The 115,343-nt window shown below is 42.8% G+C and carries 114 protein-coding genes, 1 other RNA gene, 1 pseudogene and 4 other annotated features (2 of these 120 only partly in view); of the genes and pseudogenes, 96 read left to right on the top strand and 20 right to left on the bottom strand.

The genetic code is table 11. The annotated features are described in order from the left end of the window. The 5 genes from EDD68_RS02500 to EDD68_RS02480 form a co-directional block, all read left to right on the top strand. Positions 1–462, top strand: the 3' portion of a protein-coding gene (locus EDD68_RS02500) for a uroporphyrinogen-III synthase (protein WP_132370631.1). Its footprint begins 315 nt before the window's first position; only the last 462 of its 777 coding nucleotides appear in the window; its start codon lies off the left edge, out of view; it ends in the stop codon at positions 460–462. A gap of 5 nt (positions 463–467) precedes the next feature. Beyond that, the gene (gene hemB / locus EDD68_RS02495; RefSeq protein ID WP_132370630.1) at positions 468–1,445 is read left to right on the top strand and encodes a porphobilinogen synthase; all 978 of its coding nucleotides are present in this window, start codon (positions 468–470) and stop codon (positions 1,443–1,445) included. Positions 1,446–1,464: 19 nt separating this feature from the next. After that, complete coding sequence (hemL, locus tag EDD68_RS02490) at positions 1,465–2,754, top strand: glutamate-1-semialdehyde 2,1-aminomutase (RefSeq protein ID WP_132370629.1); 1,290 nt, start codon at positions 1,465–1,467, stop codon at positions 2,752–2,754. A 291-nt stretch (positions 2,755–3,045) separates the two neighbouring features. Beyond that, entirely contained in the window at positions 3,046–4,167 is a 1,122-nt protein-coding gene (gene spoVID, locus EDD68_RS02485; protein ID WP_165902035.1) for a stage VI sporulation protein D, read from the top strand. A 25-nt stretch (positions 4,168–4,192) separates the two neighbouring features. After that, entirely contained in the window at positions 4,193–5,191 is a 999-nt protein-coding gene (locus tag EDD68_RS02480; RefSeq protein ID WP_132370627.1) for a phosphotransferase, read from the top strand. Here EDD68_RS02480 and EDD68_RS02475 read toward each other — a convergent pair. After that, positions 5,188–5,376 (bottom strand): hypothetical protein, encoded by a 189-nt coding sequence (locus tag EDD68_RS02475; RefSeq protein ID WP_132370626.1) that lies wholly within the window; start codon positions 5,374–5,376, stop codon positions 5,188–5,190. The genes EDD68_RS02480 and EDD68_RS02475 overlap by 4 nt on opposite strands. 118 nt (positions 5,377–5,494) lie before the next feature. Then, positions 5,495–5,727, top strand: a binding site (T-box leader). A 137-nt stretch (positions 5,728–5,864) separates the two neighbouring features. Between EDD68_RS02475 and EDD68_RS02470 the strand changes: the two genes are divergently transcribed. From EDD68_RS02470 to EDD68_RS02340, 27 genes are all read left to right on the top strand, one after another. Next, complete coding sequence (locus tag EDD68_RS02470) at positions 5,865–8,510, top strand: valine--tRNA ligase (protein ID WP_132370625.1); 2,646 nt, start codon at positions 5,865–5,867, stop codon at positions 8,508–8,510. Positions 8,511–8,628: 118 nt separating this feature from the next. After that, positions 8,629–9,930, top strand: a complete 1,302-nt coding sequence (locus tag EDD68_RS02465) for a bifunctional folylpolyglutamate synthase/dihydrofolate synthase (protein ID WP_132370624.1) — start codon at positions 8,629–8,631, stop codon at positions 9,928–9,930. A 99-nt stretch (positions 9,931–10,029) separates the two neighbouring features. Then, entirely contained in the window at positions 10,030–11,742 is a 1,713-nt protein-coding gene (locus EDD68_RS02460) for a sensor domain-containing diguanylate cyclase (protein ID WP_132370623.1), read from the top strand. 490 nt (positions 11,743–12,232) lie between these two features. Next, entirely contained in the window at positions 12,233–13,141 is a 909-nt protein-coding gene (locus EDD68_RS02455; RefSeq protein ID WP_132370622.1) for an SPOR domain-containing protein, read from the top strand. A 261-nt stretch (positions 13,142–13,402) separates the two neighbouring features. Further along, positions 13,403–13,984 (top strand): Maf family protein, encoded by a 582-nt coding sequence (locus tag EDD68_RS02450; protein ID WP_243646724.1) that lies wholly within the window; start codon positions 13,403–13,405, stop codon positions 13,982–13,984. A 37-nt stretch (positions 13,985–14,021) separates the two neighbouring features. Next, positions 14,022–14,693, top strand: coding sequence for a RadC family protein (radC, locus tag EDD68_RS02445; RefSeq protein WP_132370673.1), 672 nt, complete (start codon positions 14,022–14,024; stop codon positions 14,691–14,693). A 194-nt stretch (positions 14,694–14,887) separates the two neighbouring features. Further along, the gene (locus tag EDD68_RS02440; RefSeq protein WP_132370620.1) at positions 14,888–15,928 is read left to right on the top strand and encodes a rod shape-determining protein; all 1,041 of its coding nucleotides are present in this window, start codon (positions 14,888–14,890) and stop codon (positions 15,926–15,928) included. 14 nt (positions 15,929–15,942) lie between these two features. Then, positions 15,943–16,818 (top strand): rod shape-determining protein MreC, encoded by an 876-nt coding sequence (gene mreC / locus EDD68_RS02435; RefSeq protein ID WP_132370619.1) that lies wholly within the window; start codon positions 15,943–15,945, stop codon positions 16,816–16,818. Continuing rightward, on the top strand, positions 16,815–17,354 hold the full coding sequence (gene mreD / locus EDD68_RS02430) for a rod shape-determining protein MreD (protein ID WP_132370618.1): 540 nt from the start codon (positions 16,815–16,817) through the stop codon (positions 17,352–17,354). The genes mreC and mreD overlap by 4 nt, the downstream gene beginning before the upstream one ends. Before the next feature lie 48 nt (positions 17,355–17,402). Then, a complete protein-coding gene (gene minC, locus EDD68_RS02425; RefSeq protein WP_132370617.1) occupies positions 17,403–18,089 on the top strand; it encodes a septum site-determining protein MinC in 687 nt (228 codons plus the stop codon). Further along, positions 18,082–18,885: a septum site-determining protein MinD gene (gene minD, locus EDD68_RS02420; RefSeq protein ID WP_132370616.1), complete on the top strand. Its 804-nt coding sequence runs from the start codon at positions 18,082–18,084 to the stop codon at positions 18,883–18,885. Before minC ends, minD begins: the two co-directional genes overlap by 8 nt. A 146-nt stretch (positions 18,886–19,031) precedes the next feature. Next, on the top strand, positions 19,032–19,805 hold the full coding sequence (locus tag EDD68_RS02415) for a M23 family metallopeptidase (RefSeq protein ID WP_165902034.1): 774 nt from the start codon (positions 19,032–19,034) through the stop codon (positions 19,803–19,805). Next, positions 19,792–20,658 (top strand): site-2 protease family protein, encoded by an 867-nt coding sequence (locus EDD68_RS02410; RefSeq protein ID WP_132370614.1) that lies wholly within the window; start codon positions 19,792–19,794, stop codon positions 20,656–20,658. Before EDD68_RS02415 ends, EDD68_RS02410 begins: the two co-directional genes overlap by 14 nt. 22 nt (positions 20,659–20,680) lie before the next feature. Continuing rightward, positions 20,681–22,111, top strand: a complete 1,431-nt coding sequence (locus EDD68_RS02405) for an Rne/Rng family ribonuclease (protein ID WP_165902033.1) — start codon at positions 20,681–20,683, stop codon at positions 22,109–22,111. Between the two features lie 37 nt (positions 22,112–22,148). Further along, positions 22,149–22,226: a sequence feature (ribosomal protein L21 leader region), on the top strand. Positions 22,227–22,239: 13 nt separating this feature from the next. After that, positions 22,240–22,548, top strand: coding sequence for a 50S ribosomal protein L21 (gene rplU, locus EDD68_RS02400; RefSeq protein WP_132370612.1), 309 nt, complete (start codon positions 22,240–22,242; stop codon positions 22,546–22,548). Between the two features lie 12 nt (positions 22,549–22,560). Next, complete coding sequence (locus EDD68_RS02395; protein ID WP_132370611.1) at positions 22,561–22,893, top strand: ribosomal-processing cysteine protease Prp; 333 nt, start codon at positions 22,561–22,563, stop codon at positions 22,891–22,893. A gap of 14 nt (positions 22,894–22,907) precedes the next feature. Next, entirely contained in the window at positions 22,908–23,198 is a 291-nt protein-coding gene (gene rpmA, locus EDD68_RS02390; RefSeq protein ID WP_132370610.1) for a 50S ribosomal protein L27, read from the top strand. Between the two features lie 194 nt (positions 23,199–23,392). Next, entirely contained in the window at positions 23,393–23,914 is a 522-nt protein-coding gene (locus EDD68_RS02385; RefSeq protein WP_132370609.1) for a Spo0B domain-containing protein, read from the top strand. A gap of 6 nt (positions 23,915–23,920) precedes the next feature. After that, complete coding sequence (obgE, locus tag EDD68_RS02380; protein ID WP_132370608.1) at positions 23,921–25,201, top strand: GTPase ObgE; 1,281 nt, start codon at positions 23,921–23,923, stop codon at positions 25,199–25,201. A gap of 25 nt (positions 25,202–25,226) precedes the next feature. Continuing rightward, a complete protein-coding gene (locus tag EDD68_RS02375; RefSeq protein WP_132370672.1) occupies positions 25,227–25,676 on the top strand; it encodes an ACT domain-containing protein in 450 nt (149 codons plus the stop codon). A gap of 21 nt (positions 25,677–25,697) precedes the next feature. After that, a complete protein-coding gene (gene pheA, locus EDD68_RS02370; RefSeq protein ID WP_132370607.1) occupies positions 25,698–26,588 on the top strand; it encodes a prephenate dehydratase in 891 nt (296 codons plus the stop codon). Between the two features lie 478 nt (positions 26,589–27,066). Then, complete coding sequence (gene safA, locus EDD68_RS15560; RefSeq protein WP_132370606.1) at positions 27,067–28,146, top strand: SafA/ExsA family spore coat assembly protein; 1,080 nt, start codon at positions 27,067–27,069, stop codon at positions 28,144–28,146. A gap of 53 nt (positions 28,147–28,199) precedes the next feature. Next, complete coding sequence (locus EDD68_RS02360; protein ID WP_165902032.1) at positions 28,200–29,111, top strand: phosphotransferase; 912 nt, start codon at positions 28,200–28,202, stop codon at positions 29,109–29,111. A gap of 33 nt (positions 29,112–29,144) precedes the next feature. Then, positions 29,145–29,891, top strand: a complete 747-nt coding sequence (nadE, locus tag EDD68_RS02355) for an NAD(+) synthase (RefSeq protein WP_132370604.1) — start codon at positions 29,145–29,147, stop codon at positions 29,889–29,891. Positions 29,892–29,954: 63 nt separating this feature from the next. Further along, the gene (locus EDD68_RS02350) at positions 29,955–30,452 is read left to right on the top strand and encodes a YhcN/YlaJ family sporulation lipoprotein (protein ID WP_132370603.1); all 498 of its coding nucleotides are present in this window, start codon (positions 29,955–29,957) and stop codon (positions 30,450–30,452) included. 254 nt (positions 30,453–30,706) lie between these two features. After that, complete coding sequence (locus EDD68_RS02345) at positions 30,707–31,456, top strand: YebC/PmpR family DNA-binding transcriptional regulator (protein WP_132370602.1); 750 nt, start codon at positions 30,707–30,709, stop codon at positions 31,454–31,456. Positions 31,457–31,602: 146 nt separating this feature from the next. Beyond that, positions 31,603–32,145, top strand: a complete 543-nt coding sequence (locus EDD68_RS02340; RefSeq protein ID WP_132370601.1) for a BofC C-terminal domain-containing protein — start codon at positions 31,603–31,605, stop codon at positions 32,143–32,145. A gap of 165 nt (positions 32,146–32,310) precedes the next feature. On the opposite strand, the gene EDD68_RS02335 is transcribed toward EDD68_RS02340, so the two are convergent. After that, the gene (locus EDD68_RS02335) at positions 32,311–32,844 is read right to left on the bottom strand and encodes a GNAT family N-acetyltransferase (protein WP_132370600.1); all 534 of its coding nucleotides are present in this window, start codon (positions 32,842–32,844) and stop codon (positions 32,311–32,313) included. Between the two features lie 253 nt (positions 32,845–33,097). Here EDD68_RS02335 and ruvA point away from each other — a divergent pair, with 253 nt between their 5' ends. From ruvA to yajC, 6 genes are read left to right on the top strand one after another with little or no spacing between them, the layout of a single operon-like run. Further along, a complete protein-coding gene (ruvA, locus tag EDD68_RS02330) occupies positions 33,098–33,712 on the top strand; it encodes a Holliday junction branch migration protein RuvA (RefSeq protein ID WP_132370599.1) in 615 nt (204 codons plus the stop codon). An 18-nt stretch (positions 33,713–33,730) separates the two neighbouring features. Beyond that, positions 33,731–34,732, top strand: a complete 1,002-nt coding sequence (gene ruvB, locus EDD68_RS02325) for a Holliday junction branch migration DNA helicase RuvB (RefSeq protein ID WP_132370598.1) — start codon at positions 33,731–33,733, stop codon at positions 34,730–34,732. After that, positions 34,732–34,929: a DUF2905 domain-containing protein gene (locus EDD68_RS02320; RefSeq protein ID WP_132370671.1), complete on the top strand. Its 198-nt coding sequence runs from the start codon at positions 34,732–34,734 to the stop codon at positions 34,927–34,929. The genes ruvB and EDD68_RS02320 overlap by 1 nt, the downstream gene beginning before the upstream one ends. Positions 34,930–34,951: 22 nt before the next feature. Then, positions 34,952–35,977 (top strand): tRNA preQ1(34) S-adenosylmethionine ribosyltransferase-isomerase QueA, encoded by a 1,026-nt coding sequence (gene queA, locus EDD68_RS02315; protein ID WP_132370597.1) that lies wholly within the window; start codon positions 34,952–34,954, stop codon positions 35,975–35,977. A gap of 32 nt (positions 35,978–36,009) precedes the next feature. After that, positions 36,010–37,146: a tRNA guanosine(34) transglycosylase Tgt gene (gene tgt / locus EDD68_RS02310; protein ID WP_132370596.1), complete on the top strand. Its 1,137-nt coding sequence runs from the start codon at positions 36,010–36,012 to the stop codon at positions 37,144–37,146. An 18-nt stretch (positions 37,147–37,164) separates the two neighbouring features. Further along, on the top strand, positions 37,165–37,428 hold the full coding sequence (gene yajC, locus EDD68_RS02305; RefSeq protein WP_132370595.1) for a preprotein translocase subunit YajC: 264 nt from the start codon (positions 37,165–37,167) through the stop codon (positions 37,426–37,428). A 56-nt stretch (positions 37,429–37,484) separates the two neighbouring features. Here the strand turns inward: yajC and EDD68_RS02300 are convergent, their stop codons facing one another. Next, positions 37,485–37,862 carry a TIGR04086 family membrane protein gene (locus EDD68_RS02300; RefSeq protein WP_243646723.1) on the bottom strand — a complete coding sequence of 126 codons (378 nt, stop codon included), beginning with the start codon at positions 37,860–37,862 and terminating at the stop codon, positions 37,485–37,487. Positions 37,863–37,995: 133 nt separating this feature from the next. Between EDD68_RS02300 and EDD68_RS02295 the strand changes: the two genes are divergently transcribed. Next, complete coding sequence (locus EDD68_RS02295; RefSeq protein ID WP_132370593.1) at positions 37,996–39,309, top strand: ArsB/NhaD family transporter; 1,314 nt, start codon at positions 37,996–37,998, stop codon at positions 39,307–39,309. Positions 39,310–39,368: 59 nt separating this feature from the next. Beyond that, positions 39,369–40,031: a DUF421 domain-containing protein gene (locus EDD68_RS02290; RefSeq protein WP_132370592.1), complete on the top strand. Its 663-nt coding sequence runs from the start codon at positions 39,369–39,371 to the stop codon at positions 40,029–40,031. A gap of 54 nt (positions 40,032–40,085) precedes the next feature. Here EDD68_RS02290 and spoVB read toward each other — a convergent pair whose 3' ends face one another. Next, positions 40,086–41,630 carry a stage V sporulation protein B gene (gene spoVB / locus EDD68_RS02285; protein ID WP_132370591.1) on the bottom strand — a complete coding sequence of 515 codons (1,545 nt, stop codon included), beginning with the start codon at positions 41,628–41,630 and terminating at the stop codon, positions 40,086–40,088. 185 nt (positions 41,631–41,815) lie between these two features. On the opposite strand from spoVB, the gene EDD68_RS02280 reads away from it, so the two are divergent. The 6 genes from EDD68_RS02280 to dtd all read left to right on the top strand — a co-directional run bounded on the left by EDD68_RS02280 (position 41,816) and on the right by dtd (position 50,597). After that, the gene (locus tag EDD68_RS02280) at positions 41,816–42,115 is read left to right on the top strand and encodes a post-transcriptional regulator (protein ID WP_132370590.1); all 300 of its coding nucleotides are present in this window, start codon (positions 41,816–41,818) and stop codon (positions 42,113–42,115) included. A gap of 229 nt (positions 42,116–42,344) precedes the next feature. Further along, entirely contained in the window at positions 42,345–44,600 is a 2,256-nt protein-coding gene (gene secDF, locus EDD68_RS02275) for a protein translocase subunit SecDF (protein ID WP_132370589.1), read from the top strand. Between the two features lie 248 nt (positions 44,601–44,848). Further along, positions 44,849–47,203: a single-stranded-DNA-specific exonuclease RecJ gene (gene recJ / locus EDD68_RS02270; RefSeq protein ID WP_132370588.1), complete on the top strand. Its 2,355-nt coding sequence runs from the start codon at positions 44,849–44,851 to the stop codon at positions 47,201–47,203. Next, complete coding sequence (locus EDD68_RS02265) at positions 47,193–47,708, top strand: adenine phosphoribosyltransferase (protein ID WP_132370587.1); 516 nt, start codon at positions 47,193–47,195, stop codon at positions 47,706–47,708. The genes recJ and EDD68_RS02265 overlap by 11 nt, the downstream gene beginning before the upstream one ends. A 219-nt stretch (positions 47,709–47,927) precedes the next feature. Then, entirely contained in the window at positions 47,928–50,126 is a 2,199-nt protein-coding gene (locus EDD68_RS02260) for a RelA/SpoT family protein (RefSeq protein WP_132370586.1), read from the top strand. Between the two features lie 15 nt (positions 50,127–50,141). After that, complete coding sequence (gene dtd, locus EDD68_RS02255) at positions 50,142–50,597, top strand: D-aminoacyl-tRNA deacylase (protein ID WP_132370585.1); 456 nt, start codon at positions 50,142–50,144, stop codon at positions 50,595–50,597. Between the two features lie 291 nt (positions 50,598–50,888). Here dtd and EDD68_RS02250 read toward each other — a convergent pair whose 3' ends face one another. Then, positions 50,889–52,394, bottom strand: coding sequence for an N-acetylmuramoyl-L-alanine amidase family protein (locus tag EDD68_RS02250; RefSeq protein ID WP_165902031.1), 1,506 nt, complete (start codon positions 52,392–52,394; stop codon positions 50,889–50,891). Between the two features lie 117 nt (positions 52,395–52,511). On the opposite strand from EDD68_RS02250, the gene EDD68_RS15145 reads away from it, so the two are divergent. From EDD68_RS15145 to EDD68_RS02230, 5 genes are all read left to right on the top strand, one after another. After that, entirely contained in the window at positions 52,512–52,688 is a 177-nt protein-coding gene (locus EDD68_RS15145; protein ID WP_165902030.1) for a hypothetical protein, read from the top strand. Positions 52,689–52,768: 80 nt separating this feature from the next. Continuing rightward, positions 52,769–52,995: a binding site (T-box leader), on the top strand. A 118-nt stretch (positions 52,996–53,113) separates the two neighbouring features. Next, a complete protein-coding gene (hisS, locus tag EDD68_RS02245) occupies positions 53,114–54,400 on the top strand; it encodes a histidine--tRNA ligase (RefSeq protein WP_132370583.1) in 1,287 nt (428 codons plus the stop codon). Then, positions 54,393–56,183, top strand: coding sequence for an aspartate--tRNA ligase (gene aspS, locus EDD68_RS02240; RefSeq protein WP_132370582.1), 1,791 nt, complete (start codon positions 54,393–54,395; stop codon positions 56,181–56,183). Before hisS ends, aspS begins: the two co-directional genes overlap by 8 nt. Positions 56,184–56,272: 89 nt before the next feature. Next, a non-coding RNA gene (gene ssrS / locus EDD68_RS02235) (6S RNA) lies at positions 56,273–56,460 on the top strand. Positions 56,461–56,578: 118 nt separating this feature from the next. Continuing rightward, positions 56,579–57,334 (top strand): tRNA threonylcarbamoyladenosine dehydratase, encoded by a 756-nt coding sequence (locus tag EDD68_RS02230; RefSeq protein ID WP_132370581.1) that lies wholly within the window; start codon positions 56,579–56,581, stop codon positions 57,332–57,334. Positions 57,335–57,747: 413 nt separating this feature from the next. Here EDD68_RS02230 and EDD68_RS02225 read toward each other — a convergent pair whose 3' ends face one another. Both EDD68_RS02225 and EDD68_RS02220 read right to left on the bottom strand, forming a co-directional pair. Continuing rightward, positions 57,748–58,392 carry an RsfA family transcriptional regulator gene (locus EDD68_RS02225; protein ID WP_132370580.1) on the bottom strand — a complete coding sequence of 215 codons (645 nt, stop codon included), beginning with the start codon at positions 58,390–58,392 and terminating at the stop codon, positions 57,748–57,750. Positions 58,393–58,601: 209 nt separating this feature from the next. After that, positions 58,602–59,879 carry a replication-associated recombination protein A gene (locus tag EDD68_RS02220; RefSeq protein WP_132370579.1) on the bottom strand — a complete coding sequence of 426 codons (1,278 nt, stop codon included), beginning with the start codon at positions 59,877–59,879 and terminating at the stop codon, positions 58,602–58,604. A 288-nt stretch (positions 59,880–60,167) separates the two neighbouring features. Between EDD68_RS02220 and EDD68_RS02215 the strand changes: the two genes are divergently transcribed. The 19 genes from EDD68_RS02215 (at position 60,168) to EDD68_RS02125 (ending at position 80,124) form a co-directional block, all read left to right on the top strand. Then, a complete protein-coding gene (locus EDD68_RS02215) occupies positions 60,168–60,854 on the top strand; it encodes a YczE/YyaS/YitT family protein (RefSeq protein WP_132370578.1) in 687 nt (228 codons plus the stop codon). Further along, positions 60,838–61,254, top strand: a complete 417-nt coding sequence (gene cymR / locus EDD68_RS02210; RefSeq protein ID WP_132370577.1) for a cysteine metabolism transcriptional regulator CymR — start codon at positions 60,838–60,840, stop codon at positions 61,252–61,254. The genes EDD68_RS02215 and cymR overlap by 17 nt, the downstream gene beginning before the upstream one ends. Positions 61,255–61,271: 17 nt before the next feature. Continuing rightward, the gene (locus EDD68_RS02205; RefSeq protein WP_132370576.1) at positions 61,272–62,414 is read left to right on the top strand and encodes a cysteine desulfurase family protein; all 1,143 of its coding nucleotides are present in this window, start codon (positions 61,272–61,274) and stop codon (positions 62,412–62,414) included. Between the two features lie 16 nt (positions 62,415–62,430). Next, positions 62,431–63,543: a tRNA 2-thiouridine(34) synthase MnmA gene (gene mnmA, locus EDD68_RS02200; RefSeq protein WP_132370575.1), complete on the top strand. Its 1,113-nt coding sequence runs from the start codon at positions 62,431–62,433 to the stop codon at positions 63,541–63,543. 121 nt (positions 63,544–63,664) lie between these two features. Beyond that, the gene (locus EDD68_RS02195; RefSeq protein ID WP_132370574.1) at positions 63,665–64,345 is read left to right on the top strand and encodes a tetratricopeptide repeat protein; all 681 of its coding nucleotides are present in this window, start codon (positions 63,665–63,667) and stop codon (positions 64,343–64,345) included. A gap of 16 nt (positions 64,346–64,361) precedes the next feature. Then, entirely contained in the window at positions 64,362–66,656 is a 2,295-nt protein-coding gene (gene recD2, locus EDD68_RS02190) for an SF1B family DNA helicase RecD2 (protein WP_341540261.1), read from the top strand. A 117-nt stretch (positions 66,657–66,773) separates the two neighbouring features. Next, a complete protein-coding gene (locus tag EDD68_RS02185; RefSeq protein ID WP_132370573.1) occupies positions 66,774–66,959 on the top strand; it encodes a hypothetical protein in 186 nt (61 codons plus the stop codon). A 419-nt stretch (positions 66,960–67,378) separates the two neighbouring features. Then, on the top strand, positions 67,379–68,455 hold the full coding sequence (locus tag EDD68_RS02180; protein ID WP_132370572.1) for an AI-2E family transporter: 1,077 nt from the start codon (positions 67,379–67,381) through the stop codon (positions 68,453–68,455). A gap of 81 nt (positions 68,456–68,536) precedes the next feature. After that, positions 68,537–68,746: a binding site (T-box leader), on the top strand. A 97-nt stretch (positions 68,747–68,843) separates the two neighbouring features. After that, positions 68,844–71,483 (top strand): alanine--tRNA ligase, encoded by a 2,640-nt coding sequence (gene alaS, locus EDD68_RS02175; RefSeq protein ID WP_132370571.1) that lies wholly within the window; start codon positions 68,844–68,846, stop codon positions 71,481–71,483. Positions 71,484–71,585: 102 nt separating this feature from the next. Then, a complete protein-coding gene (locus EDD68_RS02170; RefSeq protein WP_132370570.1) occupies positions 71,586–71,858 on the top strand; it encodes an IreB family regulatory phosphoprotein in 273 nt (90 codons plus the stop codon). Further along, complete coding sequence (gene ruvX / locus EDD68_RS02165; protein WP_132370569.1) at positions 71,855–72,268, top strand: Holliday junction resolvase RuvX; 414 nt, start codon at positions 71,855–71,857, stop codon at positions 72,266–72,268. Before EDD68_RS02170 ends, ruvX begins: the two co-directional genes overlap by 4 nt. Before the next feature lie 12 nt (positions 72,269–72,280). Next, positions 72,281–72,565: a DUF1292 domain-containing protein gene (locus EDD68_RS02160; protein ID WP_132370568.1), complete on the top strand. Its 285-nt coding sequence runs from the start codon at positions 72,281–72,283 to the stop codon at positions 72,563–72,565. 153 nt (positions 72,566–72,718) lie between these two features. Next, a complete protein-coding gene (gene mltG / locus EDD68_RS02155) occupies positions 72,719–73,837 on the top strand; it encodes an endolytic transglycosylase MltG (RefSeq protein WP_132370567.1) in 1,119 nt (372 codons plus the stop codon). A gap of 97 nt (positions 73,838–73,934) precedes the next feature. After that, a complete protein-coding gene (locus tag EDD68_RS02150) occupies positions 73,935–74,570 on the top strand; it encodes an O-methyltransferase (protein ID WP_341540260.1) in 636 nt (211 codons plus the stop codon). Between the two features lie 5 nt (positions 74,571–74,575). Further along, entirely contained in the window at positions 74,576–75,505 is a 930-nt protein-coding gene (locus EDD68_RS02145) for a peptidase U32 family protein (protein WP_132370565.1), read from the top strand. 14 nt (positions 75,506–75,519) lie between these two features. Then, a complete protein-coding gene (locus EDD68_RS02140) occupies positions 75,520–76,800 on the top strand; it encodes a peptidase U32 family protein (RefSeq protein ID WP_132370564.1) in 1,281 nt (426 codons plus the stop codon). Further along, positions 76,797–77,438: a uridine kinase gene (gene udk / locus EDD68_RS02135; RefSeq protein WP_132370563.1), complete on the top strand. Its 642-nt coding sequence runs from the start codon at positions 76,797–76,799 to the stop codon at positions 77,436–77,438. Before EDD68_RS02140 ends, udk begins: the two co-directional genes overlap by 4 nt. A 138-nt stretch (positions 77,439–77,576) precedes the next feature. Beyond that, entirely contained in the window at positions 77,577–78,053 is a 477-nt protein-coding gene (gene greA, locus EDD68_RS02130) for a transcription elongation factor GreA (protein WP_132370562.1), read from the top strand. A 340-nt stretch (positions 78,054–78,393) separates the two neighbouring features. Beyond that, positions 78,394–80,124: a peptidoglycan D,D-transpeptidase FtsI family protein gene (locus EDD68_RS02125; RefSeq protein WP_165902029.1), complete on the top strand. Its 1,731-nt coding sequence runs from the start codon at positions 78,394–78,396 to the stop codon at positions 80,122–80,124. Here the strand turns inward: EDD68_RS02125 and EDD68_RS02120 are convergent. Beyond that, positions 80,100–80,339, bottom strand: a complete 240-nt coding sequence (locus EDD68_RS02120) for a KTSC domain-containing protein (RefSeq protein ID WP_132370560.1) — start codon at positions 80,337–80,339, stop codon at positions 80,100–80,102. The genes EDD68_RS02125 and EDD68_RS02120 overlap by 25 nt on opposite strands. 209 nt (positions 80,340–80,548) lie before the next feature. Here EDD68_RS02120 and EDD68_RS02115 point away from each other — a divergent pair. Together EDD68_RS02115 and mtnN are read left to right on the top strand one after the other, a co-directional pair. Next, positions 80,549–81,171 (top strand): annotated as a pseudogene (locus EDD68_RS02115) (YrrS family protein); the annotation flags it as partial. A 116-nt stretch (positions 81,172–81,287) separates the two neighbouring features. Continuing rightward, entirely contained in the window at positions 81,288–81,980 is a 693-nt protein-coding gene (mtnN, locus tag EDD68_RS02105) for a 5'-methylthioadenosine/S-adenosylhomocysteine nucleosidase (protein ID WP_132370557.1), read from the top strand. A gap of 270 nt (positions 81,981–82,250) precedes the next feature. Here mtnN and sigK read toward each other — a convergent pair whose 3' ends face one another. From sigK to sda, 9 genes are all read right to left on the bottom strand, one after another. Continuing rightward, positions 82,251–82,955 (bottom strand): RNA polymerase sporulation sigma factor SigK, encoded by a 705-nt coding sequence (sigK, locus tag EDD68_RS02095; RefSeq protein WP_132370555.1) that lies wholly within the window; start codon positions 82,953–82,955, stop codon positions 82,251–82,253. A gap of 98 nt (positions 82,956–83,053) precedes the next feature. Next, complete coding sequence (locus EDD68_RS02090) at positions 83,054–84,133, bottom strand: NAD(P)/FAD-dependent oxidoreductase (protein WP_132370554.1); 1,080 nt, start codon at positions 84,131–84,133, stop codon at positions 83,054–83,056. A gap of 106 nt (positions 84,134–84,239) precedes the next feature. Further along, positions 84,240–84,590 (bottom strand): monovalent cation/H(+) antiporter subunit G, encoded by a 351-nt coding sequence (gene mnhG, locus EDD68_RS02085; protein WP_132370553.1) that lies wholly within the window; start codon positions 84,588–84,590, stop codon positions 84,240–84,242. Next, positions 84,571–84,873 (bottom strand): Na(+)/H(+) antiporter subunit F1, encoded by a 303-nt coding sequence (locus EDD68_RS02080; protein ID WP_132370552.1) that lies wholly within the window; start codon positions 84,871–84,873, stop codon positions 84,571–84,573. The genes mnhG and EDD68_RS02080 overlap by 20 nt, the downstream gene beginning before the upstream one ends. Beyond that, positions 84,873–85,349, bottom strand: a complete 477-nt coding sequence (locus EDD68_RS02075) for a Na+/H+ antiporter subunit E (RefSeq protein WP_132370551.1) — start codon at positions 85,347–85,349, stop codon at positions 84,873–84,875. The genes EDD68_RS02080 and EDD68_RS02075 overlap by 1 nt, the downstream gene beginning before the upstream one ends. Before the next feature lie 6 nt (positions 85,350–85,355). Next, complete coding sequence (locus EDD68_RS02070; protein ID WP_132370669.1) at positions 85,356–86,831, bottom strand: Na+/H+ antiporter subunit D; 1,476 nt, start codon at positions 86,829–86,831, stop codon at positions 85,356–85,358. Further along, positions 86,824–87,165, bottom strand: coding sequence for a Na(+)/H(+) antiporter subunit C (locus EDD68_RS02065; RefSeq protein WP_132370550.1), 342 nt, complete (start codon positions 87,163–87,165; stop codon positions 86,824–86,826). The genes EDD68_RS02070 and EDD68_RS02065 overlap by 8 nt, the downstream gene beginning before the upstream one ends. Before the next feature lie 7 nt (positions 87,166–87,172). Then, positions 87,173–89,500, bottom strand: a complete 2,328-nt coding sequence (locus tag EDD68_RS02060) for a Na+/H+ antiporter subunit A (protein ID WP_132370549.1) — start codon at positions 89,498–89,500, stop codon at positions 87,173–87,175. 148 nt (positions 89,501–89,648) lie between these two features. Further along, complete coding sequence (sda, locus tag EDD68_RS02055; protein WP_132370548.1) at positions 89,649–89,789, bottom strand: sporulation histidine kinase inhibitor Sda; 141 nt, start codon at positions 89,787–89,789, stop codon at positions 89,649–89,651. A gap of 408 nt (positions 89,790–90,197) precedes the next feature. Here sda and EDD68_RS02050 point away from each other — a divergent pair, with 408 nt between their 5' ends. Genes EDD68_RS02050 through EDD68_RS02015 form a run of 8 tightly spaced genes read left to right on the top strand, consistent with a single transcriptional unit; the run spans position 90,198 to position 95,231 of the window. Next, positions 90,198–90,713 (top strand): YqeG family HAD IIIA-type phosphatase, encoded by a 516-nt coding sequence (locus tag EDD68_RS02050; protein ID WP_132370547.1) that lies wholly within the window; start codon positions 90,198–90,200, stop codon positions 90,711–90,713. 3 nt (positions 90,714–90,716) lie between these two features. Then, on the top strand, positions 90,717–91,817 hold the full coding sequence (yqeH, locus tag EDD68_RS02045) for a ribosome biogenesis GTPase YqeH (protein WP_132370546.1): 1,101 nt from the start codon (positions 90,717–90,719) through the stop codon (positions 91,815–91,817). Positions 91,818–91,831: 14 nt separating this feature from the next. Next, positions 91,832–92,668, top strand: coding sequence for a shikimate dehydrogenase (aroE, locus tag EDD68_RS02040; RefSeq protein WP_132370545.1), 837 nt, complete (start codon positions 91,832–91,834; stop codon positions 92,666–92,668). 2 nt (positions 92,669–92,670) lie between these two features. Then, positions 92,671–92,961 carry a ribosome assembly RNA-binding protein YhbY gene (yhbY, locus tag EDD68_RS02035; protein WP_132370544.1) on the top strand — a complete coding sequence of 97 codons (291 nt, stop codon included), beginning with the start codon at positions 92,671–92,673 and terminating at the stop codon, positions 92,959–92,961. A gap of 13 nt (positions 92,962–92,974) precedes the next feature. Then, positions 92,975–93,544: a nicotinate-nucleotide adenylyltransferase gene (locus EDD68_RS02030; protein ID WP_132370543.1), complete on the top strand. Its 570-nt coding sequence runs from the start codon at positions 92,975–92,977 to the stop codon at positions 93,542–93,544. Further along, positions 93,531–94,100 (top strand): bis(5'-nucleosyl)-tetraphosphatase (symmetrical) YqeK, encoded by a 570-nt coding sequence (gene yqeK / locus EDD68_RS02025; RefSeq protein WP_132370542.1) that lies wholly within the window; start codon positions 93,531–93,533, stop codon positions 94,098–94,100. The genes EDD68_RS02030 and yqeK overlap by 14 nt, the downstream gene beginning before the upstream one ends. 13 nt (positions 94,101–94,113) lie before the next feature. Further along, entirely contained in the window at positions 94,114–94,488 is a 375-nt protein-coding gene (gene rsfS, locus EDD68_RS02020) for a ribosome silencing factor (RefSeq protein WP_132370541.1), read from the top strand. Beyond that, positions 94,485–95,231: a class I SAM-dependent DNA methyltransferase gene (locus tag EDD68_RS02015; RefSeq protein ID WP_165902028.1), complete on the top strand. Its 747-nt coding sequence runs from the start codon at positions 94,485–94,487 to the stop codon at positions 95,229–95,231. The genes rsfS and EDD68_RS02015 overlap by 4 nt, the downstream gene beginning before the upstream one ends. 234 nt (positions 95,232–95,465) lie before the next feature. Here EDD68_RS02015 and comER read toward each other — a convergent pair whose 3' ends face one another. Beyond that, complete coding sequence (gene comER / locus EDD68_RS02010; protein WP_132370539.1) at positions 95,466–96,287, bottom strand: late competence protein ComER; 822 nt, start codon at positions 96,285–96,287, stop codon at positions 95,466–95,468. Positions 96,288–96,373: 86 nt separating this feature from the next. Here comER and EDD68_RS02005 point away from each other — a divergent pair, with 86 nt between their 5' ends. From EDD68_RS02005 to EDD68_RS01995, 3 genes are all read left to right on the top strand, one after another. Continuing rightward, entirely contained in the window at positions 96,374–96,967 is a 594-nt protein-coding gene (locus EDD68_RS02005; RefSeq protein ID WP_132370538.1) for a helix-hairpin-helix domain-containing protein, read from the top strand. An 88-nt stretch (positions 96,968–97,055) separates the two neighbouring features. Then, the gene (locus tag EDD68_RS02000) at positions 97,056–97,625 is read left to right on the top strand and encodes a ComE operon protein 2 (RefSeq protein ID WP_132370537.1); all 570 of its coding nucleotides are present in this window, start codon (positions 97,056–97,058) and stop codon (positions 97,623–97,625) included. 12 nt (positions 97,626–97,637) lie between these two features. Beyond that, a complete protein-coding gene (locus EDD68_RS01995) occupies positions 97,638–99,902 on the top strand; it encodes a DNA internalization-related competence protein ComEC/Rec2 (protein ID WP_132370536.1) in 2,265 nt (754 codons plus the stop codon). Between the two features lie 64 nt (positions 99,903–99,966). On the opposite strand, the gene EDD68_RS01990 is transcribed toward EDD68_RS01995, so the two are convergent. Further along, positions 99,967–100,101 carry a YqzM family protein gene (locus tag EDD68_RS01990; protein ID WP_132370535.1) on the bottom strand — a complete coding sequence of 45 codons (135 nt, stop codon included), beginning with the start codon at positions 100,099–100,101 and terminating at the stop codon, positions 99,967–99,969. A 312-nt stretch (positions 100,102–100,413) separates the two neighbouring features. Between EDD68_RS01990 and holA the strand changes: the two genes are divergently transcribed. Continuing rightward, complete coding sequence (gene holA / locus EDD68_RS01985; protein WP_165902027.1) at positions 100,414–101,445, top strand: DNA polymerase III subunit delta; 1,032 nt, start codon at positions 100,414–100,416, stop codon at positions 101,443–101,445. 94 nt (positions 101,446–101,539) lie between these two features. Here holA and rpsT read toward each other — a convergent pair whose 3' ends face one another. Continuing rightward, entirely contained in the window at positions 101,540–101,806 is a 267-nt protein-coding gene (rpsT, locus tag EDD68_RS01980; RefSeq protein ID WP_132370533.1) for a 30S ribosomal protein S20, read from the bottom strand. Between the two features lie 174 nt (positions 101,807–101,980). Here rpsT and gpr point away from each other — a divergent pair, with 174 nt between their 5' ends. From gpr to mtaB, 12 genes are all read left to right on the top strand, one after another. Further along, positions 101,981–103,087, top strand: a complete 1,107-nt coding sequence (gene gpr / locus EDD68_RS01975) for a GPR endopeptidase (protein ID WP_132370532.1) — start codon at positions 101,981–101,983, stop codon at positions 103,085–103,087. 82 nt (positions 103,088–103,169) lie between these two features. Further along, a complete protein-coding gene (spoIIP, locus tag EDD68_RS01970; protein WP_132370531.1) occupies positions 103,170–104,348 on the top strand; it encodes a stage II sporulation protein P in 1,179 nt (392 codons plus the stop codon). Position 104,349: 1 nt separating this feature from the next. After that, on the top strand, positions 104,350–104,685 hold the full coding sequence (locus EDD68_RS01965; protein ID WP_165902026.1) for a DUF3679 domain-containing protein: 336 nt from the start codon (positions 104,350–104,352) through the stop codon (positions 104,683–104,685). Positions 104,686–105,225: 540 nt separating this feature from the next. Next, on the top strand, positions 105,226–107,043 hold the full coding sequence (gene lepA, locus EDD68_RS01960; protein WP_424399141.1) for a translation elongation factor 4: 1,818 nt from the start codon (positions 105,226–105,228) through the stop codon (positions 107,041–107,043). Positions 107,044–107,154: 111 nt separating this feature from the next. Beyond that, positions 107,155–108,306, top strand: a complete 1,152-nt coding sequence (gene hemW, locus EDD68_RS01955; protein ID WP_132370668.1) for a radical SAM family heme chaperone HemW — start codon at positions 107,155–107,157, stop codon at positions 108,304–108,306. 90 nt (positions 108,307–108,396) lie between these two features. Next, positions 108,397–109,440 (top strand): heat-inducible transcriptional repressor HrcA, encoded by a 1,044-nt coding sequence (gene hrcA, locus EDD68_RS01950; protein ID WP_132370528.1) that lies wholly within the window; start codon positions 108,397–108,399, stop codon positions 109,438–109,440. Positions 109,441–109,567: 127 nt separating this feature from the next. Continuing rightward, entirely contained in the window at positions 109,568–110,200 is a 633-nt protein-coding gene (gene grpE, locus EDD68_RS01945) for a nucleotide exchange factor GrpE (RefSeq protein WP_279388229.1), read from the top strand. A gap of 39 nt (positions 110,201–110,239) precedes the next feature. Then, a complete protein-coding gene (gene dnaK, locus EDD68_RS01940) occupies positions 110,240–112,075 on the top strand; it encodes a molecular chaperone DnaK (protein WP_132370526.1) in 1,836 nt (611 codons plus the stop codon). A 193-nt stretch (positions 112,076–112,268) separates the two neighbouring features. Continuing rightward, positions 112,269–113,408: a molecular chaperone DnaJ gene (dnaJ, locus tag EDD68_RS01935; protein ID WP_132370525.1), complete on the top strand. Its 1,140-nt coding sequence runs from the start codon at positions 112,269–112,271 to the stop codon at positions 113,406–113,408. Between the two features lie 19 nt (positions 113,409–113,427). Further along, the gene (gene prmA, locus EDD68_RS01930; RefSeq protein ID WP_132370524.1) at positions 113,428–114,381 is read left to right on the top strand and encodes a 50S ribosomal protein L11 methyltransferase; all 954 of its coding nucleotides are present in this window, start codon (positions 113,428–113,430) and stop codon (positions 114,379–114,381) included. A 20-nt stretch (positions 114,382–114,401) separates the two neighbouring features. Beyond that, positions 114,402–115,160 (top strand): 16S rRNA (uracil(1498)-N(3))-methyltransferase, encoded by a 759-nt coding sequence (locus EDD68_RS01925; protein WP_132370523.1) that lies wholly within the window; start codon positions 114,402–114,404, stop codon positions 115,158–115,160. Positions 115,161–115,165: 5 nt separating this feature from the next. After that, positions 115,166–115,343, top strand: the start of a protein-coding gene (gene mtaB / locus EDD68_RS01920) for a tRNA (N(6)-L-threonylcarbamoyladenosine(37)-C(2))-methylthiotransferase MtaB (protein ID WP_132370522.1). It continues 1,181 nt past the right edge of the window; 178 of the gene's 1,359 nt are visible here — the first part of the coding sequence; the start codon lies at positions 115,166–115,168; the stop codon falls past the right edge of the window.

Raw genomic sequence — 115,343 nt, 5'->3', positions numbered from 1 at the left:
TCTTTTGGGCTTAAGATCGATTTTGAACCAGGTTCCTATCATGCGGATACCTTTGGAAAGGAGTTTCTGGAAAAATTCCATCCCGATCATATTTTGTTTGTTAGGGGCAACCTGTCCCGCCCTACCTTACCAGAATATTTTAAAAAACAACAGGTCAAGTACACACCGATTACGGTTTATCAGACCATTGCCAACCTTGAATCAAAAGATGAATTACAGAGGCAGCTGAAAAGCAATCTTGATGTACTGACTTTTACCAGTCCGTCTTCGATTGATGCCTTTTTTGAGCTCGGGGAGGATGGGGTTACTGAACAACATTTACATACTTTATGCCTTTGCATAGGTCCTACAACGAGAGACAGGGCAATCGAAAGGGGATTTGTCCGCATATTGGTACCTGGTGAATATACAGCTGCAGGCATGATTCATTCTTTAGTCCAATATTTTCGAAAAGAAGGGTGATTCTTATGAACCATTTAACATTTGACCGTCATCGCCGGCTGCGCATGACAGAAAGTCTCCGGTCCCTTGTAAGGGAAACCCATCTGTTAAAAGAAGATTTGATTTATCCCATTTTTGTCGTGGAAGGAGAGGGAGTGAAAGAAGAAGTTCCTTCCATGCCAGGAGTTTATCATATTTCTCTTGATTATTTAACAGAAGAAATGAAGGAAGTGAAATCACTCGGAATTCGCTCCGTAATGGTTTTTGGTGTTCCAGACGAAAAAGATGAAAAAGGCTCCCAGGCTTATTGTGAACATGGAATTGTGCAAAAAGCAATCCGTCAAATCAAGGAAGATGTGCCCTCTTTGACGGTTATTGCGGATACGTGTCTCTGTCAGTATACATCCCACGGCCACTGCGGCATTGTGAAGGATGGAGAAGTGGTAAATGATGAATCCCTGGAATTACTGGCAGAAACAGCAGTAAGTCAGGCCAGAGCGGGTGCGGATATTATTGCCCCTTCCAACATGATGGATGGGTTTGTGGCTGCGATTCGAAAAGGGCTGGATCAGGCAGGGTTTGAAAATACTCCAATCATGTCCTATGCAGTGAAATATGCATCATCGTTTTATGGTCCTTTTCGGGATGCTGCCCATTCTACACCGCAATTCGGAGACCGTAGAACTTACCAGATGGATCCAGCCAATCGCCTTGAGGCGAAAAGGGAAGCGAAATCGGACATCGAAGAGGGGGCTGACTTTTTAATTATTAAACCTGCTCTATCCTATCTTGATATTATCCGGGAAATCAGAGAAGAACATCCTGTTCCTCTTGTTGCTTATAACGTAAGCGGAGAATATTCCCTGGTCAAGGCAGCAGTCCAGAACGGCTGGGTTGATGAGAAAGAAATTGTCCTTGAAAAATTAACTGCGATGAAACGGGCAGGTGCAGATTTAATCATTACGTACTTTGCTAAAGATGTGGCCAGATGGCTTGATCAATAAAACGGAAAGGATGAGTGACATGGCAAATCATGAGCGTTCGGTTCAGCATTACCAGGAAGCAGTCAATCTCATGCCCGGTGGTGTGAACTCGCCGGTACGGGCTTTTAAGTCCGTTGGCATGAACCCGGTTTTTATGGAACGGGGAAAAGGGTCAAAGATTTATGATGTTGACGGCAATGAATATATTGACTATGTGTTGAGCTGGGGCCCGCTTATTTTAGGTCATGCCGATGAACGGGTCGTGAAAGCGCTAAAAGAAGTGGTGGAAGGAGGGACAAGCTTTGGTGCACCTACGGAGATTGAAAATAAACTCGCAAAGCTTGTGATAGACAGAGTACCTTCCATTGAAATGGTGCGGATGGTAAACTCCGGAACTGAAGCAACCATGAGTGCCCTTCGCCTGGCCAGAGGATATACCAACAGGGATAAAATTCTGAAATTTGAGGGGTGCTATCATGGCCACGGGGATTCGCTTCTGATTAAGGCTGGATCCGGGGTAGCAACTTTAGGTCTTCCAGACAGTCCCGGCGTCCCTGAATCAGTTGCCCAAAATACGATAACCGTCCCCTATAATGATTTAGAAAGTGTGCAGTATGTTTTTGAAAAATATGGGGATGATCTAGCTGGCGTTATTGTGGAACCGGTTGCGGGCAATATGGGAGTGGTACCGCCCCGGCAGAACTTCTTGCAGAAGCTGAGAGAACTCACGGAACAAAACGGGACGTTGTTAATTTTTGATGAAGTGATGACCGGATTCCGCGTAGGCTATCAGTGTGCCCAGGGTTATTTCGGAGTAACACCGGATTTAACCTGTCTTGGGAAAGTCATTGGAGGAGGATTGCCTGTTGGAGCTTATGGTGGAAAGAGAGAAATCATGGAAACGATTGCCCCAACCGGTCCGATTTATCAGGCAGGTACCCTCTCCGGAAATCCTCTAGCGATGACAGCTGGCTATGAAACCTTAAAAGCGATGACGGAAGACGCTTACGAAGACATCAACCGAAAAGTTGACCGCTTAGTCGAGGGCCTTGATGATGCTGCAACTGAATACGGTATACCACATACTATTAACCGTGCGGGATCTATGGTTGGCTTGTTTTTTACCGATCAGGATGTCATCAATTATGAAACCGCAAAATCATCTGACCTGGACCTGTTTGCATCTTACTATCGGTCGATGATTGATGAGGGGGTTTTCCTGCCTCCATCACAGTTTGAAGGACTGTTCCTTTCTACTGCCCATAGCGATGAAGATCTTGAAAAAACAATCGAGGCAGCCAGGAATACATTCAGAAAAATGAAAAGATAAGGGAAACCCGGTCCGAATGATGAAAAACCATTCCAGGACCGGGTGTTTATCTTTTTAAAAGGTATCAATGTATCGGCTGAAGTTGATAGCTTCTGCAAAACTTTCAAAACTCCTCTCAATATCCAGCGTCCATCGGGGCTAAACAGGGCTCTGTATGGAGATTATTGGTTCCCCCCGGGCTGTTGCAGTTGCCCTTTCATTTTCTTCACGTCATATTTTAACTGTTTTCCACATATATGTTTATTGATAAGGTAAGTTTTTTGCATTTTGTTCTTGAGAGGAGGAAGATTGTTGAGTCAAGATGGGAATCAACATTTTCGTTTTGATCTGAACGAAACATTATGGTTTCAAAGGGGACAGGAAGTGTCAGAATTGCTTGGCATTGCCTTAGAACCGGATATTTCCATTTATGACAAAGATGATTTTGTGTCTGTTCGCGGTGTTCTGGAGCTGACTGGTGAATATATACCTGCTGGTAGCACAGATGAAGAACCTGAACAGGATTTATCTATTCAGGATCGTTATGTCGGCCGTTATATTCAGGATATCCGAAGCTTTGAAGATGGAGTAAATGAGTTTCATTATGATATTCCCGTTGAGATTACTATTCCCAGAGAACGGGTTCAATCCCTCGATGAGGTAGCTGTTCAAATTGATTTTTTTGATTATGAGCTGAAAAGTGATCAGGAACTTCGCCTTACAGCTGAAGTGATCATCGATGGAATTGATCATGAGCTGCGGGAAGAAAAAGAAGATCAGGGGGATGCTCCAATTGAATGGGAATCTGAAGATGAATCTTTTTCCTTTGATTTTCATTTAGAACAGCATACAGTTGAAGAATCCTTAGATTTACATGAAGAGTCGTCGAGCAAATTTGATGACACATCAGAGGAGAGAAATGATGAGGAGAACATCGAAGAAATAAGATCCGAAATGGAACACGAAAAATCCGTTGAAGAGATACAGGATGAACATGAGGAAGTTGATGATGTTAGTTCAGATGAGTATCAGAAGGGAAGAGATTTCTGGTTCAAAAAGAAAACACAATCATTTGGGGAATTTTTTGGACATGAAAAGGAGTCGAGTGACTCTGAATCACCTGAAGAATCCATTGAAGCCGAAGAAAGTTCAACAACATTTGAAAGTTCAGATGCCGATCTGGAAGAGAGTGGAATGACAGAATCCTATGTGGAACGGGAAGATGCAGGATATTTAACGACGATGTTCCGTCAAGAAGAAGAATCATATACCAAAATCAAGCTACGTATCGTTCAGCAAAATGATACGCTGGAATCTCTGGCTGAGTTATATCATGTCTCCCCTTCCCAGATTCAGGCTATCAACCGGCTGGAGGATGAAAATCTTACGCCCGGACAGCTTCTATACATTCCAGTGAAGACACAGACAACATAACGCGAGACCTGGAGATGAATGAAACATGACGACCAATCTAATCCTGGCCAGATATGGAATGTTCGGCTATCAGAAAGAACCGATAACCCCCCGTGTAACAAAAGTATATACAGGAGACAGACATGTAGCAGTAAAAAAAACTTCCCGTCACGATATATACCCGCGCTTTCAGATGGCTTACCGCCTTGCGCGGATAAAGAAATTACATTCCATAATCCCTCTGTATCTAACCAGGGAACAGGAACTGGCGGTTCAAATCAACGGTGACTGGTATTATGTCATGCCATGGATTGAACCGCCAGCAAATTCTGTACCTTCAATATACCCTGAATCGTTTTCTGAACTTGCTGCCATCCATAAAAAGACGTCACAAGTATTCCCGATTGACCCCCATTTCTATAGGAAATGGATCGAGACACGGCGGTCACAGGTGGATGAAAGTTTTGGCTGGTTTGAGAAAAAAATAGGACAAGTGGAAAACCAGCATTATATGTCGCCGAGCGGATATCAACTGTGCAATCTTTATCCGTTGTTTTATGATGTATGTAAAAAAGCGAACCGCTGGTACAGCCGCTGGTATCATTGTCTGTCCAGAGAACAAAAAATGCGCACGGTATTGTGCCATGGAGCCTTGAGCCCATCGCATATTCTAAGCAGCATGCAGGGGCCAGTTTTCATTAACTGGGAATCCGCACATATGGGGCACCCGGGAGAAGATCTCGCCAATCTTCTCCGACATTCACTGGCAAGTCCCCGGCCTCCTTTCGATCATCTAGAAACGGGATTAGAGGATTACATTCATCAGCTATCCTTTAAAAAGAGCGAAATATCCTGGGCTGTTCTTCATTTGATGCATACGGACTTTTTCTTCAAATATGTGAACCAATATTTTAATCAGAGGGATCGTTATTCTGAGGTGAACTGGGTCCAGCGTTTCGAACGTTTCCGTTTTTATTTTTCAAACCTGATGACGCTTGAACAAAAAATGGATCACATTCTGCAAAACCAGAGAACCGACGATTAAATCCAGTCTAAATAAAAAGCAAAAAATAGGCCTACCAGTATCCCTGACAAGAAGACATCAAGGGAAGTCGGAAAAAGCAGGGTTCGAATCAGTTGAAAGACCATTAAAGGCAAAGTGCATTTCTCAATGACAATGATGATCTGTCTCAGCCATGGCGGCAGCTTGTAGCGATAAAATTTGCTCATGAAGGGACCTCCTTCTGCAAGTTAAGGGCATTATATGTATATTCCTGAACAAAAAATGTTGTGCAACCATTGACTTTTTTTTAGAAAAGTGGCTAAAATAACTAATACAAGGAAATTACGAAAAGCTGTGATGGGGAGGAGTACAGGAAAAAGCCCTTCAGAGAGGGAAACTCACTGGCTGAGAGGTTTCCCAGGTGATGGATTCCTGGAAGGTCGCCCCGGAGAAGCTGCTTCTTTGAAAACAGAGTAGAAGAAGCCGGTGAATAACCGTTATCATGGAGAGTGCACAGATCTCGTAAGACGGTCTGTGAATAAAGGTGGTACCGCGAAATAACCCTTTTCGTCCTTTTTTGGATGGAAAGGTTTTTTATTTGTTTAAATTCGACGGACTGGTGTTATTCCACCGCTTTTCAGCCCGTTATCTGAAGAATGTGAGCCTGGCAAATGAGGATGAATAAACATATGAGTCAAAAAGGAGGCCTTTAGCTATGGAACAGCAAAAAGATGTAACCCTGCCGCCAAAATACGACCCTGTAAAGGTTGAAAAGGGGATGTATGACTTCTGGGTGAAGGGGAAATTTTTTGAAGCGAAAGATGATGAGTCGAAGGAACCTTTCACGGTGGTTATACCGCCACCAAACGTTACCGGAAAACTGCACCTCGGCCATGCCTGGGATACGACCCTCCAGGACATTATTACCCGCTATAAACGGATGAGGGGCTATGATGTTCTGTGGCTTCCGGGAATGGATCATGCCGGCATTGCGACACAGGCAAAGGTTGAAGCAAAACTTCGGGAAGAAGGAAAAACCCGTTATGATTTAGGCCGGAAAAAGTTTTTGGAAAAGGTCTGGGAATGGAAAGAGGAGTATGCATCGTTTATCCGGAAACAGTGGGAAAAGCTTGGACTGGGCCTTGATTATTCCCGGGAACGGTTCACCCTGGATGAAGGACTTTCAAAAGCGGTACGTGAAGTATTTGTTTCCCTTTACGAAAAGGGACTGATCTACCGCGGGGAGTATATTATTAACTGGGATCCCGAAACGAAAACCGCCCTTTCGGATATTGAGGTTATTTACAAAGAAGTCAAGGGTCATTTTTACCATATGAAATACCCGCTGAAGGATGGGAGCGGCCATATTGAAATTGCCACTACCCGTCCCGAGACCATGCTCGGGGATACAGCAGTAGCCGTACATCCAGATGATGAGCGCTACAAACATCTCATCGGCAAAAAAGTGATCTTGCCGATTACCGGACGGGAAATTGAAATTATTGCCGATGAATATGTAGACATGGAATTCGGTTCCGGTGCCGTGAAGATTACCCCGGCTCACGACCCGAATGACTTTGAAATCGGCAACCGGCACAATTTAGAACGGATTCTTGTCATGAATGAAGATGGCACGATGAATGAAAATGCCGGCAAATACCAGGGAATGGACCGCTTTGAGTGCCGGAAACAGCTGGTAAAGGATCTGCAGGAAGAAGGGATTCTGTTTAAAATGGAGGAACATGTACACTCCGTTGGGCATTCAGAGCGGAGCGGTGCTGTTGTAGAACCGTATTTATCTACCCAGTGGTTTGTTAAAATGAAACCTCTGGCAGAGGCAGCCATTAACCTTCAAAAGAAAGAAGATAAAGTAAACTTTGTGCCGGAACGCTTTGAAAAGACTTATTTACACTGGATGGAAAACATCCGTGACTGGTGTATATCCCGCCAGCTCTGGTGGGGCCACCGAATTCCGGCCTGGTACCATAAAGAAACCGGAGAAGTATATGTAGGACGGGAAGCACCAGAGGATGAGGAAAACTGGGAGCAGGATCCAGATGTTCTCGATACCTGGTTCTCTTCTGCGCTGTGGCCGTTCTCTACCATGGGCTGGCCAGATGAAAATAGCAAGGATTATAAACGGTATTTCCCAACAGATGTGCTGGTTACCGGGTATGACATCATTTTCTTCTGGGTATCCCGCATGATTTTTCAGTCTGTTGAATTTACAGAAAGGCGTCCGTTTAAGGATGTATTGATTCACGGTCTGGTACGGGACGCTCAGGGCCGGAAAATGAGTAAATCCCTGGGCAACGGTGTAGACCCGATGGATGTCATTGATCAATATGGAGCGGACTCACTGCGCTACTTCCTTTCGACCGGTTCATCACCTGGTCAGGATCTGCGTTTCCAGTGGGAAAAGGTTGAGGCTACCTGGAATTTTGCCAATAAGATCTGGAATGCATCCCGATTTGTCCTGATGAACCTGGGTGACTTTAAGCTTGAAGATATGAAGGTAACAGGGAATAAGTCTGTTGCAGATGAATGGATTCTCACCCGGTTGAATGAAACCATTGAGCAAGTTACTAAAAACATTGAAAAGTATGAATTCGGGGAAGCCGGACGCCATCTGTATAACTTTATCTGGGATGATTACTGTGACTGGTATATTGAAATGGCGAAACTTCCTTTATATGGTGAAGATGAAGAAGCTAAACAGACCACCAGGTCGATTCTGGTATATGTTTTGGATCAAATGATGCGCATGCTGCATCCATTTATGCCATTCATCACAGAAGAAATCTGGCAGCATCTACCCCATGAAGGGGAATCCATTACGGTTCAATCCTGGCCTGAAGTTCGTCCAGAGCTGACCAATGAAAAGGCATCACAACAAATGAAACGGCTTGTGGACATTATCCGTTCGGTACGCAACATCCGGGCAGAAGTGGATACGCCAATGTCTAAAGAAATCCAAATGCTTATTAAGGTTAATGATGATGCCGTTAAGTCCGAACTGGAAGACAACCGCCATTATCTGGAGCGTTTCTGTAACCCGGGAGAACTTCAGATTGGCACGGACCTGAATATTCCGGATAAAGCCATGAGTGCTGTTGTAACCGGAGCAGCAATTTACCTTCCACTGGAAGGCTTAATTGATCTTGAAGAAGAGATCAAGCGTCTCGAAAAAGAATGGGATAAATGGAATGCAGAAGTTGAGCGGGTGCAGAAAAAACTGGCAAACGAACATTTTGTGAACAAAGCACCGGAACATGTCGTAGAAAAAGAACGGGAAAAGGAAAAAGAGTATCTTGAGAAACGGTCAAAAGTTGAATCACGACTGAATGAATTAAGGTCTTGATAGAGAGATGGTTGGAACGAAGAGGTTTTCCTTTTCACAAACCCTTGCTATCATTGGATAGCAAGGGTTTCATATGGGAATATAGCAAAAAGAGAGTGAACAGAAATGAGGGAAGACCATGGACGTCAATGAGGCTATTGGATGGATTCACGGCCGGCTCCCATTTGGGATTAAACCCGGTTTAAAGCGGATGGAGTGGTTCATGGAACAACTGGATCATCCGGAAAATAAGCTTAGGGCCATTCACATTGCAGGCACCAATGGGAAAGGGTCAACCCTATCTTATATAAGAAATTTACTTCAATATCACGGTTTTAGGGTAGGTACGTTCACCTCTCCCTATATCATGAAGTTTCATGAACGAATCAGTCTGAATGGAATACCCATTTCGGATGAAGACCTGGTTCATCATGTAAAAAAGATAAAACCGTTATATGAAAAGCTTGAACAGACGCCACTTGGTGCAGCAACCGAATTTGAAGTTATTACCGCCATTGCCTTTGACTATTTTGCTCAGCAGGAAGTGGATTATGTCATTTTTGAAACGGGTCTCGGGGGAAGACTGGATTCTACAAATATTGTCCGTCCGTTGATCACGGTGATTACAAACGTAGGAAAGGACCACATGAACATTTTAGGAGATACATATGAAGAGATCGCTTTTGAAAAGGCAGGAATAATCAAAAACCGTATTCCCCTTGTGACTGCCGTAAACCAGCGAGATGCACGAAAAGTTGTATGCAGCCAGGCCAGAAAAATGCATGCACCGGTTTACGAATACGGAAAGGATTTTTTCAGCAGTAACCATCAGCTTGATGAGGGAAAAGAACACTTTACCTTTCAATCATCCGCTGTTCAGCTTGATGATATCACGTTAAACATGAAGGGAACTCACCAGACTGTGAATGCGTCTCTTGCCCTGCAAACCTTTCTGCTTTTGACAGAAATGGAAAAGCTAGAATTCGACCCTTTACTCGTAAAAAAAGCTTTGCTTCACACCACATGGCCTGGACGTTTTGAAATCATTCAGGACAATCCAGTTATCATTCTCGATGGTGCACACAACGAAGAGGGAATTAAAACATTAGTAGATACCCTTAACCGTTATTATCCGGATCATCGTCGACAATTAATTTTTACAGTTTTACATGATAAACCGGTTACAGGGATGCTTTCTCTTCTGGAAAATCATGTTGATCAGTTCAGATTTACTACCTTTGACTTTCCGAGAGCCATTAGTCCGAAAGAACTATACAAAAAGTCCAGAGCCAGTCATAAAAGCTGGCATCAATCCTGGAAGGAAGCCATAGAAAAATGTGTTCAGACTGCATCAGACAAGGATGTCATTGTGATTACCGGTTCTCTTTATTTTATTTCAGAAGTGAGAAATTACTTTGATAGGATAAAAAGATTATGCTAAACTAAAATAAAATTTTCATAATTTGAAAAAATTCGGATAATTTTCCTATGAATATCATCATCTTTATCGGGCAAATAGGTAATTTGGGAGATGCTTTGAATGACAAAAGAAAGAAAAATCGTAATCTGGCTGGTCTGGGTTGTCATTTGGCCCGTGTCCCTGTTTTATTTGTATCATTTGTTTACCCCTTCATTTGGAGACAACTGGATCGATATCGTGTCATTTTCTGTATTAATGTTAATCGTAGCTTATTTTCCGATCGTTGTTGATGACACGCCCATCTTTTTTATTCAGGGGATCAGTCTGACTGTCTTCCTGTATTATGGGCTTTTTATTGAAATTATTTTGACGCAGATGGCAGCCTTATTTCTCATCCTGCGACTTCGGATCGGGAAAAATGAGCTGCACCGGATCCCTATCAATCTCCTGATGTTCTTACTAACTTCTATATTTGGTGCAATGATCTATTATCTTTTTGGCGGCACCCACGGGGATTCAGTTGAAATCATTCCAACGATGGGGTATATATTTGGAATTTTTGCATCCAACCAGGTTTTGCTGTACCTGTTCCGCAACTTTGTGACACAGCAAAAATTTAAGTTTTTTAACGTCGGGCTTTTATGGGAACTGCTAACGACACTAATCGTTCTTCCTGTCGGTTTTGTCCTGTATCTCCTCTACGTCGAAATGGGCATCGGAGCCATTTATTATGTCGGGACTCCGTTTATAGCCGTATCATTCATTCTGAAAAGTTACTACACAAGCAGAAGAATTAATAAATATATGAGAAAAACCAGTGACATTGGCCAAAAATTAACAGGAAAGCTCGATGTAAAAGAAGTGCTGGATATCCTTGTCAATGAAGTCAAAGATCTATTGAGTGTGGAGTATACGTATATCTGGGATATTTTAAACACAAATGAGACGATGAAGCTCATCCGGTTTGCCGATCAACATGGCCAGCAGAAACCTCCCGAATATACCCTGAAAAAAGGCGAGGGAATAAGCGGGATCGTTTATGAGAAAGGTGAAGAGATTTTTTTTGACCGGAAAAAGAAATGGAGCCACATCGAAGATCCGACTATTCCCGAATCTGCAGAAAGTGTGTTATCCGTACCTGTTCATCGGAATGAAGATATTGTAGGGGTGATGACGCTCGCATCCAACAAAAGGAGAGCTTTTGAGAAATATCATCTCATGTTGATTAAAATCGTGTCCAATTATCTGGCAGTCGCAATTGAAAATGCCCGTCATTATCAGACGACAAAAACGAAGACGGAAACATGCCATCTCACGAAACTGTATAACTACCGCTTCATTCAAAATTATTTGCAGCAGCTGTTCGAAGACATGGAAGCAAAAGGAATTCAGGAGACCGTTTCTCTGATTTTGCTGGACCTTGATCATTTTAAACAGATTAATGATACGTATGGTCATGAAAGCGGAAATGAAGTGTTATGCCAGCTGGCTGACAGGCTAAAACAATTTATTGGCAAGCAGGGAATCGTTGCCCGTTATGGTGGAGAAGAATTTGTCATTCTGCTGCCGGGGACGGATAAGGACCATGCAACCCGTCTGGCAGAAAGGGTGCGGATTGAACTTGCAAGTAAACCTTTTACCCTTGTCCAGCATATTCAGAATGGGCAGGACTCAATTGAAGTAAATGTAACAGCAAGCATCGGGGTTGCCTCCTATCCGGCAGATTGTGAAGACCCCAATGAATTGATTCGACATGCAGACCGGGCAATGTATATGGGGGCCAAACAAAAGGGAAGAAATCGAGTTGCTGCTTACAAAAGTGCCATAGAGTAAAAACAGGCTGGGGACCATAATGGATTTAACGGCGGGAAAGAAGAACAAATTACCTGGAATATTAACGCAGTCCAAATACCAGGATTTCTGCAAAAAGAGCACGAGTCGAATTTCCAGCAGTCAGCAAAAAGATGTGCTGGCGAAAGAGTCTTATGCTGTGCTCTCGGGATGAGGAAACATTTGACAAAGGGACAACCATCCGAACTCATTTATGTAAAGGTTAACTAATGTTCCTTTTTCATTCCGTTTTCCGTTTTTTTTAGTCATTTTTTCAGTTTTGCAGAAAGTAAAGGTGTAAAGGTTCATGGGATGTTGACATAGCTCACAGAAAAAATGAAAATGAATGGCTGAAAATAAATATATTTTACGGTTTAGATGACCTTTTGCCGTTATTTTTCGAAAAATTTAATGGACAAGCTGACAAAGCTCGTCGCCTTTTTTGAACCGGTTATGATACATTCGTGTAAAAGCAGAAAAGGCGGGTTAGAACATGAGCAGTCAAAGGCCAGTATCTATTACAATAAACGGGAAAAGAAAAGTGAATGAAAAGGACAGGATAAAAGCAAAATCAGAAGTAGCGGCTTCCGTTGAGGAAGCAGCCATCCATTACAATGAAGATGAACCGGAAACCCATGAAATAAATATTTATGAACGGACCTATGAAAGGAAGCCATTAAAAAGGCGCTACAGTCACTTCAAACCATTTATGATTGCATCCATTTCTGCCACGGTGGTAGGCATTCTATTTGGGTTAATTATGTTGAAGATGATAGCTGAAATCGGACATTCAGAGGCAACGGGATCTGCCGGCGATCCTTCAACACAGGTTCTCGATCAGACAGGGGAGGAAAAGGCAGATCATGCCCAACAGAACCAGCAGGGATCTGCAATGACCGAGTCCACCTTTCCTGAAATGGCAGCCTATGTCGTTCAGACAGGAATCTTTTCTACAAAGGAACAGGCAGAAACGATGAAATCCAGCCTGGCGGATCAGGGATTTTCAGTATCTATTTGGCCGAAAGACGGGACATATTATACATTTGTATCCCTGTCGAATACTAAACAGGACGCTGAGGAAACGGCTCAGACGATTCAGTCTAAGGGCTTTGAAACCTATGTGAAGGAGTGGAAAGTGGTGGGGGCGTCGGTAGAAACAACCGAACAGGAAACATCCTGGATGAATCAGGGGATTAGCTTATTTGAAGATCAATTGTCCCATATGAATGAATCCGATTCAATATCCGAATTTGTACAGTGGCTCAATCGTAAACCCGAACAACTCTCCAAACGCGGACAGACCTTTTACGAATCCGTTCGATCGTCATTTGAAAATCAAGACATAGACCACACGCAGAAGCTTTTTGCATTCTGGATGGCATATTCTGATTATCTTAACTAACCGGTTGCACTTCCGTCTAAATAGACGGATTTTTTTGTTTTAACAATTTTGTGCAGTCCAGTTTATCGACGGGTTTAGACAGGGAAAGCCACTTGTTTTTTCATCTTTTTAATTTGCTGGTTTAAATCTGGTGTAAATAAGCTATTTTTATTGATTAAAATGAGACAACGAAGTGTTCAACAAGCTGGAAAATCCATTTTTACTTTTTTGCTAACAGATCACGAACATTATATGATATAAGACATCATGGAGGTGATTTTTGTGCACAAATTAATTCTCGCATCCTCATCCCCCCGCCGCAGCATGCTCCTGAGTCAGGTAGGCATTCCCTATGAAATTCGTGTTCCAGAAGTGGATGAATCACAGGTGAGATTCGATTCACCCGAATCTCTGGTAAAAGGTCTGGCCAGGTATAAAGGATTAAATACGAAGCTCCGCGATGACTGGGAAGTGATACTTTCAGCAGACACGGTGGTAGCTTACCAAAATCAGATTCTAGAAAAGCCGCAAGATCAACAGGATGCCATACAAATGCTGAAAAAATTAAGTGGAAGACAGCATGAAGTATACACCGGGGTCATGCTGAGAACCAAAAAAGAAGAACGGGTATTTGTTGAAAAGACAACAGTGGAATTCAGGGATTTAAACGACCAGGAAATCAATCGGTATGTATGGACAAAGGATCCAATGGACAAAGCAGGTGCCTATGGGATTCAATCGGGAGGAGCAGTGTTTGTCAAAGGAATTTTTGGTGATTATTACAATGTAGTCGGTCTTCCAGTTGCAAGAGTGGTGAAGGAGCTGGAGAGATACTCCATTTTTCCATTTTCTTCTGGTGCATAAGTGAAAGGAGTGGACATATGTGAGCAGTCAAACGGTTATGATTCGTGATGTGCCAAAAGAAGAACGTCCGAGGGAGAGATTGTTGAAATTAGGACCCAGAGCCCTGTCCAACCAGGAATTGCTGTCCATTATTTTAGGAAGCGGGACGAAACATGAGTCGGTGGTGCTTTTAGCCCAGAGGCTCCTGATGCACTTTGAAGGCCTGTCGCTGCTAAAAGACGCATCGGTAGAAGAATTAACAGCTATTAAAGGCATAGGTGTAGTAAAAGCAGTTAACATTATTGCATCCATTGAGTTAGGGCGCAGAATGCATGCGCTGAAATCAAAGGACAGCTCTGTGATCCGCAGTCCGGAAGATGGGGCTGATTTTGTCATGGAAGAAATGAGGGATTTAAAACAGGAGCATTTTGTTGTTTTGTTTTTAAATACAAAAAATCAGGTCATCCATAAGCAAACCATATTTATTGGAAGTCTAAATGCTTCGATTGTACATCCCCGGGAAGTTTTTAAAGAAGCAGTCAAACGTTCAGCTGCCTCCATTATTTGTGCCCATAATCACCCTTCCGGAGATCCCACTCCATCCCAGGAAGATATTCATGTCACAAAACGTCTGGCTGAGTCCGGAAAAATGTTAGGTATCGAACTTTTGGACCATTTAGTCATAGGAGACCGGAAATTTGTGTCGTTAAAAGAAAAAGGGTATTTATAAAACACTATCTATTTGAAATTTTTTTTCGTATAATAAGATAGAAAGACGTATAAAGCGCCATAAAAAGTGTCAATCACACACTGATGGCGCTTATTGTTATTTTTGTTTTTGGCAATAACACTCGATATTATAGGGAACGCTAAACGAATAGACATTATACTAAGGACAGTTAGACGGAAGAAAGGAAGATCAATGTGGCAAAATTCGGATTTTCACAGGATTTAGGAATAGACCTTGGCACGGCAAACACCCTTGTGTATCTCAGAGGGAAAGGAGTCGTATTGAGAGAGCCGTCTGTTGTGGCAAAAAATAAAGAAACCGGGGAAGTAGAGGCAGTTGGAAATCAGGCAAAGCTGATGATTGGACGTACACCCGGAAATATTTCAGTAATCCGTCCCATGAAGGATGGAGTCATTGCGGACTATGATACAACAGCTATGATGATGAAGTATTACATTAAAAAAGCTTTAAAGAGAAGATCAGCTTTTGCGAGAAAACCTAATGTTATGGTTTGCGTTCCCTCAGGCATTACGATGGTAGAGGAAAGGGCGGTAATCGATGCCACCAAACAGGCAGGCGCAAAGGAAGCCTATCCCATTCCCGAGCCATTTGCTGCTGCAATTGGTGCAGGATTGCCAGTCTGGGAACCTACTGGTAGTATGATTATAGATATAGGCGGAGGTACAACAGAAGTCGCCGTTATTTCCCTCGGAGGGATTGTAACGAGCAAATCGATCCGTATTGCCGGAGATGAAATGGACAATGCTATCATTCAGTATATTCGCAAAGAATACAATTTAATGATCGGTGATTTTACAGCTGAGGTTGTCAAAAAAGAAATCGGCACAGCGAGAAAACCCGAAGTAAAAGAAACAATGGATATTCGCGGCCGTGATCTTGTCAGCGGACTGCCGAAAACCATTTCCGTCAGCAATGAAGAAATCGCGATTGCCCTGAAAGATACGGTTGATTCAATTGTGAATGCGGTGAAAGTGACACTGGAAAAAACTCCACCGGAATTGTCTGCTGATTTAATGGAACGGGGCATTGTGCTGACAGGAGGAGGCGCACTTTTGAAGGAGTTAGACCGTGTCATTAGCGATGAAACACAGATGCCAGTTTTTGTTGCTGAAGATCCGTTAGATTCAGTAGCGGTTGGAACTGGAAAATCATTAGAATATATCCATCATTTCCGCTCAAGTCCAAACGTTGCATCCCGTCCTACCATTGAATAAAGTAGGTGTCGTTTATGACCTCATTTTTCAAGCGCAGAAAACTGATTTTAATTCTGATCAGCATGGTTTTTCTTGTAGCTTTAATCGGCTTTTCCATCCGGGAACGTGAAAATAAAACGTTGCCTGAACAGCTCATTCTGGATACTGCCGGATGGATTCAGTCCATCTTCCATGCCCCTGTAAGTATGATTGAAAACTTTTTTAACCATTTGCATGATTTAAAAAATACGTATGAACAGAATGAATTATTAAAGTCTAGACTGTCTGAATATAAAAATTTACTCTATGAAGTGCAGGCCCTCGAGAAGGAAAATGAAGAACTGAGAGCGATTATCGATAAAGAAAAATCCTTGAGGGATTACCGGACCATTCACGCGGAAGTCATTGCGAGGACAAGGGAGGCCTGGTTCAGGCAGGTGACTATTAATAAGGGATCTCAACATGGGATTCAAGCGAATATGGCGGTGATTACTGCTGATGGAATGATTGGGAAAATTCAGTCCACCACCCCATTTACTTCTAGAGTCCAATTGTTAAGCGGATTTGACCGAAATAATAAAATTTCAGCAGTCATATCCGACCAGGAAAACGTGTTTGGGTTGATTGAAGGATATGATGAAGAAAAGAAAATGTTATTATTCCAGAGCATTTTGGAAGAATCAGAGATTACAGAAGGACAGCTTGTCGTCAGTTCAGGAATGGGCGGTGTTTTTCCGTCGGGACTTGTAATCGGGACAGTTGAGTCTGTCGAAACCGATTCGTTTGGACTAACGAGGATTGCTTACGTGAAGCCTGCTGCAGACTTAAGCAATCTTAATCATGTTATGGTCATCGACCGGGAAGAGTTTTCCCCTGCCTTAGATGAGGAAGAAATGGAGGAGGAATCATGAAGCGCATTATTCTTCCCCTTTTCTTGCTGCTTTTTCTGGTACTTGAGGGTATTTTTCCTGAATTGGTCCCCCGGAAGCTGAATGGTTCCGAAATCTATATCATTCCTTATTTTGTTATGTCGTTTCTTATTCTTATGGCCATTTTTTATGATTATGATCAAACCTATCAATCAATATATTATGCCATTGTTTTTGGATTTTTGACCGATTTGCTTTATACCGATTTAATCGGGGTGTATATGTTTACATATGGGGCTGTGGCTTATTTCGTTCACAAATTTAAAAGAGTTTTGCATGCGAACTTTTTTGTCACCTTTATTTTAACTCTTTTTGGGGTGTCGTTAAGCGATACGCTGATTTACATGATGTATGCTGTCATCCAGATTACTAGTATGGCTCCTGTGGAATACGGCATGACCCGGCTTCTTCCCACCGTTCTGGCAAATATGATTACGATGGCTGTTTTGTATCCCTTGTTTTACAGAAGAATGTGGAAATGGTCAGAGGAACTTATGTCGCATCGCAAAACCGTTTAAAGGATTTTTGTATGCTGTATCGAATTTGTACTATTGAGGTGAACCTTTGTGAATAAAAACAAACATGCCGTAACCATCAAAGGAACAAAAGATGGCTTGACATTTTTTATAGATGACTCATGTTCTTTTGACCAGGTCATTAAAGACTTGAATCACAAACTTTCATCCTCTCTCATGGAAAAAGACCAGCAGCTGATCCGGGTAAATGTACAGGCCGGAAATCGGTATTTAACAAGAGAGCAGGAAAATCAGATTCGGGAAATGATTCGGGGCAAGAAAAACTTTGTTGTCCATGACATTGTCTCAAATGTCATTACAAAGCAGGAAGCAATGGAGTGGAAGAAAGACTCCGAAATAACTCCTGTTTCAAAAATTGTTCGCTCCGGTCAGGTTGTTGATGTCAGAGGGGACCTTCTGTTGATCGGTGATGTGAACCCCGGCGGAAAAATTTCGGCTACCGGAAACATTTATGTGATGGGACAATTAAAAGGGATAGCTCATGCAGGTGCGAACGGGGATCGGGAAGCTATTATTGCAGCTTCTTATATGAAACCAAGTCAGCTGAGAATTGCGGATCTAATCAGCCGTTCACCGGATTATGAAACAGAGGGCGTTCACATGGAATGCGCTTACATAGATCAGGATCAGGAGCAAATTGTCATTGACCGCTTACAGGTATTGGCAAAGATTCGCTCATATTTATCGATTGCGGAAAGGAGAATGGCGAATGGGTGAGGCAATTGTAATTACTTCAGGTAAAGGCGGGGTAGGAAAAACGACGACAACCGCTAATATAGGAACAGCTCTTGCTTTAATGGGAAAAAAAGTATGTCTCGTCGATACCGACATCGGACTCAGGAATCTTGATGTGGTTATGGGGCTGGAAAACCGTATTATTTATGATCTTGTGGATGTGATAAAAGGTCGCTGTATACTCAACCAGGCACTGATCCGGGATAAACGGTTTGATTGCCTTCATTTTCTTCCGGCAGCCCAGACTAGTGACAAAACCGAAGTAACGCCTGAAGGAATGAAAACCATCATTAAGGAACTAAAACCCGATTATGACTTCATACTCATCGATTCACCGGCAGGGATCGAACTGGGCTATCAAAATGCGGTTGCTGGTGCAGATCGGGCAATTGTTGTGACTACTCCCGAAAAATCGAGTGTAAGGGATGCAGATCGGATCATCGGTTTACTCGAAAAAGAGGATTTAAGTCATCCTCCCGTCTTGATTATCAACCGAATCCGAAATCATATGATGAAAACAGGAGATATGCTGGATGTCGATGATATTGTCACGACTCTCTCCATTGATCTCCTTGGAATTATAGCCGATGACGAAGAGGTGATTAAAGCCTCTCACCATGGAGAGCCTGTTGCATTTCAGCCTGATACAAAAGCGTCCATTTCCTACCGTAATATCGCACGGAGAATTCTGGGGGAACAGGTGCCATTAATGGCGCTGGAGGAGAACAAAGGTGTATTTGCAAAGGTGAAAAAGTTTTTTGGAATCAGCAGCAAATGATGACTGCTTGTTTGATTGAACTGTCAGTTGCAGGACAGTTCTTTTTTTTGCAGAAATACTTGTGACTCCTCTGTTTTTCCTGGCTGTCATATTTGATCATCCCATCGAATAGACTTGTACAAATGATGTGCAGGGGGATGAGAAAATTGAAGAACAGAGATATCCAGCAGATCAGGAAAAACATTGCTCTACGAAAAAAAGCCAAAAAGAATAAAAATGTTTCAGACCCTCCATCCGCAAACTCAACCTACTCCCTAAATGAAGAAGAGAAACACGGCTTTTATCCCTTTGTAAGTGATCAATCATCTTCGAATTCCCATAATGTGTGGATGATGTCGATATTATTTAAGACGCTTCTGGCTGCCATTTTGTTTTTTTCTGTTGCCATTATTTTTCAGGTTGAATCTGAACGACTGGATCAACCCAAACAATATTTAAAGACGGCATTAACCCGAGAATTCCCGTTTGCAACCGTGCAAACCTGGTATCGGGATCACTTTGGTGCTCCTTTTTCTATGGTGAATAAAAAAAACAGTGATGAAAATGGATCTGATGATGAAAATAGTCTTCCAGTTCATGGTATGATTTCTGAATCCTTTTCTAATAGCGGCGAAGGCCTGACGATCACATCGGAAGAGGAGGCAAGTGTGACAGCAATGAACGAGGGAACGGTGATTTTTGCCGGTAAGAAAAAAGACCTGGGAAATACCGTGATTATTCAACATACGGATGGGACAAATACCATTTATGGAAATTTGGATCATATCGATGTTTACTTATATGAGTTTATAGACAAACAGGAATCGATTGGCACCATTTCTCCAGGTGAAGGAAAGGAAGCTTCTTTGTTTTTTGCTATTCAAAAAGGGGACGAGTATATCAATCCAGTAAAGGTGATGAAAGTTGATGAAGGTTCGTGATCTGCCTGATCGATTTCATATCCATCCGTTGTTGTGGGCTATGCTGTTGATCGGTTATTTAACCGGTTCCTTTGCTGAACTGCTCATCATCCTGACCATTGTGTTGATCCATGAATTCGGCCATCTGACCATGGCCTTTTTTTTTCGGTGGCGGATAAAAAAAGTCATGCTCTGGCCCTTTGGCGGTGTGATGGAAACAGATGAGTACTATACTAGACCCAGTCTTGAAGAATATTTAGTCCTTCTGATGGGGCCTGTTCAGCATCTATGGGTGTATCTGGCCATCCATTTGCTAAGTATCTGGAACGTGCTGCCTGGCCATATCCTGGAATATGCATTTATGTATAATACATATTTGCTCTTGTTTAATTTACTGCCTGTCTGGCCTCTTGATGGGGGAAAACTGCTGTTTCTGTTTGTCTCAACCTACGTCCCATTTAAAAAAGCTTATGATCACGTAATGATTTTTTCATTCTGGATGGTTATTGGCCTGGTCCTTGTGACGGTTATATATCATTGGTCCACGCTCCACACCATCCTTTTAGCCTGTTTTCTTCTTTATGAAATTCGTCTAGAATGGAAAAGAAAACATTTTGTATATTTAAGACATTTATTGGCAAGATTGCAAAACAATAACCTGTTCAAGCAACAGAAATCACTCGTTGTTTCTCCTTATACAACCGTTTCAGAAGCAGCAAAGGGTTTTTATAAAGGACGTTACCATACCATCCATATCCCGGTGGACGTAGAGCGGAAATCCTTTGTTGCTCTTGAAGAAACGGATTGTCTGCATGCTATATTTACTGACCAGAAACCATTTTTGCGATTGGAACAGCTTGCCAAAAAGATCTGAAAATCGAATTGGAGCGATCGTGATGAAAACGGCGTATATCCAGACCCTTACTTCTGAGAAAGCAGCTTTGCTATATGACGAAAATCAGCTGGAATATATAACTGTGGAGCGGCCCCAGCAAAATAATCTTGTAGGGAATATTTACCTTGCGAGGGTTCGAAACATGGACAAATCCCTTCAGGCTGCCTTTGTTGATTATGGAGAAAAAAAGCATGGTTTTCTTCCAAATCAAGAAATTCCCGGGAAAAGGGGACGTATCGAACAAAAGGTCCATGAGGGTCAAACTTTGTGGGTACAGGTTGTGAAGGAGCCCTATGAAGAAAAGGGAGCTCGGTTAACCGCCAATGTCACCCTCCCCGGAAGGCGAATCATCTATATGCCCTATGGGGGGTATGTCGGGGTATCGAAAAAAATTTCTGATCGGGATCAATCCCATTTGCGAAAAACCGTAAAGAGCTGGTGTGAAGATGGGGAAGGAGCGATTGTACGCACTTCGGCCCGCTCAGCTTCAAATGATGAACTAAAACAAGAATTTCTCCACCTGAAACTTATGTGGAAAGCGATTGAGAAGAAACGGACATCCACAAAAGTCCCTTCCTGTGTGTTTGAAAACTGGGAGATTCCCGATCGGTTTCTCCGAAAAATGGGCGAAGCAGCCGATAAAATCATTGTCGATGATATTAACACAGCCCAATATATCAAGAAAAACTTCCCTGATTTGAACGCGCGGGTGAAGTGGGAAGATCGCTTTGAACAACTCCTGCCCCATTCGATAAGTCAGATTATTGCACAGATGACAAGAAAAAACATACGACTGTCCTCTGGAGCAGAGATCATTTTTGAAAAAACACGTGCCTTTACGATCATCGATGTGAACACAGCCTCTTTTGCGGGTAACATGAACAGGGATGAAACCATCTTGTCCGTAAACCTTGAAGCTGCAGAGGAGATCATGAAACAGCTTCGTCTCCGCAACATCTCAGGCATTATTTTGATAGATTTTATCGATATGGAGAAAGAAGGACACAGAAATCATCTGCTGAAACAGATGAAACAGTTGTGCCAGCAGGATATCGTATTTGCGGAGGTTCATGGCTTTACCAGACTGGGTATACTGGAAATGTCCCGCAAAAGGGAAGGACTGGATGCATACTCCCTTTTTCTCAGTAATCAGGATGAACCGCTGACATGGTCATTCGAAACTTATGCTTATCAGCTTGAAAGGGAGTTGATCCAGTACAGACATAACGATCAGGATGCCGTCATGATCGAAATTCATCCAGATTGCTATGAGGTATTTTTAAATTTGATCGATATGAACAGATTGACCGGGCTATTGAATTTCCATGTATATGTGCAAAAAAATGATTTGCTTGAAAAGCCTTATGCGTTAAAATATACAGGTGATGAATTGTGGCTAAAAAAGCATTATTCAAATGTTGACAAACTTTGATAGCCTGTGATACCATTTGAATGTTATATCGTAGCACCATGTGCTACAACCGCTCAGAACAGGTTTAAAATCTCATGTTTGAATGAGTACCTGTATGGCGAGTCTGAGTACAAGAGGAGGTGCAGAAAATGTACGCAATTATTGAAACTGGCGGAAAACAAGTGAAGGTTGAAGAAGGTCAGGAAATCTACATTGAAAAGCTGGATGCTGAGGCTGGTGAAACCGTAACCTTTGATAAGGTTCTGGCTGTAGGCGGAGATCAATTTAAAGTTGGTTCCCCATATGTGGAAGGAGCATCTGTTTCTGCGAAAGTAGAGAAACAGGGGCGCCAGAAAAAAATTACGGTTTTCAAATACAAGCCTAAGAAAAACTATAAGCGTAAGCAGGGCCATCGTCAACCTTACACAAAAGTTGTCATTGAAAAAATTCATGCATAAGGAATTATGCACATGATACATGTTCATATTGAACGAAATCACCAGAACGATATTACGGCTTTCGAACTCAAAGGCCATGCAGATAGTGGACCAAAAGGATATGATTTAGTCTGTGCTGCTGTATCGGCTATATCCTTTGGAGCAATCAATGCAGTGATGAAACTGTGTGAAATCGAACCCCGGGTGGATCAGGGGAAAAATGGCGGATATTTGAGAATGGAACTTCCGCTGAACCTGGATCAGGAAGTATTTCAAATCGCTCAAATTTTGCTAAAGGGAATGCTTGTTTCTTTGCAAACCATTGAATCGGATTACGGTGAGCATATAGCTATACATGACAAATAAGGAGGTGCCCGAATATGCTACGTCTGGATTTGCAGTTTTTTGCACAGAAAAAGGGAGTAGGTAGTACCAAAAACGGACGTGACTCTGAGGCTAAACGTCTTGGAGCCAAGCGAGCTGATGGTCAGTTCGTAACCGGCGGATCCATTCTTTACCGTCAGCGTGGTACGAAGATTTATCCAGGGGTAAACGTTGGACGTGGAGGAGACGATACCCTTTATGCCAAAATTGATGGCGTCGTAAAGTTTGAACGTTACGGACGCAACCGAAAAAAAGTGAGTGTTTATCCCGTCCAAAAAGAAGCATAAATGCATTCGAAATAACGTTCATGAGGAACTCTGATCCCAAAGGGTCAGAGTTCTTTTTGTACATATTGTATGCAGGAAAGGTGTATGTTCCTTTTGAGTTATACATACAGAAAACAGGTTGCGGTCACATTTTTGAAAATCCACATTATTTGCTATAATTTTCTTACTATGTGTATAAAGGGAGCGGTTCTGGAATGAAGGCAGATGATGTTCTCGAGATCATACGTCACTACCGTCATGATTTGCTTAATGAGCTGCAGCTGGTTCATGGGTATCTTTCCATGGGAAAGACGGAAAAAACGGGTAAAAAGGTACAAAATATGATTGAGAGGTATCATGAAGAGCGGAAGTTATTTGACCTCCATTGCCCGTATTTTACCCTGTGGCTGATGAGCGTGGACAGAAACTATCCCCAGTTTCGCATCCGTTACGAAACAGCTGATATCGGGGAAATCAGCAATATGGACCTAACCCTGTTTTCTTCCTGCCGGGAAATTTTTTCGCTTATTGGGGATTATATTTTCAAGAACCATATGTATCATGGAAAATTACAGATTGAACAGGAGGATGAAATGATCAGACTTTCATTTGCTTTTCATGGTTCCATTCAACATCCAGATCAATTAAAAAAGGAATTATCGGCCAGACCTTATATACAACAGGCTGAAATAGACGAAGAAAACTTTGGGTTCATCCTTGAATATCAATTGAGGTGATAGCAAATGTTCGTGGATCAGGTACAGGTATATGTTAAAGCAGGAGACGGAGGAAATGGCATGGTGGCCTTCCGCAGGGAAAAATATGTTCCTAAAGGAGGACCGGCCGGCGGAGACGGTGGAAATGGCGGAGATGTCGTATTTGAGGTTGATGAAGGTTTAAATACGTTAATGGACTTCAGATACCAGAAACATTTTAAAGCTTCCAGGGGTGAAAACGGCATGAGCAAAGGGCAGCATGGCAAAAACGCCGATCCTCTTATTGTCAAAGTGCCGCCGGGTACGACGGTAAAGGATGCGGATACTGGAGAAGTGATTGCCGATTTAATTGAGCATAGGCAACAGGCTGTTATAGCTAAAGGCGGAAGAGGCGGCCGGGGGAATATCCGGTTTGCTACTTCGCGAAACCGTGCGCCGGAGATCGCAGAAAACGGTGAACCAGGTCAGGAACGGTATATTCAGCTGGAGCTTAAGCTTCTTGCCGATGTTGGCCTTGTGGGCTTTCCAAGTGTTGGAAAATCAACCCTGTTATCGGTTGTAACAGCCGCGAAACCTAAAATCGCAGACTACCACTTTACCACTCTTGTCCCTAATCTTGGTGTGGTAGAAACAGAGGATCATCGGAGCTTTGTCATGGCTGATCTTCCCGGGTTAATTGAGGGGGCTCACGAAGGGGTAGGCCTTGGACATCAATTTTTGCGCCACGTGGAACGAACGAGGGTCATTGTCCATGTCATCGATATGTCCGGCATGGAAGGCCGTGACCCATTTGAAGATTATCTCACGATTAACAAAGAGCTAAAAGAATATGATGAACGCCTTTCGGAACGCCCGCAAATGGTCGTCGCAAACAAAATGGATATGCCTGAAGCTGAAGAACATTTAAACGTATTTCGGAAGAAGTTAAGTGACGATATTCAAGTTTTCCCGATATCCGCCATTACAAGACAGGGCCTTAAAGAGTGGCTTTTTGCGCTAGCTGATCTGCTGGAGCGGATTCCAAAGGAAAACCTGTATGAGCCAGAAAACGAAGACCGGGTAGTATATAAATTTGAAAAGGAAGAAGAACCGTTTCAAATCTCCCGGGACCCCGATGGCGCCTTTGTGCTTTCTGGAGATAGAATCGAGAAACTGTTTAAAATGACTGATTTTTCCCGTGATGAATCGATTCAGCGTTTTTCCAGGAAGCTCAGAAAAATGGGGGTAGACGATGCTTTGAGAAAAAAAGGCGCGAAGGATGGAGACACTGTCCGTCTTCTAGAATATGAATTTGAATTTGTTGAATAATTGGAGGAAGGAATGGGGGCTTGAGATGGCTAAAGAAGCAGAAACATTTTATTTAGTGAGAAGTGATGTGCTTCCTGAGTCGATGAAAAAAACCCTTGAAGCGAAAGAACTGCTGGAAAGGGGAAAAGTCTCTACCGTGTTTGAAGCTGTTCAGCGTGTCGATTTAAGCCGCAGTGCGTTTTACAAGTATAAAGATACGGTTTTTCCTTTTCAGGCTATTGTAAAAGAAAAGATTATTACATTGTTTTTCCACCTGGAAGATCGTACAGGAACGTTATCCAGGCTGCTGTCGACGGTAGCCGAAGCAGGATGTAATGTACTGACCATCCACCAGACCATTCCCCTACAGGGTAAAGCGAACGTCACATTGTCATTAAATACGGCAAAGATGACTAAAAATATTGAGGAGCTCATACAGGAGTTCAAACGGCTGGATTTTGTGGATCATGTAGATATATTAAGCTCAGGTGCTTAAAAGGCAGGAGGATTTCAAAGGATGTCATATCAAGTAGGCTATCTAGGACCAAAAGGAACATTTACCAAAATGGCAGTGGACGGATTTTTTAAAGACTATGAATCCAGAAGTTATGAAACCATACCGGAATGCATGGATGCCGTTGAAAACGGAGAAGTGGATGCGGGAGTTGTGCCGTTAGAGAATGCAATTGAAGGGACCGTGCACTTAACGATCGATTACTTAATTCATCAGGTCAGTCTGCCCATTATAGGGGAAATTATCGTTCCCATAAAGCAGCATTTGCTTGTTCATCCCGACTTTGATGGTGATTTAGGCGACATTGACATCATCTATTCACACAGCCATGCGATCGCACAGTGTCATCAATTTATCCATAAAAATATGAAGGATTCAAGGATATCCTACACCTCATCTACGGGGCAGGCCGCACAATTGATCAGTGAAAAAGGCGGAAACATAGCCGCTATTGGTAATGAACTGGCCGCAGGGGAGTATGGCCTTAAGATTTTTAAGCAAGAAATCCATGATTATCCGAATAACCATACCCGTTTTGCGGTGATTCAAAAGGAAAAAAAGCGATTGCCCATGCAAGACTTCCAGCCGCAAAATTATAAAACAACCATTATGGTAACCCTCCCGAGGGATTATGCTGGAGCTCTCCACCAGGTGTTATCCGCTTTTTCCTGGAGAAAGATGAACCTGTCAAAAATCGAATCTAGACCTATGAAAACCGGTCTTGGGAATTATTTTTTTATCATTGATGTGGACCAGACGTATGATCAGGTGCTGTTTCCAGGAGTTCAGGCCGAACTTGAGGCTCTTGGATGCAGTATGAAAGTGCTTGGTACGTATCCATCATTTTTGCTGAGTGAGGAGATCATAAAAAACATTTGCGATCATAAATCTTAAACCAGCTTACCCCTTCCAGTTTTTGATACTGGGAGGGGGGTTTTTTTGATTGGCAAATGGGTATTTCCTTATCTGAAAAAGAAAGTGAAGTCTTTTGCATTGCCTGGATGAAGGACATATTGTGCAAGTTTTTCTCTTCTATCCTCCTTTCACATCAATTAAATTGGACACTTTATCTGATAATCTGATACCATGTTTTGTGTCCTAGAATGCCTTTATATGTCTGGGAAGGATTTTCTTCTCTATAACAGATCAATCTTCATTCAAGAAGGAATTTAGGCCTGTTTGACTCGTTTCTTCATGATGCCTTATAAAGCAGTGCACATGGACTTTTGTTGCGTCCAGACAGGTTGGCCCCTCATCTTTCTACTGAATTTGTTTGAAAAAATATAGACGAATGCCTCAACATTTAAAATTCTTTGCATATCTTGTTATTGATATGAATTGTAATACTTTGAAATAGAAAGGAGTATTTTTGGTGAAAATTCATATTGTACAAAAGGGCGACACCCTCTGGAAAATTGCAAAAAAGTACAATGTAGAATATGATGCACTGAAAAAGTTAAACACTCATTTATCCGATCCGGAAAAAATTGTTCAGGGCATGAAAATAAAAATTCCTTCTGAATCAAAACCGGTTAAAAAAGCAAAGCAAGAGGTGAGAACGGAAAAGACAAAATATCCCGCTGAACATCCCTATAAAGATGTTTCACCAAAACCAATTCCTGTTATGAAAGAAGATGACGGCAAAGAAGAACCTTTGAAAGAAAAGACGATGAAACCATTCGAAAAAAAACCGGAAATGCCAGCTGAACATGAACTACCCCAAATGCCACCATTTCCTATGCCTGATATGGAAGAATCAGTGGAATCCCATGAAGAATCAAAGGAAAAGCCAATGATGCCTCCGCCTCAGTTTCAGATTCCAATGCCATCTTATTCGTGGCATCAGCCGTGTATGTCTTACCAGCAACCGCAATTGGGATATTATCCTCATATGCACCATAGCTTTCATCACGCTTATCAGCCAGCAGCCTATCCCCAGATGACATCATACCACCAGGCACCGATGTCTCCATACATGTATGATTATGAACAGGGATCCATGCATGGAAACAGCCAGTATGAATCGCCTTTCGATGAATCGTCAGATTTTGATGTACCGGGACCATATCCAGGAGGACAGGAGTGGACTCCCTATTCTAAACCTGCACCCATGGGCATGCAGTCCTATGGATCATTTCCTGATGCTGGCAGCCAGGGATATGGACCGGGAGGGCAGCCAGTAGGCTATACTTATCCTCAATCATCTCCTCCCGTTTACTATGGCGGTACGTATGGAACACCGGGAGCATATAGTCCGACTGCCCCTTATGGAATACCAGGACATACAGGCACAACTGGCTGGCAGGGTATCCCCTATATGCCGGGCGCATATGGAAGTGATGGAGGGGGCATGCCAAGGAGGTATGATGGCCTTAATAAAAAAACGCACCAGGGTTATTCTGAAAGCGATCAGTGGAATGCGCCTTGGAATAAGGGCCGGGATAAAGAGTGAACAGGAGAAGGAGTATAAGGGACGATTCATCACTGGATCGTCTCTATTATTTTTTGGTAAGAAAGGGCCGATTATCTGTTCAGGATCTGGAGAGAATAAAACCAAATGTGTATAACATATCAACACCGTCCAAAAAATGGATTGTCAAATCCTATGGTAACAAGAAAAAAGTTCGGTTTCTCTGGGAAATAACCAGTGTCCTGAATGCTCAGAAAGGTTTTTTGACAGCCCCTTTTGTCCCATTCCCCTCCGGAGACAAAGTTCTTGAGAACGAAGGGAAATGGTGGTGTTTAATGCCTTTTATAGAAGGAGAATCACTTACATTTTCTTCCTCCCGGGACAGGCTTGCTGCTGTTTCTGCTCTTCATCAATTGCATGATGTGACAGAAGGGATGAAGGTATCACAGCAAGTCAATCGGCCATCTTACTTAACCAGAATGGAAAAGAGACTGGCAAAGTTTCTGAAAACAAGAGAAATTTTTTTCCAATACGGCCATTATCCGCTGTACAGCAGGATAAAGCAGTTATGTGTTCATGCTTTTCGGCAGATGGAACAAGTAAACTGGGATGTAATTGAAGATCGGTCAAAAAACAATGGACATTGGATTCATGGGGATTGCGCATCTCACAATTTTATCCGTCAGGGAGATGACATTTATGTCATTGATCTTGACCTCATGCATCAGGCACCCTATGTTCTGGAGTGGCTGCAGCTGGCCCAGCGATTTCTATATGCCAGCCAGTGGAGCTTCCATAGCCTGAATGAATCATTCACCATGCGTCAATATATGAAATCACCCTATTTTCAGCGGGGACTGCTCTTCCCCGGGGATTTACTGAGGGAATGGATTTTTTTCTTGAATCGGAAGCCGGCTTCCCGGCGGGTCGAACACATGCTAAACCAAATGCAAACAGACTGGGCAAAGCGGGAAAGGTTTGTGAAAGAACTTATGACTGTGATATGATAATATATTATGTATAAAAGGGGAATACGAGTGATGAACGAACACGTGGAGAAACTGACAGAGTGGTTAAAACAGCAGGTTCAGCAATCAGGGACAAATGGGTTATTGGTAGGTATCAGTGGAGGAATAGACTCAGCTGTAGTTGCCCATCTGATTAAAAGGGCCATGCCGGAACGTTCACTGGGCGTCATTATGCCCTGCAAAAGTCATCCAAAAGATGAAGAACATGCCCGGTTAGTTGTGGAGCATTCAGGAATAGACAGTATCAAAGTGGATTTGACGGAAGCCCATCAGGTGTTGTTTGAGACAATCAAGAAAAAGTTGAAGCAAAAAGGTGAATGGAACGGGGAACAGGAACGTCTGGGTGATGCGAATTTGCGGGCAAGGCTCAGGATGAGCACGCTTTACACCGTTGCTGCAAATTACAAATATTTAGTAGTCGGCACAGATAATGCGGCAGAATGGTACACCGGTTACTTTACGAAGTACGGTGATGGTGGAGTGGATTTAGTGCCTCTGGTGCACTACACAAAAGGAGAGGTTCGTAAACTGGCAAAAGAACTCGGCGTTCCAGATGTCATTATTGAAAAAGCACCAAGTGCTGGTCTCTGGGAGGGTCAGACCGATGAAAATGAAATGGGTACGACCTATGATATGATTGATCGTTACTTGAGGGGTGAATCCATACCGGACCGGGACCGAGCGATCATCGAACAAATGCATAAGCGTACAGAACATAAACGGCAGCTGGCTATTGCCCCTCCTGATTTTCATCAATGATAAAAAGTACCGAATGAAAAACACCTCCTTTTTTCAAACTAAGTAAAAAGGAGGTGTTTTTCCTTGAAAAAATCCTTTATGCTATGGACAGGTGTGATGGGGATATTATTATCAGGATGCCTGGATACTTCCCTGGATCAGCAAAAAGAGCCTGATATCACCCAGCCGTTAGAATATCAGAAAGAACAGCCAGAGAATACTACCGGGGAAGATACGCCGGATCTTGAAGACTTAAATGATCGCTTATTTGATGGAAACAACCTGAATGCAACATCTTACGGTGATAAAGATTTAGCTGCACTTGCTGAAATTATCCGGAGCAGAGTTGAAACCGTCCCCGGGGTAAACGGTGCACAGACTGTCGTAACAGAGGATAAAATAATGGTTGCACTGGACATACAAAATTATGAAACAGATACGGATACGGCTTCCATTGTACGGCAGGTAGTGGAAGATATGACAGAACGGGATGATATCAAGCAAAAAGAGGTCGTGGTTTATACGGATCAAATCTATTTTAATCGTTTAAAAAGCTTAAACGCCAGACAGGGTGCACGGTAAATGTTTTGAGATTAAAAAGGGATCAGGCGCTCTCTTTGAACGTCGCAGAATCAATCTTTTGTTATCGGGGAAAGGATGTGTAGAAATCTAACTCCTCTTATCTCCAAAGGCAGGTTTTCCTTTTCGCAGCCCTGCTATTGGTCACAGACATAATGCCAGTTATGCTCTCGGTACTTTTTTGTCCCCGGGGATTGTGATATATTGAAAAAGGAGTTTTTTCTTATTTCAGATGGGTGAAAGAGAGGAGAATCCTTATGGCTGGTCATTCAAAGTGGCATAACATCAAAAGAAGAAAAAATGCACAGGATGCCAAACGGGGAAAAATTTTCATGAAGCTGGCAAAGGAAATTTATGTTGCTGCCAAACAGGGCGGCGGGGATCCGGATACGAACCCGACACTCCGATTAGCCATTGACAAAGCAAAATCCAACAATATGCCAAATGATAATATAGAACGTGCAATTAAGAAAGCTACCGGAAATCTGGAACAAATTGACTATCATGAAATCACCTACGAAGGATATGGACCTGGCGGCGTTGCCGTAATGGTGAAAGCTCTTACGGATAACAAAAACCGGACAGCTTCGGAGGTTCGCCATGCTTTTTCAAAAAATGGCGGAAACCTTGGAGAAGGCGGTTGTGTATCATATATGTTTGACCGCAAAGGATATCTAGTCATCGACCGCAATGAACATGACGTGGATGAGGATGAACTGATGCTGGAAGTGATTGAAGCAGGAGCAGAAGAAATGGAGACCGAAGATGACAGCTACGAGATATTTACCGAGCCGGAAGTTTTTGAGCAGGTAAAGAATGCACTGGAGAAGAGCGGCTATACCTTCCAGACTGCTGAGATTACCATGATCCCACAGACATATTCACAGATTTCAGAAGAAGATGTCCAAAAAATGATGAAACTGATTGACATGCTGGAAGACAATGATGACGTTCAGGATATCTATCACAACATGGAAGCCGATGAAGAAGTCATGAGCAATCTATAAAAATGGATAAAACCTTCTATTTCCGGGAAAACTGGAAATAGAGGGTTTTCATTTTAATGGACATCATATAGAGAAGTCTTTATAGTTGGTCAAGAATACGAATGAATGATCAGGAGGAAATCATGACAAATGGAAGGTGATCACATATGAAAAATCGGTCTTCCATGTTTCTTATAGCCTTGATTACCATGGCCTCACTTACAGGATTCAACGTATTTGCAGAAAACCAGGAACATGATAGCAGTGATAAAAAGCCATGGGAGCGGGAACCTGTAACAGTTGAAGTGGTGCTGAAGAAAAAATATATAGATGGGTTTGAAGAGCAGAAAATTAAACAGGAAACCATCTGGTCTATGAGGGATTTCTGGTCTATGTATGATGACTGGAAGGTGATCGATCAATCTGAGGAACGAATGGTGTTATTGAAAAACATGGATGAACTTTCTCCGATTGTGAGAGAGTATGGATATTTTGGTCTGGATGAAGATAATATATTGACAATTTTTAAAGGAAAACCGGAGAAAGAGGAAGCCATTCAGTCTTTTTTTCAGGTTGATGTAGGCAAATTGGAAAGTTTTCACTATAAACAGCTCCGTGAAGGTATAAAAGTCAGATCTAAGGGAGAATTTAAAAAGGTAATCCAGACCTATAAAGAATTTGCTCCATCAAAAGAGGTTCACAGACAATAAAAATGTCAAAGCTTGAGCATAACTGAAAAGGTCATGAAATGAGGCTGGGACAAAACCACTAAAGGTTATGAAATATCCGAACGATATTCAATCACCACATGAATGAGTGCCCCGGCCTCTTACCCCGATGGTTTGATGATGCAAAAAGAAAAAGATGGCAGCTTCTTATTGATATAGCTGCTCATATTCCTTTCTCAAGATCCCCATGATTATTTCGTCAAAATATCGTCCGTTAAGGAAAAGAGATTCTCTAATAACACCTTCCTGTTTAAATCCGGCTTTTTCATACGCCCGAATTCCACGTGGATTATGGGAATATACTTCCAATTGCAGCCGGTTAAGAGACAGATCCTCAAAAGAATATTTCAAGGCCAGACGAACCGCTTCCGTCCCGTAACCTTTATTAAAGTAATCCGGGTGATGGATGGCTATTCGGAATCCCCCTTTACGGTTTATGTTATCAATATCAAGAATAGTTAAGTCTCCAATTATGGTATGTTGATCTTTCAAACAAATAGCAAAATCATGTCTGGTTTCATCACTGGTGATTCGTTCATAATATTCATAGGCCTGTTCCAGAGTAATGGTGTTCCTGGTGCCTGTCAAAAATCGAATATCCTCATTATGTATGGCCTGATGATAGCTTTTCATATCTTCCTTCTCGATAGGTCTTAAATAGACAGACTTCCCTAAAATCATCATTTCTCCTCCCATCCAATACTTACTAATGGTTTACGAGTCCCATCGGAAAATGTTTCATGACAAAATCATCTAAAGAATCAATCCATCTGTCAGCAACACCGATTTGTCTTTTCCCGCACCAGCAAAGGATTGGCCAGAAGTATGCGAAAAAAGGAGGGATAGGGCGTGATATAATTGAAAATGATGATGGAGAATATGTTAAAATGATAAAGGATGACATATAGTTACTCATTCAGGAAGGAAGCCGGAAATGATTGCATTTATTGAGGGGAAAATTGTAAGAATAGAAGATGAAAGCGTGCTCGTATCGGTACAGGGAGTTGGCTATGAAATTGTTTGTGCCAATCCTTATCAGTTTCAACAACAAATGAACCAGCATGTGCGAATATATACATATCACTATGTCCGGGAGGATGCTCAGGTTCTGTATGGCTTCAAAAGCCGCGAAGAAAAAGAACTGTTTGCGAAACTCCTGAATGTATCTGGAATTGGCCCAAAGGGAGCACTAAATATTCTTTCTGCATCCGGGGTACAGGAAATTGCCGCGGCCATTGAACGTGAAGATGAAAAATACTTGACCCGTTTTCCGGGTGTCGGCAAAAAAACCGCAAGACAAATGATATTAGATTTAAAAGGGAAGGTTTCGAACTGGCTGGATGAAGGCACCCAGGTAACAGGCAAAGGCCATGCCGCACAATATGAACAAAAGGAACAGATGATGGATCAAGCACTCGAAGCTCTGATGGCTCTCGGCTATACACAGCGCGAAGTTCAGAAGATCATGCCAGAACTGCGGAAACTGGAGGCTCAGTCAGTAGATGACTATGTCCGAAAAGGGTTGTCTTTTATGATGAATTCTAAATAGAAAAGAGGGGAAGAAATGATGGAAGAACGCATGGTTTCTGGAGAAATGCAGGAAGAGGATATTACAATTGAAACAGGTTTGCGCCCCTCATCACTGAATGAATATATTGGTCAGAATAAAGCCAAAGAAAATTTAGCTATCTTTATTGAAGCAGCCAGAATGCGCGAAGAGCCTTTAGACCATGTATTATTATATGGGCCGCCGGGTCTCGGCAAAACGACTCTTGCCGCTATAATTGCCAACGAAATGGGCGTACAGTTCCGGGCGACATCCGGTCCAGCAATTGAGCGGGCTGGAGATCTTGCAGCGATTTTATCTTCACTGGAACCAGGGGATGTTCTGTTTATCGATGAAATTCACCGCCTTCCCCGTTCAGTTGAGGAGGTTCTTTATCCAGCGATGGAAGATTTTTTCCTGGACATCGTCATTGGATCAGGCTCCAGTGCCCGTTCGGTAAGGCTTGACCTTCCCCCGTTTACCCTGGTAGGTGCAACGACCAGAGCCGGTCTTCTGTCGGCTCCCCTGAGGGATCGTTTTGGGGTGTTAAGCAGGCTTGATTTTTACGATTCAGATGCCCTGTGCTCCATAGTCAAGCGTACAGCAGCCATTTTTGAGGTGGATATTTCTGAGGATGCTGCCATGGAAATTGCCCGGAGGTCCAGAGGAACTCCAAGAATAGCCAACCGTCTGTTTAAACGGGTAAGAGATATTGCTCAGGTGCATGGGGAAAGGGTGATCTCCCTGAAAACGACACGTAAGGCATTAGAGATGCTACAGGTTGATCAGCAGGGACTGGATCATGTTGATCATAAATATATCCTTGGTATTATCGATAAGTTCAATGGGGGGCCGGTTGGGCTGGATACGATTGCCGCTACCATCGGGGAAGAGCCGCAGACCATTGAGGATGTTTACGAGCCTTTTTTGTTGCAAATCGGTTATATTCAGCGGACCCCCAGGGGACGCGTGGTGACCCCTCCGGCCTATCAGCATTTTAATCGGGAGGTTCCGGAATCTTGATGGAGTTCGGCAAGCTGTTTATCCTTTTAGGGATTGTTTTTATCGTAATTGGACTAGTCTGGAGTTTGATCGGCAAACTCCCGGGTGACTTTGTATTTAAAAAAGGAAATGTTACGTTTTATTTTCCCATTATGACGTCGATCGTTATCAGCATTGTGCTTTCCCTGATTTTTTATTTCATCAGCCGATTTAGATAAAGAAAAGGAGCAGAAATGTAGGATGAATATAGCAGATTTTGATTTTGAACTGCCGGAACAGCTGATCGCACAGCAACCGTTAAAAGATCGGAGTTCATCAAGACTTATGGTCTTGACAAGGGATAATCATGAGATCCGGCATACATCCTTTACACAGATTAAGCATTACCTGAGACCAGGAGATTGCCTCGTATTAAATGATACAAAGGTTTTGCCAGCAAGGCTATTCGGTATAAAAAAAGATACAGGTGCAAAAATAGAAGTACTTCTCCTTCATCAACGGGAAAAAGATCATTGGGAGGTTCTTGTAAAGCCGGCTAAGCGGGTGAAAAAAGGGACGATCATCGAATTTGGCGAGGGCCTGCTTACAGCAGAGTGCGTCAGAGAGTTAGAGCATGGCGGGAGAGTATTATCGTTTCACTACAAAGGTATATTTCTTGAAATTTTAAATGAACTGGGGGAAATGCCCCTGCCGCCGTATATTAAAACACAGCTGGATGATCAGGATCGGTACCAGACGGTTTATGCCAGGGAGGAAGGTTCTGCGGCTGCACCTACTGCCGGTCTTCACTTCACGGCCGAATTATTAAAAGAAATCCAGCAGATGGGTGTTCATCTTGCATACATTACCCTCCACGTTGGACTCGGAACCTTCCGGCCGGTAAATGTGGAAAATATTGAAGAACATGATATGCATGCGGAATTTTATCGGATGAATCAGGAAACCGCCAGTTTAATAAATCGCGTGCGAACGAACGGTGGGCGTATTATTGCTGTTGGAACGACCTCGACCCGAACCCTGGAAACCATTGTTCAAAAACATGGACATTTCCAGGAAGACAGCGGCTGGACGGATATTTTTATTTATCCTCCTTATGAATTTCAAGGAATCGACGGTTTACTTACAAACTTCCATCTTCCGAAGTCTACATTGATCATGCTGGTCAGTGCACTGGCAGGAAGAGATTTTATTTTAAAGGCTTATAGAGAAGCCGTAAAACAAGAGTATCGTTTTTTTAGTTTTGGAGATGCAATGCTGATTTTATAAACGTTGGAGAAGACATAGAAAGGGTCAGAAACATGGCAATTATATTTGAACTATTGAAAGAAGACAGTCAAACAGGTGCCCGTTTGGGACGCCTGCATACTCCTCACGGTTCTATTGATACACCGGTATTTATGCCGGTAGGTACCCTTGCGACGGTTAAGACGATGAGTCCTGAGGAACTGAATGAAATCGGAGCCCGAATCCTATTGTCCAACACGTATCATCTCTGGCTTCGTCCCGGAGAAGATATTGTGGAGGAAGCGGGCGGTCTTCATTCTTTTATGAACTGGAATGGAGCTATATTAACAGATTCAGGAGGATTTCAAGTTTTCAGTTTAAGTGATATGAGGGAGATTCAGGAGGAAGGTGTGCATTTCCGCAATCATTTAAGCGGGGAAAAATTATTTTTATCACCAGAAAAGTCCATACAGATTCAAAACTCCCTCGGAGCAGATATAATCATGGCCTTTGATGAGTGTCCGCCGTATCCGGCTGAATATGATTACATGAAACAGTCGGTTGAACGGACAAGCCGCTGGGCTGAGCGATGTTTAAAAGCCCATAGAAGACCTGAGGATCAGGGTCTTTTTGGAATCATACAGGGTGGAGAATATGAGGATTTAAGACAGCAGAGTGCCAGGGATTTAGTATCCCTTGATTTCCCGGGATATGCTGTTGGTGGACTATCGGTCGGTGAGCCGAAAGATGTGATGAATAAAGTGCTGGAATTCACCACTCCATTATTGCCGAAAAATAAGCCCCGCTATTTAATGGGCGTAGGTTCCCCGGACTCCTTAATTGACGGAGCCATTCGAGGAATCGATATGTTTGACTGTGTGCTTCCGACCAGAATTGCCCGCAACGGAACGTGCATGACATCAACCGGACGCCTCGTCGTCCGTAATGCGAAATATGCCCGGGATTTCAGGCCACTTGATGAACATTGTGACTGCTACGTGTGCAGAAATTACTCAAGGGCTTACATCCGCCACCTCATCAAAGCCAATGAAATTTTCGGAATGCGACTTACAACTTATCATAATCTTTATTTTCTGGTAAAATTAATGGAGCAAGTTCGGGAGGCGATTCGGGAAAACCGTCTGCTGGACTTTCGCGAACAATTTTTTGAACAATATGGTTTTAATAAGCCAGATGCTAAGAACTTTTAGAGAAAGGGGGTTCATCGAATGGATTTGCTGATACAATTATCACCGATTATTTTGTTTTTTGTGATTTTTTACTTTATTCTGATTCGCCCTCAGCAAAAAAGGCAAAAACAGGTTCAGGAGATGCAAAACAATTTGCAGAAGGGTGATAAAATCATCACCATTGGAGGTCTTCACGCTGAAGTCCATGCTCTGGATGAAAATAAAGTCGTTCTTCGTGTTGAGGATGGTACCAAACTTACATACGACCGTTCTGCGGTGCGTGAAGTTGTAAGTGATTCATAATCTAGATCATGCATACATCCCCCCTCGCTCTTAACAGTAGCCAGGGGGTTTAGTCTTTATGCCTGTTGTTTTCCGAACAGGTTAACACCTAAAATGCCTCCTATTATGGCTGAAAGAAGAAACAGTCCATGATACATCCACTGGTTTGTAGTAAATAATTGATCAAAAGCCAGGAACTGATAGAGAAAGACAAATAAGCTGTATCCGATTCCTGTTAAAGCCCCGAGCATCCATCCTTTTTCTTTTCCTTTTGCCCCTGAAAAAAATCCTCCGAAAAATAGATACAGAATGGCCAGTCCGCCGGTCAGCCAGTTCAGCGTGCTCTCGTCCATTGTGGTAAATCTCATCAGAAGTGCCATAATCAGGCTTGTGGCAATCATTAGTACAAAAATCGTTACCCATCCATACAGAAGAGCTGTCACTTTATTACCCACCACTTATTTCTCCTCCTTGTTTGTCCAATTTTTACCTCATTATATTCAGGAAAAATAAAAATAGAATCAAAATATTTTGGGGCTGTTCCTGAATATAGTGGGTAGTAATAAGTGGACAAAAGGAGAAGAAATGATGGAGGCGCTACTATCCATTTTCATATTTTTGATCAGCTACCTGTTCATTATGCTGGAAAAAGTCAATCGTGCGCTGGTTGCCCTGACAGGTGGTGTGCTGATGCTCATCACGGGAATTTACGACTGGAATGATGCTTTTTATTCGTTTATTGACTGGCATACCATCACATTATTGTTTTCCATGATGCTGCTTGTTTCCATTACACAGCGGACAGGCTTTTTTGAGTATATAGCCTTCAAGATGGCGGAAAATGTAAGGGGCGAACCTGTCCGCCTGTTCATTACGATTTCCTGCTTGACTGCTGTCAGTTCTGCCCTGTTAGATAATGTCACATCTGTACTGCTGTTTGTTCCTGTTCTCCTGAATATAACCAGAATGCTCTCTCTTCCGGCTTTTCCATATTTACTCGGTGTTATATTTAGTTGCAATATTGGAGGGACAGCTACGCTAATTGGCGACCCTCCAAATATTATGATTGGCCAGGCCGTTGAACATTTTACATTTCTATCGTTTATCATCCATTTAGGACCCGTTGTCATCTTAATATTTGCAGTGAATCTTGCTCTGATGCTGTTCCTGTTCCGGTCCAGGTTTCAGTCAGCAAACCGCATGGATATCAACTGGGAAAACTTAAGCGAAGGGTATAACTTAAAAAAAACCCCGCTCTTATATAAGTCCATGACGATTTTGTGTCTGACCATCACTGGATTTCTGCTTCATCCGGTTCTGCATGTGGATTTGACCACCATTGCTGTCTCCGGGGCACTTCTTTTGCTTCTCCTTTCAGATAAGGATCTGGATACGGAAGAAATTTTTCGAGAAGTGGAATGGCTGACATTATTCTTCTTTATGGGGCTATTTATTCTTGTCGGAGGGCTGGAAACAACGGGAGTCATTGATGAGATTGCAAAGGGAATCATATGGCTGACAGAAGGAGACTTGCCGAAAACAGCTATCATGATTTTATGGGTTTCAGGAATTGCTTCCGGGCTTGTGGACAACATTCCCTTTGTAGCAGCCATGATACCTGTTATCCGAGAATTTCAAGATTTTGGGATGCTAAATTTAGATCCCCTCTGGTGGTCTCTGGCCCTCGGAGCATGCCTCGGGGGAAACGGGACACTCCTCGGTGCTTCCGCCAATGTAGTTGTGGCTGGAATTGCCGCAAGTAAAGGAGAGGGGATTTCATTCATGAAATTTTTAAAATATGGTTTTTCAGTCGTCATTTTATCCCTTTTTATTTCAACGATCTACATTATTTTTAGGTATTTGATCCCATTTTCCGGCTCCCTTACCAGAGCATATTTTTAAGAAAAGATGTACAAACTACATCATTGATATGATGTCCTTAGAGGAGATGTAAAACAATCATGGATGCGATTGTGATTTGGGGGCTGATTTACCGAACCGTTTTAGCGTATATCATTCTATTACTCATTTTTCGGCTTATGGGGAAGAGAGAAGTCGGTGAACTGGGTATATTTGATCTCGTCATCTTTATTATGCTTGCTGAAATGGCTGTTTTTTCGATTGAAAAGCCAGAAAAACATTTTCTGTATGCCATTGTACCGATGATTGTACTGTTGATGATTCAGCGTTTTACTGCATTTATATCCCTGAAAAATTTAAAGATCAGAAGGTGGATTGATGGCAAACCTTCCATTATCATTCATGATGGAAAAATCGATGAAAAAGAAATGAAAAGTCAGCGATACAACATTGATGATCTCTTGATGCAGCTGAGGGATAAAGGGGTTCAAAAAATTCAGGACGTTGACCTTGCGGTGCTCGAAGCCAATGGAAAGTTATCTGTTTTTGAAAAAAAGTCAAAACCAATTATTCCAATCGATCCGCTGATAGAAGATGGTAAGATTATTGACGACGCCCTTCATGAACTGGGAAAGGATAAGCAATGGCTAAAAGAGAAACTGAAACAGTCCGGGTATGTGAACATGGATCAAATATCCTACTGTACAGTAAATGATGACGGATCCCTTTATGTGGATTTAAAAGAAACGGAAGAGAAAAGCTGATCCATAAATCGTTCTGATACCTGTTATGTGGATCAGCTTTTTGCGTGCTTCAGATTATCTGTTGATAAATGGAAGCTGGGCCAATTCATCTCTTGTGACAAATTTTAATGCCATTAAAAGAATCACATAGACAGCTCCAAGAAGCAGCATGACCAGGCCTAAGACAATCAAACTGTCTGAAGCTTGAGGCAGCAACTTATACAGGTACTTTCCACAGGTTAATATTAGAATCGATAATGCTATCATTCTTCCTGCGTCCCTCCAGGGGATTCTGAGAGAAATTTCTTTCCATAAAACCGCGAAGTGAAGGACGGTCACCAATACGACACCAGTAACGATGGAAATCGCTACTCCGGCTATTCCGAACTGGGGTTGTGAAGCCAGAACGATTAACACGATAAATTTGACAATGGAACCGATAATGCTGTTATACATCGCCTGTCTGGCAAGGTCCAGCGATTGCAGTGCTGCCTGAAGCGGAGCCTGAAAATATAACATTAAGAAAAAGGGGGCCATAAATGTGACAAAATAGGCTGCGTCTGTATCGTTGTACATAAATTTTAAAATCGGTTCTGCAAACAAATAGAAGATTACGGTAGCAAGTGCACCGGAGGCAAATGAAAAGCGTATAGCCTGATGAATCCGGAAATGGATCAGTTTATGTTGTTTTTTCGCTTCTGCTTCACTGATGGACGGGATTAAAGCCGTTGAAAGGGAGTGGGTGATAAACGTCGGCAAAAGAAGTAACGGCATGACAAATCCCGTTAACTCACCATATAACTTCGTGCTTGCTGCCACGGAAAATCCTGCAATCGCGAGACTCTGGGACACAAGGATCGGCTCAAGGAAAAAAGTGACCGAGCCAACGAGTCTGCTGCCGGTTGTGGGCACGGCAATGGATAACAGTTCCTGAAGCGTTTGTTTTCCTTTTTTTATTGATCGGGATATGTTTTTAAGCAGTTTAAATGACTTTTTGATTTTAAAATGATGCACGATATAAATCAGGGCACAACATTCGCCGATGACAACGGAAATCATCGCACCACTGGCAGCAAATTCAACTCCATAGGGCAGCAGGGCCTTAGTTAGAACAGCGACCAGCGTGATACGGACTAATTGTTCAATGATCTGTGAAACGGCCTGTGGTTTCATGTTTTGCAATCCCTGAAAATAGCCGCGGATAACAGCTGAGACGGCAACGATTGGAACGATGGGACTGATGGCCAGGATCGGATACAAAGCTCGTTCATCGGTAAGCAAATAAGTGGCAATGATGGGAGACAGAATGATGAATCCGGCCGTAAAAATAATGCTGAGTGTGAGCGTAATCGTGAAAGAAACGATCAAAATGTTTTTGATTTTTTTTCGGTCTCCTTTTGCATCAGCCTCAGCCACCCGCTTGGATATGGCAACTGGAAGTCCAAACTGGGTCAGGGTAATCATTAAAAACAGGGTGGGAAGGGCCATCATGTAAAGGCCGACCCCTTCTTCGCCCATAATTCTGGCAACCACGATCCGGTTAATAAAACCTAAAAACCGTGTGATCATTCCTGCCGCTACTAAAATGAGGGTTCCCTGGATAAAAGTTTGTCTGGACATCGTTTTACCTGCCTTCTCAAAAGTGTGAAAATCATATACAATAAATGTATATGCACGAAGGTGAGGCAAGCATGACAAGCACTGGTTATTTCCTATAGAAGCTGTTTCAGAAAGTTTCAGACCGTATACTAACACTTCTATTGAGTCAGTGGTTTAAACGATTGGAGTTTCCGGGAGGTAAGGGGATGGAAGTATACAGGAAAGTTTCAGGTTGGAAACCGTATTTGACTCCTGCTGTAAAAAGCAAAGTTGATGAATTACATATGCTCGGATATGAAAAGGCAACCGAAGAAGAGGTGTGGGACTGTTTGATGAAAAAGGTCTGGAAAAAAGACTGTGAAAAGCGGCTTTATGAAGTCGTTCAGGACATCTTGCATCTCAATCCGGGAACGTATATGAACTATATGACTGCTCAGGTCTATCAGGAACAGGACTTACTTGCACAAATCAACGCCCTGAAAGAAATGGAAAATGATCAGACATGACAGGGTTTATGACACTCTTAAGAACAGATCGGGAAACGGTATTCAGCTGATGGATGGTCCTCATGTCCGAGCGAATCACCAGGCTAGAGTGCAGGTCGACCCAAACTGATCATCGGCATGAAAGACCGGGACGATTTTTCGGAAGGATTAATTTCGGGAGTCAACTTGAACGGCTGAGGCTGACTCCCCTTTTTCTTAATGAGTCAGATTAAAGGAGGAACTACTCATCATGGTAAAGAGAGGGAGAATGATTGCTTTTTTCTTGCTTGTACTTTTATTTGCAGGAATCATCGGCACAACAACTGAATCAGTGACTAAAGGAATCCCGCTGGGACTGGATTTGCAGGGGGGCTTTGAGATCCTCTATGAAGTGGAGCCCCTGGATGATGATCAGGAAATCAATGATGAAGCGATGGACGCTACCGTTCAAAGTTTAAGGGAACGGGTAGATATTCTGGGAATCAATGAAACAAATATTCAGATCGAAGGGGATAACCGGATCCGTGTTCAGCTTGCAGGCATTCAGGATCAGAAAGAAGCGAGGGACTTACTCTCCACAACCGCCACCCTTTCTTTTCGGGATGTCAACGACAAGCTTTATCTGGATGGTTCGGACATTGTTGAAGGAAGCGCAAAACAGGATTTTCATCCCCGGACAGGAGAACCGGTTGTGACCCTCAGGCTAAAAGATCCGGATAAATTTGCAGAAGTAACCAGCACGATTAAAAACTTTCCCGAGCCGGAAAATGTTCTTGTCATCTGGCTTGATTATGAAGAGGGAGATTCCTATAAAGAAGAAAGGCTAAAAGAAAATCCGAAGTATATTTCCGCACCGGCTGTCAATGAAACGATTCGTTCCAATGTGATGATCACCGGCCCTCCGTTTACCGTTGATTCCGCCAAACGTCTGGCTGATATATTAAATGCAGGTTCCTTGCCTGTCAAACTGACAGAGATTTACTCCATATCTGTAGGTGCGCAGTTTGGTGAGAAAGCCCTTGATCAGACTGTTTTTGCGGGAATCATTGGGATTGCGCTGATTTTCATTTATATGATCATCTATTACCGCTTGCCGGGGCTCATCGCCTCCATAACGTTAAGTGTATATGTATATGTCATTTTACTTGTATTTAACTTGATGAATGGCGTTCTTACGTTGCCAGGAATTGCAGCACTTGTGCTCGGGGTCGGTATGGCCGTCGATGCCAATATCATCACCTATGAGCGGATAAAAGAGGAACTGAAAGCCGGAAAAACCGTACTTTCTGCCTATCGGGCAGGCAATAAACGGTCGCTGGCTACAATCCTCGATGCGAACATCACCACCATACTGGCTGCAGTTGTTCTGTTTATTTTTGGCACGAGCTCGGTAAAAGGTTTTGCAACGATGTTAATTGTCAGTATCCTGGTCAGCTTTATTACTGCAGTCTATGGAACAAGGCTGCTTATGGGACTGTGGGTGAAAAGTGGTTTGTTAAATCACAAACCAGGATATTTCGGCGTGAAAAAAGAAGCGATAAAAGATATTACAAAGGGTGAAGAAGTCGAGGCGACTTTTTTTGGCAAAACCTTTAATTTCGTCAAACACAGCAAAAAATTTTTTGCGATCTCCGCTGTTTTGATTGCAGCAGGAATAGTTTCGTTATTTACGCTCCAGCTTAATCTAGGAATCGATTTTACGAGCGGATCAAGGGTACAGGTTATGGCGGACAATACCCTTGATATCGAAGAAGTGCGGGATGGCTATGAATCTCTCGGACTGAACCCGGTTGAAATTGTTTCAGCCGGTGATCAGGGGGAACTCGCTATCGCTCGGTTTGACCGGGTTTTGAACCAGGAGGAAATTGCAGAGATTGGTGAACATTTTTCGGCTCAATATGGCAATGAGCCGAGTGTGAGTACGGTGACCCCGAAGGTTGGACGGGAGCTTGCGTTCAATGCGGTTCAGGCTGTGCTCTATGCATCGATTGGGATTATTATTTACGTTGCATTCCGTTTTGAAATCTTCTTTGCTGTTACAGCGATTCTTGCCCTTTTACATGATGCATTCTTTATTCTTGCCCTGTTTAGTTTGACCCAGCTAGAGTTTGACATTACCATCATAGCTGCCATTTTAACCATTGTCGGTTATTCGGTGAATGATACAATTGTTACCTTTGACCGAATCAGGGAAAACTTGAGGTTCAAGAAAAGGGTTAAAAGCTATAAAGAACTGGCGGCTGTCGTCAACAAAAGTTTAATGGAAACACTGGCCCGAAGCATAAACACGGTATTGACCGTGATTTTTGCTGCTTTCATGCTCTTTATGTTTGGAGCAGAGGCTATTACAAACTTCTCGTTTGCACTGATTGTAGGATTGCTGGCAGGTACTTATTCCTCCCTGTTTATTGCTGCACAGCTGTGGCTGGTCTGGAGAGGAAGAATGCTTGATAAAAAGCCAATTGTTTTCGAACGAAAGAAACCAAAAGGCGGGCCACAGGTTTAATCTTGAGAAGGATGAAAAGAAGGTTGCTTCTTTTCATCCTTTTTTTTCATAGTCCAATCAATATCCAATTTTCCATGACATCCATCACCTGTGAAAGGATAAAACAAGGCTGTCAATCACATTGAATGTTCCCAGGAGGTGCCCGGCGAACTGGAAAACCACCTTCACCCGATGAAAAATCTAAATCACCTGATTCATTTGCCACCCCAATCAAGCTCTAGTATAATGAGTGCGTCAGGGGTGAAGCTATGTTAAAGAGTAAATCGAAATGGATTTTAAAAGATCACAATCCTATTCATCAAATAGATTTTGATTTGTCTGTATCCGATATTACAAAAAAACTTTTAGTCCAGAGAGGAATTAAGGATCCGGAATCGGCTAGAAAGTTTCTGTCTCCTTCCCTTGAAGATCTACACGATCCTTTTGAATTTGAGGATATGAATCAGGCGGTGAACCGGATACATCAGGCCATCAGGCAGGAAGAGAACATATTAATCTTTGGCGATTATGATGCTGATGGGGTGACGGCTACGTCCATTCTGATGGAAACCTTAACGGATCTGGGAGCCCATGCAGATTTTTACATACCGAATCGCTTTACAGAGGGTTATGGCCCAAATCAAGAGGCGTTTTATCATGCGAAAAAACAGGGTTTTTCATTAATTATTACTGTCGATACAGGGATTGCTGCTGTTACAGAGGCTAAACTTGCAAAGCAGTTAGGCATGGATCTGATCATTACCGATCACCATGAAGCCCAGGAAACGATTCCTGACGCCTTTGCCATTATTCATCCAAAACGGTCAGCCCGTTATCCCTTCCCGGAACTCTCTGGGGCAGGGGTGGCCTTCAAACTTGCTCATGCCTTATACGGGGAGCTTCCTGCCCATCTTCTGGAATATGTAGCCATCGGAACAGTAGCGGATCTAGTTCCTCTCCAGGATGAAAACCGAATTCTTGTTTATCACGGTTTAAAATCGTTAACCTATTCTAAAAAACCTGGTATTCAGGCATTGAAGCAGGTCTGCGGGATAAAAGAGAACATCAATGAAGTTCATATTGGTTTTGCTTTAGGGCCAAGGATTAACGCAGTCGGACGTCTGCAGGATGCTTCCCTGGCCGTTGAGCTGTTGCTGGAAGAAGACCCGTCTCTAGCTCTGGAAATGGCTGAAAAGGTTCAGGAATTAAACCAAAAACGGCAGCAAATGGTTACACAAATGACTCATGAAGCAAAACAAATGATTACAGACGAAAATTTTGAGGATGACTACGTACTTGTGCTTGCAAAAGAAGGGTGGAATACAGGCGTTTTAGGAATCGTGGCATCCAGACTGACCCAGGAGTATAATCGACCGACCGTTCTACTCGGCATTGATCCGGAAGCCAGGGAGGCCAAAGGTTCGGCACGAAGCATTGATGCCTTTGATTTATTTGAAAACTGCATGGAAATTAAGGATGTCTTTATTAATTTTGGAGGTCATGCCCAGGCTGCAGGGATGACTGTTGCAGTTGAAAAAATCGAATCTTTGCGGTCTTCCTTAAACCGCCTGGCAAAACAAAAACTGACAGAAGATGATTTTAAGCCTGTTTTATACCCGGAATTTATCATTGACATAGAGGATTTGAACTTTGAAGCCATTGAAGAAATCAACCGTCTTGCTCCATTTGGAGTAGGAAATCCCAGGCCGGTCTTTCAAATGAATGATATGATGCCGGGGGAAATCCGCCAGATCGGGTCCAATTCCAGTCACCTGAAAATTCATTTTCAAAAAGGAGATAAACAGCTGGATGCCGTCGGATTTGGCATGGGTGACCTATTTCCCCACCTGTCTTCCCGGGCACCGATCTCCGTTGTGGGAGAACTGGATATTAATGAATGGAACGGCCATAAAAAAATGCAGGTGGTTCTAAAAGATTTGAAAGTCGATCAGTGGCAGCTTTTCGACTATCGGGGAGTCAAGCATCTTTCCAGAATGCTTGATGGTCTTGAAAATGAAGATATTTATGCGCTTATCTTTGAATCGGTCCCCCCCGGTTTGGACTGGGTAGAGGAATGTTTTCCGGTTAAAGATGCCAGTGAGTTCATTGCTATGTCAGGTCATGTCTATGATTGGCCCGACGGGTTATTATTACTCGATCTGCCTTCCAGTCTGAACGAACTGTCACAGGTTTTCCGGCATGTGAAACCCAAAAAGATTTTTGCCTGCTTCCAGTCAACAGGTCAACATTTCTTTTCCCGTCTTCCTGACCGTAACGACTTTAAATGGCTGTATGCTTTTCTGTTAAAAAAGAAGCGTGTGCCGATTCCAGAGGGACTTCAACAAATCAGACGGATAAAAGGGTGGACAACGGACTGGATTGAATTTATGATAAAGGTGTTTTTGGAGCTTGAATTTGTTACAATGGACGATGGAGTTTTATCCATCCTTCCATCACCTGCTAAAAAGGATTTAAATGAGGCGGAGGTTTACAGGGAAAAATTAAGGCAAATTGAAGTTGAAAAAACATTATTTTATTCATCTTATAAAGATTTAAGAGAATGGTTTGACCAACAAATGAATGATGTGCGGAATGCTAAGGAGGAAATCGTTTATGGATTATAAAAAATATATTACCGTTGTACCCGATTGGCCTGAAAAAGGAATTCGTTTTAAGGATATTACCACTTTAATGGACAAAGGCGATGTGTTTAAATCCGCTATTGATGAAATTGTGGAATATGCAAAAGAAAAGGAAATTGATATTGTAGTTGGCCCTGAGGCCCGGGGATTTATTGTCGGATGCCCGGTCGCCTATGCTCTTGAGGTAGGCTTTGCTCCGGTACGAAAAGATGGAAAGCTACCCAGAGAAGTGATCAAGGTGGATTATGGGCTGGAGTATGGCAAAGATATTTTAACCATGCATAAGGATGCCATTAAGCCCGGGCAGCGGGTTTTAATTACTGACGACCTTTTAGCAACAGGAGGAACGATCGAAGCAACCATCCAACTCGTTGAGGAACTGGGTGGAGTTGTGGCTGGCTGCGCATTTTTAATCGAATTATCCTATTTAAATGGAAGAGAAAAATTAAAAGGCTATGATGTGCTGACACTAATGCAATATGATTAATGAGCAAATGGAGTACTCTTGCCTGAAAAAGAGTGCTCTTTGTTTATACTCAAACCACATTGTCCCGATTGATAATGGATAAAAAACACGTGCTATCTGGTGAAAATGATTTGTTTCATTAAAAATCGGTCTATTTCCCTTTACATTTTGGCTTATTTTGTGAATAATGAAAAAATAATAGCGAAAATAACAGAATGTCTGATATGATAAGGTGATTCCATGGCTAAAGAAAAAGTGTTGACAGCGGAAGAAGTGATAAACAAAGCAAGCCGCTATCTTTCCGGGAAAGATACGGCTTTTATTCGTAAAGCCTATGAATATGCGAAAGAGGCACATAAAAACCAGTTTCGAAAATCGGGAGAACCATATATTCATCACCCGGTTCAAGTTGCCGGCATTCTTGTTGATCTTGAAATGGATCCAGCAACAGTTGCCGGTGGCTTTCTTCATGATGTGGTTGAGGATACGGATGTAACCCTTGAGGACTTAAAAGAAACGTTTAACGTTGAAGTAGCCATGCTGGTAGATGGAGTCACAAAACTGGGGAAAATCAAATATAAATCCCGGGAAGCGCAGCAGGCTGAAAACCATCGTAAAATGTTTGTGGCAATGGCCAGGGATATTCGTGTCATTTTGATCAAACTCGCTGACCGTCTCCACAATATGCGGACCCTTAAACATTTACCGCCTGAAAAACAGCGGCGAATTGCGAATGAAACCCTGGAAATTTTTGCTCCCCTTGCCCATCGTCTGGGAATTTCAACAATTAAATGGGAACTGGAAGATACTGCTCTGCGCTTTTTAAACCCACAGCAATATTACCGGATTGTCAATCTCATGAAGCAAAAGCGGGCAGAACGAGAGTATTACATTGATGAGGTGATTCAAGAAATCGATGAGCGTCTAAAGGAAGTCAAGATTGATGCAGAGATTTCCGGTCGTCCCAAACATCTGTACAGCATATACCGAAAAATGGTCATGCAAAATAAACAATTTAATGAAATTTACGATTTACTTGCAGTTCGTGTTATTGTCAACAGCATTAAGGACTGCTATGCTGTCCTGGGAATTATTCATACATGCTGGAAACCGATGCCCGGACGGTTCAAGGACTATATCGCGATGCCGAAGCCGAACCTTTATCAGTCCCTCCATACAACGGTTATCGGACCAAAGGGCGATCCGCTGGAAGTACAGATCAGAACCCATGAGATGCATGAAATCGCTGAATACGGAATTGCGGCTCACTGGGCTTATAAAGAGGGCAAACAATTAAATAAGCACAAGCAGACTTTTGAAGATAAACTTACATGGTTCAGGGAAATCCTTGAATGGCAGAATGAAGCCCATGATGCAGAAGAGTTCATGGAATCCTTAAAAATGGATTTGTTTTCAGACATGGTTTATGTCTTTACCCCTAAAGGGGATGTCATTGAACTTCCTGCCGGTTCCGTGCCGATTGATTTTGCCTACCGGATTCACACCGAGGTGGGTAATCAGACGATTGGTGCTAAAATTAACGGCAAAATGGAACCACTAGATTACCAGCTTAAAACCGGGGATATCGTGGAAATTATGACTTCTAAGCATTCTTACGGGCCATCTAAGGACTGGCTCAAAATCACAAAGACATCCCAGGCTAAAAATAAAATTAAACAATTTTTTAAGAAACAAAGAAGGGAAGAGAATATTTCTAAGGGAAGGGAACTGGTAGAAAAAGAAATCCGCAACCTTGACCTGGAGCCCAAAGAGGTGATGACACAGGAAAATCTCAATAAAGTGGCGGAAAAGTTCCGATTTACTGGCGATGAGGATATGTATGCGGCGGTAGGCTATCAGGGAATTACCGCTCAGCAGGTTGCCAATCGTCTGGCTGAACTCGTACGTCCGAAAGGCAAAACCCAGGATTTTGAAGATGTTCTGGAAGAAGTCAAACAGGAAGTGGGGACTCGGAAAACCAAACGGACAGAGTCCGGGGTGAAAGTAAAAGGGGTGGACAATTTACTTGTACGTCTGTCCCGGTGTTGTAACCCGGTTCCGGGTGATGAAATTGTTGGATATATCACGAAAGGAAGGGGCGTTTCCGTTCACCGCAAGGATTGCCCGAATGTGGCGCGAAACGAGGTGCAGGGACGTCTGATTCCGGTTGAATGGGAAAATACAGGGAATCAGGATAAACAATATAACGTGGACATTGAAATTTCTGGTTATGACCGGCACGGACTATTAAATGAAGTCCTTCAAGCCATTAATGAAACCAAAACACATATAACAGCAGTGACAGGAAAAGCCAATCAAAATCATATGGCAACCATTCATATTACGATTTTAATTCACAATCTACATCATCTCAGAAAAATTGTGGACCGAATTAAACAAATACCCGATGTCTATACGGTACGGAGAATGATTCAATAAGGGAGCGGTTCTTCTATGAAAGTGGTTGTACAGCGTTCCAGACAGGCGAAGGTTACCGTCAATGGAGAAATAAAAGGAAAAATTGAACACGGACTCGTCGTACTGGTAGGTGTTACCCATGACGATACGGAGAAAGATGCGGCGTTTCTGGCGGAAAAAGTAGCCAACTTACGGATTTTTGAAGATGAAGCAGAGAGAATGAATCTTTCTGTTAAAGATGTGGGCGGTTCGGTATTATCTGTATCCCAGTTTACCCTTTACGGAGACTGCCGTAAGGGAAGGCGGCCTAATTTCATGGATGCAGCAAAACCAGAACCCGCTGAAAAATTGTATAAAGCCTTTAATCAATTTGTTAAAGATCAGGGTGTGCCGGTACAGACAGGGGAATTCGGAGCGATGATGGACGTATCCCTGGTCAATGATGGGCCAGTTACACTTATCATTGACAGCGATGAACAAAAGAAAAGGTAATCGTTTGTTTCCAGAAAAGAGTCCCTAAAAAGGGGCCTTTTTCTGTATTATACCGGAGAAAAAGCAAACACACATCGGGCAAGATCTAGAGAATAGGAAGAACAGAAACCTATGAAGATCAGTAGCACAGACCTGGCCCAGGTCTGTGCTACTATTTTTTATCGTAGAAGAGGAGAAAAGGTCATGACAGCATCGGCAATGTCATAACAGAAAAAATCGCACCTCATTTTCAATGGTCCAATCAATTTGAATGCATACGGACCACCTTTCCCGGTAAAAAATCGTAATAGTCTATTCATTTGCAAAATAATCATTTAATCCCCTTACGATGGCTCGGGTTACTATTTCTTGATATCTCCGGGTTTTAATCAGCTGTTCTTCTTTGGGATTGGAAACAAACCCCAGTTCAAGTAGAACGGAAGGTCGTCTGTTTTCTCTGATGACATGATAATTGCCGAATTTAACATTCCGGTCATTTAATTGAGTAGCATTCATCATTTCCCTGTGAAGAATGGTTGCCAGTTCACGATCTCTCGGATGATAGTAAAACGTACTGATTCCATTCGCCTCAGGATAGTCTGGTGCGTTATTATAGTGAATACTGAGGAATGCATCTGCTTGCTGAGTATAAGCAATGGCTACCCGGGAGCCGAGAGATAGATACGTATCACTGGTCCGGGTCAGTATCGGAACAGCACCGAGCAGTTCTAACTTTCTGGCCAGGTCCAGTGAGGTTTTGATTGTGATATTCTTTTCATAATCACCGGCTGCCGAAACCGCACCTGTGTCACGACCGCCATGACCGGCGTCGATGATGATGATTTTATTTTTTAGATGGTTATTTGTTACACCCAATGAATCAACTGGATGTTTCTCCAGAGAGACAGCCCATTCAGGTACAAATGCAGGGCCGCTGTCCGTCCTGATTTCGTACCAGTTTTCATGTTTGTTGACCATTTCAAAAGTATTCCCTTTCTGTCCCGTTCCCGTAATAGGATAGTCTGTTGATGGCCCGTTCCGAAAGTGTGTATCGTTATATAGCAAGGTAACGGTATCAGATCCCCCATTGTAGGATTCAGTAAAAGCGACAAGCCATTTGGCAACCCAGCCCAGCTCCCCTGAAGGCAATTGAATTTGATACCATGACTTTTCTTCCTTGTAAACAGGATATTGCTCATTTTCATAAATTTCCCCGATAATGTTCCCGTTAAAAGAATGCTGGTCTCTGACGCTGATCACTTCCGTATTCGCCGTAATCTGTCCAATATGCTGGTTTTCAGTGGCCCCTTCTTGACTCCTTCTGTCCTTTATTACAATATAATCTGAATGAACCCACCCTGTTCGGTCCTCGTTCAGCTGTATTTGAACCCAGTCTGTATTCGTTGACAAATACGGATATATTTCTCCTTGATCGGCATGTTCAATTACATCAAAATCGGTTCCTGGTCCTGATCGGATCCGCAGGGTTTCTCCCGTGACTTCTACTGTCTTTAGACTTTCCATTTTTGTCCGGGACTCAGGTTCAAATTCAGTTCTGGTTACCATCCATTCTGCCACCCACCCTTCAGCATCATCAGACTTGATTTTTAACCAGTTCTCCTTTTCTTCCATAATCGTCAGTCTTTCCTGATGATGAACCTGACCGGTTATTTCATAATTAAGCCCGGGCCCACTTCGGACATTCAACGTTTCCACACTGACAATCGCCCGATCGGCAAAACTGCGGGGAATATATAAAGCCAGAAAGGACAAAATGATTGATGTGATCACGATCGTATTTTTGCATTTTTTCGTCAAAGCAATTCCCCCATTTTTCAAGTCTAAAAATTTACTTCGACTTCAACTTTAAGAATCCTTTTTTAAATGAAAGATCTTAATCACAGGGCTAACCCTAAAATAACAGGAGGCATCATCATGAAGATCAGTGACCGCAGGCATTTACAATCAATAGCATTCCATGATATTTTTAATATGGATTTCCATCAATTTATGGTTTTAGAACAGGAACGTACACCAATGGAACTGGCACAGGAATTTGGCATTTCCTTAAAGGATGTAAAAAAATTAAAAGAACAGTTAAAACGTTCTTGACATTTTTCTCATTCAACATTATGATTATAACCAACTTTATTGAAATAAAGCCTTAAACAAAAGTAGAAATTGTATATCGAGCAAAACCTGTGACGGAAAAAGTAGTTAGGCCCCACACAGACAGAGAAGAAATGCCAGCGGCTGAGAGCATTTCTCTGTGATGACTTAACGAAAGACATTCCTGAGGTTCCCTATCGAAAGGCCCGGCCCGGTAGATAGTGGACGCAATCAGTGCGTTATATGGAAGAGAGGAAGCTTTAAGAGGCTTCAATTAGGGTGGCAACGCGGGAATTATCCCGTCCCTTCGATTTTTGAAGGGACGGGTTTTTTTATACTCTAAGAATAAAAGAAGAGAGCGAAGAGCATGCTGTTAGTCCGGCTTTTTTGCTGACGAGTCGTAAGAAATCGCAAGGAGGAATATAAGCATGATTAAAGTACCCAGGGGAACAGAAGATGTATTACCGGAGAAGGTAGAGCTGTGGCATCATATTGAAAACAAATTGCATGAAATCGCAAAAACCTATAATTATAAAGAAATCCGTACGCCTATCTTTGAACGCACAGAACTGTTTCAGCGGGGAGTTGGGGATACAACCGATATTGTTCAGAAAGAAATGTATACTTTTGAGGACAGAGGGGGCAGAAGCTTAACCTTAAGGCCAGAAGGCACTGCATCTGTTGTCCGGTCATATGTGGAACATAAAATGCACGGCTTTCCGAATCAGCCCGTAAAACTGTACTATATGGGTCCGTATTTCCGTTATGAACGTCCGCAGAAAGGAAGAATGCGGCAATTTACCCAGTTCGGCATCGAAGCTCTTGGAAGTGCCGATCCCGCCATTGATGCAGAAGTAATTGCTTTTGCCATGGACTGCTACAGGTCACTTGGACTACAGTCCCTACGTCTAGTGATCAATAGTCTCGGGGATCTGGAAAGCCGCAAAAATCACCGACAGGCGCTAATGGATCATTTTACACCCTATAAGGACGAACTATGCGGGGATTGCCAGCTGAGGCTGGAACAAAATCCGCTTCGGATTCTGGATTGTAAAAGAGACCGGGAGCACCCGTCCATGAAAGCTGCCCCGTCTATTCTCGACTATTTAAATGAGGAGTCTCAGCTATATTTTGAAGAACTACGTTCGTATCTCGAAAAAATGGACATTGCGTATGACATTGACCCGACGATGGTGAGAGGATTGGATTACTATCATCATACCGTGTTTGAAATTATGAGTGATGCAGAAGGTTTTGGAGCCATTACGACACTGTCCGGAGGCGGCCGTTACAACGGTCTGGTTCAGGAACTTGGTGGACCGGAAACCCCAGGGATTGGTTTTGCCTTTAGTATTGAACGACTAATTATGGCCCTTAAAGCCGAAGGAATTGATCTCCCCCTTGAGGATGAGCTGGATTGCTATGTCGTATCCATGGGGGATGAAGCAAAAAAAGAAGCCGCCAGGGTGGTATATGACTTAAGGAGAGCCGGCATTAGAGCAGATAAGGATTATATGGACAAAAAAATGAAAGGTCAGTTTAAAGCAGCAGACCGTTACAAAGCCAAATTTGTACTTGTATTAGGGGAAGATGAATTAAACGAAGGCAAGATCACCGTAAAAAATATGCAAACCGGAGAACAGAAGATGCATTCACTGGAGAAAGTAGTATTTTATTTAAAAGAAATAATGCAGGGAGGAAGACAGCATGGGTAAACGGTTCCATTGCGGAACACTTGGCAAAGAGCATATAGGACAGGAAGTGGTACTGAAAGGATGGGTACACAAACGGCGTGACTTAGGGGGATTAATTTTTATTGATCTCAGAGACCGTTCTGGGATTGTTCAGGTTGTGTTTAACCCGTCCGTCAGCAAAGAGTCCCTTGAGATTGCCGATAAGGCAAGAAGTGAATATGTCCTTGAAATTAAAGGCGAAGTGGTTGCCAGGGATGCAAATACGGTCAATGAGAGGATGGAAACGGGTTCCATAGAAGTCCTTGCCCGTGAAATCAAAATTTTAAATAAAGCCAAAAATCCTCCGTTCCTCATTCAGGATGAAACGGATACTACGGAGGAAATCCGTTTAAAATATCGTTATTTGGATTTAAGAAGAAAATCGATGCAGGAAACCTTTAAACTGCGCCATCAAACCACCCAAGTGATTCGAAGTTTTTTGAACGATGAAGGGTTCCTGGAGATGGAAACGCCGATGCTGACAAAAAGCACCCCGGAAGGAGCAAGGGACTATCTGGTGCCAAGCCGGGTGCATCCAGGGGATTTTTATGCACTGCCTCAATCGCCACAACTATTTAAACAGCTGTTAATGATCTCAGGTTTTGAAAAATATTATCAGATTGCTCGCTGTTTCCGGGATGAAGACCTTCGGGCCGACCGTCAGCCAGAATTTACTCAGATTGATATTGAAACTTCTTTCATGTCAAGAGAAGAAATTATGGAATTGACGGAACGGATGATGAAACAAGTGATGAAAGAAATCAAGGGAATAGACATTGAAACTCCGTTCCCCCGGATCAAATATGACGACGCAATGGCACGCTATGGAACAGATAAGCCAGATACCCGATTTGGCATGGAACTTGTTGATGTTTCAAGTGTTGTAAGGGAATCCGGGTTTAACGTTTTCAGTGGGGCCGTTCAGTCCGGCGGAACGGTGTCTGCCATTAATGTAAAAGGCGGGGCAATGGAATTTTCCCGTAAAGATCTTGATCAATTAACAGAATTCGTAAAAATATACGGAGCAAAGGGGCTGGCCTGGCTGAAGGTAGAGGACGGAGAAATAAAGGGACCTATTCAGAAATTCCTTTCTGATGAGGAAATCTCTGGCCTAAAGGAAAAACTTCATACAGAAGATCGAGATTTACTCTTATTTGTAGCTGATCAAACAAAAATAGTTCAGGAAAGCCTTGGTGCCCTTCGGCTGAAACTAGGAAAAGAATTAAATCTGATCGATTCGTCTAAATTTAATTTTCTGTGGGTAACAGACTGGCCACTTCTCGAATATGATGAAGAGCTGAACCGGTATGTGGCGGCTCATCATCCATTTACGATGCCCGTTGAAGAAGATCTTCATAAGCTGGCTGACCATCCTGAAGATGTCCGGGCAGAAGCCTATGACCTTGTCTTAAATGGCTATGAATTAGGTGGTGGAAGTCTGCGTATTCACAAAAAAGATATTCAGGATCAAATGTTTAAAACTCTGGGCTTTTCGCAGGAAGAGGCCATGAACCAGTTTGGCTTTTTAATGGAGGCTCTGGAGTACGGTGCTCCACCCCATGGAGGAATTGCCCTCGGATTTGACCGTTTTGTCATGTTGCTGGCAGGCCGCTCCAACTTAAGAGATACGATTCTCTTCCCAAAAACAGCTTCTGCTTCCTGTTTGTTAACGGAGGCTCCTTCCAGGGTAAGTGAAAATCAACTCAAAGAGCTGAAACTGAAACTGGTAGAACAGCTGATAAATGAAGAGAAAGCAGAGGTTTAAAAAAAGAATAAAGTTACATTTCTTCAAGGGATACCCGGTTGAAAGCTTTACGGAAATATACTATAATTTAGATACAGCAAAGGATCACATCAATCCTGATGTGTACGTCATTGCCACAAAGTTTTGACCGAACACTTATACTTACGGGAGCCTGAGTTTCTGTGTGGAATGCATGCCTCCTTTCCATAGTGAGAGGAAGCATAAAGCATGGGACAGGGCACCCACCTGCCAGGAGCGGGTTCAAAACGACAGGGATGACGGCACAATTGGGATTATTATGAATAGTGACTGTTCAAAAACCTTAAGGTTGCTTTACACCTTAAGGTTTTTTCATGTAATGTAAAGAAAACGAATAGAAAACAACCCTTTGTCACTTTAGAAAAGGAGCGAAACATATGCTGCATCAATTTTCCAGAAATGAACTTGCCATCGGGGAAGATGGCATAAATTTACTGAAAGAGTCAACGGTAGCCATACTTGGGATTGGGGGAGTCGGTTCTTTTAGCGCGGAAGCCCTGGCCCGTTCCGGAGTGGGACGCTTGATCTTGATTGATAAAGATGTAGTGGATATCACAAATGTAAACCGTCAGATTCATGCCCTGTTATCAACGGTAGGAAAGTCAAAGGTTCAATTAATGAAAGAGAGGATTAAAGATATTCATCCTGACTGTGAAGTGATTCCACTGGAAATGTTTTATACTGAGGAAACCTATGAACAATTGTTTCAATATGATCTTGACTATGTCATCGACGCAAGTGATACCATTACCTATAAGGTTCATATTATTAAACAGTGCATCGACCGGGACATACCTATTATATCCAGCATGGGCGCAGCGAATAAAATGGATCCGACAAAATTTGAAGTTGCTGATATTTTTGAGACAAGCTATGATCCAATTGCCCGAGTCATTCGCTCAAAATTGAGAAAGGACGGATATACAAAAGGCATCCCGGTTGTTTATTCAAAAGAGCGGCCCGTGAAAATTAAGGAAGAAGTGAGGGCTAAAATCGCACCTGATGATGCGGACATTCGCAAGGTAAAAATGCCTCCTTCATCCAATGCATATGTCCCATCCGTTTCGGGGCTGATTATGGCCGCATATGTAGTAAACAATATATTAAAACCAATATCAATTGAGAGAGTATAAATGGACAACGAGGATGGAAAAAACGGGTAAAATCATAAAATATCCGAACAAACTCAAATTGTTACATGAATTTGTTCGGATATTTTTTACGTTTTTCGTCACCGCAATTTTCACGGAACACCTTAAGGTTTCCTTAGGCAGCTCAGTGTTTAGGGGTGGCGGCTCGTGCTTTTCCCACAGGAGTTTTCACCATTTGCCGTCGTTAATCTTAGACCATGTTTTTTGTTTCACTTGTTCAAGTCTTGATGTCCCATCCACGTTTTCCAGGAGACTGCGTTAGACTTCCATAAGCTTTTAAATATGGATCTGATGCCTATCTCTATAAGCTGCTTCGGTCTTCAGAGCAGCGGGTAGCATCCTCGCATCTCCTCAGGGTAGCTTTGTGCTAGGCGGGTCCTCCTTTGCGTTTCTTGTTATCGTGCGACTTTTTCCAGGTTTCCGTTTTTATCCATTCGGAAAGATTTTACAGAAGCCTGTTCCTGATCATCGAGAACAACCATTTTGCGTGCCCGGTCCATAATCTCCATGAATACTTGATAATCTTCCTGTAAGGTTTCATATTCTTTTTCAAGTCTGGAAAGTTTTTTCTCGAGCATCTCCTTTTCTTCTTTCAGCTTATGGTTTTCCTGCTCAAGCTCTTCCATCTCCATTTTCGAATGATAGGAAGACTCATAATCCTTTTTAATTGAAGTTAGAAATTCAATAACCTGGTCAAGTGAACTGATAGAATCTGATGAAGTTTCATCTGTTGGAACCCTCTTAGATGAAACGGAATGCTGAAACTGAGTTTGAGCATCTTTTTTGACCTTTTGTTTTTGAGCCATTTCCCGTTTTTTCTCTTTCCGCTGTCTTTTAGCAAGGTCAATGGCTTTTTCATAGCGTTTCCGTACTTCAGCATTCCATCTGAAACCGCAGGCAGCAGCTGTTCGATTCAGTTTATCGCCCACTTCTTCAAAAGCCTTAAGTTGTGTGCTGCCCTCCCGTATATGTCTTAGTACGGTTTCTGCCAGTAGCAGGTCATCTTCATGAGACCATGCATCCTGTCTTACTTTTGGCATATTCTTCACTCCTCTTTCCTTATTTTCTTGATTTGTTTTTTAATCTGCCACCATACACTGAAAGACTTTGACAAATTTTAATAGTTTTTTTGTTAACATAATCCCATAAATCGTCTTAAGTTCTTTATTTGGGACCATTTATGGAATGTATGAATCGGAACTTTGCTCGTTTATTTTTTATTTTGTTCAAGAAAAGAGGAGTTTATACTTTATTTCTTTTTGTTTCTCATAATTTTTTCATAAACTCGTTTTAATGCTGATTCAAATTTTCCGGTATCTTTAGGTTCATAGTAGATCCTGTCTTTAATAGAATCAGGCAAATATTGCTGATCAACCCAGCCCTGTTCAAAGTTATGGGGATACTGGTAGCCGGTCCCCCTGCCTAAGTTTTTAGCGCCTTTATAATGGGCATCTTTGAGGTGGGGGGGAACTTCTCCGCTTTTGCCATTTCGGATGTCTTCAAGCGCTTTGTCCAATGCCTGATAAGCAGAATTTGACTTCGGAGAGAGACAGAGCTCAACAACCGCCACAGCCAGAGGAATTCTTGCTTCAGGAAACCCGACCCGTTCAGCAGCCTCAACAGCTGCCAGCGCACGAGGCCCTGCCTGGGGATTGGCCAGCCCAATATCTTCGTAGGCACACACGATCAAACGTCTGGCAATGCTTTCCAAATCTCCCGCTTCGATCAGTCTCCCCAAATAATGTAATGCGGCGTTCACATCACTTCCCCGTATCGATTTTTGAAAAGCGGATAGAACATCATAATGGGCGTCTCCATCCTTATCATGGGAAAAACTTTTTTTCTGCATACATTCTTCGGCAATAGACAGATCGATGAAAATAATTCCATCTGAGTCTGGTTTTGAGGAATAAACAGCAAGTTCAAGTCCGTTTAAGGCCGCCCGCAGATCGCCGCCGCTAGAGAAGGCAAAATGATCTAAAGCTTCTTCTGTGATTTGAACCTGTTTCATTCCAAGGCCCTGTTTTTCATCTTCCAGTGCCCGTTTTAAAGCGGTTTTGATGTCCTGTTGGGTCAGTTTATGCAATTCAAACAAATGGCATCGGCTTCGAATCGCCGGATTGATGGAATGATAGGGATTACTTGTCGTACATCCAATTAAAGTAATCAAATTGCTTTCTAAATGGGGGAGCAAGAAATCCTGTTTTCCTTTGTCAAGCCGGTGAACCTCGTCAAGAATAAGCACGAGATGTCCGGAAATTTTTGCTTCTTCGATTGCGATTTCCATATCCTTTTTTTTATTGACCACTGCATTCAACATTTTAAAGGGAATGTGAAGGGTTTTCGCCAGAGCCATAGCCAGGGAGGTTTTTCCGGTGCCGGGCGGTCCAAATAGGATCATAGAAGATAGCCGGCTGGCCTCCACCATTCTCCTCAACATTTTTCCCGGGCCGACTAAATGTTCTTGACCAATGATGTCATCCATATTTTCAGGGCGCATTCTGTAGGCAAGGGGTCTGTATTCCATCGTGGACTCTCTCCTTTTTATTGCTAGTTCCATTTCGCTGTAGCGCACTACACGATTCAGTAAAGACTGTGATGGTGCATAGATTTTGCTATTTTTCCAGGTTCCAGTAGTTTTCTATAATGGTAAGTTTCTTTTTTTGAAAATGCAAGATCGTTTACATTCATGCTATAATAGCTAATGTTTATAATAAAGGGTATTTCTTCGATATGTAAATCCATCATATAGCAGGAATCTGTATATTTTCGTGTATCTGCTGCACAATCGGATAAACGAAAGGAAATGGCATACATGAATGAAGCAAAGTCACTTCCCCATTCGTACACATATGACAGAAAGCATCCTGTGAGAGAGCAATTGATCCGCTGGAGCTTTTTTATTGGCGGTCTCATTATTTTAGCCCTTGGAATAGCCCTGACGATTAAAGGAAAAGTTCTTGGAATTGGGCCATGGGATGTTTTTCATTACGGGTTGTATTTGCAGTTTGGACTCACAATAGGGTCCTGGAGTATCATAGCCGGACTGGCTATTGTCCTCTTCACTTCTTTGGCTACAAAATCATGGCCAAAAATCGGAACAGTCTTAAACATGTTGCTTGTCGGCATGTTTATTGATATTTTTTTGTATATCCTTCCAGATCCGGAATCATTATGGCTGAAAATGGTCGTCTTTATCCTTGGTATTATGGTGCTTGGATATGGCATCGGGATATACGTAGCTCCTGATTTAGGTGCAGGACCCAGGGACGGACTGATGCTATATATTACGGATAAAACGGGATGGAAAGTTCAATGGGTGAGAATAGGCATAGAAATCACCGTTTTGCTGTTAGGGTGGCTGTTAGGTGGTCCTGTTGGCATTGGAACCATAATCATTGCTTTTTTCTTAGGGACGATTGTCGGTTATTCACTGCCGCAATCGAAAAGGTGGATGAATAGCTTGATGAAAAGGGGGATAAATGATGAAAATCTCAACTAAAGGACGTTATGGGTTAACGATTATGATTTCCCTTGCCAGAAAACATAATCATGTGCCCGTTTCTTTAAAAACTATTGCCAATGAGAATGATTTATCGGAAAACTATCTGGAGCAGCTGATTGCTCCGCTTCGCAATGCCGGTCTTGTCAGAAGTGTCCGTGGGGCACACGGGGGCTACTTGCTGGCAAAAGAACCCCACGAAATATCAGCAGGTGATGTGATTCGGGTTCTGGAGGGTCCTATTCGTCCTGTTGAGGCCCTTGAAGATGAGGATCCGGCCAAAAAAGAGCTCTGGATACGAATCGGGCAAGCGATTAAGGAAGTGCTCGATACAACAACTCTCGAAGATCTTGCGAAATATGACCAAAACACACAGGATGGATTTATGTTTTATATTTAATGGAGAAGGTGATTGCCATGAAACCGATTTATTTTGACCATGCAGCGACAACACCGGTACACCCCGAAGTCGTTCAAGCCATGCTCCCTGTACTGGAAAATGTCTTCGGGAATCCCTCAAGTGTCCATCATTTCGGTAGACAGGCACGAAAAGTGATCGATGAAGCCCGGGAAACGCTGGCCAGCAGCATCGGTGCGAACGAAAAAGAAATTGTACTGACAGGAGGCGGCACAGAATCCAATAACCTGGCCATTATTGGCACTGCACTAAAGCATCAGTCCCGCGGTAAACATATCATCACGACTGCGATTGAACATCATGCTTCTCTTCACGCCGCCGAATTTCTGGAAAAGCAGGGGTTTGATGTGACCTACTTACCTGTTGATGAATCAGGTAGGGTTTCTTCCGAAGAGATCAGGCGAAACCTCAGAGAGGATACGATTCTTGTTTCAGTCATGTTCGTGAATAATGAAACCGGAATTCTTCAGCCTATAAGAGAAATCGGGGAAATCCTGAGGGATCATCAGGCATATTTCTTTACAGATGCGGTTCAGGCTTACGGGGCGGTCCCCATTGATGTCGAGGAACTCGGTGTAGATTTATTGTCGGTGTCTGCCCACAAAATATACGGGCCAAAAGGTATCGGTTTTCTTTATGTCCGTGAAGGTACCCTTATCCAGCCGCTGCAACAGGGAGGCGAGCAGGAGAGAAAACGCCGTGCAGGAACAGAGAACACGGCTGCTGCACGGGGATTTCAAAAAGCTGTTGAACTTCTAATGATAGAACGGAAAGAGCGAAATGAAACATACCGTTCTTATAAACGATTGTTTTTGCAGATATTAAAGGATGAAGGAATTTCTTACTCTTTGAACGGGGATCAACAATATGCTGTTCCAGGGATTGTAAATATCAGTTTTCCGGGAATTCATGTGGAGGCATTTTTGACCAATCTGGATTTATCCAACGTTGCAGCATCAAGCGGTTCAGCATGTACTGCCGGATCAGTCGATCCGTCCCATGTGCTGGCAGCGATGTTTGATTCAGATGATCTCCGGACGAGAAACTCTGTCCGGTTTAGTTTCGGATTGGACAATCAGGAGGAGGACATACGGGAAGGAGCAACAAGAGTAGCCCAGATTGTACGGCGATTAACTTCATAACAAGGTGGTGACCATCATGAAAGATCCGAAAGATACCCGGGTTGTGGTCGGAATGTCCGGGGGTGTGGACTCGTCCGTAACCGCCCTGCTTTTAAAGGAACAGGGCTATGATGTGGTAGGCATTTTTATGAAAAACTGGGATGATACGGATGAACATGGCGTCTGCACAGCTACTGAAGATTTTGAAGATGTGGTCCGGGTGGCGAATCAGCTGGATATCCCCTATTACTCGGTAAATTTTGAAAAGGAATACTGGGACAAAGTGTTTACGTATTTTCTCGATGAGTATAAAGCCGGGCGAACGCCTAACCCGGATGTGATGTGCAATAAAGAAATTAAGTTCAAGGCGTTTTTGGATCACGCCCTGGCACTTGGAGCCGACTATGTAGCCACCGGGCATTATGCGAGAATTCGAAAAAATGGTGACCGGTATGAAATGCTCAGAGGGAAGGACAGCAATAAAGATCAGACATATTTTTTAAATCAGCTTCCCCAGTCCGTTCTGGGGAAAATCATGTTCCCGCTCGGGGAATATACGAAGGAAGAAGTCAGAGATATAGCAAAAAAGCATAATCTGGCAACAGCAACGAAAAAAGACAGTACTGGAATCTGTTTTATCGGCGAACGAAATTTTAAAGACTTTTTAAGCGAGTACTTGCCGGCTCAGCCCGGTAAAATGATGACCATGGATGGAGAGGTAAAAGGACAGCATGACGGGCTGATGTACTACACTATTGGACAGCGCCAGGGCCTTGGAATTGGAGGTCCCGGCGGCCCGTGGTTTGTGGTCGGGAAAAACCTCGAAAAAAATGTACTGTATGTTGCCCAGGGATATCACAACGATTATTTATATTCCGATGCACTGGAAGCACTTCAAGTCAACTGGATCAGTGGTCAGGACATAACCGAACCGTTTACATGTACGGCAAAATTCCGCTACAGGCAAAAAGACAGTGAAGTAACGGTCTATCCGCTGGATAAAAATCAGGTCCGTGTTGTGTTTAGAGAGCCCCAGCGTGCCATTACACCGGGACAGGCCGTTGTATTTTATGATGGTGAAGTATGCCTTGGAGGCGGAACCATTGATAAAGTGATCAAAAATGATCAGTATGTGGACTATTTAGCTTAGAAAAAGGGGAGACAAAGAATATCAGGCGCCCGATGCCCATTTGAGCATTGCAGATTGATTTCGGTTGAAATGGGCGCCTGTAGTCCTAACTGGACCTGAGTGGAAACAGGGAGGTCACCACATGAATTTACTCCAAAAAGGAATTCAGGCAATGAAGGAACAAAAATTGGATGAGGCAGCTAAATATTTAACCGAAGCGATTGACAAACATCCAGAAGAGCCTTTAGCTTATATTAACTTTGGGAATCTATTGCTTAAAATGAACGAATTTGATCGTGCAGAGCGATTTTTTGAGAAAGCAGTAAAACTCGATGAAACTGCAGCAACCGCTTATTATGGGCTTGGAAGTGTTTTTTATGAAAAGGGAATGTTTTCAAAGGCGCAGGGATTCTTTGAAACGGCGCATCAAAAGGGTCTCCAGTCGGGAGATGTATTTTTTATGATTGGTATGTGCCTGTATCGTCAGGAACAGCCGAAATTAGCCCTGCCTTACCTCCAGCGGGCAGCTGAGCTTGAACCGGAAGATGTAGATGCTCGTTTTCAGTACGGTCTTGCACTGGCACAGATTGGTCAGGTGGATCTGGCTCACGATGTTTTTAAGAAGGTACTGGAATTGAAAGAGGATCATAGTGATGCCCATTATAACCTCGGTGTTGTCTGTCTTTACCATGATGATCCCCAAAAAGCCCTTGCTCATTTTGAACGGGCGCTAGAAATTCAGCCTGATCATATTTTAGCTGGCCACGGGAAGGGAAAAGTTGAGGAAATGTTGAAAGAAGAGGATAAGAAAGATAACAGATGATAAAGGGGCAGCTCAGATGGCAATGGAACATGCGGGTATTCAGGAACAAAATAGAAATTATATTTTGGGTGAATGTATTCGGATGATCTACCACAATCCGTCCGAGAGTTTTTCCATTGCCTTAATTCGGGTCATTGAGACGACGGAAAAGCTGGAGGAAAAGGAAATCGTGGTTAAAGGCTATTTTCGTCCGTTAGAACCGGGGGATCGATTTACTTTCTTTGGGCAACTGCGTATCCATCCAAGGTTCGGCATACAATACGACGTATTTACATATAAAAAGGAGCTGCCGAAGACAAAGGACAGCCTCATTCGTTTTTTATCCAGCGATCTTTTTCAGGGGATCGGAAAAAGGACGGCGGAAAAAATCGTCAACCACCTGGGGGAAAACGCCATTGAACGGATTTTGTCGGATCCGTCTGTGCTCGATCAAATTCCGGGATTTCCAGATAAAAAAATTCAGTCCTTTGTTCAGGCTTTGCGAGAAAATCAAGGATTTGAACAGACTGTCGTCAACCTTTCAAAATATGGAATCGGCCTAAAGCTGGCTCAGAAGATGTATCGTTTATACCATGAAGAAACCGTACAAAAGCTGGAAGAAGACCCTTATCAGTTTGTGTTTGATATTGAAGGGTTTGGCTTCAGGCGGGCTGATGAAATCGGAAGCATGCTGAACCTTCCACGGAATCATCCGATGCGGATCCGGGCCGGCTGTCTATATGTGTTACATAAATGGGCCCAGGACGGACATGTTTATGCGCCCCTGGAACAACTCAGACAGGAGTTGCAGCTGCTCTTAAATGAGCGGGAGGAATCCATTCGTTTTGATGAAATCAGTCAGATTATTACAGAACTTTCCGAAGAAAATTTCCTGGTGATTGAAGAAAGCCGGGTTTACATGCCTTCTCTTTATTTTGCAGAGGAGGGGGTTGCGTCACAGATCAAACGGATTTCCGGGAACAGTCCGGAAACAACTTTCCAGGAAGCAGAAATACTAAAAGTGATTGGGCAAATCGAAGAACAAGAAGGGTTAAGTTATGGAGAAGAACAATATGAAGCCATAAAAGAAGCTCTTCATGCAAAGGTAATGATCCTGACCGGTGGACCTGGGACAGGAAAAACAACGGTCATTAAAGGAATCATTGATGCCTATTGTCTCCTAAACAACATCGACCAGGAAGCACGGAAAAAAGAGTTTTTGCTGGCGGCGCCTACGGGAAGGGCAGCCAAACGAATGGCCGAAGCAACCGGACTAAAGGCACAGACCATCCATCGGTTGCTGGGGTGGTCGGGAGAAGATGAATTTGAGTTCGGTCCATATCAAAAACTTTCTGGCAAAATGATTATTATTGATGAATTTTCCATGGTGGATATCTGGCTTGCCAATCAACTGTTAAAGGCAATCCCTGACCAAATGCAAGTGATTATTGTGGGGGATGAAGATCAGTTGCCTTCAGTCGGGCCGGGACAGGTGTTGACTGATCTTTTAGAGTCCGGAATGATAAAGATCTCCCGCCTGAAAGAGGTTTACCGGCAAAAAGAAGGATCACGGATTATCCAGCTCGCGCATGATATTAAAAATGACTCTTGTACACCAAGATCGTTAGAGCAGGGGGATGATTTTGTTTTTATCCCATGCCGGGATGACCAGATGGGTTCACTTATTGAGGAGCTAGTTCAGCGCGCGATAGATCGGGGCTATCACCCGAAAGACATTCAAGTTCTGGCTCCCATGTACAAAACGAATACCGGTATTGATCAATTAAATCAAACCCTGCAGGCGATGCTTAACCCAAAAAGTGCTCAAAAGCGGGAAATCTTTTTGGATGATAAAGTATATAGAACAGGAGATAAAGTCATTCAGCTCGTCAATCAGCCTGAAAAAGGGGTTTTCAACGGGGACATAGGAGAAATCACGGCTATTTTAAAACAAAATGAAACGGAAGAAAAAACGGAACAGATTGTGGTGCTGTATGACGGGCGTGAAGTGGTGTATACAAGGCAGGAATTGATCCAGCTTAAACATGCTTATTGTATATCCATTCACAAATCCCAGGGCAGCGAGTTTCCTATTGTGATCATGCCGGTATTAAAGGAATATCGGAAAATGTTAAGGAAAAATCTGTTGTACACGGCCGTGACGAGATGCCAGCAATCACTGATCATTTGTGGGGACAGGGAGGAATTTTTGTCAGGGGTTATGAGAGAAAATGACAGACAGAGAAATACAACATTACAAACACGAATGAAAGAAATGTTTGATAAGAATGAGGAAGATCAGGAAGAACTTTCACCTTATGATTTTATGTAGATGAGACAGACTAAGAATGTTCAGGAGCTCTTGAACAGAACATTGGGCGGATGCAGTATAAGCGGGCAACTCTCTGGAAATACTAGCTTTAGAATTTTTCAGAAGGAGTTGCCCGTTATGCATTGTCCAAACTGTCATGGAACCAATCTCGGCAAAATCGGTCATCAACAATATTATTGCTGGAATTGCTTCATCGAACTGACCATTCAGAACGGAACCATTCACGTTCATGAAGTAGAGGAAGATGGCACCCTATCCTCACTGGATGACCTGTTCAGCGAGGATGAACGGACCGCCCAATGAATTCTTAAAGAATCGGGTGGTGATACGTTGATCGAATCAGTTCCAGCCATTGATTCTAACCCCCGCCATTTTACACAGGCAAAGGGCTCCGTGAGATCACGGAAAAACTTAAAAAAATTAAGAAACCTGCTGAGAAAAAATTACCGGAGACCCTGGACGGGCGTGGGTTATACTTTTGACCGCCACTTTTAGACTTGAAAGCTTCCGAAAAACCCTTGCCGATCAAAGCAAGGGTTTTTCCGACATAATGGCGGATGTGGAGGCATGGATTTTCGTCATAAACTTTTTGAAATCCGGTACCATTTTTCCTGTGACTGATGAAACTTTCGGTTCCTCCCTGCATAAAGGCTCGGGCAAATCACTTGCGGTTTGGAGACAACTATGATGAAGCCTATGTTTTTCTTACTAGGAGGACAAATATGGATCGCCGCGAAAAATCCCTTTTATACTGGCTTGCAGTAGCCCTGCTCGTTTCCCTCTTATTATTTTTGCTGGAAAAAACGTTCCCGCTGATTTCAACAGTTGCCCGGTTTATGTTTAAAATTCTAATTCCTTTTATGATTGCTGCACTATTCGCCTATTTGCTGCATCCTATTGTGGAATGGCTTTCAAAATACATACCAGGATGGCTATCAATTTTAAGTATTTTTTTCCTCATTTTTGCAGGGGCTGGCTATGGGATATATCAAGCCTACCCGCTATTTGTACAACAGCTAAGGGAATTGACAAAAAACTTACCTGAATTAATGGACACCTATCAGAAGTGGATTTTTCAGCTTTATATCAATACTTCGAATTTGCCGGAGGAAGTTCATGATCAAATGGATGAAGCTTTCCAGGAACTTGAAACGATGAGCATTGATGCTTTAACACAACTGGCTTATTCCCTCACAGGAATCACAGATGTACTGATTATCGCTGCTGTCATTCCTATTTTAGTTTTTTATATGCTGAAGGATTTTGCTCGGTTAAAGCAGGCTGTTTTAAATGCCCTGCCGGAGGAAAAAAGAAAAAGCTTTAATCAACATATCAAAAAAATCGATAAAAATTTAGGAGGATATTTGCGGGGGCAACTGCTCGTCTGTTTATTTGTTGCCCTGTTATCCATCTTGCTTCTGTGGCTGATTCAGATGAAATACCCGCTGCTTCTTGGGCTGTTCATGGGCTTAACCAACATCATTCCTTATTTTGGCCCGATTCTCGGTGCCATTCCGGCTGTTATTGTTGCTGTAACCATTTCGGTAAAAAAAGCATTGATGGTCATCGGGGTTGTGTTTGTGGTGCAAATCATTGAGGGAAATTTACTGTCCCCATACATTGTGGGGAGATCATTGCATATCCATCCCGTCATTATTATTATCGCCCTCCTGATAGGTGGAGAATGGTTTGGGATTGTTGGCCTCATCTTTGCTGTTCCAGTTCTTACTGTTCTGAAAGTGTTTGCAGAACAAACTCCGGTGATGAAAAGACTGAAAGCGGGATGGAAAAAAACATAAATCTTTGCAGTTTTGATTGACAAGGGAATGGATGTTTTCTATAATAACCGCATAAAAAGATGTTTCGCACGATTGATCAGGTTGAACACGCTGAAGGACCCGAGTACATGGCAGTCCATCTATAAGAGAGGAATTTCCACAGGCTGAGAGAAATTCCAGATGAAGGGCCATGGAACGCTAGTCTGGAGTGCGGTTAATCCCCGCCGGTTAAGCGCCGTTACAGCTTTTAGAGGTGATGGATGGTTCGTATCCATAATCAGGGTGGTACCGCGGAATTCTCCCGTCCCTGCCATGTGCAGGACGGGGGTTTTTTATTTTCCAGGCACTGGAAATGTTAAGGCGATGTTGATCAGTATGTTCACGGAAAATCAAAGAGGAGGATGATTTCATGAAACATTTAACCTCACAACAGGTACGTCAGATGTTTCTCGATTTCTTCAAAGAAAAGGGACACAGTGTGGAACCAAGTGCATCATTAGTTCCAAAGGATGATCCGAGCCTGTTATGGATTAACAGCGGGGTTGCAACCCTGAAAAAATATTTTGATGGACGTGTGGTGCCGGAAAACCCGAGAATCTGTAATGCTCAGAAATCCATCCGCACCAATGATATTGAAAATGTAGGGAAAACAGCCCGCCACCATACGTTTTTTGAGATGCTGGGCAACTTTTCCATTGGGGACTATTTTAAAGAAGAAGCCATTGAGTGGGCATGGGAATTTTTAACCAGCCCTGAGTGGATCGGTTTTGACCCCGATCGGTTATCCGTTACCGTTCATCCCGAGGATCATGAAGCATATAACATCTGGAAGGATAAAATCGGGCTTCCGGAAGAAAGGATCATTCGCCTGGAAGAGAATTTCTGGGATATCGGCGAAGGACCGAGTGGACCGAATACGGAAATTTTCTATGATCGTGGAGAAAAATACGGCAATGACCCGAATGATCCGGAACTATATCCGGGCGGTGAAAACGAACGGTATCTGGAGATCTGGAATCTGGTGTTTTCCCAGTTCAACCATAACCCGGATGACACCTATACTCCGCTTCCGAAAAAGAATATTGATACAGGGATGGGTTTAGAGCGGATGGTATCCGTCATTCAGGACGTACCGACCAACTTTGAAACTGACTTATTTATGCCAATCATTCGCCATACGGAAAAAATTTCAGGTCAGGAATACGGAAAGGTTTCAGAAAAGGATGTGGCCTTCAAAGTCATTGCCGACCATATCCGGACCGTTGCCTTTGCCATTGGTGATGGAGCGCTTCCTTCGAATGAAGGAAGAGGCTATGTGTTAAGACGCCTGTTAAGGAGGGCGGTCCGCTATGCCAAGAAGATCGGCATTGATCAACCTTTCATGTATAAGCTTGTGGAAGATGTCGGCGAAATCATGAAAGGGTTCTATCCGGAAGTAAAGGATAAACAGGAGTTTATTTCCTCAGTTATTCAGACTGAAGAAGAACGCTTCCACGAAACCTTAAATGAAGGACTGACGATTTTAAAAGACGTGCTTGATCGGGAAAAAAAGAAGGGAAGCAATGTGTTTCCGGGAGATGAAGTCTTCCGCCTGTATGATACCTATGGTTTTCCAAAGGAACTGACAGAAGAATACGTGGAAGAAGCCGGCTTTACCCTTGATGAAGAAGGCTTTGAAAAGGAGATGGCCAACCAGAGGGAACGTGCCCGCAAGGCAAGACAAAAGGTCGACTCCATGCAGGTACAGGAAGGAGTACTTCGTGACATCACCGTAAAAAGTGAGTTTGTGGGATATGATCAATTAGAAGCGGAAGCAGCTATCGTGGAAATGGTAAAAGACAAAGATTTTGCCAGTGAAGCTTCTGAAGGTGAAGAGGTTTATGTTTTCCTCGACAGAACACCATTCTATGCCGAAAGCGGAGGACAAATTGCGGATAAGGGAGAGATCAAAACGGGTCAGGCCGTCCTGAAAGTGGAAGACGTACAAAAAGCACCGAACGGCCAGCATATGCACAGGGCCACTGTGGAAGCAGGTACTGTTCGAAAAGGGGACCGGGTTCAGGCAACAGTGAACCATGATTCCCGCAACCATATTGTGAAAAACCATACGGCTACCCATCTTCTTCATCGGGCATTAAAGGATGTGCTCGGTGAACATGTTAACCAGGCAGGGTCCCTTGTAGCTCCGGATCGCCTCCGGTTTGACTTTACCCACTTCGGTGCGGTAACCGATGAGGAACTTGCCAGAATTGAACAGATTGTCAATGAAAAAATCTGGGATCGGATCGATGTTCAAGTCAGGCATATGTCATTGAACGAGGCAAAGAAAAAGGGTGCCATGGCCCTGTTTGATGAAAAATATGGCGATCAAGTCCGGGTCGTTTTTGTGGATGATTACAGCATCGAATTATGCGGCGGATGTCACGTTCAAAACACTTCAGAAATCGGTATATTTAAAATCGTATCCGAATCGGGCATAGGCGCCGGTACCCGGAGAATTGAGGCTATTACCGGAAAAGCTGTCTACCAGTGGATATTCGAACGCGAATCCATTCTTGATCGGGCAGCCGAAAAATTAAAAACAAGAAAGCAACATATTCCGGAGAGGATTGATTCCGTTTTTGATGATATGAAACAGTTGGAGCGGGAAAATGAATCGTTGCGCTCTAAAATTTCCAGTCTAGAGGCCGGAAATATTGTTGAAGAGGCAGAAGAAATCGCAGGAGTCAAAGTCCTTTCCACAAGAGTCGATGTTTCTGATATGAACGCTTTGAGGAATATGGTGGACGATTTAAAACAGAAGCTGGGTTCAGGAATTATCCTTCTTGGAGCTGTGAACAACGGAAAAGTACAACTGGCCGCAGGAATCTCAAAAGATTTAATTGAGCGGGGATTCCACGCAGGAAAGTTAATTCAAGAAGCTGCCAGCCGATGCGGCGGTGGCGGAGGAGGCCGTCCGGACATGGCTCAGGCCGGAGGGAAAAATCCAGATCAGCTGCCAGAGGCATTAAAATTTGTTAAAGAATATGTTCAAACCGTTTCCACTTGATGCAAGAAAAGGTTATAATAACAATAAAGCAAAAGGCCTCAGAGGATATGAATCCCTGGAAGGCCTGTATAACGGGACTGTCCTTTTAGAAAGGGTGTTTCAATGAGCGCTAATGATCGAACAATGAAGTTTAATTTTTCTGAGGAACCTTACAAACATAACGTAAAAGAAATATTATTGACAGTACATCAGGCGCTTCAGGACAAAGGGTATAACCCGATTAATCAAATAGTTGGATATCTGCTCTCCGGAGACCCGGCTTACATTCCTCGTCACAACGGTGCACGCAACTTAATTCGCAAATTGGAGAGGGACGAGCTGATCGAGGAACTTGTAAAATTTTATTTAACGGAGAATAAAGAGGCAAGAGAATGAAAATATTAGGACTAGATGTCGGGGAAAAAACCATAGGTGTAGCTGTAAGCGATGCATTCGGCTGGACTGCCCAGGGTATTAAAACCATTAAATGGGATGGAATGTTTAAAACTGTGGAGGATGAGCTAAAAAACCTCATCCATGAGTATCAGATCGAAAAAATTGTGGTCGGTCTTCCGAAAAATATGAATGGAACCATTGGGGAGCGAGGGACAGCCTGCCAGCAGTTTGCCGCAAAGCTCCAGGACACATTTAATATCAAAGTTGAATTGTGGGATGAGCGGCTGACCACGATGGCAGCTGAACGGGTGTTGCTTTCCGCGGATATGAGCCGGGCCAAGAGAAAAAAAGTTATCGATAAAATGGCAGCCGTCATCATTTTGCAAAGCTATTTAGATGCCAAAAGCTAAGGAGGATGTGGAATGTCTTTAGAAGAAAAAGAGCGTATTATTATACCCGACGAAAGTGGCGAGGAACATCTGTTTGAAGTTTTGTTTACTTTTGATGTGGATGAAACCGGGAACTCATATATGGTGGTGGTTCCCGCTGAACAGGCTGAGGCAGATGAAGTGGAAGTATTTGCCTTCCGGTATGAAGAGGATGATGATAATCAGGATGATCTCGCTCTCTACCAGTTAGAAACAGACGAAGAATGGGATATGGTCGAAGAGATGCTAAACACATTTACAGCTGAAGAAGATCAATAACGGCGAACAAAGGGTGCTTCCGTAAGTCCGGAGCACCCTTTGTTTGTCGTTTTCCCCTGATAAACCGCAATGCTGACAATCCTATTTTTGTTCAGGCATAGAAAAAATATTGTATTTTATTGTATAATAAAGCGGATGAAAGGGGGAAAGATTATGTCTCCGTCAGATAAAGACGTTGATTATACAGAAAAGGACTTGGAGCGGTATCAGGAGGCCAGGATGGTCAGGCGAATTGTTGTAGCCGTAATATCGGTATTAATCATTTTAATGATAGCGGGTGGAACGACAGGCTATCTATATGTGAAATCAGCCCTTGAACCAAAAGATTCCGATAGTGAGGCTCAAAAGGAGATTGAAATTCCATTAGGTTCATCGGTTTCCACGATCGGGGAAATTCTTGAGGAAAACGGAATTATTAAAAACGGTACGATATTCAAGTATTATGTGAAATTTAAAAACGAATCCGGGTTTCAGGCCGGAAATTATACATTTTCACCGTCCATGACCCTTGATGAGATCGTATCATCATTAAAAACGGGTAAAGTGATGAAAGAAGCGGTTTTAACGGTAACGATCCCTGAGGGGAAAACAATTGAAGAGATCGCCAATATTTATGCCAATCATACGAGTTTTACAAAAGAAGAATTCCTGGACAAGGTAAATGATCCAGACTATATTGGACAGTTAATCGACCGATACCCGACCATTTTAAGCGATGTTGTGCTGGATCCACAAATTCGCACACCACTTGAAGGCTATTTATTTGCTGCAACCTATGATTTTTATGAGGAAAACCCGTCGGTTGAAGAAGTTGTTGAAAGGATGCTTTCCAAAACCGAAGAGGTCGTCATCCCTTATCTCGATGAAATCGACCAGCTTGGACTAACCGTTCACGAGGCGGTTACAATGGCTTCCCTTGTCGAAAATGAAGCCCGTAATTTTGAGGATCGTCAAATCATAGCAGGTGTCTTTTATAATCGTCTGGACCAGAATATGCCTCTGCAGACCGACCCGACTGTCCTGTATGCCCTTGGCGAACATAAGGATCGGGTATTGTATGAAGATCTTGAGGTAGACTCTCCATATAATACTTATAAATATGCAGGGATTCCGATCGGTCCGATTTCAAACTTTGCCGAAAATTCCCTGCAGGCGATAGCCCAACCTGAGGAAACCGATTATCTATATTTTGTGGCCTCCTATGAAGGTGACATTTACTATGCGGAAACCTATGAGGAACATTTGCGCTTAAAGGAAAAATATCGGAATTAAATTTCAGGGAATGCGGTTTGTCAATCGCATTCCTTGCTTTTTTTATGTTAAAATAAAAAGGTTGCAAGGGTACAATGAATGTATGGGAGTGATGAATATGAATGAATCATTAACCCGTTATTTATTAAGCACCATCCAGCCGAAGGACCCATTCATTCAAAAGCTGGAAAGATATGCAAACGAAAATTTTGTACCCATCATGGATCCGATCGGAATTGAACTCCTCTTGCAGATCATCCGGATCCAAAAGCCTGACCGTATTCTGGAAATTGGGACAGCGATCGGCTATTCGGCCATTCGAATGGCCCGGAGTTATGACAACGCCCATGTGGTAACCATTGAACGGGACGAGAACAGAGCTCAAGAAGCCATAGAAAACATAAAACTGGCCCAACTTGCCGATCGAATCGATCTGATCGTTGGCGATGCTGTGGAGGTTGAAGGGACGGTGGCAAAGTTTGCTCCCTTTGATTTAATTTTTATAGATGCCGCAAAGGGTCAATATCAGCAGTTTTTTGACATGTATTCGAACTATCTTTCCTCCTCTGGAACCATTGTCTCTGACAATGTATTATTTAAGGGATATGTGTCAGGGGAGGCGGAAGGAAATAAACGCCTTGAGAAAATCGGGGAAAAGATTCGCCACTACAATGAGTGGCTTGTAAGTCTTCCTGAATTTTTTACAACCATTGTGCCGGTTGGGGATGGAGTTGCAATATCCGTAAAGAGGTGATTGAGATGAAGAAACCTGAACTGTTAGTGACACCTTCCAGTGTTGATGACATAGAGCGCCTGTCAGAGGCCGGGGCTGATGCCTTTTTAGTTGGGGAAGAACATTTTGGCTTAAGGCTGGCAGGAGAATTTAAACGGGAAGATGTAAAAGAGTCGATCAAAATTGCTCATGCCAAAAATAAAAAGGTGTATGTCGCGATGAATGCCCTTTATCATAATGACCGGGTCGAGGATCTGGCTGATTATATTGCATTTTTACAGCTAGTAGAAGCGGATGCCATTGTATTTGGAGATCCTGCTGTGCTAATGACGGTAAAGGAAGTGGCTCCGAATATGAAGCTTCACTGGAACACAGAAACAACAGCAACGAACTGGTATACGTGCAATTACTGGGGACGAAAAGGTGCAAAGCGGGCTGTTCTGGCAAGGGAAATCAACTTAGACGCTGTACTGGAAACAAAGGAACATGCAGAAGTGGAAATCGAGGTTCAAATCCATGGCATGACCAGTATGTTCCAGTCCAAAAGGATGCTCATCGGAAACTATTATCGATATCAGGGGAAAAATTTGAAAATAGAACGACATGGCAAAGAAGAAGCCCTGTACTTATATGATCCGGAGAGGGACAACCGATATCCGATTTTTGAAGATGTAAATGGAACCCATATTATGAGTCCGAATGACATTTGTATGATTGATGAACTGGATGAACTGCTCGATGCCGAAATCGATTCCGTTAAAATCGAGGGGATTTTAAAATCCCCCGATTATAATGAGAAGGTGGTTTCACTGTATCGCAAGGCGATTGATGTATACACAGAAAACCCTGATGAATATTTTAACATCAAAGATAATTTATATGCGGAAATCGAAGCGATTCAGCCCAAAAACCGAAAGCTGGACACCGGGTTTTTCTTTAAAGAAACGGTCTACTAAAGGAGGGATTCCGTATGGCTATTGAAAATATCTCAACGGTCAAAGACGGAAAAAGAGTCATCGTTAAAAAACCTGAACTGTTAGCTCCGGCCGGTAATTTAGAAAAATTGAAGATTGCGGTACGTTATGGTGCGGATGCTGTATATATTGGAGGCCAGGAATTTGGGCTCCGGTCCAATGCAGATAATTTCTCCATCGAAGAGATGAGAGAAGGAGTGGAGTTTGCCCGTCAGTACGGGGCAAAGATTTATGTCACCACCAACATTTATGCCCATAATGAAAACATGGATGGACTAGAAGAATATCTGCAGGCCATTGAAGATGCTGGAGTTACCGGTATTATTGTGGCTGATCCTCTGATTATTGAGACATGCAAGCGGGTTGCCCCCAGACTGGAAGTTCACCTGAGTACCCAGCAGTCGGTCACCAACTGGAAAGCGGTCCAGTTCTGGAAAGAAGAGGGACTTGATCGTGTCGTACTGGCACGGGAGACGAGCCATGAAGAAATCAAGCAGATAAAAGAACATGTTGATGTGGAAATTGAATCTTTTATTCATGGTGCCATGTGTATTTCCTACTCCGGCCGCTGTGTGCTCAGCAATCACATGACTGCCCGTGATTCCAACAGGGGTGGCTGCTGCCAGTCTTGCCGCTGGGATTATGATTTGATGAAACAGACTGATGATGCAAATTATCCTGACATCCCGATGTTTTCGGAACAGGATGCGCCATTTGCCATGAGTCCGAAAGATTTAAACCTGATTTTATCCATCCCGAAAATGATTGACATCGGCATTGATTGTCTAAAAATTGAAGGACGGATGAAGTCCATTCACTATGTGGCGACGGTGGTCAGTGTTTATCGTAAAGTCATTGATGCTTATTGCGAAGATCCGGATCACTTTGAAGTGAAAAAAGAATGGATTGATGAACTTGACAAATGCGCAAACCGTGATACCGCCCCTGCCTTCTATGAAGGGACTCCAGGCTATCAGGAACAAATGTATGGCAATCACAGCAAAAAAACCAATTATGTCTTTGCAGGGCTTGTTCTGGATTATGACACACAAACCGGGATCGCAACCATACAGCAGCGGAATCATTTTAAGCCGGGTGACAAAATCGAATTTTTCGGTCCCGATATTCAAGGATTTTCCCAGACAGCAGGAACGATCTGGGATGATAGCGGCAATGAAATAGATGCTGCCCGGCATCCCCTTCAGATTGTCAAAATGAAAGTGGACCAGCAAGTCTTTCCTTACAACATGATGCGAAAGGAGCTCAAGTGGCAATGAAAGACAGGCCAGTTGTCATTGGGGTAGCAGGAGGTACGGGTTCAGGGAAAACTTCTGTAACCCGTTCGATCTGTAAAAATTTCGGGGATCAGTCGATATTAATGATAGAGCAGGATTTTTATTACAAAGATCAAAGTCATTTGCCCTTTGAGGAACGTCTAACAACTAATTACGACCACCCCCTTGCTTTTGACAATGATTTGCTGATTGAACACTTGAAGAAACTGTTAAACCGGGAACCGGTTGAAAAACCGGTATATGATTATCAGCTCCATACCCGTTCAGATGAAGTGATCTATGTGGAACCGAAAGATGTCATTATTCTTGAGGGAATTCTTGTATTAGAAGATGAGCGATTGCGCAACTTAATGGATATTAAAGTGTTTGTGGATACAGATGCGGATATTCGAATTACCCGGAGAATCATGAGGGACATCAAAGAAAGGGGACGGAGTCTGGAGTCGGTTATTCAGCAATACATTCATGTAGTCAGACCGATGCATCTTCAGTTTGTAGAACCGACGAAACGGTATGCTGACATCATTATTCCTGAGGGCGGAGAAAATCACGTCGCTATTGACCTGATGACAACAAAAATCAAAAGTATTCTGGCTGAACGGTCGACTGCCATGAGCTAAAAAGGGTATTGAAATCATTGAAAAAATCTGCCATAGTAATGGATAGTAGTTATAGAATCATGATCTGATCATTATATATCCATATACGGTCATGCTCAGAAACGCGGACAATTGGTTGTGAAGGAGAGTGTTGCCATAATGGCTCAGGAAAAAGAATATTTTATGACCCAGGAAGGGAAAGAAAAATTAGAAAAAGAACTGCATTATTTAAAAACAGAAAAACGTCCGGAAGTGGTGGAACGCATAAAGATTGCAAGAGGCTTTGGAGATCTCTCCGAAAACTCCGAATACGATGCAGCAAAGGACGAACAGGCTTTTGTTGAATCACGAATTGCTCAAATTGAAAAAATGATTCGTAATGCAGTAATCATTGAAAATGATTCGGAAAATCAGGGTGTGGTACAGCTTGGAAAATCCGTTACCTTCCAGGAGCTGCCGGATGGAGAAGAAGAAACGTATACGATCGTCGGAAGCGCTGAAGCTGATCCGTTTGAAGGGAAAATATCCAATGATTCACCGATGGCCAAAAGCCTTCTTGGACGATCAGTGGGTGAAGAAGTCACAGTGGATACCCCTGGTGGAGAAATGAATGTAAAAATCCTAAAAGTGGAATAAGAAGTTATGCTCGTATGGCATTCCGGAATGTCATACGAGTTTTTTGTTTAGGGATGAGGACCACTTGTATTGACCCAGCTTCAGCGTTCTTCCTATTGAGCCGCTTCGGCCACCCGGTGACACGGACAGCTTCTGTATAGTCTTCGGCGGCTCGAGGCTAAGGGGGCGGGGGCGCTTTTTTTTTCTTGTTTAAATCATGCCGGTTCAGATTCAAACATGCTCTTGCTGCATGAAAGGCTTCTCACCCGTTCAGGGGTAAAAGCATACGAATTGCTCATTTCCCTGTTGGATTGTTTAAAAAACATGAGAACGGCGAAAATGGATAATGGGTGAGAAGATCATGAAAGTAAGACGTGTTTATATATTAACAATTGCACTAACGTTACTTTTTGGGGTTCTTTTGTACCGTTTAGGGGATATCCAGTTGTTTTCGGTGACTTCATTTGGACCGAACCGGGTGAATTTGCTCGAAGAGAGTGTAAAACAGCGGGCATATGAACTTCAGCTTTTTTCGGGGAGGGGTACGATTCTAGACCGTCATGGGGAGCCAATTACAAATCGCAAAACATACGACGTCATTGTATTTCCTTTTTCAGATAGCTATACGTGGTCTGTAGAAAAGATTGCCCGGATCATCAATATTTCTCCGGAAAAGTTAGCGTTTCTATCTGAATCGACTAAAAAACCATATTTTTTATCAGAAAAAATTCAGGTGGATATGGATAAAGAACAGTTTCAGGCTCTCCGTCAGGTAAATATCCCCTTTTTCGTCCCTGTTGAAATCAAAAATTCCAGAGACCCGCTGGTTGGAAAACATTTTGTCGGTCTTGTCCGGGAAAATCCGGACCTTTATCAGAAACGTTATGGAAGTAACCGTTCAGAAAGCGAAGAGAAAAAAGTAGGCATTTCAGGGCTTCAGCGTGCTTTTGACTCCTTTTTGCTTTCAAAGGGCGATGAAAAAGTTTTGTTTCATGTCGATGCCAGAGGGACTCCTTTGTTCGGCTACAATTATCGATACGCCCGACAATCAGATTCTTTTTTTCCGGTCAATGTGCAATCCACTCTGGATTTAACCCTACAAAAAAAAGCTGAACAGTTAATGGATGATTATTCGATTGGAAATGGGGCACTCGTTTTACTGGATGTAAAATCAAGAGAAGTACTTGTGATGGTCAGCCGCCCTCAGATCAACGAACATCATCCTTATCAGGATGGGAGTATCAAAAATCAGGCTCTTATAGCCCACTTTCCTGGCTCCGTTTTTAAAACAGTCGTAGCTGCAGCGGCAATCGAGAATATGGATGATGTATTTGAACGGACATTCAATTGCGACCAAAATGTTTACGGCGATGGGGATTCAGAACGCAAGCTGGGGAAATTGAACTTTGAAGAGAGCTTCACCTTTAGCTGTAACCGCACATTTGCGGAATTAGCAGAGGAACTGATGAAGGAAGATGAGAAAATCCTTGATCAATACGCGGAAAGACTTGGCATACTTGGACCTGCAGGCTGGACAGGGGATCTGTTCAGGATTAAACATTTTCAACATTTCCCGGCAGAACAAACGGGAAACATATGGGGAGATCCATATGACCGGCTGGCGGAAAAGGCAATCCATCAAACGGCTATTGGGCAAAAGGAAGTCCGGGCAACTCCTCTGGCGGTAGCGAATATGATGGCCACCATTGCCGATCACGGAATCCAGAAGGAGGTACTTGCAGCCAGAAAAATAGTATATAAAAATGGAACCACGATGCACTCCTTTGAGGAACAGATTAAAGATAGAGGCTTAAAAAGGGAAACTGTGAAGAAAATGACCTCTCTGCTTCGATCGGTTGTCGAAAAAGGCACCGCCAGATCCCTGAACAGTCTCCCGGTGGCAGGAAAAACAGGAACAGCTGAAACAGGGAAGGAGGATCTTACCCACCACTGGATGGCCGGTTTTTTTCCCTATGAAGAGCCCAAATATGCCCTCGTTGTAGTCGGGCTAAATCAGAAAAAACAGCCGCAGGTGCTCCGGATCTATGAAGAAATGGTAAAGTTTCTTCAGGCAAGGGATGATCGCGGATGATGGATGAAGTCATACGTTGATTTCATTTCCTGGATATATCTTTCTTTTTCCGTACTGATTACAAGCTGGAACACATCTTTTTCGTTTACATTTATGAACTCAAGGATATTCCCCGTATAAAAATAAATATATAAATTCTTTTTTTCCCGGTCATAGCCGATCTTTTTAAAGGTGGTGAGATTCCATTTCTGCGCGTCAAATGTCGTATACTTCATTGGATCACCTCATTTTCTTTTTTTCTGGGATACTTTATTAGATATCTATGGCTGTAGTCCTTCAACTATGTCAAAACAAGAAAAGTTTAGACAAAAGAAATATGGAATCGACAGATGCATGCCGGATTCACGGGGAGAAAAAGCTATGGTTAGACATTGGTTCCTGTCCTGTCCCATAGTATAATAAAAAGAAAAAAGGGAGGAGTTCCATGTCACCGGATGATTTTTTCCATGATGAAGAATCCAGAATCGAACGCTATGAAAAGCGAAGGAAACAGACGAAAAATATAAACCGGCTATTGTGGGTCAGTGGGATTCTCGCAGTTTTACTCATTTCTTTCTTTATCTTTAATGAGGATGAGGACACGGAAACTGCCAGCAAGTCAGATGACCCTGTTGTAGAAGAGGAAAGTCAGTCTGGTGAAAGCCAGAGCGATCAAGGAGAAAACGAAGAACAAAATGATTCACTTCCAGACTCCTCTGAAGACGAAACGGATAATCAGTTAACAGAAAATGATGATGAGATGGATCTGGACAGGCCTGATTCGTCCGATGAGGATCAATCCGGTGAAGAGATGACGAGGGATGAACATCCGGATGATAATGTACAGGAAGTCATCGTTAAAGACTGGGAACCTGTTGGCACAGAACAGGAAGAGCCCCATGTTACGACTTATGATAAAAATTCCCTGGACTGGCAGGAAATGCTTAAGGCGATTCGTTATGCCACCGGTTTACAGGAAGGGGACATGATTCCTGGTGGGTTGAAAATGGAGGGGGTCCACAAAAAGTCAAAGCAACGGTAACCAATAACGCCCAGAATCAAATTTATAGGGTTTATGTGGAATGGGTGACGGAAGAAGGTTGGATGCCGGTTAAAGTAGAAGTGCTCAAGGAAAATGATCAAAAATATCGGTTTGAATCAAATGGTGAAAGCGAGGAAGAATGATGACAATTGGAATTATTGGAGCAATGGACGAAGAAGTGGAACTGCTTAAACAATCAATGGATATTCAGCGTGAGATAACCAAAGGAGGATGTCAATTTTTTGAAGGGACCCTGAAAGGAAAGGCAGTAATCCTGTTAAAGTCAGGGATTGGCAAAGTCAATGCTGCCATGTCTACAACGATATTGCATGAGAGGTATCATCCCGATTATGTCATTAATACTGGGTCGGCCGGGGGTTTTTCAGCGGAACTGGAAGTGGGTGATCTCATTATTTCTGACAGGGTCCTGCACCATGATGTCGATGTCACGGTATTCAACTATGCGTATGGACAGGTCCCCGGGATGCCGCCTCATTATGAAGCTGATGAAAGACTTATTTCCCTGGCAATATCAGCGGCAGGAAGTATAAAAGGTATTCAAGCTGTAAAAGGTTTAATCGCCACCGGGGATTCGTTTATGAATGAGGAAGGAAGGATTGAGTTCATTCGAAAACAATTTCCAGACATGCAGGCTGCGGAAATGGAAGCGGCAGCTATTGCCCAGGTTTGCTATCAATATGGGACGCCGTTTGTGATTGTCCGTTCTCTGTCGGATATTGCAGGAAAAGAATCGCACATTTCCTTTGAAAAATATTTAAGTCAGGCTGCACAACATTCCGCTCAGTTAATTATGGAAATGTTGAAGGATATTTAAGTGAAAGCTCCATCACATCAAACCATATTTCCCGCCTCTTGACGGGGCGGGAAATGTCAGATCCATTTTGAAAGTGTCAGGTGAAATAATAAAAACCACCAAGAACGAGTAAAAGGACAAGTAAGACAATCAGTAACCCGAACCCAAATCCTCCATATCCATATGCCGGGAAATAGTATGGATAACCTACAAAGGACAAGGTCATTCACCTCACTTTTTGCACTTTGTATTAAGATATGCATCTATAGGTGAGGTGTACAGGATAAGTACCTATTTTTCTTTTTCCCGCTTATAAAATGCATGAAGAATTTTCATCAATGCCCGCTTTTCAATTCGGGAAACATAACTTCTCGATATCCCCAGCTGTTTCGCAATCTCTCTCTGCGTGCATTCCCGATCGGACTGTAGGCCATATCGTTTAATAATCACCTCTTTTTCCCGCTCATCCAGGACGTTTAAGTATTGATGAATCTTTTCAATTTCCATGCTGGTCTGAATACGTTCTACAATGTCCGGATGATCTGCTTTAAGGATATCCATTAAACAAATTTCATTTCCCTCTTTATCCTGACCGATCGGGTCCTGAAGGGAAACATCTTTTTTCGATTTTTTCTGGGAACGGAGAAACATTAAAATTTCGTTTTCAATACACCTGGCTGCATAAGTAGCCAGTTTTGTTCCCCGGTCGGGAGAATAGCTTTCAATTCCCTTAATCAATCCAATTGTCCCAATCGATATTAAATCTTCCTGGTCTTCATTTGTGTTTTCATATTTTTTTACAATATGGGCTACCAGCCTTAAGTTGTGCTCGATTAGCTTGTTTCTTGCTGCCTCATCACCTTCCTGCATTTTTTTTAGGTACTTTGCCTCTTCCTCAGGCGGCAAAGGTTGCGGAAAGGCATTGTTCTTGACATAGGAGACGAAAAAAAAGGCTTCCTTAATAAAATAGGCAATCGATTGGAGTACACTAAACAACACATACACCTCCGCCCTGACATTAGGTGAAAGCCTATATGTGTACCTTATGTGCGAAGGTGTCAAACTGTGCCTGTCTTGAATAGGTTTCTCCAAAATTACAGAAACGGTTTTAATGCTTTACTGGCTATTTTAAGGAGATTGACTTTCCGTCTGGTCAGCATGGTCTCCAAGATTTTCGTATGGATGCTTTTCATCACCAGATCTAATTTGGAATTGTCCAGCTTTTCGATCCCCCTTCGCAAAGCCAGTGAATCGTAGAAGTTTTGATACAGCGGTTTTGTCAGCTCATCATAATTTCCTTTGCCCATAATGTCCATGGCACTGTATATACCGGTTAAAATGGAGGTAAATTGTCCGAACCCTAAAAAGGGTGTAATAGCGCCAAAACAGTTTCCAGCAAAATAGGTGTTGCCAATACGAGGGTAAGAGGAAATGCCTATCCTATAATCGTTAATGGAAAAATGGCTTACTAGATTCAGCGTCTGGTTTAATTTTCTCTGGGCTTCCTCATGAAATTTTTGAAACAACGCTTCTTTGTCTACATGCTGGTTTTCTTTATACTGCGGGTATACGAGAACGAGGCTCGCTTCTGAATGGGAATGGGGAATGAGATAGCACATCCCTTTAGGAGCAAGTTCGTTATTGAACCAGGCATGAACTTCATTTGGAGTAAATTCACCGGTAACAATGCCTCCCTTAAAAGAAGCTCTGAATGCCTCTTCAAACATTTGAATTTGCTGTGTATCCAGAGGATCACCTGTCGCCAGAACAATATGAGAGTATTCTTTTGCGATTTCCTGATAGTCGACCTTGTTCTCAAAATAAATATTTCCTTCATATTGGCTTTGCAGCTGTTTCTCAAGGGCCTCATCATGTTTGCCCCGCAAATTCGAATACCCCAGATGTCCTTCTAAACAGGATGATACATTCGGGCCATGAATAAACATTTTTTTAATATTTGATGTCGGTTTAATCAAAAGATCATGTTCTTCGGATAAATATCTGATCGAATCATAAAATGGGTAGTCTAACAGGTTTAAAAAGACTTCAGCTGTAACAAACCGGTCTCCCGCGATGGCTCTTTTTTCAAATACATCGGCCTGAATTCCATGCTGCTTTAGCTTAATGGCGCAGCTAAGGCCTGAAACCCCTGCACCTATAATCGCTATTTCCATGGTTGTTTCACCTCCGTAAGTCTTTACAGATTAGTTTGTCCAGTAATGCGAAATAAATAAGACTTTCAAAAAGGAAAACAGCCGCATGATGAGGCGGCTGTTTTACTCAGGTCTTCTTTTTTATGGACTCCAGCTTTGTTTCATAGTCATCTTTGATGCTTTTTTCCCATAGCTTGACTCCGCTGTGGTGGGCTGCTCTGGAGATCATATGGCCGGACACCGGAGAAGTTAACAGAACAAATAGGATTCCAAGAATTAATTTACCGCTCACAATATTGGCATCAAACAGCATAAACAAAAACGCAGCAATCATGATACTGGCTACACCTAAAGTAGCTGATTTTGTAGCAGCATGTAAGCGGGTGTAGACATCTGGAAACCGCAAAACGCCAATTGAGCTGGAAAGGATAAAAAAAGTTCCAATAATCAACAGAAGACTAATGATGATCTCGATCAATGATAACACCCTTTTCTAAAAATTTTGCGAGTGCAATCGTACCAATAAAAAGCAGGATGCCAATTAACAGAATAATGTCATTTAATTTCGTTGTAACCAGATGGATGGCGAGAACACCTGCTAATGCCATTAAGTTGACACCTATAGTATCAAGGGCAACAGCCCGGTCGGGGTTTGTCGGACCTTTTACCACACGGTATAAAAGCATTAGGATGGATATAGAAATAGCGATCAGGCTGATCAGCGTGACAATATCTAAAAGGTTTACCCCAAAGTCTTTCATCAACGTGTCACCTCCATAATGGCTTTTTCAAACGTTTCTTTAATCGACTGAATTTCTTTTTCCACATCCGGGATATCCAGTGCATGAATGTAAATGGTTGATTGATCATCCGAAACGGCAATGGACAGCGTGCCGGGTGTCAGTGAAATGAGATTGGCAAGCAGCGTCACTTCCCAATTTTTGGTCAAATCTGTAGGCAATGCAAAGATGCCCGGCTGAATATCCAGATTCGGCTTATAGACAAGTTTAACGATGCTGATATTAGATAAAATCAATTCCTTTATAAATAGTAAAATCAGCCGAACAAAACGCCATATTCTTCGCATGTAAAAGGTATCGGGAATAAAACGCTGCAGCATGAAAAGCAAAAAAATCCCAATGAGGTACCCGGCAAAGAAAGAAGAAAAAGTATAGGATTCCTGCAAAAACATCCACATAAATGCAATAATGAGATTTAAAAGAATTTGTAAAGCCATGATCGTTTACTCCTTTAATACAGAGTTAATATACATGTCACGATCCGCGAGCATGTTCGAAACATCTTCAACAAAGGGATAAAACCACTCGGCTCCAGCCCCCAGAATAACCGATATCAATACAAGAATGACAGACGGAGCAAGGGAAGGAGCTGGTTTATTCGAAACAGCAGCGACTTCCTGTTCTTCCCCCCAGAAGGCATGAATGAAAATACGGATCATGGACAGGAGGATCAGCAGACTGGATCCAAGTCCAATGAGGACGAGCATGATTTGATCCTTTTCAAAACCTGCCTGCAGGAGGAGAAGTTTTCCGATAAACCCGCTAAATGGCGGAATTCCTGCGAGTACAAGCGAAGATATAAAAAAGGTCCAGCCCAGCAGGGGGTATCGATGAAGCAGCCCGCCCATTTTTCTTAAATCAGATGTTCCCGCCCGATATACAATCAGGCCAATGAGCATAAACAGGGCAGCTTTAATAATCATGTCGTGAACGAGATAATAGACAGCACCCGCATATCCCGTTTCGGACAAAAGTCCGATGCCCATAAGCATGAAGCCCACGGCAGGGATGATGTTATATACAATGATCAGTTTCACATTATAAGTGGATAAAGCTCCGATCACACCGAAGATCATAGAGAGCCCTGCGAGCCATAAAAACAGCTGCTGAACCATCGGTTCGTGGACAAAGATCAGAGAAAAGACTCTCAGGATGGAATAAATTCCGACCTTTGTCAACAGGGCACCAAACAGTGCTGAAACAACCGGGTTCGGAACGATATAGGATTTGGGCATCCAGTAGTACAAAGGGAAAATAGCAGCCTTTGATGCAAAGACAAAGAATAGTAATATGCCAATCGTAGTCAAAATTCCCTTTTGCTCCACATCCTGTACCCGTTCAGCTATTTGTGCCAGATTGACCGTGCCCACGACCGAATAGAGGAAGGCAACCGTGGTGACAAACAGCATCGATGAAAATAAGTTTAAAATGACATATTTAAAGGATTCCCTGAGCTGAATTTTTTCCCCTCCCAGGACGATTAGTGCATAGGAAGCCATTAAGAATACCTCATAAAAGACAAACAGGTTGAACAAGTCTCCGGTTAAAAAGGCTCCCGATACACCGGAAATCAATAGGAAAAAAAACGTATAAAAGTAGTAATGTTCCTTTCGTTCGCTTAATACGGATCTGGCGTAAAAAACAGCTAAAGAAGCAATCACGTTTGTTGTGATAACCAGAATGATAGATAGCTGATCCGCCACCAGGATAATTCCGTAAGGTGCTTTCCAGTCTCCCGTTTCCAGAATTACCGATCCGTTTTCCATAATGTAAAACCCGATCCAGACGGACGCGAGTAAATTAAATATAATCATAAATTTTGAGAAAAACCTGACGAGTATGATTTTTTTGTGAAAAAATGCAGCAATAATTCCCGACAGAAGCGGTATGACAATCGGAAGTACAGCCAGATTACTGATCATTTTCATTACCCCTCAACATTTCCATATTATCTGTTTTGTTTAATACATACGTGCGATAGGACAGTGCGAGTAAAAAGCTGGTCACTCCGAAACTGATAACGATGGATGTTAAAATCAGCGCCTGGGGCAGAGGATCCACATAGTTTCCTACTCCCTCATCCAGAATCGGAGGCGCACCTCTTTTTAGCTTGCCCATGGTCAAAATAAACAGATGGGCTCCATGGGATATCAGGCCGGTTCCGATGACGATACGAAGAATTTGTTTTTGCATAAGGTTATACAGACCTGTAGCGAACAAGATACCGGCCAGTATGGACATTAAGATTTCCACGGATTCATCACTCCCTGGTACGTCGGATTTTTATTAGGCCATATATAGCTAGGGCGGCGATCCCAAGTACAGTGATTTCGAATAACGTATCCAATCCCCGCATGTCTACTAAAATGACATTGACAACATTTTTTCCTCCTCCAAGTGTTTTAGAGGTTTCAAGAAAATAATCGGAGATCGGTTCAAACCATTTACTGCTGTGAGCACTGATACCAACAGCAGCCATTAGTAGACCGAAAAGGCCGGCCACAATGACATTTATGCCCCGCTCTTTTTTATCATCATCGATTTTTCTGAGTTCCGGCAGATGGTAAAAGGCCAGAAGGAAAAGGGCTACTGTTACCGTTTCAACGATTAATTGGGTGAGAGCCAGGTCGGGTGCCCGATAGATGACAAACAAAAGAGACAGGCCATATCCAACCACGCCGAGTATTAAAATTGCAGCGATACGGTTAGAAGTATAGATCGTTGCAAAAGCAGCCACAGCCATGGTGACCGCAATTAATACTTCCGTGAGTGAGATCGGAGCAACATCCGCATTGCTGAACATAAATCCATCGGTTGTCATCATAAATCCAAACCCGGCAATCAGCATAGCCAGCAAAATGAGACGGATATATCTTCTTAACGAACCGTTCATATAACTTTCAGTCACCGTTTCAGAGACACGGTAAATGCCGGATACGATTAAATCATATAGTACATTGAAGCTCCATTTTCCCGGAATCACTTGATATACCCGGGCCCACCTTTTCTGGGTAAAGGCCAGCAGTGTTCCGAGGCCCACGACAGCCATACTCATGTAAAATGGTGTTTCAAAACCATGCCAGAAGTATATTTCTTTCTGAACAGCTTCTCCATAAACGGCTTCTGCTGTCTTCGCAAGCAATGGTTCATTGACCATATTTGGAAACAGGCCGATCAGAATGACCCCGGATACGAGCACAATCGGAGAAATCAGCATGCCCCAGGGAGCTTCATGGGGTTTTTTCGGAAGAACATCCGCCTGTAAGTTTCCACGAAATGTTCCAGAGAAGAAATACATGGAATATACGAAAGTAAATATACTGCCCAAAACAGCCAGATATGGCATCACCAAAGCGAGTGTATTCATCAATGCGGCTCCTGATGTGCTCAGTTCCAGACTGGAGCTGAAAAATAGCTCTTTGCTGTAAAATCCATTTAATAATGGCAATGGCACACCCGCCATGGAAAAGGTTGCAAACAGAGCAAGGGTTGCGGAAACGGGCATGAGTGTCATCAGTCCGCCTAGTTTACGGATGTCCCTTGTCCCGGTTTCATGATCAACAATACCCGCTACCATAAATAGACTTCCTTTAAAAGTGGCATGGTTCAGGATATGAAAAACGGCAGCAAACACTGCTGCTTTCGTACCAAATCCGAGCATGGTCATAATCATACCAAGCTGGCTGATCGTGGAAAAAGCAAGAATTCCTTTTAAATCTGTCTGGCGGACAGCCATAAAGGAACCCCAGCATAACGTAACCATTCCAATCCCGCTTACCGCTATGAAAAACCACGGTTCACCTGCAAGAATTGGGGAAAGGCGGGCGATTAAATATAAACCGGCTTTGACCATGGTTGCCGAGTGCAGATACGCACTTACAGGTGTTGGTGCTTCCATTGCATCGGGCAGCCAGATGTGAAAAGGAAATTGGGCCGATTTGGTAAAAGCACCGAGAAAAATAAAGACTAAAATGAGCGGAAAGTAGGAACTGTTGATAATCACATCTTTTTGATCAATCATTTCCTGTATGCTGGCTGTCCCGGCTGTGGTAGTAAGCAGGATGACGCCACCAAGTAAGCTAAGGCCACCAAAAACCGTTATAAGCATCGATTTTAGTGCGCCATAGCGTGAGCGCTCCCGGTGATGCCAGTAACCGATTAACAGGAAAGAAGAAAGAGATGTGAATTCCCAGAAAGTATAAAGTACGAATACGTTATCCGACAGGACGACACCGAGCATGGCGGACATAAAAATCATCAAGTAGATGTAAAAATGGGCCAGCTTCTCAGATTGATCCAGATAATAAATGGAATACAAAAGAACCAGTGTCCCTATTCCGCTTATGAGAAGGCTAAATAATAAACTCAATCCATCCAGATGCAAATCAAAAACGATATTTAGCGAAGGAATCCAGGGGTAGGATTGTCGTATGGGGCTAAATTCTGAGCCTACAAACTGCAAAAAATACAAAAATATGACAAAAGGAACCGGAAGGAGTATCCAGCCAGTATGTATTTTATGTTTCCATTTATAAAAAAAGGGAATCAGGAATGAGATGATAAGTGGTCCCAGAATGGCATAGATCATTGTCTAATATCCTCCCTGTGTATTAATATTTTGAATTGCGTCCACTTCATTGTAATAAAAAGTAGAACCTTCCTTCAACTTAAAATAACCAGAAAAATAAAAAAACCTTATCACACCTGTGATAAGGATGTAAAATCCGCTAAATTGATTATGAAGATTGCTTAATTTTATGGGTTAATTGTCTGCGGTGTATTTCATCCTCAATGAGTTGAATGAATTCTTCACTCAAATTTAATTCATTGGCTTTGTAATAGGACTCAATTAACAACTCGTCCGACAAATGTTCCATAGTGACCGCCCAAAAAGCAGGCTGCTCACCTCCTGTATCAAACTCTACTCATACCAGAAAACGTGAGCGCGTGGATGAGATAATGTGCAAAAGTTATTTTAAATGTACCATGAATAGGAGGAAGAGACAATATGCTCGCTATCCACACAGGGGTGTGAATAACATGTGAGTTAGTTGCCGATTTATACAAAAATGATTGATATATAGCTGTTGATACTGTTAATAAAGTTATCCACAAGTAAGATATTGAAACAAATTGTCGAAAATTTTTCAGCATACCTTCTGAATGGTTTGGCATAGATTTAAAAATTATGCCTGATTGAGGTAAACTTTTCTTTGAAAGGCATGGATAAATTTTATATGATGTTAGAGTGAATGTATTATTCGTTTACACTGAGGTGAATTGTTTTGCTGCATAAATTTTTGCCCGACGAACAGGTGGACTCAATTTTTGAGATTTCCCCTGAACAGTTAAAACAACAGGGAATACGGGGGATTATTACAGACCTGGATAATACCCTTGTAGCGTGGAATGAGAAGGCCCCCAGCAAGGTTGTCTTCAACTGGTTTCAGTTAATGAAGGAACATGGGATGAAAGTGACAATCCTTTCAAATAATGATAAAAAGAGAGTAACAAGTTTTTCTGAACCTCTCCATATCCCATTCATTTATAGAGCCAGAAAACCATTGTCCAGGGCCTTTCATCAGGCACAAAAACAAATGGGTTTAAACAGGAAAGAAATTGCTGTTGTTGGTGATCAATTGTTAACGGATATACTTGGAGGAAACCTGGCCGGATACCATACCATTCTCGTTATACCAATTGCTAAATCAGATGGTTTCTTGACGAGAATCAACAGACAAATTGAACGGAGAATTATGAGACTGATGAAAAAAAGAGGAATGATTTCCTGGGAGGAATGAGTCATGACCGGATTAATTTGCCAGGGATGCGGCGCAACTATTCAGACAACAGCACCCGATCAGCCAGGGTATGCACCTGAGTCAAGCCTGAAGCGGGAAGATATGGTTTGTCAGCGCTGTTTTCGCCTGAAACATTATAATGAAGTACAGGATGTCTCCATTCATGATGATGAATTTTTAAACATGCTTCATGAAATTGGCCGGAAAAAGGCTCTTATTGTCAAAATTGTGGATATCTTTGATTTCAATGGAAGCTTTATACCCGGATTACCGCGTTTTACAGGGAAAAATCCCATTGTCCTCGTCGGGAATAAAGTGGACTTGCTTCCCAAATCAACAAATTATAATAAAGTAAAACAGTGGCTGAGGAAATCAGCAAAAGATCTCGGACTGAAAGTAGAAGATATTTATCTTGTCTCCGCCAAAAAAGGAATTGGCATGAAACAGGCGGCTGTAAAAATAAATGAATTGAGAAACGGACAGGATGTGTACGTCGTAGGGTGTACAAATGTAGGAAAATCAACCTTTATGAATTATTTAATTGAGCAGACCACGGGAGAGAAAGAAGCCATTACCACATCCTATTTTCCCGGAACAACCCTCGGTTTTATCGATATTCCGCTAGATGATGGAAAATCGATGTACGACACACCGGGAATTATTCATCATCATCAAATGGCTCATTACATTTCAAAAAGCGATTTAAAAGTCATTACACCGAAAAAAGAAATCAAACCCAGGGTTTATCAGCTTTTTGAGGAACAAACCCTGTATTTTGGCGGACTGGCCCGACTGGATTATGAAAAAGGAGGTAAACATTCATTTGTGTGCTATTTTTCAAATGAACTGATGATCCATCGAACAAAATTAGAAAATGCTGACCGTCTTTATGCTGAACATCTTGGGGATTTACTGACTCCCCCCGGCGAAGCAACCATGGAACAGCTCCCGCCTTTAAAACCACATACGTTTCAAATCAAAGACAATAAGACGGATATTGTGTTTTCAGGACTAGGATGGGTAACTGTAACTGAAGGAAACGCCACCGTGACCGCCTATCTTCCTGAGGGTGTCAGGGTAGGTTTAAGACCTTCCTTAATATAGAGGAGGAAGTCAATATGGGCCTGTTTTTTTGCGTAATCGGACATCCGATCGAACATTCCCTTTCCCCATGGATACATGGTCAATTTTTGAACATGAGCGGAAAACAGGGAATTTATCGGACGCTTGATGTGCCTGAAAAGGAACTTGGGCAAACGCTCCAGTTCTTAAAAAAGTTAGAAATTGACGGTTTTAATATAACCGTTCCCCATAAGGAAAGGATCATCAAGTATCTCGATGAACTCGATCCATTAGCTGAACAGATGGGAGCAGTCAATACGGTTGTCCATAAAGAGGGGAAATGGTTCGGTTACAATACCGACGGCAAAGGCTACATTCGCTCCCTGCAATCAGAATACCCTGATCTGTTTGTGGATCAGACCGACAAAAAGGCGCTAATCATCGGGGCGGGAGGGGCAGCCAGAGGGATTTATTTCGCTCTTATGGATTCAGGATTTAAACAGATCGATCTAGCTAACCGTACCGTTGAAAGAGCCCATCAAATAAAATCAAGTAATATTTCAACTGATGTATTCTCTCTTCAAGAAGCTGAAGAACAACTGGGGATATATGACTTAGTTATACAGACCACAAAAGCAGGGATGTATCCGAATGTTCATGAACATCCCCTGTCCCCGATGAATGTAAAACACCGGGCGGTTGTCAGTGATATTGTCTATCGGCCGATTGAAACTACATTTCTAGCAGCTGCCAGAGCCAGTGGGGCAAGAATCCATTTTGGGCATGGAATGCTGCTGTATCAGGCTGCCTTTTCCTTTGAATTGTGGACGGGTATCCCGATAGATCCTGCACCATTACTGACGCCACTGGAACAAAAATTGAAAGGTGAATGATCATGTTAACTGGAAAACAAAAACGGTTTCTACGCTCAAAGGCCCACCATCTGACACCCATTTTTCAGGTGGGAAAATCCGGGGTGAATGAAAATATGATTCAGCAAATCGATGATGCGCTGGAAAAACGGGAACTGATCAAAGTCAGCATATTACAAAATTGTTTTGAAGATAAGGACGAAATCGCCCATCAACTTACAGACGGCACAGGAGCAGAACTTGTTCAGCTGATCGGTCATACGATCGTCCTCTATAAAGAGTCAAAAGAGCATAAAACGATTGAATTGCCTTAAGGGATGGTTCATGATGAAGAAAATTGGCCTGTTTGGAGGAACTTTTGACCCTCCTCATATTGGACATTTAATTGTTGCGGAGGAGGTTCGTGAAGCCCTTGATTTAACGGAAATATGGTTCATTCCCTCTCATATTCCGCCGCATAAAGATGGGGCAAAAACGTCTTCAGGACATCGATTAAACATGATAAAGGAAGCGATCAAAAATAATCCCCGTTTCAAAGTAGATCCCATTGAACTGAACAGGGGAGGGATCTCTTATACAATCGATACAGTAACTGAATTAAAAAAAAGAGATCCCGATGCAGAATTTTACTTTATCATCGGTGCGGATATGGTAGAATTTTTGCCGAACTGGCACAAGGTTGATCTTTTAAAGCAGCTCGTCCAGTTCGTTGGAGTCAAACGGTACGGCTATGATCTGAAAAGACAAATGTCTGTTTCCATTGTTGAAATACCGGGCATTGATATTTCATCTTCTGTGATCAGACAACGAATTCAGGAGGGAAAAGGAGTTCGTTACTGGTTGCCGGACCGTGTGGAATGGTATATAAGGGAGCATGGTTTATATGGATGTAAATAAGGCTTTTGAAATCGTTCAGCCATTTTTGAAACCGGAAAGATTTGAACATACAAAACGAGTTGTTGAAACAGCCGTTAAACTATCACAGAAGTATGGGGGAGACCAGAACAAAGTTGAACTTGCCGCAGCTTTTCATGATATTGCCAAAAATCGACCAGCGGATTTGTTAAAACGGTGGATTTTAAGAGAACCATTATTGCCTAGAGATTTACTGGAGTTTCATCATGAATTATGGCACGGACCGGTAGGAGCGCTGATGGTCAGACAAGATTATGGTATAGAGGATCCGGATATTCTCAATGCGATCCGATACCATACCACAGGAAGACCAGCGATGACAAAGCTGGAAAAGATCGTGTTCATTGCCGATTACATTGAACCGGGAAGAAAATTTCCCGGGATTGAAGAAGCAAGGGAGATCACTGAGAAAGACCTTGATCTGGGCTGTCATGTTGCCCTGAAAAATACGATTCAATTTTTAATGAAACAGCGGCAACCGATATATCCGGCAACATTTTATGCATATAATGATTTAACTCAAAAACTTAAACGGTAATGGGGGATTGTAGATGAATAGCAAGGAGTTAGTTCTTCTAGCTGCCAATGCCTGTGATGACAAAAAGGCAGAAAACATTGTCGTTTTGGATATGCAACAGGTTTCGCTCATAGCGGATTATTTTTTAATCTGTCACGGGAATAGTGAGCGTCAGGTTCAGTCTATTTCCCGTGAAATAAAGAATCAGGCTGAGGAAAAGGGAATTGAAGTCAAACGGATGGAGGGCTTCGATCAAGGACGCTGGGTGCTTGTGGATCTTGATGATATCGTGTGCCACGTTTTCCATCGGGAAGAACGGGAATACTATAATCTTGAACGTCTCTGGGGAGATGCTCCGGAAGTGCCCGTTCAGAACGAATGGATGGCGGGGATGAAGGAGCAACAATGACATACGAATCGTTTGCCCTTGTTTATGATGATCTGATGCAGCATGTACCCTATGACAGCTGGATTCGTTTTATAGAAACGATTTTTGAAAAGCATCAGATCAAACCCAGGACCATCCTCGATCTGGGGTGCGGAACAGGAGAAATGACCCTTCGCCTTTCGGAAAATGGGTATTTGCTCACAGGAGTGGATCAATCAAGTGATATGCTTGCAATAGCCGCGCAAAAGTCACTGGAGAGAAAATTGCCTGTTACATGGGTTGAGCAGGATATAACTGTGCTTAAAACTCAACAAGCCTACGATGTCGTGGTCAGTTTCTGTGATGTCTTCAATTATTTGACGGAAGAAAATGACGTGAGAAAAGCTTTTCAACATGTCCATTCCAGCCTGAAAGAGGGAGGATTTTTTATATTTGATGTCCATTCCCAGAAATACGTGAATGATGTTTTAATCGGGAAGTCGTTTTCTGATGCAGATGAACAGATTTCTTTTATATGGGTTTGCCATTCAGGGAACCAGCCAGATGAGGTGGAACACGAATTAACGTTTTTTGTACATGACCAGAAAACGAGCCTGTATCGCCGCTTTGATGAAGTTCACATACAACGTACATTCCCGATGGAAACCTACAAGAAATGGCTCGATGCAGCCGGCTTTGAGGTTGCAGGCATTTATGGGGATTATTCCTTAAACAGGCCAGATGAGAAAAGCGATCGGCTTTTTTTCGTAAGCAAGAAAAAATAGGACAACATCGCCTCCTGTACCGGCGAGTACGGGGATATTTGAACCTGAATGATCCTGAATTCGAAATGGTGTGAGGGCCGGTTTCTAAAAACCTGGCGAACCCGGCTTGAATTGTAACCGTATCATTTCTTGACGCCCTCCCCATATGAGAGGATGGGGGTTATGCCCCCCTCCAGATCCTTTTATGAAAAATCATTTGTTATGCAGGAAAAAAGGAAACGACAGCGAATTACTTCAGGTAGATAATTGTTCCATAATTTTTTTCTGATCATCGTAATATTTGTTATGCGTAGCCCGAAACAGTTTATGAAACATATCCCCTACCTCTCTTTCAAGAACCTCGATTCCAGCTCCGGTTACACCGCCTTTCACCGTCACTTTCTTTTCCAGATTTTCAAATGAATAATACCCCTTTTCAATCAGTTTGCCAAAACCAACAATCATTTTTTCGGCAAGCTCCACGGCGTTATCATACTCAATATCGGTCTCCTCACATGCTGCCTGAATCATACGCTGAATCAAGTAACTAAAGAAAGCTGGTCCACAGGATATAATATCTGAAGAAACCCTCGTGATTTCATCATCAATAATGATGGGGCTTGAAAACAGTTTGCAGCTCTGAATTAAATATTCCTTCAGGTTCGAATCTATTTGTTCTCCAAAACTCAGAAGTGTAACTCCGAATAAGCCTCTGTTTGTAATACTTGGAATGATTCTGGCTGTTTGACAGGGCAGGTATTCTTCCAGCTGCTGGACAGAAATGGGACTTGTAATGGATATGACACAATGTTCTTGATTTAGTTCTGGCTGAATTCGTTTAATCAACGGAAACACGTCGAGGGGTTTGACACAAATAAAGATAATATCACTGAATTTCACCGTTTTTTCAGGGGTAGGACAAACGTTTATATCCGGATAATCCTGCTTCACATCGAAGGCTTTTGACAGGGTGCGATTATGAATAAATAATTGGCGGGGTTCTGTAACGCCACCCTCAATCAATGCATGGATTAACACTTTTCCCATATTTCCGGTACCAATAATCCCCCAGTTCATGAGACAGTTCCCTCCTTTTCCCCATGATGGTCTCCTACATATGTATGTGGGTAAACTACCATTTATGAAAAGAAAGGTGATGTGAATTGAGACAAACGAAAGACCGTTTGTTCGTTCTCGGCATTATTCTTCTGGTGGTCATTTTTGCCGGGGTCATGTTCTGGCCGCGCTCCGAAAAGGAACATGCTGTGTTTCCGACAATGGATATTGAGGCGAAAGGGACAGAAACATCCGGGGACAATGACGTTGAAAAGAAACCATCGATGGTGATGGTAGATATCAAAGGAGAAGTCAGAAAACCAGGAGTTTATCAAATCGATGAAGATTCCCGGGTGAAAGATGCAGTAGAGCTCGCCGGGGGATTGACAAACGAAGCTGATGAACTTTCTGTTAATCTAGCTCAAAAAATATACGATGAAATGGTGATTATTGTGGCAAAAAAAGGAGAGGCAGATCATGGCTCATCAACGAGTGGTATGGGTCAGGGGCAGGTAAGAATCAATTCGGCCGGGAAGGAAGAAATTGAAACACTTCCCGGGATTGGACCATCAAAAGCAGAAGCGATCATTCAATACCGGGAAGACAACGGCCCCTTTAAAAAGTTAGAAGACTTGTTGAATGTATCCGGAATTGGCCCCAAAACCCTGGAGAATATAAAGGAATTTATCATCGTACCTTGAATATTGACGAATCGTGACAGAGTTGGTTAAACTTGATGTCAAACTGGTTATAGTCTTTATAAACCGAAAGAAAAGGTGGTTGTTGGAATTGGAGCGTATATCATGGGATCAATATTTTATGGCTCAGAGTCATTTGCTGGCACTTCGCAGCACTTGTAACCGGCTGGAAGTTGGAGCAACGATTGTCAGGGATAAACGAATTATTGCGGGCGGATACAACGGAAGTGTGTCTGGAAGTGTTCACTGTGTAGACGAAGGCTGTTATGTAATTGATGGCCATTGTGTCAGGACTATACATGCAGAAATGAATGCGCTGCTTCAATGTGCAAAATTTGGTGTGCCGACAGAGGGTGCAGAGATCTATGTCACCCATTTTCCGTGCCTTCACTGCAGCAAGTCAATTATTCAAAGCGGCATTAAGGCCGTTTATTATGCAGAAGATTATAATAATCATCCCTATGCTATTGAACTGTTTGAAGAAGCCGGTGTTCATGTCGAAAAAGTAGAACTGGATGATTTGCAGGTGGACACAAATCCAAAAGAAAAGGTTTTATTTATCGCCAGGCTGCTGAAACAATTGGAGAAATCGGGTGTCAATGACGATGTATTACATAAGCTTCGGAAAGAGGCTGATCAGCTGTTTGCAACTCTTGAGTGATGGGGTTGAAATATGAAAGGTAAATGGCATTTTATTGCAGGGATTGGATTCATCCTTTCTTTCTTTTCTACAAGGGGATCAACCTGGCCGGGAATGATGATTGTCCTGGGAATGCTCCTGATCATGTGGCGCTCGGCCAGGACTCTCCGTTTATTTCTGCTGATCTGTTTTGGAGCAGTGATAGTATTTACTGGGCTGGCAAAATTTCACTCCCAGCCAGTTCCACCGGATGGTTTCGGGAAACCTCAGGCAGCTTCTGTTACTGGGAAAATCGTATCAGCTCCCTCCATTTCTCCGGATCAAATATCTTTTGTTTTCAGGCATGCTTCTTCACATGTTCAGTCCATGGTTTTTATGACATCTGATGGGACTTCCGCCAAAATGATTCGAAGGGGGGCGATGTGTCAGATCAAAGGAAGTCTTGAAATTCCTGAAACAGCGAGAAATCCTGGAAACTTTGATTACCGAAATTATTTGTACCATAAGGGAATCCACTACGTCATGTTTGCAGAAGTGCAGAATGCGGAATGTTCTGGACAATCTGTTCTTGCCTACATGGATCAGCTTCGTCTTTCCTTCCTTCGTTATCTAAAACAGAAATACCCCGACGATACATTGAACTGGATAAGAGCCCTCATTTTTGGCAGTGATGATGATCTTTCTGCTGATACCATTCATACGTTTCGCGAATGGAACCTTTCTCATTTACTGGCCATTTCTGGACTTCATACTGGACTTGTCATGATGTTTGTTTATGCGGCCGGAAGATATCTGTTTCGGTTAACTGAACAGCAGTTGAAGATTGTATTGATGATTGCACTGTTAGTGTTTTTAGGTTTATCCGGCGGAAAACCTTCGGTACTTCGGGCAGTTATCATGGCGGAATCAGCACTCCTGCTATCGATCTTGAAAAAAACGTATCCTGTTACAGACATCATCAGTATGACAGCCATTACCTTAATGTTTCTGAATCCGTTTATCGTCAATGACATCGGCTTTCAGTTTTCTTTTATCGTAACCTATGCTCTCGTATTTTCAAAAAAACTGCTAATCAAGCATTCATCCTTCCTCTGGCCTTCCATTCAAATCAGCTTCATTAGCCAGATCGTTCTGATCCCCCTTCAGCTCTATTATTTTTTCTATATTCATCCACTGTCTTTTTTTCTAAATATCCTGATCGTCCCTTATTTTACCTTTTTTGTGATCCCGGCATCCCTGTTCCTGGTCATTTTCGCCTGGCTTCCGGTAAAAATGACGAATGCCATAGCCGGGATGTTTGAGGGAATCCATAACGGTGTCATCCAATTCATACATCTCGTGGATTCCTGGCATGATGGGGTATGGGTCATCGGCCAAATCAGTGAATATACTTTCATTTGTTATCTTGTGCTGTTTTTCTCCTTTATGCATCTATGGGAACAGGAGAGACTAAGAGAAGCATTTTTCTGCGGCTGTTTATTAGTATGCCTGCTCGTTCTGGAAAGTATGAAACCATATTTTACAGCTGCAGGTTCCATAACCATGCTGGATGTCGGTCAGGGTGATACCATTGTTATTGAATTGCCTAAACGGGAAGGTGTCATCATGATTGATGCTGCTGGAACAGACACTGAAGGGGAAAATGATACGTTCACTTACAGGATCAAACCTTTTTTATGGTCCAAAGGGATTAGCCAGATTGATCATTTCATCATCACTCATACGGACCAGGATCATGCCGGGAGTGCTGATGAAATCCTGGATAACTTTGATGTAAAGCATGTCTACTCCCATCCGTTTTTAAACAGCAACAACGTTCAAGAAAGTTTGTCATCCAATCATACGTATCATCCCCTTTCACAGGGGATGAAGCTTCAGCTGGGCACCCATGAACTATACGTGCTTCATCCGGAACAAAATGTCCGTTACGATTCCGAAAACAACCGTTCCCTTGTTTTATACGGTCAATTTGGTGGTCTTTCCTTTTTGTTTACCGGGGATATCGATGCTCAGGTCGAAGAGGAGATCATTCAACGTTTTCCGTCGCTGCAAGCTGATGTGTTAAAAATTTCCCACCACGGGAGCAAATATTCCACATCAGAACGTTTTCTTGAGAAAATGGTCCCAGATATTGCCTGGATTTCTGCTGGAATTCATAACAGGTATGGTCATCCAGCACCTGAAGTCCTCGATCGTTTATCTAAACAGGGCACCCATATTTTCCGGACGGATCGGGACGGTGCAGTGATTTTCTGTTTTACTGAACAGAATGGAACATTTTCTAAAATGATTCCATAAGATACGAATGAAGAAGAAAAAAGAGAGACTGCTCTATACAGTCTCTCTTTCTGTCCATAACCGATCAGGAACCGATTGCTTCAAAAATGGTTCCAATAAAGAAAATCAAAAGGAAGAAAATGAATGAAAGTGTAAAACCTTTAATGGAGTCCACTACATCATTGTTTTTGGATTGTACATCTTTTTCAAATTCATTCACGGTTACCCCTCCTATACCATTTCCTAGTATAAGCGATTCTGCATAAAAAATCTATATGTTAATAAAAAATTCAAAAAACCTTACCAGATCCTGCTTTGTAAAGAGTTAACACATATATTTTTAGCGAGATATCACATGCTAAGAACAGCTAGCGAACATCGCCTGAAATTCAGCTTCCCGGGACTGTTTTTCAGGCGTTCATATAGATTTTGGGGGAAGTGGTTTTTGCCATTTCCCTCTTTAACGATTGCTCTTGCTCTTTGGAAAAAGAAACTTTACCATGGAAGTATCCTAACTGATGGAGTGAACAGGATGTCTTACATACAAACCATTAAAGACCTGGAAAACCATAAAATATTTCCCGTTTATTTATTATACGGAAATGAACCGTTTTTATTACAAAACGCACAACAAAAAATTGTGAACGCTGTTCTAGAAAAACCCGAACATGATTTAAATTATTCTGTTGTGGACCTGGAAAATATCCCTGTACAGAATGCCGTTCACGATGCTGAAACCTTTCCTTTTTTCGGAGAGAAAAAAGTATTAGTTTTAAAAAATGCCTCGTTTTTTAAGGCAGTACCAGATAAATCCACTGTAGATCATGATTTGGGCATTCTTGCTGAATATTTAAAAAATCCCGTTGACTATACTGTGCTCATCATGGTTTGTCCAAATGAAAAAATTGATGCAAGAAAGAAAATTGTCAAACTTATTCAAGAGCATGGTCAGGTCGTTGAATGTCAGAAACCGAAGGAAAAAGAATTATATCAATGGATTCAGGTGATGTCAGGAGAGCTGAACCTGAAGCTGGACCGAAATGTGGTCGCCCTGCTAGCGGAAGAAGTCGGAACAGATTTAATGGCTTTACAAAAAGAAATGGAAAAACTTTCGCTCTTTTCCGGTGGGGATGGTCTTATAACAATGGAAGATGCTGAACCGTTGATTTCCCATCATGCCCGGGCCACCGGCTTTAAAATGCTGGATGCGATTATGAATCATGAGCTGAAGGAAGCGATTAGGATATTTAAGGATTTGCGAAAGCAAAACGAAGAACCGATTGCATTACTTGCTCTTCTGGCTTCACAGGTCCGACTCATTTTGCAGTGTAAACTGATGAAAAACAAAGGATATACACAAAACCAGATGGCAAAACAACTACAGGTACACCCCTTTAGGGTAAAAATGGCGTTAGACAGAGAAACATATTTCTCTCTGGATGAACTTTATCATATGATTGATCGATTAACGGGAACAGATGACCGGATCAAAAGGGGCGAGATGGACAAGGATCTTGCCATCGAGCTGCTCCTATATGAATTTGCCAAAACGAGAACATCATAAAAATGGATCAGACCCCTGCGAGAATGCCCTGCAGGAGTCTGATCCACAATTCCTGATGAAAAAAACGATCCTGTATGGATCGTTTTTCAGCCGATTAAGCACCAATGTTTGCTACTTTTTTCATTAAGCGGGACTTTTTGCGGTCACCGTTGTTTTTATGGATAATTCCTTTTTGTACGCATTTGTCTATTTTGCTGACGGCCTCTTTAAGAACATCCTGTGCCTGTTCTGCATTTTTCTCCTCGATCAGCTTTTCTACTTTTTTAATATACGTACGCATTTCAGTTTTCATGGAAAGATTGCGCATACGGCGTTCTTCATTGGTTTTTGCACGCTTAATTGCAGATTTGATGTTAGCCATATTTTCACCTCCCGAATACGATTGAAGTGGTCATTCATTGCGTTTATTTGAACATGAGACATTTTACCAGAGTGACCTGCAGTTTTCAATAGAACTTCCCCATAAATTTTTCTGCCAGTATAAAGAATCCATTGGCCGGGAATCCTTTAAGTAAAAAATGGGAGGACGTTTCAGATGGCAGAGAATAAAACTGAAAATCAGTTTCAAGTCCGTACAGATCTTGCATTAGAAGCCAGAGAAATGGTACAGGAGCAGGAAGGGGAGGATACCGGTGATATAGAAGGGGTTCAAATTCAAGAACGGAAAGAAGAAGACATTAAGATTACATATGTAGATATTTCTGAAACGGGTGCAGAAAAAATCGGGAAAAAAGCCGGCAGTTATTTAACAATCGAAACCCAGAGCATCCGTACAGGAGATTCCGATAAGCAGAATCAAACCGCCAGAATTTTATCAGAAGAACTTAAAAACTACTTAGCTTCTCTAAATATTAAACAAAATGCTTCCTGTTTAATTGTTGGACTTGGGAACTGGCAGGTTACGCCTGACGCTTTAGGACCGATGTCCACGGAAAGGGTGCTGGTAACCAGTCATCTTTTTCATCTCCGTCCAGAGGAGGTTTCGGAAGGATACCGGCCAGTTTCGGCAGTTGCACCGGGCGTCATGGGGCTTACTGGTATCGAAACGAGTGATATTATATTTGGCATTGTGCAGAAAGTGAAACCGGATTTTATTATCGCCATTGATGCACTGGCTTCCAGATCTATTGAGCGAGTCAATGCTACGATTCAAATATCTGATACGGGCATCCATCCCGGTTCAGGAATCGGCAATAAACGAAAAGAATTAAGCAAGGAAACTCTGGGTATTCCGGTAATTGCCATCGGTGTTCCCACAGTGGTAGATGCTGTCACCATAACCAGTGATACCATCGACTATTTATTAAAGCATTTCGGCCGGGAACTGAAAGATCAGGATAAACCATCGAGGGCACTGGCACCTGCAGGCATGATTTTTGGTGAAAAAAGACAGCTGACGGATGAAGACTTGCCAGGGGAAGAACACCGGAAGACTTTTCTAGGGATCGTCGGTCAGCTTCCTGAAGAAGAAAAACGGAAATTAATTCAGGAAGTGCTGACGCCCCTCGGGCATAATTTAATGGTTACACCGAAGGAAGTGGACGGGTTTATGGAAGATATGGCCCATTTGCTGGCAACTGGCATAAATGGTGCCTTACATGATGCCATCCAGCAAGATACCGCTTCAAATTATACAAAATAAACGCTTATATCGGTTCTATTTCCTGAATCGTTTCCATATAGATTTAGTAGAGTTGCTAGAATGATTCAGGAAGGATGGAACCATGAAGCTAAAACTGTTTAGTCAATACAGAAAGTGGACGAAAAAGCTCTATCAGAGAAGTTCTCTAGTAATGATCGGTACGATACTGATTTTTTTAATCGTAGGAATGCTGACAACCATTCACCCGGCTTACCGAATCTCCTCATCAGTGATTCATCAATGGACAAAGGAGATTGACAGTTCCGCCTTTCTATATTTATTTGCAATGGAAAATCGTGTATTTAAAGAGGCCTACCCAGAAGAATCTCAGCCAGTTGAAATGATCCCTTTATTGTTTCAGATGGCAACGAAAATTAAGCCTGATGATCCAAGGAGCTTGTTAGGAAGAGAACTACCCGGTTTTCCAATATACAACAGTCAGATTATTGTGGCCGGAGAAGGCACAGACTATACGACCCTGCCGATCGAATCTTCACCACCCATGGACGTGCTTGAAAAGGAGCATCAAGCCAAGGTAGATGAAGAGGAACCGGAACTTCCCGAACCGAAAGAGGAAGAGGACAGGCTGACAACGGAAGGACGAGATGTCGTTTTTATTTATTCTACCCACAATCGGGAATCTTTTTTGCCCCATCTTCCTGAAGCAAAGAGTCCGGATGAAGCTTTCCATCCAGAAGTCAATATTACACTGGTTAATCAGCGTCTTGCCAAAAGCCTGGAAAGTTACGGAATTGGCGCAATTGCAGACAAGACAGATATTTACAAAAAACTGTTAAAGAATGGATGGAATTATTCTCAGTCTTATCAAGCATCAAGAACAGTGGTTTCATCAGTTATTGAAAACAACAGCGATTTACAGTTTGTTTTTGATCTTCATCGTGATGCTCAACCCCGTGACATTACGACCAGATCGATTAATGGAAAAGATTATGCCCGACTGATGTTTATTATTGGAAGAGAGAATCCGAACTATGAAGAAAACCTTGAGCTGGCAACTACACTTAATGAAAGGTTAAATGAAAAATTTCCTGGAATCAGCCGGGGGGTAGAAGCGAAAGGTGGTCCGGGGAACAACGGGGTTTATAATCAAGATTTATCCAGCAATGCGATTTTGATTGAGTTTGGTGGTGTGGAAAATCGTTTAAATGAACTTTACCGTACCGCAGATGCATTAGCGGAAGTGTTCAGTGAATACTACTGGCAGGCTCAAAAAGTAAATGCCACAGAGGGGGATGAGTAAAATGGTTCGTTTTACCCTGTTGTTTTTCCTGATGATCATATTGTTTTTAAGTGGTGTTATTGTAGGTTTTGATCAGGCGGGGGAAGGCATTCAGACGATCAGGGGAAATCCCTTTGAAAACTTTGATGCTCTGAATATCCAGCAGAGCGATGGGGAGTCTGCTGAAGTTCAGGTGATGGGGGAAACCTTCGAGGAAATGCAGTTGAAATACAGGGATACAGAAAGCGAGCATATCACGGAAAAGATGGCTACCTTGATAGAAAAAGGGGTAAAATGGTTATATAATCAGGTCATACAGGTGATTTATAAAATGACAGAGATGATATACCAGATCTAAACCAGTAAAGTTGTGACAAGTATGCAAACGACAAAGAAATATCCGAACGATATTCATGAGTCACATGAATGAGTTCGGATATTTTTTATTCGATCAGCCCCTTGAGCAGCATCAACCTTTTGTTTCTCAGGCAGTCTCTTCTAAATTCCTCCGGAAGTCTGCGCGTTTTTTACTTCACACTCCCATTTCCCGGGACAAGTTCCGCTGCATTTCATCGCGCTCATACGCAGACGAAGTCATATTTTTTGCCAACACGTTTGTCGTTTCACCGTTCATTTTTCATGTTCCAGTTTCTTTACGTGTCAAACATCGTGGGGCGTCCCAACAGACAGAGGAACGTACCGGGGAAACACAGTCAGCCTATGACTAGTCTGCCGACACCTGATCGATTTTGGGCCGGGGACAGGATTTCTTTTACATGTGCTTTTGTCTTGAGCAAACGGACCAGTCGCCTTTTTGATAAATAAGATTGAATAATGATTTTCCTGCTGATATAATCAAAGCTAGTTATCGCTGGCGATTATAGTAGGAGTGATGAACTTGTCTGAACGAAAGCAAAAAAACATTCGCAATTTCTCCATTATCGCCCATATCGATCATGGAAAATCAACCCTTGCTGACCGGATCCTCGAGAAAACAAAAGCACTTTCCCAGCGGGAAATGAAAGAACAGTTTCTTGATGCGATGGACCTTGAACGGGAGCGGGGCATAACGATTAAATTGAATGCAGTACAGTTAAAATATACCGCCAAAAATGGAGAAGATTATATTTTTCATTTAATTGACACGCCGGGACACGTGGATTTTACTTATGAAGTTTCCCGTAGCCTCGCAGCCTGCGAGGGAGCCATTCTTGTGGTGGATGCAGCTCAGGGCATTGAAGCCCAGACACTGGCCAATGTCTATCTCGCTCTTGACAATGACCTTGAAATTATCCCGGTAATCAACAAAATTGACCTTCCAAGTGCAGATCCGGAACGGGTTAAGAAAGAGATTGAAGATGTGATCGGAATCGAGGGAGAAGAAGCGATTCTTGCTTCTGCTAAAGACGGAATTGGTATTGATGACATTCTCGAACGGGTCGTGGAACGGATTCCTGCTCCGGATGGGGATCCTGAGGCCCCCTTAAAAGCGCTTATTTTTGATTCATTATACGACCCTTACAGAGGAGTGGTCACCTATATCCGTGTGAAAGAAGGCACAGTGAAAGTCGGAGACCGTATTAAAATGATGGCCACCGGGAAGGAATTTGAAGTCAATGAAGTAGGTGTATTTAACCCGAAACCTGTACCGTTGGATTCGTTATCCGTCGGAGATGTAGGGTATTTGACGGCATCCATTAAAAATGTCGGGGATACGAGAGTAGGGGATACCATCACACTGGCTGACCATCCTGCCGATGAACCCCTGCCTGGATATCGCCGTTTGAATCCTATGGTTTACTGCGGATTATATCCGGTTGATTCCAGCAAATATAACGATTTGCGCGAAGCACTTGAGCGCCTGGAATTAAATGATTCCGCCCTCCAATATGAAGCTGAAACATCTCAGGCACTTGGATTCGGATTCCGTTGCGGATTTTTGGGGCTGCTTCATATGGAAATCGTGCAGGAACGGATTGAACGGGAATTTAAAATTGACTTAATTACGACAGCTCCGAGCGTAATCTATAACGTTCATATGAATGATGGCAGTGAAATTCAGGTGGAAAACCCATCTCTTATGCCTGAACCTCAGAAAATTGCCGAGATTCAGGAACCCTTTGTCAGAGCTACCGTGATGGTACCCAATGATTTTGTTGGAGCCGTTATGGAAATATGCCAGAAAAAACGAGGACAATATGTGGAGATGGAATATCTGGATGAAAATCGGGTAAACATTATCTATAACATTCCCCTTGCCGAAATCGTCTATGATTTCTTTGACCAGCTGAAATCATCCACAAAAGGTTATGCGTCCTTTGACTATGAATTGGTTGGCTACCAGCCCTCCAGACTCGTAAAAATGGACATTTTATTAAACGGAGAAAAAATTGATGCCCTTTCTTTTATTGTTCATAAAGACTTTGCATATGAACGGGGCAGACAAATCGTGGAAAAACTAAAGGATCTGATTCCTCGTCAGCAGTTTGAAGTTCCAGTACAGGCGGCAATCGGTCAAAAAATCGTTGCCCGTTCTACCATCAAGGCGATGCGCAAAAACGTGCTGGCCAAATGTTACGGAGGAGACGTTTCCCGAAAACGTAAACTTCTCGAGAAGCAAAAAGAGGGAAAAAAACGGATGAAAATGGTTGGAAAAGTAGAAGTACCGCAGGAAGCTTTTATGGCGGTTCTGCAAATGGATGATCAAAACAAATAAACGAACAGCAACATGTAACGGATCATTATAAGTTGAACATTGACCATAACCGCAAATCGAAAAACCGCAGGATGCTGGATCTTGCGGTTTTCCCTGTTTTGAAAGCGAGTGATGCTATTGAAATCGGTATATCTTCACATTCCTTTTTGCCATGAGATCTGTCATTATTGTGACTTTACAAAAATTTATTATCAGGAATCCCTTGCAGACTCCTATATCGAAGCTCTCGAAAAGGAAATTTCCATGTATGTAGACAGTAGAAAAAAAGTCCGTACGATCTATATTGGCGGAGGAACGCCTACCAGCCTTTCTGACAGACAATTTGAAGCTATGCTGAAGGCTGTGGCCCGGCATTTTGACATCAGGGACGATGTTGAGTTTACCATCGAAGCTAACCCGGGCGATTTTTCGAAGGAAAAAATGAACATGCTGCGACTGTATGGTGTTAACCGTATTTCCCTGGGGGTGCAGGTACTCGATGATCAATTTTTAAAAGCATTGAACCGCAGCCATCAGGTGAAAGATGTCTATGAAACAGTTGACCTGCTTCACCAGAACGGGATGGAGAATTTGAGCATGGACTTTATTTATGCACTGCCAGGCCAGACATTTTCTCTTTTTAAAGAAACCTTAAAAGAAGCGATCTCATTCGGTCTTCCCCATTATTCGTCCTATTCTCTGCAAATCGAACCACAGACTGTGTTTTACATTCGATATCGCCAGGGAAAATTAACCAAACCAGATGAGGGTATAGAGGCAAATATGTATTTGCACCTCATTGAAGAGATGAACAGACATGGAATCCTCCAGTATGAAATCAGCAATTTTGCCAGGCCAGGATTTGAAAGCAGGCATAACTTAACGTACTGGAACAATGATTATTATTATGGCTTTGGTGCAGGCGCACATAGCTATTTTCCAGGAAGGAGAGTCGTGAATATTCGCCCGGTCAATCATTATATAAAATCGATAGAAACAGGAAGAAAACCAGTCTTACATGAAGAAAAAATCACGCTGAAAGAACGGATCGAAGAAGAAATGTTTTTGGGGTTAAGAAAGACAGAAGGTGTGTCCAGAAAGAAATTTTTTAAACAATATCATCAAACTATAGATGAACTCTATGGAGAAAGGCTGAATGACCTGAAAGAAAAAAACTGGTTAATGGATGATGGCGATGTCATCCGGCTGACAACCCGGGGGATGCTGTTTGGAAATGACGTATTTCAAGCTTTTTTGCTTGATGGGGATCCATTCGGCGAATAAACCGATCCATTGACAATTACGGGGCCATTTGATAATTTATTAGTAGATTTAGCACTCGTTATACATGAGTGCTAACAGGGGTGATCAAACATGCTTACAGAGCGCCAGCTACTCATCTTGCAGGTTATCATTGATGATTTTATCCAATCAGCCCAGCCGGTGGGTTCAAGGGCCATATCCAAAAAGGATGAGGTCACATATAGTTCTGCAACGATTCGCAATGAAATGGCCGATCTTGAAGAAATGGGATTTTTACAAAAGACCCATTCATCTTCTGGACGGATACCGTCAGAAAAAGGTTATCGTTTTTACGTGGATCATTTGATGGCCCCGTTCCGTTTGTCTGACCGTGACCTGGAAACCATTCAAGATACATTTAATGATCATCTGATGGAATACGAAAAGGTTGTACAGAAATCAGCAGAAGTTCTTTCTGAATTAACGAACTACACATCGATCATATTAGGACCTGAAGTATATGAAACAAGGTTGAAGCAATTGCAGATCATACCACTGAGTTCCCATTCCGCAGTTGCTATTCTCGTAACCAACACAGGTCATGTCCAGCATCGGTCGTTTTCCATTCCGGTAGACATTGACCCTGCGGATTTGGAAACAACCGTAAACCTTTTGAATGAACGATTACATGGTGTATCTCTTTTAGAATTAAACGAAAAAATGCAGACCGAAGTCCTTGATTTACTCAAAAAACATACGAGAAATTACAAAAATGCTTACGAATATATCAAGGCTGCACTTTTGGATGACCAGCATGCCCAGCTGTATGTGAGCGGGAAAACCAATATAATGTCCCAGCCTGAATTTAAAGACATTGATAAAATTCGGTCTTTGTTATCTGTGATAGAACAGGAACACCAGATTGCACCGATTCTCAGAAAAAATGCTGATGGAATTCAAGTTTCCATTGGAAGGGAAAACGAACTGGAAGCAATGCGTGACTGCAGTCTGATCACAGCAACCTATTCGGTCGGGAATGAGCAGATGGGCACCATCGCTCTGCTGGGGCCCACAAGAATGGAGTATTCCAAAGTCATATCCCTTTTAAATGTGCTTTCCGGACACATGAATAAAACCTTCCGAACCTGGTATGAAATCGATGAATACCGGAAATAGCTGAACTAGATGGGGTGTTTTGCCCCCATCCCTTCTTTTTTGTTTTTTTAGTTTTGTTTTCCATTATTTCATGTTATATTCATTAACGGTGTGTATTCGCACGTGTCATTTTGAGGAGGTGACAGAAGTGGAAAAAAAACAGCAGGAGAACGAAGAACGAGTTGATACAAAAGAGAAAAAAGCAGAAGAACAAACAACAGAGAATGAGATGAATGATCAGAAGACTATGGAAGAACAAAAAACACAGAATCAAGACACCGATGGTCACGAACAAGCAGAAGAGCAATTGCCTGAGGAGATGAAGCAGCTTAAAGATGAGCTGGATCAGGTGAAACAAGAAAAGGAAGAGCTGTATGAGCGATTGTTAAGACTGCAGGCGGATTATGAAAACTACCGCCGCCGGACAAAAAAAGAGCGTGAAAATGATTTGAAATATAAAGCACAGGATTTAATCACCGAGCTTTTGCCTGTATTAGATAATTTTGAACGAGCGCTTCAAGTGGAAGTGAATGATGATCAGGCAAAAAGCTTTGTAGATGGGATTAAAATGGTTCACAGACAGTTCAAAGATGCTCTGACAAAACAGGGGCTGGAAGAAATACAAACGGTTGGTGAGCAGTTTGACCCCCATCTGCATCAGGCTGTGATGCAGGTACAGGATGATGAAAAGGAGTCCAATGAAGTCGTAGAAGAATTGCAAAAGGGATATAAGCTTAAAGATCGCATCATACGACCAGCAATGGTCAAGGTGAATCAATAAGGCTTACATAAAAACATGTAAAAGGGAGGAACGATCATCATGGGTAAGATTATTGGTATTGACCTTGGTACAACGAACTCATGTGTCGCAGTGATGGAGGGCGGTGAGCCTAAAGTCATCCAGAATCCTGAAGGCAACCGCACAACTCCTTCAGCTGTTGCCTTTAAAGATGGTGAACGTCAGGTAGGCGAGGTGGCCAAACGTCAGGCTATTACGAACCCGAATACGATTCTGTCTATTAAAAGGCACATGGGTACAGATTATAAAGTGGAAGTGGATGGAAAGAAATACACTCCTCAGGAAATCTCTGCGATTATCCTGCAGCATTTAAAATCATATGCCGAAGACTATCTCGGTGAAAAAGTAGAAAAAGCGGTCATTACGGTTCCGGCATATTTTAACGATGCTGAGCGGCAGGCGACAAAAGATGCCGGAAAAATTGCAGGACTGGAAGTTGCGCGTATTATTAACGAGCCGACTGCAGCCGCACTGGCTTACGGTATTGATAAAGATGAAGATCAGACAGTGCTTGTCTATGACCTCGGCGGAGGAACATTTGACGTATCGATTCTGGATATCGGCGACGGCACATTCGAAGTCGTATCCACTGCCGGTGACAATCGCCTTGGTGGTGATGATTTCGACCAGGTCATCATCGATTACTTAGTTTCTGAATTTAAAAAGGAACATGGGATTGACCTTTCTAAGGACAAAATGGCTCTTCAGCGTTTGAAAGATGCGGCTGAAAAAGCGAAAAAAGATCTGTCTGGTGTAACCCAGACCCAGATTTCACTGCCGTTTATCACAGCAGGGGAATCCGGGCCACTTCATCTGGAAATGAACTTGACGAGAGCGAAATTTGAAGAGCTTTCTGAACACCTTGTGGAGCGTACAATGGGTCCTGTTCGTCAGGCTCTTAAGGATGCTGACATGACTGCGAACGATATTGATAAAGTGATTCTTGTAGGTGGTTCAACCCGTATTCCGGCTGTTCAAAAAGCGATTGAAAAAGAAGTCGGTAAACAGCCTTCCAAAGGGGTAAACCCTGATGAAGTCGTTGCCCTTGGTGCCGCTATACAGGGTGGAGTACTTCAGGGGGATGTCAAAGATGTAGTTCTTCTTGATGTAACCCCGCTGTCTCTCGGAATTGAAACAGCCGGCGGCGTATTCACTAAATTAATTGAACGGAACACAACCATTCCAACCAGCCATTCACAAATTTTCTCAACAGCTGCCGATAACCAGACTGCTGTTGACATCCATGTTCTGCAGGGTGAACGGGAAATGGCCCAGTACAACAAAACCCTTGGCCGTTTCCAGCTGACGGATATACCGCCTGCACCGCGGGGAGTCCCGCAAATCGAAGTAACCTTTGATATTGATGCTAACGGAATTGTGAACGTAAGTGCGAAAGACCTGGGAACCAATAAAGAGCAGTCCATTACCATTAAATCTTCTTCTGGATTATCCGAAGAAGAAATTGAACGAATGGTAAAAGAAGCAGAAGAAAATGCAGAACAGGATAAAAAACGGAGAGAAGAAGCAGAACTCCGAAACGAAGCGGATCAATTGATCTATACAACTGAAAAAACCATTAAAGACCTCGGCGATAAAGTTTCTGAGGAAGAAAAGAAAAAAGCGGAAGATGCGAAAGAAGAGCTGAAAAAGGCCCTCGAGAACGATGACATCGAAGAAATTAAGAAGAAAAAAGAAGCCCTTCAGGAACATGTGCAAAACCTGTCCGTCAAATTATACGAACAGGCTCAGCAGCAGGCTCAAAATCAACAGCAGGAGCAGGAACAGCAGGGCGGACAGAAAGATGACAATGTAGTCGATGCTGAATATGAAGAGGTAAAGGATGAAGAGAACAAATAATAGGGCGTAAATTGAAAGCAAAAAGTCAAAGTCAGGAATTTCTTGGCTTTGACTTTTTTACCGTATAGGATAACTGCACCTCTGTCCCTAAAAGAATGGCGGGCTGGAATGGCTGCGGTTATCCGTTGCACAGTTTTATTCAAGAATGTTATGATAAATTTCATGCAAGAAGTATCGGGAGCGTGATGGGGTAGTGAGTAAACGGGATTATTATGAAGTGCTAGGCGTATCAAAGGATGCCACAAAAGAAGAGATCAAAAAAGCATATCGAAAACTTGCCCGAAAATACCATCCGGATGTCAGCAAGGAACCGGATGCAGCCGAAAAGTTTAAAGAAGTAAAAGAAGCGTATGAAGTGCTCAGCAATGAACAGAAGCGGGCCCAGTATGATCAGTTTGGTCATGCCGGGATGAATGGCGGAGCTGGATTCCAGGGCGGTGGAGGCTTCAGCGCGGATGACTTTGGTGGATTTGGTGATATATTCGATATGTTTTTTGGCGGCGGGGGACGTCGGGATCCAAATGCTCCTAGACAGGGCGCGGATCTAAAATACTCCATGGAAATTGATTTTGAAGAAGCCGTATTCGGAAAGGAAACGGATATACAGATCCCGAAAGAGGAGACCTGCAGTACCTGTCACGGAACAGGAGCGAAACCTGGAACCCGTCCGGAAACCTGCTCCCACTGTAATGGAACCGGGCAATTAAATATGGAACAATCAACACCCTTTGGCCGTATCGTTAACAAACGGGTCTGTCACTACTGTAATGGAACCGGCAAGATTGTGAAGGATAAATGTACGACATGTGGAGGCAGTGGACGGGTAAAAAGCCGCAAAAAAATCCATATCAAAATCCCCGCAGGCATTGATGACGGCCAACAGATCCGGGTATCCGGCCAGGGGGAACCGGGTGTTAACGGTGGCCCAGCAGGAGACCTGTATGTGGTTGTGCGGGTAAGACCCGATGAATTTTTCGAACGGGATGGCGATGATATTTATTGCGATGTTCCATTAACCTTTGCCCAGGCTGCCCTGGGAGACGAAATCGAGGTCCCGACTGTTCACGGAAAAGTGAAGTTAAAAATTCCTGCAGGCACCCAGAGCGGAACCTTTTTCCGTTTAAGAGGCAAAGGAGTTCCGAATGTTCATGGCCGTGGAACAGGTGATCAACATGTCCGGATCAGGGTGGTGACGCCGACGAATTTATCCGAACGCCAGAGAGAATTGCTCAGAGAATTTAATGAATTAAGCGGCAATGATGCAACTCAGGAGCAGCAGGATAATCTCTTTCAGAAAATGAAGCGTGCCTTTAAGGGGAATGCCAAAAATTAAATAAAGTGAGTTGATTGTCTTGAAGTGGACCGAAATTTGTATCCATACCACAAATGAGGCCATAGAGCCGATCTCAAATATTTTGCATGAAGCCGGCGCCAGTGGGGTTGTCATTGAAGATTCCGAGGATCTTGTCAGACAGCATGATTCATTGTATGGAGAAGTGTACGACTTGAACCCCGATGATTATCCCGAAGAAGGGGTTTACATTAAAGCCTATCTTCCAATGAGTAGCTTTCTCGGGGAAACGGTTGAAGAAATCAAGCAGGCGATTAATAACCTTATGCTCTATGATATAGATCTGGGAAAAAACAAAATTACTATGAGTGAAGTCAATGAACAGGATTGGGCGACAGCCTGGAAAAAATATTATAAACCCGTGAAAATATCTGAAAAAATCACCATTATCCCTACCTGGGAAGACTATGAACCTGTGAACAGCGATGAACTTATTATTGAGCTGGACCCGGGAATGGCTTTCGGCACCGGAACACATCCAACGACGGTATTAAGCCTTCAAGCCCTGGAACAATATGTGAAGAAGGGACATACAGTCATTGATGTAGGTTCTGGCTCGGGGGTGCTAAGCGTTGCATCGATCTTACTCGGAGCAGAGAACGTGTATGCCTTTGATATTGCTGATGTGGCAGTAAAAAGCACTACGATCAATGCCAAGCTCAATCAGGTTGAAGACAAAATCCATGTAAAGCAGAACAACCTTCTCGATGGTGTGGATACAGAAGCTGACGTTGTCGTATCCAATATTTTAGCTGAAATCATCGTTCGTTTTACCGATGAAGCTTTTGGGTGTCTTAAGCCCGGTGGTTTCTTTATTGCATCAGGAGTTATTCAGGGGAAAAAACAGGAAGTAAAAGAGAAAATGATTCAATCCGGTTTTGATATACTGGAGACCAATCAGATGGAAGACTGGATTTCAATTGTGGCGAAAAAACCAGCGGAATCAAGGTCTTAGTCAGAAAGCAGGTGCAAGTTATGCAGCGCTATTTTGTCCCGGCTTCAAACTGGATGAAAGATGGCAGACAGGTTATGATAACAGGAGATGATGCCCGTCATATCGTAAAGGTGATGCGAATGAATACCGGAGATGAAGTGATCTGCTGTGACGGGACTGGATCATCTGCCCTGTGCCGAATTGAAGAAATCTCCAGTAAACAAGTTCTTTGTCATATAGTAAAATGGATTCATGAAGAAAAAGAACTCCCCGTAAAAGTGACCATTGTCCAGGGGTTGCCCAAAGGGGATAAATTAGATCTTGTCGTCCAAAAGGGTACGGAACTTGGAGCCCATTGCTTTATGTTTTTCCCGTCTGAACGGTCTGTCGTCAAATGGGATCAGAATAAAATGAACAAAAAAATCAGCAGGCTCAATCGAATTGCAAAGGAAGCCAGTGAACAGTCCCATCGGACGTATATACCGGATGTACATTATCTGCCTGATCTTCAGCAAGTTTTTCATAAGGCCGATGACTTTGCCCATAAAATCGCAGCCAGTGAGCTGGAAACAGGGAAAGATGATCACAATCCCCTAAAAAATATATTGGACCCCGTTCAAGAAGGAGAACATGTGCTTCTGATGGTTGGTCCTGAGGGTGGTTTTTCAGAGGGAGAGCTTCGTGCCATGGATGAACAGGGGTTTTCATTTGCCCGTTTTGGTCCAAGGATCCTGCGTACTGAAACGGCACCTCTGTATTTTCTGGCAGCTATGTCCTACCATTTTGAAGAATTGAGGTGAAAACCATGACAACGGTTGCTTTTCACACACTGGGCTGTAAAGTCAATCATTATGAAACAGAGGCTATCTGGCAATTTTTTAAAGAAAATGGCTATGAACGGGTGGATTTTGATCACCATGCCGATGTGTATGTGATCAATACCTGTACAGTAACCAATACCGGAGACAAAAAGAGCCGGCAGG

Source organism: Melghiribacillus thermohalophilus, assembly GCF_004342905.1.
In the GTDB taxonomy this organism is placed as follows: Bacteria; Bacillota; Bacilli; order Bacillales; family Alkalibacillaceae; genus Melghiribacillus; species Melghiribacillus thermohalophilus.
This window is presented reverse-complemented; position numbering and strand designations above follow the sequence as displayed.

Bases quoted from the DNA above. Each gene is read 5' to 3' on its own strand.
- cymR (WP_132370577.1), top strand. From the start codon at position 60,838: ATGAAAATCTCAACTAAAGGACGTTATGGGTTAACGATTATGATTTCC.
- aspS (WP_132370582.1), top strand. From the start codon at position 54,393: ATGGGTAAACGGTTCCATTGCGGAACACTTGGCAAAGAGCATATAGGA.
- nadE (WP_132370604.1), top strand. From the start codon at position 29,145: ATGAACGAACACGTGGAGAAACTGACAGAGTGGTTAAAACAGCAGGTT.
- secDF (WP_132370589.1), top strand. From the start codon at position 42,345: ATGGTAAAGAGAGGGAGAATGATTGCTTTTTTCTTGCTTGTACTTTTA.
- spoVB (WP_132370591.1), bottom strand. From the start codon at position 41,630: ATGTCCAGACAAACTTTTATCCAGGGAACCCTCATTTTAGTAGCGGCA.
- dnaK (WP_132370526.1), top strand. From the start codon at position 110,240: ATGGGTAAGATTATTGGTATTGACCTTGGTACAACGAACTCATGTGTC.
- EDD68_RS02225 (WP_132370580.1), bottom strand. From the start codon at position 58,392: ATGCCAAAAGTAAGACAGGATGCATGGTCTCATGAAGATGACCTGCTA.
- EDD68_RS02140 (WP_132370564.1), top strand. From the start codon at position 75,520: ATGGCTATTGAAAATATCTCAACGGTCAAAGACGGAAAAAGAGTCATC.
- recD2 (WP_341540261.1), top strand. From the start codon at position 64,362: ATGGCAATGGAACATGCGGGTATTCAGGAACAAAATAGAAATTATATT.
- rpmA (WP_132370610.1), top strand. From the start codon at position 22,908: ATGCTACGTCTGGATTTGCAGTTTTTTGCACAGAAAAAGGGAGTAGGT.
- EDD68_RS02120 (WP_132370560.1), bottom strand. From the start codon at position 80,339: ATGAAGTATACGACATTTGACGCGCAGAAATGGAATCTCACCACCTTT.
- holA (WP_165902027.1), top strand. From the start codon at position 100,414: ATGTCTTACATACAAACCATTAAAGACCTGGAAAACCATAAAATATTT.
- EDD68_RS02060 (WP_132370549.1), bottom strand. From the start codon at position 89,500: ATGATCTATGCCATTCTGGGACCACTTATCATCTCATTCCTGATTCCC.
- EDD68_RS15145 (WP_165902030.1), top strand. From the start codon at position 52,512: ATGAAGATCAGTGACCGCAGGCATTTACAATCAATAGCATTCCATGAT.
- EDD68_RS02475 (WP_132370626.1), bottom strand. From the start codon at position 5,376: ATGAGCAAATTTTATCGCTACAAGCTGCCGCCATGGCTGAGACAGATC.
- EDD68_RS02470 (WP_132370625.1), top strand. From the start codon at position 5,865: ATGGAACAGCAAAAAGATGTAACCCTGCCGCCAAAATACGACCCTGTA.
- EDD68_RS02080 (WP_132370552.1), bottom strand. From the start codon at position 84,873: ATGAAAGACTTTGGGGTAAACCTTTTAGATATTGTCACGCTGATCAGC.
- tgt (WP_132370596.1), top strand. From the start codon at position 36,010: ATGGCAATTATATTTGAACTATTGAAAGAAGACAGTCAAACAGGTGCC.
- yqeH (WP_132370546.1), top strand. From the start codon at position 90,717: ATGACCGGATTAATTTGCCAGGGATGCGGCGCAACTATTCAGACAACA.
- queA (WP_132370597.1), top strand. From the start codon at position 34,952: ATGAATATAGCAGATTTTGATTTTGAACTGCCGGAACAGCTGATCGCA.
- rplU (WP_132370612.1), top strand. From the start codon at position 22,240: ATGTACGCAATTATTGAAACTGGCGGAAAACAAGTGAAGGTTGAAGAA.
- EDD68_RS02280 (WP_132370590.1), top strand. From the start codon at position 41,816: ATGGAAGTATACAGGAAAGTTTCAGGTTGGAAACCGTATTTGACTCCT.
- EDD68_RS02465 (WP_132370624.1), top strand. From the start codon at position 8,629: ATGGACGTCAATGAGGCTATTGGATGGATTCACGGCCGGCTCCCATTT.
- udk (WP_132370563.1), top strand. From the start codon at position 76,797: ATGAAAGACAGGCCAGTTGTCATTGGGGTAGCAGGAGGTACGGGTTCA.
- pheA (WP_132370607.1), top strand. From the start codon at position 25,698: ATGTCATATCAAGTAGGCTATCTAGGACCAAAAGGAACATTTACCAAA.
- mreD (WP_132370618.1), top strand. From the start codon at position 16,815: ATGAAGCGCATTATTCTTCCCCTTTTCTTGCTGCTTTTTCTGGTACTT.
- EDD68_RS02145 (WP_132370565.1), top strand. From the start codon at position 74,576: ATGAAGAAACCTGAACTGTTAGTGACACCTTCCAGTGTTGATGACATA.
- yhbY (WP_132370544.1), top strand. From the start codon at position 92,671: ATGTTAACTGGAAAACAAAAACGGTTTCTACGCTCAAAGGCCCACCAT.
- recJ (WP_132370588.1), top strand. From the start codon at position 44,849: ATGTTAAAGAGTAAATCGAAATGGATTTTAAAAGATCACAATCCTATT.
- greA (WP_132370562.1), top strand. From the start codon at position 77,577: ATGGCTCAGGAAAAAGAATATTTTATGACCCAGGAAGGGAAAGAAAAA.
- EDD68_RS02320 (WP_132370671.1), top strand. From the start codon at position 34,732: ATGGAGTTCGGCAAGCTGTTTATCCTTTTAGGGATTGTTTTTATCGTA.
- EDD68_RS02150 (WP_341540260.1), top strand. From the start codon at position 73,935: ATGAATGAATCATTAACCCGTTATTTATTAAGCACCATCCAGCCGAAG.
- yqeK (WP_132370542.1), top strand. From the start codon at position 93,531: ATGGATGTAAATAAGGCTTTTGAAATCGTTCAGCCATTTTTGAAACCG.
- EDD68_RS02295 (WP_132370593.1), top strand. From the start codon at position 37,996: ATGGAGGCGCTACTATCCATTTTCATATTTTTGATCAGCTACCTGTTC.
- yajC (WP_132370595.1), top strand. From the start codon at position 37,165: ATGGATTTGCTGATACAATTATCACCGATTATTTTGTTTTTTGTGATT.
- EDD68_RS02220 (WP_132370579.1), bottom strand. From the start codon at position 59,879: ATGGAATACAGACCCCTTGCCTACAGAATGCGCCCTGAAAATATGGAT.
- aroE (WP_132370545.1), top strand. From the start codon at position 91,832: ATGGGCCTGTTTTTTTGCGTAATCGGACATCCGATCGAACATTCCCTT.
- EDD68_RS02125 (WP_165902029.1), top strand. From the start codon at position 78,394: ATGAAAGTAAGACGTGTTTATATATTAACAATTGCACTAACGTTACTT.
- hemB (WP_132370630.1), top strand. From the start codon at position 468: ATGAACCATTTAACATTTGACCGTCATCGCCGGCTGCGCATGACAGAA.
- EDD68_RS02340 (WP_132370601.1), top strand. From the start codon at position 31,603: ATGAAAAATCGGTCTTCCATGTTTCTTATAGCCTTGATTACCATGGCC.
- EDD68_RS02335 (WP_132370600.1), bottom strand. From the start codon at position 32,844: ATGATTTTAGGGAAGTCTGTCTATTTAAGACCTATCGAGAAGGAAGAT.
- EDD68_RS02385 (WP_132370609.1), top strand. From the start codon at position 23,393: ATGAAGGCAGATGATGTTCTCGAGATCATACGTCACTACCGTCATGAT.
- EDD68_RS02230 (WP_132370581.1), top strand. From the start codon at position 56,579: ATGCTGCATCAATTTTCCAGAAATGAACTTGCCATCGGGGAAGATGGC.
- EDD68_RS02205 (WP_132370576.1), top strand. From the start codon at position 61,272: ATGAAACCGATTTATTTTGACCATGCAGCGACAACACCGGTACACCCC.
- EDD68_RS02195 (WP_132370574.1), top strand. From the start codon at position 63,665: ATGAATTTACTCCAAAAAGGAATTCAGGCAATGAAGGAACAAAAATTG.
- EDD68_RS02410 (WP_132370614.1), top strand. From the start codon at position 19,792: ATGAAGGTTCGTGATCTGCCTGATCGATTTCATATCCATCCGTTGTTG.
- EDD68_RS02075 (WP_132370551.1), bottom strand. From the start codon at position 85,349: ATGGCTTTACAAATTCTTTTAAATCTCATTATTGCATTTATGTGGATG.
- comER (WP_132370539.1), bottom strand. From the start codon at position 96,287: ATGAACTGGGGGATTATTGGTACCGGAAATATGGGAAAAGTGTTAATC.
- ruvX (WP_132370569.1), top strand. From the start codon at position 71,855: ATGAAAATATTAGGACTAGATGTCGGGGAAAAAACCATAGGTGTAGCT.
- hemW (WP_132370668.1), top strand. From the start codon at position 107,155: ATGCTATTGAAATCGGTATATCTTCACATTCCTTTTTGCCATGAGATC.
- EDD68_RS02260 (WP_132370586.1), top strand. From the start codon at position 47,928: ATGGCTAAAGAAAAAGTGTTGACAGCGGAAGAAGTGATAAACAAAGCA.
- hemL (WP_132370629.1), top strand. From the start codon at position 1,465: ATGGCAAATCATGAGCGTTCGGTTCAGCATTACCAGGAAGCAGTCAAT.
- EDD68_RS02160 (WP_132370568.1), top strand. From the start codon at position 72,281: ATGTCTTTAGAAGAAAAAGAGCGTATTATTATACCCGACGAAAGTGGC.
- EDD68_RS02455 (WP_132370622.1), top strand. From the start codon at position 12,233: ATGAGCAGTCAAAGGCCAGTATCTATTACAATAAACGGGAAAAGAAAA.
- EDD68_RS02395 (WP_132370611.1), top strand. From the start codon at position 22,561: ATGATACATGTTCATATTGAACGAAATCACCAGAACGATATTACGGCT.
- EDD68_RS02090 (WP_132370554.1), bottom strand. From the start codon at position 84,133: ATGGAAATAGCGATTATAGGTGCAGGGGTTTCAGGCCTTAGCTGCGCC.
- EDD68_RS02405 (WP_165902033.1), top strand. From the start codon at position 20,681: ATGAAAACGGCGTATATCCAGACCCTTACTTCTGAGAAAGCAGCTTTG.
- rsfS (WP_132370541.1), top strand. From the start codon at position 94,114: ATGAATAGCAAGGAGTTAGTTCTTCTAGCTGCCAATGCCTGTGATGAC.
- EDD68_RS02265 (WP_132370587.1), top strand. From the start codon at position 47,193: ATGGATTATAAAAAATATATTACCGTTGTACCCGATTGGCCTGAAAAA.
- EDD68_RS01925 (WP_132370523.1), top strand. From the start codon at position 114,402: ATGCAGCGCTATTTTGTCCCGGCTTCAAACTGGATGAAAGATGGCAGA.
- EDD68_RS02460 (WP_132370623.1), top strand. From the start codon at position 10,030: ATGACAAAAGAAAGAAAAATCGTAATCTGGCTGGTCTGGGTTGTCATT.
- gpr (WP_132370532.1), top strand. From the start codon at position 101,981: ATGGCAGAGAATAAAACTGAAAATCAGTTTCAAGTCCGTACAGATCTT.
- EDD68_RS02215 (WP_132370578.1), top strand. From the start codon at position 60,168: ATGAATGAAGCAAAGTCACTTCCCCATTCGTACACATATGACAGAAAG.
- EDD68_RS02480 (WP_132370627.1), top strand. From the start codon at position 4,193: ATGACGACCAATCTAATCCTGGCCAGATATGGAATGTTCGGCTATCAG.
- EDD68_RS02015 (WP_165902028.1), top strand. From the start codon at position 94,485: ATGACATACGAATCGTTTGCCCTTGTTTATGATGATCTGATGCAGCAT.
- mltG (WP_132370567.1), top strand. From the start codon at position 72,719: ATGTCTCCGTCAGATAAAGACGTTGATTATACAGAAAAGGACTTGGAG.
- radC (WP_132370673.1), top strand. From the start codon at position 14,022: ATGATTCGTGATGTGCCAAAAGAAGAACGTCCGAGGGAGAGATTGTTG.
- sda (WP_132370548.1), bottom strand. From the start codon at position 89,789: ATGGAACATTTGTCGGACGAGTTGTTAATTGAGTCCTATTACAAAGCC.
- ruvB (WP_132370598.1), top strand. From the start codon at position 33,731: ATGGAAGAACGCATGGTTTCTGGAGAAATGCAGGAAGAGGATATTACA.
- dtd (WP_132370585.1), top strand. From the start codon at position 50,142: ATGAAAGTGGTTGTACAGCGTTCCAGACAGGCGAAGGTTACCGTCAAT.
- obgE (WP_132370608.1), top strand. From the start codon at position 23,921: ATGTTCGTGGATCAGGTACAGGTATATGTTAAAGCAGGAGACGGAGGA.
- EDD68_RS02170 (WP_132370570.1), top strand. From the start codon at position 71,586: ATGAGCGCTAATGATCGAACAATGAAGTTTAATTTTTCTGAGGAACCT.
- spoIIP (WP_132370531.1), top strand. From the start codon at position 103,170: ATGAAGCTAAAACTGTTTAGTCAATACAGAAAGTGGACGAAAAAGCTC.
- mtnN (WP_132370557.1), top strand. From the start codon at position 81,288: ATGACAATTGGAATTATTGGAGCAATGGACGAAGAAGTGGAACTGCTT.
- EDD68_RS01995 (WP_132370536.1), top strand. From the start codon at position 97,638: ATGAAAGGTAAATGGCATTTTATTGCAGGGATTGGATTCATCCTTTCT.
- EDD68_RS01965 (WP_165902026.1), top strand. From the start codon at position 104,350: ATGGTTCGTTTTACCCTGTTGTTTTTCCTGATGATCATATTGTTTTTA.
- mnmA (WP_132370575.1), top strand. From the start codon at position 62,431: ATGAAAGATCCGAAAGATACCCGGGTTGTGGTCGGAATGTCCGGGGGT.
- hrcA (WP_132370528.1), top strand. From the start codon at position 108,397: ATGCTTACAGAGCGCCAGCTACTCATCTTGCAGGTTATCATTGATGAT.
- ruvA (WP_132370599.1), top strand. From the start codon at position 33,098: ATGATTGCATTTATTGAGGGGAAAATTGTAAGAATAGAAGATGAAAGC.
- EDD68_RS02290 (WP_132370592.1), top strand. From the start codon at position 39,369: ATGGATGCGATTGTGATTTGGGGGCTGATTTACCGAACCGTTTTAGCG.
- mreC (WP_132370619.1), top strand. From the start codon at position 15,943: ATGACCTCATTTTTCAAGCGCAGAAAACTGATTTTAATTCTGATCAGC.
- EDD68_RS02185 (WP_132370573.1), top strand. From the start codon at position 66,774: ATGCATTGTCCAAACTGTCATGGAACCAATCTCGGCAAAATCGGTCAT.
- EDD68_RS02345 (WP_132370602.1), top strand. From the start codon at position 30,707: ATGGCTGGTCATTCAAAGTGGCATAACATCAAAAGAAGAAAAAATGCA.
- alaS (WP_132370571.1), top strand. From the start codon at position 68,844: ATGAAACATTTAACCTCACAACAGGTACGTCAGATGTTTCTCGATTTC.
- rpsT (WP_132370533.1), bottom strand. From the start codon at position 101,806: ATGGCTAACATCAAATCTGCAATTAAGCGTGCAAAAACCAATGAAGAA.
- EDD68_RS02180 (WP_132370572.1), top strand. From the start codon at position 67,379: ATGGATCGCCGCGAAAAATCCCTTTTATACTGGCTTGCAGTAGCCCTG.
- EDD68_RS02375 (WP_132370672.1), top strand. From the start codon at position 25,227: ATGGCTAAAGAAGCAGAAACATTTTATTTAGTGAGAAGTGATGTGCTT.
- hisS (WP_132370583.1), top strand. From the start codon at position 53,114: ATGATTAAAGTACCCAGGGGAACAGAAGATGTATTACCGGAGAAGGTA.
- EDD68_RS02030 (WP_132370543.1), top strand. From the start codon at position 92,975: ATGAAGAAAATTGGCCTGTTTGGAGGAACTTTTGACCCTCCTCATATT.
- minD (WP_132370616.1), top strand. From the start codon at position 18,082: ATGGGTGAGGCAATTGTAATTACTTCAGGTAAAGGCGGGGTAGGAAAA.